At 66.3% G+C, this 115,342-nt stretch carries 86 protein-coding genes and 1 pseudogene; 42 read left to right on the top strand and 45 right to left on the bottom strand.

Features of this window, described 5'->3' with window-relative positions; translation table 11 throughout:
• Positions 1 to 158 precede the first annotated feature (158 nt).
• Entirely contained in the window at positions 159 to 1,718 is a 1,560-nt protein-coding gene (locus tag HWN72_RS24380) for a sulfotransferase (RefSeq protein ID WP_036525003.1), read from the top strand.
• Between the two features lie 69 nt (positions 1,719 to 1,787).
• Here HWN72_RS24380 and HWN72_RS24375 read toward each other — a convergent pair whose 3' ends face one another.
• Positions 1,788 to 2,876: a TauD/TfdA family dioxygenase gene (locus tag HWN72_RS24375; protein ID WP_008832414.1), complete on the bottom strand. Its 1,089-nt coding sequence runs from the start codon at positions 2,874 to 2,876 to the stop codon at positions 1,788 to 1,790.
• Between the two features lie 244 nt (positions 2,877 to 3,120).
• Here HWN72_RS24375 and HWN72_RS24370 point away from each other — a divergent pair, with 244 nt between their 5' ends.
• The 3 genes from HWN72_RS24370 to HWN72_RS24360 are packed head-to-tail and all read left to right on the top strand — an operon-like array spanning position 3,121 to position 5,887.
• Positions 3,121 to 3,762: an isochorismatase family protein gene (locus HWN72_RS24370; RefSeq protein WP_008832413.1), complete on the top strand. Its 642-nt coding sequence runs from the start codon at positions 3,121 to 3,123 to the stop codon at positions 3,760 to 3,762.
• The gene (locus HWN72_RS24365; protein ID WP_008832412.1) at positions 3,759 to 4,670 is read left to right on the top strand and encodes a hydroxymethylglutaryl-CoA lyase; all 912 of its coding nucleotides are present in this window, start codon (positions 3,759 to 3,761) and stop codon (positions 4,668 to 4,670) included. The genes HWN72_RS24370 and HWN72_RS24365 overlap by 4 nt, the downstream gene beginning before the upstream one ends.
• A 5-nt stretch (positions 4,671 to 4,675) precedes the next feature.
• A complete protein-coding gene (locus tag HWN72_RS24360) occupies positions 4,676 to 5,887 on the top strand; it encodes a CaiB/BaiF CoA-transferase family protein (protein WP_008832411.1) in 1,212 nt (403 codons plus the stop codon).
• 136 nt (positions 5,888 to 6,023) lie between these two features.
• On the opposite strand, the gene HWN72_RS24355 is transcribed toward HWN72_RS24360, so the two are convergent.
• The 7 genes from HWN72_RS24355 to HWN72_RS24325 form a co-directional block, all read right to left on the bottom strand.
• Complete coding sequence (locus HWN72_RS24355) at positions 6,024 to 6,665, bottom strand: GntR family transcriptional regulator (protein ID WP_008832410.1); 642 nt, start codon at positions 6,663 to 6,665, stop codon at positions 6,024 to 6,026.
• Between the two features lie 163 nt (positions 6,666 to 6,828).
• On the bottom strand, positions 6,829 to 8,226 hold the full coding sequence (locus tag HWN72_RS24350; RefSeq protein WP_211151597.1) for an efflux transporter outer membrane subunit: 1,398 nt from the start codon (positions 8,224 to 8,226) through the stop codon (positions 6,829 to 6,831).
• 165 nt (positions 8,227 to 8,391) lie between these two features.
• Entirely contained in the window at positions 8,392 to 11,574 is a 3,183-nt protein-coding gene (locus tag HWN72_RS24345; protein ID WP_008832408.1) for an efflux RND transporter permease subunit, read from the bottom strand.
• Positions 11,575 to 11,832: 258 nt separating this feature from the next.
• Complete coding sequence (locus tag HWN72_RS24340; RefSeq protein ID WP_008832407.1) at positions 11,833 to 13,101, bottom strand: efflux RND transporter periplasmic adaptor subunit; 1,269 nt, start codon at positions 13,099 to 13,101, stop codon at positions 11,833 to 11,835.
• On the bottom strand, positions 13,098 to 13,490 hold the full coding sequence (locus tag HWN72_RS24335) for a hypothetical protein (RefSeq protein ID WP_008832406.1): 393 nt from the start codon (positions 13,488 to 13,490) through the stop codon (positions 13,098 to 13,100). Before HWN72_RS24335 ends, HWN72_RS24340 begins: the two co-directional genes overlap by 4 nt.
• A 536-nt stretch (positions 13,491 to 14,026) precedes the next feature.
• Positions 14,027 to 14,650: a TetR/AcrR family transcriptional regulator gene (locus tag HWN72_RS24330; RefSeq protein ID WP_036525008.1), complete on the bottom strand. Its 624-nt coding sequence runs from the start codon at positions 14,648 to 14,650 to the stop codon at positions 14,027 to 14,029.
• A 283-nt stretch (positions 14,651 to 14,933) separates the two neighbouring features.
• Entirely contained in the window at positions 14,934 to 16,448 is a 1,515-nt protein-coding gene (locus tag HWN72_RS24325; protein WP_008832404.1) for an acetyl-CoA hydrolase/transferase family protein, read from the bottom strand.
• A gap of 112 nt (positions 16,449 to 16,560) precedes the next feature.
• Between HWN72_RS24325 and HWN72_RS24320 the strand changes: the two genes are divergently transcribed.
• From HWN72_RS24320 to HWN72_RS24300, 5 genes are all read left to right on the top strand, one after another.
• Positions 16,561 to 17,430: a LysR family transcriptional regulator gene (locus HWN72_RS24320; protein ID WP_036525011.1), complete on the top strand. Its 870-nt coding sequence runs from the start codon at positions 16,561 to 16,563 to the stop codon at positions 17,428 to 17,430.
• A 344-nt stretch (positions 17,431 to 17,774) separates the two neighbouring features.
• On the top strand, positions 17,775 to 22,577 hold the full coding sequence (locus HWN72_RS24315) for an Ig-like domain-containing protein (protein WP_211151596.1): 4,803 nt from the start codon (positions 17,775 to 17,777) through the stop codon (positions 22,575 to 22,577).
• 56 nt (positions 22,578 to 22,633) lie between these two features.
• On the top strand, positions 22,634 to 23,848 hold the full coding sequence (locus HWN72_RS24310; protein WP_155986209.1) for a TolC family protein: 1,215 nt from the start codon (positions 22,634 to 22,636) through the stop codon (positions 23,846 to 23,848).
• Positions 23,849 to 23,898: 50 nt separating this feature from the next.
• Complete coding sequence (locus tag HWN72_RS24305; protein WP_211151595.1) at positions 23,899 to 26,007, top strand: type I secretion system permease/ATPase; 2,109 nt, start codon at positions 23,899 to 23,901, stop codon at positions 26,005 to 26,007.
• Positions 25,997 to 27,187: an HlyD family efflux transporter periplasmic adaptor subunit gene (locus tag HWN72_RS24300; protein WP_008832399.1), complete on the top strand. Its 1,191-nt coding sequence runs from the start codon at positions 25,997 to 25,999 to the stop codon at positions 27,185 to 27,187. Before HWN72_RS24305 ends, HWN72_RS24300 begins: the two co-directional genes overlap by 11 nt.
• 3 nt (positions 27,188 to 27,190) lie before the next feature.
• Here the strand turns inward: HWN72_RS24300 and HWN72_RS24295 are convergent, their stop codons facing one another.
• A complete protein-coding gene (locus HWN72_RS24295; RefSeq protein WP_008832398.1) occupies positions 27,191 to 28,723 on the bottom strand; it encodes an MDR family MFS transporter in 1,533 nt (510 codons plus the stop codon).
• Between the two features lie 199 nt (positions 28,724 to 28,922).
• A complete protein-coding gene (locus HWN72_RS24290) occupies positions 28,923 to 29,816 on the bottom strand; it encodes a pirin family protein (RefSeq protein ID WP_036525302.1) in 894 nt (297 codons plus the stop codon).
• A 147-nt stretch (positions 29,817 to 29,963) separates the two neighbouring features.
• Here HWN72_RS24290 and HWN72_RS24285 point away from each other — a divergent pair, with 147 nt between their 5' ends.
• Positions 29,964 to 30,890 (top strand): Rossmann-like and DUF2520 domain-containing protein, encoded by a 927-nt coding sequence (locus tag HWN72_RS24285; RefSeq protein ID WP_008832396.1) that lies wholly within the window; start codon positions 29,964 to 29,966, stop codon positions 30,888 to 30,890.
• Here the strand turns inward: HWN72_RS24285 and HWN72_RS24280 are convergent.
• On the bottom strand, positions 30,847 to 32,478 hold the full coding sequence (locus HWN72_RS24280) for a Na+/H+ antiporter (RefSeq protein ID WP_008832395.1): 1,632 nt from the start codon (positions 32,476 to 32,478) through the stop codon (positions 30,847 to 30,849). The two genes, HWN72_RS24285 and HWN72_RS24280, sit on opposite strands and share 44 nt — an antisense overlap.
• Before the next feature lie 166 nt (positions 32,479 to 32,644).
• Positions 32,645 to 34,972 (bottom strand): TonB-dependent siderophore receptor, encoded by a 2,328-nt coding sequence (locus HWN72_RS24275; RefSeq protein WP_008832394.1) that lies wholly within the window; start codon positions 34,970 to 34,972, stop codon positions 32,645 to 32,647.
• Positions 34,973 to 35,259: 287 nt separating this feature from the next.
• Between HWN72_RS24275 and HWN72_RS24270 the strand changes: the two genes are divergently transcribed.
• Together HWN72_RS24270 and HWN72_RS24265 are read left to right on the top strand one after the other, a co-directional pair.
• A complete protein-coding gene (locus HWN72_RS24270; protein WP_008832393.1) occupies positions 35,260 to 37,095 on the top strand; it encodes a sodium:proton antiporter in 1,836 nt (611 codons plus the stop codon).
• On the top strand, positions 37,092 to 37,703 hold the full coding sequence (locus HWN72_RS24265) for an OmpA family protein (RefSeq protein WP_008832392.1): 612 nt from the start codon (positions 37,092 to 37,094) through the stop codon (positions 37,701 to 37,703). Before HWN72_RS24270 ends, HWN72_RS24265 begins: the two co-directional genes overlap by 4 nt.
• 6 nt (positions 37,704 to 37,709) lie before the next feature.
• Here the strand turns inward: HWN72_RS24265 and HWN72_RS24260 are convergent, their stop codons facing one another.
• The 5 genes from HWN72_RS24260 to HWN72_RS24240 form a co-directional block, all read right to left on the bottom strand.
• Positions 37,710 to 38,180: a hypothetical protein gene (locus tag HWN72_RS24260; RefSeq protein WP_008832391.1), complete on the bottom strand. Its 471-nt coding sequence runs from the start codon at positions 38,178 to 38,180 to the stop codon at positions 37,710 to 37,712.
• Between the two features lie 13 nt (positions 38,181 to 38,193).
• The gene (locus tag HWN72_RS24255) at positions 38,194 to 39,183 is read right to left on the bottom strand and encodes a sterol desaturase family protein (protein WP_211151594.1); all 990 of its coding nucleotides are present in this window, start codon (positions 39,181 to 39,183) and stop codon (positions 38,194 to 38,196) included.
• A 190-nt stretch (positions 39,184 to 39,373) separates the two neighbouring features.
• A complete protein-coding gene (locus HWN72_RS24250; protein WP_008832389.1) occupies positions 39,374 to 40,720 on the bottom strand; it encodes an AtzE family amidohydrolase in 1,347 nt (448 codons plus the stop codon).
• 2 nt (positions 40,721 to 40,722) lie between these two features.
• Positions 40,723 to 40,929, bottom strand: coding sequence for a hypothetical protein (locus HWN72_RS24245; protein WP_008832388.1), 207 nt, complete (start codon positions 40,927 to 40,929; stop codon positions 40,723 to 40,725).
• A gap of 69 nt (positions 40,930 to 40,998) precedes the next feature.
• The gene (locus HWN72_RS24240) at positions 40,999 to 41,838 is read right to left on the bottom strand and encodes a class III extradiol ring-cleavage dioxygenase (protein ID WP_008832387.1); all 840 of its coding nucleotides are present in this window, start codon (positions 41,836 to 41,838) and stop codon (positions 40,999 to 41,001) included.
• A gap of 200 nt (positions 41,839 to 42,038) precedes the next feature.
• Between HWN72_RS24240 and HWN72_RS24235 the strand changes: the two genes are divergently transcribed.
• Positions 42,039 to 43,298 (top strand): MFS transporter, encoded by a 1,260-nt coding sequence (locus HWN72_RS24235; RefSeq protein ID WP_008832386.1) that lies wholly within the window; start codon positions 42,039 to 42,041, stop codon positions 43,296 to 43,298.
• Positions 43,299 to 43,301: 3 nt separating this feature from the next.
• On the opposite strand, the gene HWN72_RS24230 is transcribed toward HWN72_RS24235, so the two are convergent.
• The gene (locus HWN72_RS24230; protein WP_008832385.1) at positions 43,302 to 44,177 is read right to left on the bottom strand and encodes a hypothetical protein; all 876 of its coding nucleotides are present in this window, start codon (positions 44,175 to 44,177) and stop codon (positions 43,302 to 43,304) included.
• A 256-nt stretch (positions 44,178 to 44,433) separates the two neighbouring features.
• On the bottom strand, positions 44,434 to 45,525 hold the full coding sequence (locus HWN72_RS24225) for an acetamidase/formamidase family protein (protein WP_008832384.1): 1,092 nt from the start codon (positions 45,523 to 45,525) through the stop codon (positions 44,434 to 44,436).
• Positions 45,526 to 45,880: 355 nt separating this feature from the next.
• Between HWN72_RS24225 and HWN72_RS24220 the strand changes: the two genes are divergently transcribed.
• The 3 genes from HWN72_RS24220 to HWN72_RS24210 all read left to right on the top strand — a co-directional run bounded on the left by HWN72_RS24220 (position 45,881) and on the right by HWN72_RS24210 (position 50,016).
• Positions 45,881 to 46,366: a VOC family protein gene (locus HWN72_RS24220; RefSeq protein WP_008832383.1), complete on the top strand. Its 486-nt coding sequence runs from the start codon at positions 45,881 to 45,883 to the stop codon at positions 46,364 to 46,366.
• A gap of 109 nt (positions 46,367 to 46,475) precedes the next feature.
• Positions 46,476 to 47,669, top strand: coding sequence for an aromatic ring-hydroxylating dioxygenase subunit alpha (locus HWN72_RS24215; protein ID WP_008832382.1), 1,194 nt, complete (start codon positions 46,476 to 46,478; stop codon positions 47,667 to 47,669).
• Positions 47,670 to 47,709: 40 nt separating this feature from the next.
• Positions 47,710 to 50,016 carry an acetamidase/formamidase family protein gene (locus tag HWN72_RS24210; protein WP_008832381.1) on the top strand — a complete coding sequence of 769 codons (2,307 nt, stop codon included), beginning with the start codon at positions 47,710 to 47,712 and terminating at the stop codon, positions 50,014 to 50,016.
• A 57-nt stretch (positions 50,017 to 50,073) separates the two neighbouring features.
• On the opposite strand, the gene HWN72_RS24205 is transcribed toward HWN72_RS24210, so the two are convergent.
• Positions 50,074 to 50,592, bottom strand: coding sequence for an energy transducer TonB (locus tag HWN72_RS24205; RefSeq protein ID WP_081798960.1), 519 nt, complete (start codon positions 50,590 to 50,592; stop codon positions 50,074 to 50,076).
• 282 nt (positions 50,593 to 50,874) lie between these two features.
• Positions 50,875 to 51,699, bottom strand: a complete 825-nt coding sequence (locus HWN72_RS24200; protein WP_008832379.1) for an oxidoreductase — start codon at positions 51,697 to 51,699, stop codon at positions 50,875 to 50,877.
• A gap of 168 nt (positions 51,700 to 51,867) precedes the next feature.
• On the opposite strand from HWN72_RS24200, the gene HWN72_RS24195 reads away from it, so the two are divergent.
• The 3 genes from HWN72_RS24195 (at position 51,868) to HWN72_RS24185 (ending at position 55,004) form a co-directional block, all read left to right on the top strand.
• The gene (locus tag HWN72_RS24195) at positions 51,868 to 52,995 is read left to right on the top strand and encodes an LLM class flavin-dependent oxidoreductase (RefSeq protein WP_008832378.1); all 1,128 of its coding nucleotides are present in this window, start codon (positions 51,868 to 51,870) and stop codon (positions 52,993 to 52,995) included.
• Complete coding sequence (locus HWN72_RS24190; protein WP_008832377.1) at positions 52,988 to 53,623, top strand: cysteine hydrolase family protein; 636 nt, start codon at positions 52,988 to 52,990, stop codon at positions 53,621 to 53,623. Before HWN72_RS24195 ends, HWN72_RS24190 begins: the two co-directional genes overlap by 8 nt.
• Positions 53,624 to 53,783: 160 nt before the next feature.
• Complete coding sequence (locus tag HWN72_RS24185) at positions 53,784 to 55,004, top strand: CynX/NimT family MFS transporter (RefSeq protein WP_008832376.1); 1,221 nt, start codon at positions 53,784 to 53,786, stop codon at positions 55,002 to 55,004.
• A gap of 129 nt (positions 55,005 to 55,133) precedes the next feature.
• On the opposite strand, the gene HWN72_RS24180 is transcribed toward HWN72_RS24185, so the two are convergent.
• Together HWN72_RS24180 and HWN72_RS24175 are read right to left on the bottom strand one after the other, a co-directional pair.
• On the bottom strand, positions 55,134 to 56,030 hold the full coding sequence (locus tag HWN72_RS24180) for a ribokinase (RefSeq protein ID WP_008832375.1): 897 nt from the start codon (positions 56,028 to 56,030) through the stop codon (positions 55,134 to 55,136).
• A gap of 34 nt (positions 56,031 to 56,064) precedes the next feature.
• The gene (locus HWN72_RS24175; protein ID WP_289357108.1) at positions 56,065 to 58,473 is read right to left on the bottom strand and encodes a TonB-dependent receptor; all 2,409 of its coding nucleotides are present in this window, start codon (positions 58,471 to 58,473) and stop codon (positions 56,065 to 56,067) included.
• 418 nt (positions 58,474 to 58,891) lie between these two features.
• Here HWN72_RS24175 and treF point away from each other — a divergent pair, with 418 nt between their 5' ends.
• On the top strand, positions 58,892 to 60,496 hold the full coding sequence (treF, locus tag HWN72_RS24170) for an alpha,alpha-trehalase TreF (RefSeq protein ID WP_008832373.1): 1,605 nt from the start codon (positions 58,892 to 58,894) through the stop codon (positions 60,494 to 60,496).
• A gap of 246 nt (positions 60,497 to 60,742) precedes the next feature.
• Here treF and HWN72_RS24165 read toward each other — a convergent pair whose 3' ends face one another.
• Positions 60,743 to 61,795, bottom strand: a complete 1,053-nt coding sequence (locus HWN72_RS24165; protein ID WP_211151593.1) for a sugar phosphate isomerase/epimerase — start codon at positions 61,793 to 61,795, stop codon at positions 60,743 to 60,745.
• Between the two features lie 368 nt (positions 61,796 to 62,163).
• On the opposite strand from HWN72_RS24165, the gene HWN72_RS24160 reads away from it, so the two are divergent.
• From HWN72_RS24160 to HWN72_RS24145, 4 genes are all read left to right on the top strand, one after another.
• Positions 62,164 to 63,114, top strand: a complete 951-nt coding sequence (locus HWN72_RS24160; protein ID WP_008832371.1) for a sugar phosphate isomerase/epimerase — start codon at positions 62,164 to 62,166, stop codon at positions 63,112 to 63,114.
• Positions 63,111 to 64,412, top strand: a complete 1,302-nt coding sequence (locus HWN72_RS24155; protein ID WP_008832370.1) for an MFS transporter — start codon at positions 63,111 to 63,113, stop codon at positions 64,410 to 64,412. The genes HWN72_RS24160 and HWN72_RS24155 overlap by 4 nt, the downstream gene beginning before the upstream one ends.
• An 11-nt stretch (positions 64,413 to 64,423) precedes the next feature.
• Positions 64,424 to 66,049, top strand: coding sequence for a GMC family oxidoreductase (locus tag HWN72_RS24150; RefSeq protein ID WP_008832369.1), 1,626 nt, complete (start codon positions 64,424 to 64,426; stop codon positions 66,047 to 66,049).
• 65 nt (positions 66,050 to 66,114) lie between these two features.
• Positions 66,115 to 67,143 carry a LacI family DNA-binding transcriptional regulator gene (locus HWN72_RS24145; protein WP_008832368.1) on the top strand — a complete coding sequence of 343 codons (1,029 nt, stop codon included), beginning with the start codon at positions 66,115 to 66,117 and terminating at the stop codon, positions 67,141 to 67,143.
• Positions 67,144 to 67,768: 625 nt separating this feature from the next.
• Here HWN72_RS24145 and HWN72_RS24140 read toward each other — a convergent pair.
• Positions 67,769 to 69,007, bottom strand: a complete 1,239-nt coding sequence (locus HWN72_RS24140) for an amidase (RefSeq protein ID WP_197524484.1) — start codon at positions 69,005 to 69,007, stop codon at positions 67,769 to 67,771.
• A gap of 99 nt (positions 69,008 to 69,106) precedes the next feature.
• Between HWN72_RS24140 and HWN72_RS24135 the strand changes: the two genes are divergently transcribed.
• Positions 69,107 to 70,333 carry an MFS transporter gene (locus tag HWN72_RS24135; protein WP_069709370.1) on the top strand — a complete coding sequence of 409 codons (1,227 nt, stop codon included), beginning with the start codon at positions 69,107 to 69,109 and terminating at the stop codon, positions 70,331 to 70,333.
• A 226-nt stretch (positions 70,334 to 70,559) separates the two neighbouring features.
• On the opposite strand, the gene rutA is transcribed toward HWN72_RS24135, so the two are convergent.
• The 3 genes from rutA to HWN72_RS24120 form a co-directional block, all read right to left on the bottom strand.
• Entirely contained in the window at positions 70,560 to 71,642 is a 1,083-nt protein-coding gene (gene rutA, locus HWN72_RS24130) for a pyrimidine utilization protein A (RefSeq protein ID WP_008831654.1), read from the bottom strand.
• 25 nt (positions 71,643 to 71,667) lie between these two features.
• Complete coding sequence (locus HWN72_RS24125) at positions 71,668 to 73,035, bottom strand: amidase (protein ID WP_008831653.1); 1,368 nt, start codon at positions 73,033 to 73,035, stop codon at positions 71,668 to 71,670.
• A gap of 139 nt (positions 73,036 to 73,174) precedes the next feature.
• Positions 73,175 to 75,307, bottom strand: a complete 2,133-nt coding sequence (locus HWN72_RS24120; protein ID WP_008831652.1) for a TonB-dependent receptor — start codon at positions 75,305 to 75,307, stop codon at positions 73,175 to 73,177.
• Between the two features lie 546 nt (positions 75,308 to 75,853).
• Between HWN72_RS24120 and HWN72_RS24115 the strand changes: the two genes are divergently transcribed.
• On the top strand, positions 75,854 to 76,921 hold the full coding sequence (locus tag HWN72_RS24115) for an oxidoreductase (RefSeq protein WP_008831651.1): 1,068 nt from the start codon (positions 75,854 to 75,856) through the stop codon (positions 76,919 to 76,921).
• A gap of 3 nt (positions 76,922 to 76,924) precedes the next feature.
• On the opposite strand, the gene HWN72_RS24110 is transcribed toward HWN72_RS24115, so the two are convergent.
• From HWN72_RS24110 to HWN72_RS24085, 6 genes are all read right to left on the bottom strand, one after another.
• Positions 76,925 to 80,233, bottom strand: coding sequence for a glycosyltransferase (locus tag HWN72_RS24110; RefSeq protein WP_008831650.1), 3,309 nt, complete (start codon positions 80,231 to 80,233; stop codon positions 76,925 to 76,927).
• Between the two features lie 259 nt (positions 80,234 to 80,492).
• Positions 80,493 to 80,657 (bottom strand): hypothetical protein, encoded by a 165-nt coding sequence (locus HWN72_RS24105; protein WP_155986210.1) that lies wholly within the window; start codon positions 80,655 to 80,657, stop codon positions 80,493 to 80,495.
• The gene (locus HWN72_RS24100) at positions 80,654 to 81,385 is read right to left on the bottom strand and encodes an AcvB/VirJ family lysyl-phosphatidylglycerol hydrolase (protein WP_008831649.1); all 732 of its coding nucleotides are present in this window, start codon (positions 81,383 to 81,385) and stop codon (positions 80,654 to 80,656) included. The genes HWN72_RS24105 and HWN72_RS24100 overlap by 4 nt, the downstream gene beginning before the upstream one ends.
• The gene (mprF, locus tag HWN72_RS24095) at positions 81,382 to 83,997 is read right to left on the bottom strand and encodes a bifunctional lysylphosphatidylglycerol flippase/synthetase MprF (protein WP_081798978.1); all 2,616 of its coding nucleotides are present in this window, start codon (positions 83,995 to 83,997) and stop codon (positions 81,382 to 81,384) included. Before mprF ends, HWN72_RS24100 begins: the two co-directional genes overlap by 4 nt.
• Entirely contained in the window at positions 83,994 to 84,449 is a 456-nt protein-coding gene (locus HWN72_RS24090) for a DUF2147 domain-containing protein (RefSeq protein WP_008833322.1), read from the bottom strand. The genes mprF and HWN72_RS24090 overlap by 4 nt, the downstream gene beginning before the upstream one ends.
• A 140-nt stretch (positions 84,450 to 84,589) precedes the next feature.
• Positions 84,590 to 84,916 (bottom strand): hypothetical protein, encoded by a 327-nt coding sequence (locus HWN72_RS24085; RefSeq protein ID WP_008833323.1) that lies wholly within the window; start codon positions 84,914 to 84,916, stop codon positions 84,590 to 84,592.
• Positions 84,917 to 85,072: 156 nt separating this feature from the next.
• Between HWN72_RS24085 and HWN72_RS24080 the strand changes: the two genes are divergently transcribed.
• The 3 genes from HWN72_RS24080 (at position 85,073) to nhaA (ending at position 88,572) form a co-directional block, all read left to right on the top strand.
• Complete coding sequence (locus HWN72_RS24080; RefSeq protein WP_036525027.1) at positions 85,073 to 85,759, top strand: response regulator transcription factor; 687 nt, start codon at positions 85,073 to 85,075, stop codon at positions 85,757 to 85,759.
• Positions 85,756 to 87,117 (top strand): HAMP domain-containing sensor histidine kinase, encoded by a 1,362-nt coding sequence (locus HWN72_RS24075; RefSeq protein WP_036525030.1) that lies wholly within the window; start codon positions 85,756 to 85,758, stop codon positions 87,115 to 87,117. The genes HWN72_RS24080 and HWN72_RS24075 overlap by 4 nt, the downstream gene beginning before the upstream one ends.
• 273 nt (positions 87,118 to 87,390) lie before the next feature.
• The gene (gene nhaA, locus HWN72_RS24070; protein WP_211151591.1) at positions 87,391 to 88,572 is read left to right on the top strand and encodes a Na+/H+ antiporter NhaA; all 1,182 of its coding nucleotides are present in this window, start codon (positions 87,391 to 87,393) and stop codon (positions 88,570 to 88,572) included.
• A gap of 3 nt (positions 88,573 to 88,575) precedes the next feature.
• Here nhaA and HWN72_RS24065 read toward each other — a convergent pair whose 3' ends face one another.
• Positions 88,576 to 90,363 (bottom strand): sensor domain-containing diguanylate cyclase, encoded by a 1,788-nt coding sequence (locus HWN72_RS24065; RefSeq protein ID WP_036525315.1) that lies wholly within the window; start codon positions 90,361 to 90,363, stop codon positions 88,576 to 88,578.
• A 191-nt stretch (positions 90,364 to 90,554) separates the two neighbouring features.
• Here HWN72_RS24065 and HWN72_RS24060 point away from each other — a divergent pair, with 191 nt between their 5' ends.
• From HWN72_RS24060 to speD, 10 genes and pseudogenes are all read left to right on the top strand, one after another.
• Positions 90,555 to 91,520, top strand: coding sequence for an alpha/beta fold hydrolase (locus tag HWN72_RS24060; RefSeq protein ID WP_036525033.1), 966 nt, complete (start codon positions 90,555 to 90,557; stop codon positions 91,518 to 91,520).
• A gap of 91 nt (positions 91,521 to 91,611) precedes the next feature.
• Positions 91,612 to 92,250: pseudogene (locus HWN72_RS32070) on the top strand (SPFH domain-containing protein); the annotation flags it as partial.
• Between the two features lie 277 nt (positions 92,251 to 92,527).
• Positions 92,528 to 92,599 carry a hypothetical protein gene (locus tag HWN72_RS32065; RefSeq protein ID WP_375154542.1) on the top strand — a complete coding sequence of 24 codons (72 nt, stop codon included), beginning with the start codon at positions 92,528 to 92,530 and terminating at the stop codon, positions 92,597 to 92,599.
• A 19-nt stretch (positions 92,600 to 92,618) separates the two neighbouring features.
• On the top strand, positions 92,619 to 93,284 hold the full coding sequence (locus HWN72_RS24050) for a DUF4178 domain-containing protein (RefSeq protein WP_036525039.1): 666 nt from the start codon (positions 92,619 to 92,621) through the stop codon (positions 93,282 to 93,284).
• On the top strand, positions 93,281 to 94,528 hold the full coding sequence (locus tag HWN72_RS24045; protein WP_211151590.1) for a DUF4178 domain-containing protein: 1,248 nt from the start codon (positions 93,281 to 93,283) through the stop codon (positions 94,526 to 94,528). Before HWN72_RS24050 ends, HWN72_RS24045 begins: the two co-directional genes overlap by 4 nt.
• The gene (locus HWN72_RS24040; protein ID WP_197524483.1) at positions 94,525 to 94,671 is read left to right on the top strand and encodes a hypothetical protein; all 147 of its coding nucleotides are present in this window, start codon (positions 94,525 to 94,527) and stop codon (positions 94,669 to 94,671) included. The genes HWN72_RS24045 and HWN72_RS24040 overlap by 4 nt, the downstream gene beginning before the upstream one ends.
• An 18-nt stretch (positions 94,672 to 94,689) precedes the next feature.
• Complete coding sequence (locus HWN72_RS24035; RefSeq protein ID WP_036525045.1) at positions 94,690 to 94,899, top strand: DUF350 domain-containing protein; 210 nt, start codon at positions 94,690 to 94,692, stop codon at positions 94,897 to 94,899.
• A 5-nt stretch (positions 94,900 to 94,904) separates the two neighbouring features.
• Positions 94,905 to 96,455: a polyamine aminopropyltransferase gene (locus tag HWN72_RS24030; protein ID WP_069709369.1), complete on the top strand. Its 1,551-nt coding sequence runs from the start codon at positions 94,905 to 94,907 to the stop codon at positions 96,453 to 96,455.
• The gene (locus HWN72_RS24025; protein WP_036525048.1) at positions 96,445 to 98,061 is read left to right on the top strand and encodes an FAD-dependent oxidoreductase; all 1,617 of its coding nucleotides are present in this window, start codon (positions 96,445 to 96,447) and stop codon (positions 98,059 to 98,061) included. Before HWN72_RS24030 ends, HWN72_RS24025 begins: the two co-directional genes overlap by 11 nt.
• 2 nt (positions 98,062 to 98,063) lie before the next feature.
• Positions 98,064 to 98,462, top strand: a complete 399-nt coding sequence (speD, locus tag HWN72_RS24020; RefSeq protein WP_036525050.1) for an adenosylmethionine decarboxylase — start codon at positions 98,064 to 98,066, stop codon at positions 98,460 to 98,462.
• Here speD and HWN72_RS24015 read toward each other — a convergent pair.
• Positions 98,425 to 99,741, bottom strand: coding sequence for an NAD(P)/FAD-dependent oxidoreductase (locus HWN72_RS24015; RefSeq protein WP_008833336.1), 1,317 nt, complete (start codon positions 99,739 to 99,741; stop codon positions 98,425 to 98,427). The two genes, speD and HWN72_RS24015, sit on opposite strands and share 38 nt — an antisense overlap.
• A 174-nt stretch (positions 99,742 to 99,915) precedes the next feature.
• On the opposite strand from HWN72_RS24015, the gene HWN72_RS24010 reads away from it, so the two are divergent.
• The 3 genes from HWN72_RS24010 (at position 99,916) to HWN72_RS24000 (ending at position 104,526) form a co-directional block, all read left to right on the top strand.
• The gene (locus HWN72_RS24010) at positions 99,916 to 102,345 is read left to right on the top strand and encodes a glucose/quinate/shikimate family membrane-bound PQQ-dependent dehydrogenase (protein WP_211151589.1); all 2,430 of its coding nucleotides are present in this window, start codon (positions 99,916 to 99,918) and stop codon (positions 102,343 to 102,345) included.
• Positions 102,346 to 102,450: 105 nt separating this feature from the next.
• Entirely contained in the window at positions 102,451 to 103,848 is a 1,398-nt protein-coding gene (locus HWN72_RS24005; RefSeq protein WP_036525053.1) for a carbohydrate porin, read from the top strand.
• Between the two features lie 60 nt (positions 103,849 to 103,908).
• Positions 103,909 to 104,526, top strand: a complete 618-nt coding sequence (locus tag HWN72_RS24000) for a TetR/AcrR family transcriptional regulator (RefSeq protein ID WP_036525054.1) — start codon at positions 103,909 to 103,911, stop codon at positions 104,524 to 104,526.
• A 61-nt stretch (positions 104,527 to 104,587) separates the two neighbouring features.
• Here the strand turns inward: HWN72_RS24000 and HWN72_RS23995 are convergent, their stop codons facing one another.
• From HWN72_RS23995 to HWN72_RS23955, 9 genes are all read right to left on the bottom strand, one after another.
• The gene (locus HWN72_RS23995) at positions 104,588 to 105,607 is read right to left on the bottom strand and encodes a class 1 fructose-bisphosphatase (RefSeq protein WP_036525317.1); all 1,020 of its coding nucleotides are present in this window, start codon (positions 105,605 to 105,607) and stop codon (positions 104,588 to 104,590) included.
• A 328-nt stretch (positions 105,608 to 105,935) separates the two neighbouring features.
• Positions 105,936 to 106,274 (bottom strand): UrcA family protein, encoded by a 339-nt coding sequence (locus tag HWN72_RS23990; protein WP_008831935.1) that lies wholly within the window; start codon positions 106,272 to 106,274, stop codon positions 105,936 to 105,938.
• 99 nt (positions 106,275 to 106,373) lie between these two features.
• Positions 106,374 to 106,775, bottom strand: coding sequence for a hypothetical protein (locus HWN72_RS23985; protein WP_008831936.1), 402 nt, complete (start codon positions 106,773 to 106,775; stop codon positions 106,374 to 106,376).
• A complete protein-coding gene (locus HWN72_RS23980) occupies positions 106,775 to 106,927 on the bottom strand; it encodes a hypothetical protein (RefSeq protein WP_172705143.1) in 153 nt (50 codons plus the stop codon). Before HWN72_RS23980 ends, HWN72_RS23985 begins: the two co-directional genes overlap by 1 nt.
• Positions 106,928 to 107,021: 94 nt before the next feature.
• The gene (locus tag HWN72_RS23975) at positions 107,022 to 107,960 is read right to left on the bottom strand and encodes a LysR family transcriptional regulator (protein WP_008831937.1); all 939 of its coding nucleotides are present in this window, start codon (positions 107,958 to 107,960) and stop codon (positions 107,022 to 107,024) included.
• 254 nt (positions 107,961 to 108,214) lie between these two features.
• Positions 108,215 to 109,147: a YncE family protein gene (locus tag HWN72_RS23970; protein WP_211151588.1), complete on the bottom strand. Its 933-nt coding sequence runs from the start codon at positions 109,145 to 109,147 to the stop codon at positions 108,215 to 108,217.
• Between the two features lie 151 nt (positions 109,148 to 109,298).
• The gene (atzF, locus tag HWN72_RS23965) at positions 109,299 to 111,059 is read right to left on the bottom strand and encodes an allophanate hydrolase (protein WP_211151587.1); all 1,761 of its coding nucleotides are present in this window, start codon (positions 111,057 to 111,059) and stop codon (positions 109,299 to 109,301) included.
• A complete protein-coding gene (gene uca / locus HWN72_RS23960; protein WP_211151586.1) occupies positions 111,056 to 114,652 on the bottom strand; it encodes an urea carboxylase in 3,597 nt (1,198 codons plus the stop codon). Before uca ends, atzF begins: the two co-directional genes overlap by 4 nt.
• Positions 114,649 to 115,284 carry an urea amidolyase associated protein UAAP2 gene (locus HWN72_RS23955; RefSeq protein WP_211151585.1) on the bottom strand — a complete coding sequence of 212 codons (636 nt, stop codon included), beginning with the start codon at positions 115,282 to 115,284 and terminating at the stop codon, positions 114,649 to 114,651. Before HWN72_RS23955 ends, uca begins: the two co-directional genes overlap by 4 nt.
• Between the last annotated feature and the right edge of the window lie 58 nt (positions 115,285 to 115,342).

Genomic DNA, 115,342 nt, shown 5'->3' with positions numbered 1-115,342 from the left:
GCTGGCCGTGAACCGCCTTGCGACGACGAGAGCAGCGAGGAAGTGATCGGGGCGATTGTCAGGGCGCGACCCGGCAGGTAGGCTCGTCGCCTCGAACAGCAGTAGAGGTCGCGCCGGATTGTTTCCTTCCAAGCCCATCGTTCCGACCGTTGCTCCACATGACGCTTGAAGCACAGGCGAGAGCAGCGTTGCGACAGGGGGACCTGAAGGGCGCGGCGTCGGCGGCGGGTGCGCTGGCGCAGGCGAGGCCGGACCAACCGGCGGGTTTTTTCCTGCTTGGCGTGGCGGCGGCAGAAGCGGGGCAGATCGCGCGTGCGGTGCCCCTGCTCGAAGCGGCGGTCGCGCGCGGGCCGGAGCCGGAGCATCTTGCCCAACTGGCCAAGCTGCTCATCCTGCTGCGGCGCGACGGGGAGGCGGCAGACGCGGCGCGGGAGGCGATGGCGCTGTCGCCGATGGATGCGCGCACTTTCGACACCATCGGGTGCGTACTGGCGCGCCTCGGCGATCACGAAGCCTCGCTCGCGCCGTTCGCTGCCGCAGTGGCAGCCGAGCCGGACGACCTCGAATATCGCTACAACCTTGCGGCCGCCAGCGGCTTTACCGGCCGTCTCAATGAGGCAAGCGCTCACTACGAGACGATCCTTGCCGCTGACCCGGTCAATGCGCGGGCGCATTACGCCCTTGCCATCCTGTCACGGCAGACCGCGCAGGCCAATCACGTCCCCCGGCTGAACGCGGCGCTGGCGGCGGTACGTGAGCCGGACGCTGCGCTGCGCATTCGCTATGCGCTGGCCAAGGAGCACGAAGATATCGGTAACTCCGCCGATGCGTTCCGCCACCTGTCGGCCGCCAACGACGCGCACAAGCGCAGCATCGGCTACGATTTCGCGCAGGATGCCGAGATATTCGACGCAATCGAAACCGTGTTCGAAAAGGGCTCGCCGGTAAGAAGTGAAGGGCGGCGCGGCGCCGCTCCCATATTCGTGGTCGGCATGCCGCGCACCGGAACCACGCTCGTCGATCGCATCCTGTCCTCTCATCGCGACGTCGAGGCGGCCGGTGAATTGCAGGCGATGCCGCTGGCGGTGAAGCTGCTGGCAGGTACTCCATCGCGCCGCGTCATCGACGGCGAAACCGTTGCGGCGAGCGTCGCTGTCGATGCTGGGGAACTGGCCGCCGCCTACCTTGAGCGTGCGGCCCATCACGTGGCGGCGCAGAAGCCGCGCTTCACCGACAAACTGCCTGCCAATTTCCTGTACATCGGGCACATTGCGCGCGCCTTGCCCGATGCCCGGATCGTCTGTCTGCGTCGTAATCCGATGGACACGATCTGGAGCAATTACAAAAATCTGTTCGGAAGCCAGTCGCCTTACTACGCCTATTCCTACGATCTGATGGATACCGCACGCTACTATGCGCGCTTCGACCGGTTGATGAAGTTATGGCAAAGCCTCTGGCCGGACCGCGTGTTGCAATTGTCCTATGAGGCGCTCGTCGCCGATCAGGAGGGCGAGACGCGGCGAATGCTTGCTCATTGCGGACTGGAGTGGGACGAGGCCTGCCTCGCCTTCCACGAGAACCGCGCCGCCGTTGCCACGCCGAGCGCGGCGCAGGTTCGGCGGCCGATCAACGCAGATGCCGTCGAGCGCTGGCGTGCGCATGAAGCGGCACTCGCGCCAGCGCGGGCATGGCTGCAGACGCAGGGTATCGACGCCTGAGCCCATCGCTCCTCACCGCGAGCGCGGCGAGATAAGCCATGCCAGTCGCAGTGACAGCCGGCATAGGGGTCAGGAAAGCAACCTCGGCACCGACATGGTGCGGATGGAGAAGCGGGCGTCGGGATGCTCCACCCCGTCGCGGTGCGCGGCACGGTGCTGGACGACGCCGTTCTTGCCGAAACCCTGGACCACCGGCCGATCGGTCTTGCTCGACAGCCAGAGGCGTAGAAGGTGGCGCTTGCGCTGCGGTTCGGGCCAGTCGAAGAACTCGGTGCGCGAGTGGAGCGCGGCATAGTTCGACAGCCACTGGATGTCGCCGGGACGAAAATCCATCGCGATCGCCATGCCGGGCTCGTACGTGATTTCGTCGAAAAGGCGCAGGACTTCCAACTGATCCTCGGTCAGCTTCGGCACGCCGGGGTACTCCTGCGCCGTCACGATATAGAGCGAACCGGCATACATCGAGAAAACCCCGTCCTCCACACTCACCACCGGCGAGGTGTAGGTATCGGCGGGCGCTTCCGCGTCCTGGCGCCTCCAGTCCCAGTGGAACGGCTCGAGCAGCAGGTGAGCAAGGTCCGGTCGGCGGCGCAGGATCTCGTTGTAGATCTCCGCGCCTGAGACCAGGCACGACAGCCCGCCTTCGCGCGCGCCGCGCAAACACATCAGCGCGACGATGTCGGAACTGTCGGAATGATAGACCAGCTTGTCGCGCACCTTGGAGGACTTCGCAGTGGGATCGTCCATCGTCTTGTCGCTGGTGGCGTAGACGTGGTCGAGCAGGTCGCCCATCTCGTTCTGGCGGATCGGATCGCCCATGTGCAGGCCTAGCACGTAGTAGATCGCACTCGACAGCGCATCGGAATAGAGGTCCGAACGCAGCCCGCGCACCAGCACGAAGCCGCGCCCGAAATCGACGTCCTCTCGCCACGCCTTCACCGCATCGGCGCAAGCGACCAGCGGATAGTCTTCCGCCTGGACGAAACGCAGGTCAGGGTCGTCCTCGAGGAAGCGGTTTCCCAGCGTTTCCAGTTCGGCGAGCTGGTCCGCGTCGAGTTCGTAGACCCAGTCCTGGCCCTCCATCAGACGATCCCCGCGCCATGCGGCGGCGGTCAGGACGGGGCCGAGGGCGGAGGATGGAATTTCGGCGACGGTCATAACGGCATGTCTCCTGTGGCGCGTGGCGGCACTCTAGGCATGCTGACATCGCATTGTCTTGATGCTGGACGCACGCGAACGTGCACGAAAGTTCACCATGCATAGCCGCTGGAATTGATTTCTGTGCACTGACTTGGCTTGAAAAGCCGCACATGTGGCGGTTTTACGTTGACCGCATGATTTTTTGTATACTAAAATACTGTCGTAACTGTGTCGATTCGACGGTTCATCGGGAGCTTGCGCAATGGCGGCGAATGCTGCGCTGGAAGACAATTACGCCGTGGCGTTTGGCGGAAAGGCCGGCTTCGGGCGCTTCCCGGCGCTGGTTCTGATCGATTTCGTCGAAGCCTACTTCGCGCCAGACAGTCCGCTTTACGCTGGAGTCGAGGACGCATTGACATCGGCGCTGCGCGTGCGTGAAGCCGCGCGGGCAGCGGGCGTGCCTGTGATCCTGACCAACGTGACGTACCACCCCGGCGGTATCGACGGTGGCCGCTTCTTCGAGAAGGTCCCGGCGCTCGAGGCTTTCATCGCCGGCAACCCGATGGGCGCATGGCCCAAGGGGCTGGAACCGCAAGCGGACGAGATCGTGCTGACCAAGCAGTACCCCAGCGCCTTCTTCGGAACTTCGCTTGCCGCGACGCTGACCGCGCGGGGCATCGACCAGGTGATCCTCGGCGGCCTGTCCACCAGCGGCTGCGTGCGCGCGACTTGCGTGGATGCCATGTCGCACGGCTTCCGCACCGCTGTCGTCGCCGACGCCTGCGGCGATCGCCATCCCGAGCCGCACAAGGCCAACCTCTTCGACATGAACGCGAAATATGCAGACGTCGTCTCGGAAGAGGCGATCATCACCTATCTGTCCGAACTGGAGACCATTCGATGACCGCGATCGAGATCGTCGAAGTTGCCCCGCGCGACGGCTTGCAGAACGAGAAAGTCCTCGTCTCGCTGGAAGACAAGGCCGAACTGATCCGCCGCCTGATCGACTGCGGCGCCCGCCGGATCGAGGTCGGCAGCTTCGTGAACCCCAAGAAGGTGCCGCAGATGGCGGGCACTGACGAACTCCTCGCCATGCTGCCGCGCCGGGGCGACCTGACGTACGTGGGCCTCGTCATGAACATGCGCGGGCTGGAGCGCGGTCTCGCCGCCGGTATCGACGAAGCGGGCGCGGTCTGCGTCTCGACCGACGGTTTCGCGATGCGCAACCAGGGCCAGACCAGCGACGAATCCATCGGTGTCGCGTCCGAAATCGTGCTCGCCGCCAAGGCAGCGGGCAAGAGCGGTCAGGTGACCATCGGCGCCGCGTTCGGCTGCCCCTTCGAAGGCGAAGTGCCCGCCGAACGCGTCGTCGCCATGGCCCGCAAGCTCGCCGAAGTGGCCCCGCGCGAGATTGCGCTGGCCGACACCATCGGCGTCGCCGTGCCCGCCCAGGTATCGCGCCTTGTAACCCAGGTGCGCGAGGCGATCGGCGGCATTCCCGTCCGCGTCCACCTCCACAACACGCGCAACACCGGCATCGCCAATGCCTGGGCCGCGATCGAGGCGGGGGCGACCACGCTCGACGCCGCGCTCGGCGGGATCGGCGGCTGCCCCTTCGCGCCGAACGCCACCGGCAACATCGCCACCGAGGACCTGCTCTACATGCTGGATCGCTCGGACGTGGCGACCGGCTACGACCTTGCCGCCGCGATCGGCCACGCCAAGTGGCTGGAAACTGTCATGAACAAGCCCCTTCCCGCAATGGTGAGCCGTGCCGGCTCGTTCCCGCAGACCATCGAACAGAAAGCCTGACCGCCATGGACACCCCTAACACCGGCGCCTTGACCGACATCCGCGTGGTCGAACTCGGCCAGCTCATCGCCGGGCCGTTCTGCGGCCAGTTGCTGGGCGACATGGGCGCCGAAGTCATCAAGGTCGAACCGCCGCAGATCGACGGGAAAGGCGGCGGCGACCCCATGCGCAACTGGGGCCACGGCGACGCCAAGCTGTGGTGGGAAGTGGTCGCGCGCAACAAGAAGTCGGTCAGCGCCAACTTGCGCGTGCCCCAAGGTCAGGAGATCGTGCGCAAGCTCGTCGCCCATGCCGACATCCTGATCGAGAACTTCAAGCCCGGCACCATGGAAAAGTGGGGCCTCGGCCCGGACGTGCTGCATGAGATCAACCCGCGCCTGATCATCGTGCGCGTTTCGGGCTACGGCCAGACCGGGCCTTATTCCTCGCGCGCGGGCTTCGGCGGCATCGGCGAGGCCATGGGCGGATGGCGCTACATCGTCGGCGATCCCGACCGCGCGCCGAGCCGCATGGGCGTCTCCATCGGTGACAGCCTTGCCGCGACTTACGGCTGCATGGGCGCGCTGGCCGCGCTCCACGCCCGCGAGCGCACCGGCAAGGGCCAGGTGGTGGACAGCGCACTCTACGAGGCGGTGCTGCAGGTCATGGAAAGCCTGGTGCCCGAGTACATGGTTTCCGACCATGTCCGCAAGCGTACCGGCTCGATCCTTGAAGGTATCGCGCCGTCGAACGTCTATCCCACCAGCGACGGCGAGTACCTGATCGGCGCCAATCAGGACGCGATCTTCAAGCGGCTCTGCCAGGCCATGGGCCGCCCCGAAATCGGCACCGATGAGCGCTATGCGACCCACGTGGCACGCGGCGAGCGCCAGACCGAGCTGGACGATCTCATCGCCGAGTGGACGCGCACGCTGACGGTGGACGAACTGGAGGAGAAGATGATCGAATTCTCGATCCCCGCCGGCAAGATCTACCGGGCGCCGGAGATGCTATCCGACCCGCACTTCGCCGCGCGCGAGGCGCTGATCGACGTCGAGCATCCGCAGTGGGGTTCGTTCAAGATGCAGAACGCCTTCCCCAAGCTGTCGGCGACGCCGTCTTCCGTGCGCCGCCGCGCTCCGCTGGAAATCGGGCAGGACAATGCCGAAATCTACGGCGACCTGCTGGGCATGAGCGAGGACGAAATCGCGGCGCTGAAGGCCGGCGCGGCGATCTGATCACTATCCTCCCCGTTCCGCAGGAATGGGGAGGGAGACCGCCCGCGCAGCGGGTGGTGGAGGGGGATAACCCCTCCGGCAGCCCTGCAGGCTGCCACCTCCCCATCGCTGCGCGACAGGGAGGATAAGGGGGCAATCACCCCTCCGCAGGCTCCAGCCTGGCGTGAAGCGCGCGGCGGATATGCGCCGTCATCAGCGCTTCGGCCCAATCGGGATCGCGCTGGCCGAGTGCGGTGGTGATCTCGACGTGCTCGCGGTAGCTGCGCAGGAGTTGCTCGCGGCTGTAGGCACGCACCGTCTGCTGGACGACCGGCTGCAGCACCAGCTTGCCGAGCAGCGCGGCGAGGCGGTCGGAGGCCGCCGTCTCCAGGATCAGCGCGTGAAAGCGGGCATTGGCGGCAAGGTAGGCAGGCAGGTCGAAATCGAGCGCCTCGATCACCGTACGCATGGCCTCGTTCGCGGCGTTCAGACCAGCGATGACGCTTGTGTTTGCCCGGCTGGCGGCACGGCGGACGGCGTAGGCTTCAAGCATGCCGCGAAGGACGAAGACCTCCTCGAGATCGTCGTTGTTCCATTCGGCCACGAAGGAGCGCTGGCTGTCGGTGCGGCGCACGAAAAGCTCGGCCTCAAGTTGTCGGATCGCGGCGCGGACGGGGGTGCGCGAGACGCCGCAGAGCGCCGCCAGCTCCTCTTCCTTGAGCTGCGTGCCGGGGGGGAGTTCGCCCGAGAGAATGCGGCTGCGCAACTCTTCATAAGCCTGATCGCTGGCTTTCGACACCTCGAACCTTCCTGCATTCGGCGGCACCCAGAGGGGGGCTAACGGCACCCAAAGGGGGGCATGGCGCAACCGGGCAGTCCGGAAAGGACCGCTTCAAAGCGCCATGCCCCCCTTGCAATGATACGCCAGCCGGGCCGTGCGTGAAAGCTCTTTGTATACTAAACTACCAGCGCCCTCCCAGCGCGCGGAACAGATCGACTTGCGCGAAGGCCACCTCGCGTTTTGCGGCTGCGGAATCCGCTTCGGCGCTGGCAAGGGTGCGCTGGGCGTCGAGGACATTGAGGGCATCGATCTGACCCCGGCTCTGGCGGGCGAGGCTGACGTTGGCTGCGCGGTTCGCCGCATCGCGCGAGGCGGCGAGGCGTTGCTGCCGGAGCAGGGCGTTGCGGTAGGCGGACAATGCGGTTTCCGTTTCGCCCAGCGCCGTCAGCACGGTGCCGTCGAAGGTGGCGAGATCGGCCTTGGCGTCGGCCTTGCTTTCGTTGATGCGGGCGCGGATCGCTTCCTGGTTGGGGAAGGCCCACGAAATCAGTGGGCCCAGCAGCCAGCGCAGCGGGCCGCCGCCGAACACGTCGGTCGCGCCGACCGTCGTGGTGCCGATCGAGCCGCCCAGCGTGATGCGCGGGTAGAGGTCCGCCGTCGCCACGCCGATGCGCGCGGTGTCGGCGGCAAGGCGGCGCTCGGCGGCCTTCACGTCGGGGCGGCGGGCGAGGAGCGTGGCGCCGTCACCGACCGGGATGGGGGTGGCGACATTGGGGGTGGTGTCGCGGGCGATGACGCTGTCGGGCAGGTCCTGCGGGGTGCGGCCGGTCAGCACGGCGATGCGGAACAGGGCGGCGTCGCGGCGGGCCTGCAAGGTCGGGATGGCGGCCGCCTGTGCCTCGCGCAGTTGGGTGACGCGGATGACGTCGAGCTTCTGGTTGAGGCCGCGTTCGAAGCGGGCGTTGGTGATGCGTTCCGAGCGGGCGAGCAGGTCCACGGTGCGCTGGGCGACGTCGATCTGTTCGTTGGCGCTGGTGGCATCGACATAGGCGCGCACGGTATCGGCGACCACGGTGACGCGCACCGCGTCGGCGTCCTCCTGCGCGGCGGCGAGGTCCGCGCGCGAGGCTTCGATACCGCGCTTGACGCGGCCGAACAAGTCCACCTCGTAGTTCACCGAGAGCCCGCCATCGACGCGGCGGCCTTCGCGGTCGTAGCCGGGGAGCACCTGGCTTTCCGACACGCGGCCGTACGTGCCGGTGGCGCTGAGGTCGGTGGAGGGCAGGCGGTCGGCGCGCGATCCGCGCAAGGTGGCGCGGGCCTTCTCGATGCGGGCGACGGCGACGCGGATGTCGGTGTTGGCGGCGAGCGCGTCGGTGACGAGGGCATTGAGCGCCGGGTCGTTGTAGAGCTTCCACCAGGTGTCGTCGGGCGCGGCAGTGGTGACGTCCGCGCTCTGCACGCCGACGAATGGGGCCTCGGCCGAAGCGGGCGGGGTGGGGGCCACATGGTCCGGCCCGACGGCGCAGGCGGAAAGGGCGGTGGCGGCGAGGAGGGCCGCTAAAGTCTGCTTCATCATCGGATATGTCCTGTGTCGATGAAATCGTGAGGTGGGCGCCGGGGCTTCGACAAGCTCAGCCTGAGCGGGTTGGGGGGATTCCGCGAAGCCTTAGGCGAGGGGATTGGGATAAGCCCAACCCCGCTCACCCTGAGCTTGTCGAAGGGCCTCAGCGCCGCCCTTGCGTTACTCAGCCGGAACCGCGTGGAGGTCCGCATGGTGCGGGCGGGGACGGCGGCGCAACTTTTCCGCCAGACCCCGGCACACCACGTAGAACGTGGGCGTGAATAGCAGGCCGAAGCCGGTAACGCCGGTCATGCCGAAGAACACCGCCGTGCCCAGCGCCTGCCGCAGTTCGGCACCGGCGCCCTGCGCGATCACCAGCGGGACTGCGCCCAGGATGAACGCGAAGCTGGTCATCAGGATCGGACGCAGGCGGGTCTGCGCGGCGTAGACGGCCGCCTCGACGATGCCCATGCCCTGTTCCTCTTCGGCCTGCTTGGCGAATTCGACCACGAGGATCGCGTTCTTGGCCGCCAGCGCGATCAGCACGACGAGGCCGATCTGGGTGAGGATGTTGTTGTCCATGCCCCGCAGGTTCACGCCCGCCATGGCCGCGAAGAGGCACATCGGTACGATCAGCACGATCGCCAGCGGCAGAGTCAGGCTTTCATACTGCGCGGCCAGCACGAGGAAGACGAAGACCACGGCCATGCCGAAGACGATCGCCGCCGTGTTGCCCGCCGTCACCTGCTGGTAGGCGATGCCGGTCCACTCGAAGCTGTAGCCCGAAGGGAGCGTCTCGTTCGCGACCTTCTCCATGGTGGAGAGGGCTTGTCCGGTCGAGAAGCCCGGCGCCACGCTGCCGTCGACTTCCACGGCGGGGTGCAGGTTGTAGCGCACCACGCGGTAGGGGCCGGTCTTGTCCTGGAAGGTGGCGACCGAACCGATCGGCACCATCGCGCCGGAGTTCGAGCGGGTCTTCAGGTTGGCAAGGTCGGCGATCGAGCCGCGGCTGCCCTGATCCGCCTGCGCGGTGACGCGGAAGGTGCGGCCGAGCAGGTTGAAGTCGTTCACGTAAGCCGAGCCGAGGTAGACCTGCAGCGTCTCGAACACGCGCTCGGGCGGGATGCCGAGCATGTCGGCCTTGCGGCGGTCGATGTCGGTGAAGACGCGCGGGGTGTCCTGGTTGAACAGGGTGTAGACCTGGCTCAAGTCCTTCTGCTGGTTGGCCTTGCCGATCACGCCGCCCGCCGCCTTGGCGAGTTCGGTGTAGCCGCGACCTTCGTTGTCCTCCACGATCATGCGGTAGCCGCCCGGGGGGACGATGCCGTTGATGGTCGGCGGCGGAATGACGAGGACCATGGCCTTGTCGTAGCCCTTGAGCGCTTCCTGCGCCTGCGCCATGATTTCCGCGCCGGTCACGCCTAGTTCCTTGCGCTCCTCGAAGCTCTTGAACGGGAAGTAGATCGCGGCCGAATCCGGCGATGCGGTGCGCGAGGGGCCGTGGAAGCCGGCGAACATCACCGCGCCGCGAATGCCCTTGATCGGCAGGAGACGCTTGGCGATGTCCTTGGTCACTTCATCCGTCCGCTCCAGCGAGGAGCCCGAGGGCAGGAACGCGGCGGCAAGGAAGTAGCCCTGGTCCTGCTGCGGGATGAAGCCGGTCGGCGTCGCCCAGAACAGGCCCACGGTTCCGGCGATGAGGGCGGCATAGGTCGCCATCATGCGCGTGGGGGCCTTGACCAGACGCAGGGTGAGGCGCGCGTAGCTGGCGCTCATGCGGTCGAAGCCGTGGTTGAACTTGTCCGCACCCGACTGGAGCGCGCGGCGCCAGCGCGGGGCTGCGGGTCCGACCCGCTCCTTGTGCTTGAGCAGCAGCGCGGCCATCGCGGGCGAGAGCGTCAGCGAGAGCACCAGCGAGATGACCGTGGCGGTCGAGATCGTCACTGCGAACTGCTTGTAGAACTGGCCCGAGATGCCGGTGATGAACAGCGTCGGCACGAACACCGCGCAGAGCACCAGTACGATCGCGACCAGCGCGCCGGACACTTCGTCCATCGAGCGGCGGGCGGCTTCGAGCGGGGTCAGCCCCTCCTCGATGTAGCGCTCCACGTTCTCGACCACGACGATCGCGTCGTCGACGACGATGCCGATGGCGAGCACGAGGCCGAACAGCGAGAGGTTGTTGAGCGAATAGCCCACCGCCATCAGCATGATCGCGGTGCCGACCAGCGAGACCGGGATCGCGAGGATCGGAATGATCGCCGCGCGCCAGTTCTGCAGGAACACGAGGATGACGAGGACGACGAGGATCACCGCCTCGAACAGCGTGTGGTACACCGCGTCGATCGACTGGCCGATGAACTCGGTGGGGTTGTAGATCACCGAGTATTCAAGCCCCTTGGGGAACTTGGCCTGCATGGCGTCCATCTCGGAACGCACCAGCTTGGCGGTTTCGAGCGCGTTGGAGCCGGGGCGCTGCATCACCGCCATGACGACGGTAGGGTTGCCCGAAAGGTATGTGTTGGTGGTGTAGTCCTGCGCGCCCAGTTCCACGCGGGCGACGTCGCGCACGCGGACCTGATGGCCGTCCGCATCGGTGCGCACAATGATGTCGGCGAACTGCTGCGGCTCGGTCAGGCGGCCCTGTGCCTCGACGCCGATCTGGTAGGCGTTGCCCTTGTCGAACGGGGGCGCACCGATGGCACCCGCCGAAATCTGCACGTTCTGCGCGCGCAGGGCGGCGACGATCTCGCCTGCCGTCAGGTTGAGCTGCGCGGCGCGGCCCGGATCGATCCAGATGCGCATGCCGTAATCGCGAGCGCCGAAAGTCTGGACGTCGCCCACGCCGTCGAGACGGGCGAGGCGGTCCTTCACTTGCGTCAGCGCATAATTGGAGATGTAGTCGCGGTCGTACGTGCCGTCGGGCGACTGCAGGTTGACCACCATCAGGAAGTCCGGGCTGGCCTTCTTGGTGACCACGCCCATCGAGCGCACCGCGTCGGGAAGACGCGGCTCGGCGATGGCGACGCGGTTCTGCACCAGCACCTGCGCGGCGTCGAGGTCGGTGCCGATCTTGAAGGTGACGGTGATCGTCACCTTGCCGTCGCCGGTCGACTGCGAGTCCATGTAGAGCATGTTGTCGACGCCGTTGATCTCCTGCTCGATCGGAGCGGCGACGGTGTCGGCGACGGTCTCGGCCGACGCGCCGGGATACTGCGCGTTGACCGTGACGGTGGGGGGGACGATGTCCGGGTACTGGCTCACCGGCAGGCCGATGAACGCGATGGCGCCGACGATGGTGATGATCACCGCGACGACGCCCGCGAAGATCGGACGGTCGATGAAGAAGCGGGAAAGTCGCATTGGGAGTGCCCCTGATGGGCGCGCGTCAGTCCGGGCTGCGGGCGGTGTGCCTGCAACTTGGGAAGCCGGGCGCGCCGGTTGGCGCGAAAGTCGGGTAAGCGGAGCCCCGGCGCCCTTTGCTGGGGACGCATGGGTTCCGCGCAAAAACTCCCGTCATCCCCGCGAAGGCGGGGACCCATCTGATGCCCGTTCGACAGGCACCGGCAGGAGATGGGTTCCCGCCTTCGCGGGAATGACGGGTCTGTTACTGTGCAGTCATCAGTTGAACGTCGCCTGCGCCGCCGCCGGCTCGGCCGGCGCCGGAGCGCTTTCGACCTTGCCGCGCTCGATCCGGCCCACCTTGGTAGTCACCTTGGTGCCCGGGATCGCCGCCTGGTAGTTGGAAACGATCACCGAATCGCCCGCATCCAGCCCGGAGCGGATCACGCGCAGGTCGTCCACCAGCGGCCCGACCTCGACCGGCTTGGCGGCGACGGTGCCGTCCTTGCCAACGACCATCACCACCTTGCGGGTCTGGTCCGAACGCACGGCGGCGTCGGGAACCAGCGTCGCCTTGACGGTTCCGCCATTGGCGAGGCGCATGTTGCCGAACATGCCCGGCGTCAGGAAGCCGTCCTTGTTGTCGAGGCTGGCGCGGATGCGGATGGTGCCGGAGCTGGGGTTCAACCCGTTGTCGGTGAAGTCCAGCTTGCCCTTCCAGCGATAGGCGGCTTCGTCCTGAAGACGCACCTCCACGTCGGAAGTGGCGCCCTTGGCCTTGTCGCGCTGCGCCTTGAGGAACAGCGATTCAGAGGCGTCGAAGGTGAAGTAGATCGGGCTGACGGCGTTGATCGTGGTCAGCAGCGTGGCGTTCGCCCCGGCATCGCCCGAGACGAGGTTGCCCGCGTCCACCCGGCGATCCGACACGCGGCCCGAGATCGGCGCGCGCACGGTGGCGAATTCCACATCGAGGCTGCGCGAACGCACCCGCGCCTGAGCCGCCGCAAGAGCAGCCTCGGCGGCACGGACGCGCGAGCGCAGGTTGTCGACTTCGCTGGCGGCCATCGCCTCGTCCCCGGTCAGACCGGCGACGCGGGCATAGTCCGAACGGGCGAGCGCGAGGGTGGCGCTGGCCGAAGCCGCATCCGCCCGCGCTTCGGCGAGCGAGGCGGCGTAAGGGCGCGGATCGACCACGAACAGCGCCTGTCCGGCCTGCACGTAGTCACCGTCCCTGAACAGCACCTGGGTAATGGCGCCCGAGACGCGCGGACGCACTTCGACCGTCTTGCTGGGGGCGAAGCGGCCGACATAGTCGTCCCACTCGGTGACGTCCTTCACCAGCGGATGGGCCACCTGCACCAGTGCGGGCGGGGGTAGGGCAGCGGCGGGTTCGGTGCCGCCGATGAACTTCCAGCCAAGCCCGGCGACCGCGACGAGCGCCAGCGCGCCGATGGCGATCTGGGCACGTCGTGATCCGGTGCGCTGCTCGGTGGTCTGTTCGCCGGAAGCGTATTCGGAGGGGATTTCGAGTTTGGTCGCGACTGTCACGCGGCGATGCTCCGGAAGGGGGCGCGGGTGCGCCCGATGGTGTCGATGACGGCGCCGATCTTGGCCTCGGACCAGCCTGCTGCGCGGGCTTCCTTCAGCGCCGAGACCGGCAGGGTGTAACCATGGTGCCAGGCGCGCACGGCCAGACGGCGCAGCGCTTCGAGGCGTTCGTTCGCCAGCGTGGGCGAAGGCGGCGTGGGGCCAAGGACGAAGCGCAGGAACCAGCCGCGCTTGCGCGCCGGTTTCAGCGACTGCATCCCGTCGGTCCGCGCAAGAGCGAGGATGCGCCGCTCGGTAAGGGTCAGCGTCTCGCTGGCGGTGTTGGCCGAAGGGGCCAGCGAGATGGGCAGCGCCTGCAGCGCTGCATCGGAGAAGTCGATGAAGGCCATATCCGTGCTCCTGCGTAAGTAGGGCGAGTTCAGGTGTGCCCCGGCACGCACCCCGGGACAGGGGGGAAGGGTGCGCGCCGGAGCGGCTTCCGGCTTGGGGCAGCCGGAAGGGTGCGGGTAAGGCTCTCCCGTCGCCGGACACGCGAATGTCCAGTCGTCGGCACGAGCCGGATGTGTGTCATCGAGCCGCTTCCCGGGAGGGAGTGCAGCTGTCAGGCGGCCGGTCGGGACCGGTCGGTGATGGGAATACCCGAGGCCGGGGGGAGGCGATTCGGGCGGTTCGTTTCTATACCAAGCGGTATATATTCAGGTCCGGGTCACGTCAAGCAGGTTTCTGTACCGACCGGTAAATTAGGACTCTGAAGAGGGTTTCAAGAGGCTGAACGCCCGTTGAACGAATTTTTTCCGCAAGTGCGAAGGCCCACCGCGCTGCGACTACGCCCTGCGGGCCAAGTCTCGCGACCCTCCCGCATGCGGGAGGGTGAAATGGTGCGCTATACTTCTCCCCTCCCGCTTGCGGGAGGGGTTGGGTTGGTTCAGCGCCCCGGCCACATCGCCAGGAACGTATCCGCAGTACCCTGCAGCTCTTCCGGCCCGGCGCCGCCCTGTGCCTTGACCGAAAGGCCCTGCAGCACCGTGGTTAGGCAGCCCGCGAGCTTGGCGGGGCAGACGCTGTCGGGCAGGTCGCCCTCATCGCGAGCCTGTTCGAAGCGCTTGATGACGGCGGCTTCCGAAGAGGCGCGGCGCTTGATCACGTCGGCGCGGATCGAGTCCGCCTCAGGCGTGCAGGCCACGGTGCTGATCACGCCGAGGCAGCCGTGAGGGTCCTTCTCGCCGCAATGAGTCGCCAGTGCGCCGGTCAGCAGCCGCTCGGCCACGCCGCGCGCGGTCGGCGCTTCGAGCGCCTTCCCCATGTAGGCCAGCTTGTCGCGCTCGTAGAGGTCGAGCGTCTTCTTGAAGAGCGCTTCCTTGTTGCCGAAGCAGGCATAGAGGCTGGGCTTGGTGATGCCCATGGCCTCGGTCAGCTCCGCCATCGAGGCGCCTTCGTAGCCGCGCGTCCAGAACACCCGAAGCGCGGCTGCAAGAGCCTCGTCGGGGTCGAATTCGCGGGGACGGCCCCGGGCGGCTGGGGGCACCGCAGTTGGTGCTGAGCATTTCATACCGGGCGGTATATAGGTTGGGGGTCGGGCAGAGTCCAGTGTGACGGGACTGTCATTTTGGGTAGCCTTCAAGGTCATGGTTGAAGGCGCGGTAACCGATAAAAGCTGTCGTCACCCTGAATTCCATGCGCCGGGATGCCGGGGCAAGTTCGTGTGCTGCATAACCTCAGTCATTCCCGCGAAGGCGGGAACTCATCTCCTGACGCTTCATGTCGCACCGTCATCAGTTGGGTCCCCGCCTTCGCGGGGATGACTGAAATGGTTTGGCTTCAATACGTTCCACTCACCCCGGAAGCATTGTGCCCGTATCGATGAACCGCTGGTGCCACGACAGCGCCTCGCTCGGCAGCGACGGCGCGTGTCGGCCATAGCTGCCGTGGTAGGCGCGGTCGTAATAGTCGCGCAGCGCGTCGCGGTACATCGGGTGCGCGCAGTTCTCGATCACCAGCGCGGCGCGCTTGCGCGGGGTCAGGCCGCGCATGTCGGCAAGGCCCTGCTCGGTGACCAGCACCGCCACGTCCTGCATGATGTGATCGACATGCGCCGCCTGCGGCACGATCGCGGAAATCGCGCCGCCCTTCGCCGTGGAGGGCGTCATGAAGATCGAGACATAGGCATTGCGCGCGAAGTCGCCCGAGCCGCCGATGCCGTTCTGGATACGGCTGCCCATCACGCACGTCGAATTGACGTTGCCGTAGATGTCCGCCTCGATCAGCCCGTTCATTGCGATGCAGCCGAGGCGCCGGATCAGTTCGGGGTGGTTGGAGATTTCTTGCGGGCGCAGGATCATCCGGCTGGCATAGCGCGCCATCTCGGCATTGATCCGCTCGGCCGCCTCGGGGCTGAGCGAGAACGCCGTGGCGGAGGCCACACGTAGTTTGCCCGCGTCGATGAGGTCCAGCATGCCGTCCTGGATCACCTCGGTGTAGGCCGTCAGATCGTCGAACGGGCCATTGACGAGGCCGGTCAGCACGGCGTTGGCGATGTTGCCGACACCCGACTGCAGCGGTAGCAGCGATGCGGGCAGGCGGCCCTTCGCCACCTCATGGCTGAGGAACTCGATGATGTGGTCGGCGATCTTCAGGGCGCTGGCATCGGGCGCGGTGAACGGCAGGTTGCGGTCGGGCGCGTCGGTCTCGACGATGGCGACGATCTTGGCGGGATCGCACTGCAGCGTGGCCTGGCCGATCCGGTCGTCGGGGCGGACCAGCGGGATCGGCACGCGGGCAGGGGGCAGCGCGGTGCCGTAATAGATGTCGTGCATCCCCTCCAGCGCCGGGTTCTGCCACGCGTTGACCTCGAGGATCACCTTGTCGGCACGGTCGAGCCAGGTCTTGTTGTTCCCCACCGAGGACGAGGGAACCAACGAGCCGTCCGGCCGGATCGCGGTCACTTCCACCACCGCGACGTCGAGGGGGCCAAGGAACCCCTGCCACGCCATCGGCGCCACTTGCGACAGATGCATGTCGAGGTAGTCCATCTCGCCCTTGTTGATCCGTTCGCGCGCGATCGGGTCGGAGTTGTAGGGCAGGCGCAGTTCGATGCCATCGGCCTTGGCCAGCGCGCCGTCGAGTTCCGGGCCGGTCGAGGCGCCGGTCCAGACCTTCACCCGCATCGGGCGACCGGCGGCGTGCTCGTCCTCGATCCGCGCGGCCAGCGCCATCGGCACCGCCTTGGGATAGCCGGAGCCGGTGAAGCCGCTCATGCCCACGGTCTGGCCGTGATGGATAAGCGCGGCGGCGTCGGCTGCGGACATGACCTTGGAACGCAGGTCGGCGCGGGCGATACGATCTGTCATGGGATGCCTCTCAATCTCGGTGACCTTCTGGGGGCCGCCGCTCCCATTCGATCCGTGCGTGTGTGAAGACAATATATCAAATATGCACACCACTTGTGCTATATACGTTCAGATGAGTGACCTGATCCGATCCTTGCGGCTATTCGTGCGCCTGAACGAAGAGGGCAGTTTCTCGGCGCTGGGCCGCCGCCAGAACCTCAGCCATACCACGATTGCGCGGGCGATCAGTGATCTGGAACAACATTTCGGCGTGCGCCTGTTTCAGCGCACCACGCGCAGCCAGGCGCTGACGGCGGATGGGGAGCGACTGCTGGAGCACGCGGTGGCGATTCTCGATCAGGTAGGGCTGGCCGAAGCGGACCTCGTGGGAGCGGTGGCGGCGCGCGGACTGGTGCGCGTGGGCGTAACGACGGCGCTCGGCTTCCATTACGCGCAGCGGCTCGGAAGCATCGCGGCGCAGCATCCCGATTTGATGATCGAACTGCTCGTCGCCGACTGGCGCGATGCGGCAGACCACGGTGGTCTGGACCTGTGGCTTTGGGTAGGAGACGGGAGAAACGCCGCCGGAAGCACGCTGCTAGGGCAGCTTCCGCGCGTGCTGGTCGCCGCGCCGGACTATGTCAAGCGTCATGGTGTGCCTGTGACGGCCGGTGAACTGAAGCAGCATCAGTGCCTGACATATGGCTACGCGGCGCGGCCGGCGCCATGGTCGATCGACGGCCGCGAACTCGAGGTGTCGGGTTTTCTGCGCGCCAATTCCAGCGAGGCAGTACTGCGCGCGACGCGAGGGGGACTTGGCATCGGGCTGTTGCCGCGCATCCAGGTCCAGGAAGACATCGAGCGTGGCCTCCTGAAGCAGATCATGCCTGATGCGGATATTCCGTCCATCCCGGTGATGCTCGCCAACGGCTTTCGCGGCATGCGCATGCCGATGCGTGCGCGTGTAGTGATGGACTTCCTTGAGACGGATTTTCCAATCTGACGCATGCCTCAAGAAGAAAGCATTCTGGTCCTTCAATGCGCTTTAAGTTGATAATGTATCTTATGTAAAATAACGAATGACTGATCGGAGGCTGGTCATCAGCCGACCCTCAAGCCGGACCTGCAGTAGATGGGATCGAGTTGGTCGAGCACGGCAAGCTCCTTGCAGGAATTGCATCCGTTATAGACCTCGAGAGCGCACCAAACTTTTCCCTAAGCCTCTAAAGCATTTGGTTCCCGGATATTTCCCTCGAAATCGGAGGGGAACGCAATTGGCGAATCCCGGCGCGTGATTATTCCCTAGCCTGTACGGAGCGCCAGCATGCTCTGCGCGGGAGGTGCACAATGCCCGTTGAGGCCAAGATCTCGTCCGACCTGTCCGGCGTGCGCATCGCCCCTGTCCAAGCCGTGGAAGGTTCGGTTTCGGTCGCCCCTGGCAGCAGCATCGCCCTGAACGTGGCACCCGAAGCGGTGACCGGCTTCAGCCGCGAAGGCACGGACCTCCTGGTGCACCTGCGAACCGGCGAAACCGTGAGAATCGCGAACTTCTACGTCGATCCATCCCGGTTCTCGCAACTGATGCTGGTCGAGGAAGATCACCTCGTGGCCGCGGACGTAGCGCAACTATCCGGCAGCAGCCTTGCCACGCCTGCCTACGTCCCGATGGATGTCATTGCCGGATTTGCCGCTCCGCCTGCGACCGAAGCCGCCGGCATGGTCGCCGGAGCGGCGTCCGGCGCCGGTCTGGGCGCGGGCGTGATCGTTCCGCTTGCGGTGCTCGGTGGCGGCGGACTCATCGCGGTCGCGGCAGGCGGCGGTGGGGGCAATCGCGGCGGCAACGATACGCCGACGACACCTCCCGACACGACCGCGCCGGCCGCACCGAGCAATCTCGTCGTTTCGGCAGCCGGAGACCGCCTCACGGGGCGCGCGGAGGCCGGAGCTACGGTGCTGGTCGATACCGATGGCGACGGAACGGCGAACTACACGTCGATCGTCGGTGCCGACGGCGCTTTCACGGTTGTCCTGGCACCGGCACTCGTCAATGCGGAGCCGATCAGCGTCACTGTCCGCGATGCCGCCGGAAATGTCGGTCCGGCGGCGGGCACGAACGCGCCTGATCTCACTCCGCCCGAGAACGCCACGCAACTCGGTGTCGCGGCGGACGGCACCGGAATCACAGGCACCGGCGAACCCGGAGCGACCGTCACCATCGACATCGATGGTGACGGCGAGCCCGACTACACGGCGACGATCGCCGCCGATGGAACATTTTCGGTCCTCTTCGCTGCTCCCGTCGACAATGGGCGGCCGATCACGGTCAGGGTCACCGACGCGGCGGGCAACATGAGTGACGCGGCGACCGTCCGGGCGCCCGACCTGACTCCTCCACCGGCCACTGCCCCCACCATCGCCCCCAGCAACGGTACCGCGTTGACCGGCACCGCCGGAAGCGGCATCGCGGTTATGCTCACGGATGCCGCAGGGCATACGGTCGGTCAGGCTACGATCGCGGCAGACGGAACATGGTCATTCACTCCGCAACCGCCGCTGACCAATGGGACTGTGATCCGCGTCGCAGCGGTGAACCTGGAGGGGCAGGCTGGCCCGGCGGCCAGCATAACCATCGACTCCCTCGCTCCCGACGCTCCGACCCTTTCACCAAGCAACGGCACCGAGATCGGCGGTAAGGCCGAAGCCGGAACCACCATCTTGGTCACCGATGGCAGCGGTACGCCGCTTGGGCAGGCAATCACCGGCATTGACGGGGCTTGGTCGATGACGCCCGCCAATCCGGTTCCCGATGGCACGATACTGATCGCGATTGCGCGCGATGCCGCAGGCAACAGCAGCCCTCCAACCAGCACCGCCGTCGATGCGATGGCGCCCCCGGCCCCGACATTGGCGCCGCCCAATGCGACGACGGTGTCCGGCACTGCGGAGCCCGGGGCAACTCTGATCCTGTCCGACGGCAACGGCGATCCGATCGGAGAGACGAGCGCCGATAGCGACGGGAACTGGACTTTCACGCCGTCGCCGCCGCTGCCCGACGGCACCAGCGTCAATGCCGTGGCTCGCGATGCTGCCGGCAACGAAAGTGCTTCCGATAGTATCGTCATCGATGCCGTTTCTCCCGCAGCACCCGAAATCGCACCGACCAACGGCACGGTGATATCCGGCACCTCCGAGCCCGGAGCCCTCATCCTGCTCACCGCCGGCAATGGCGATCCCATCGGCCAGACGCTCGCCGAGGCAGACGGGAACTGGAGCTTCGTTCCCGGCCCCCCCTTGGCGGACGGCACGGGAGTCAGCGCCACCGCCCAGGATGCCGCGGGAAATGCCAGCCCCGCATCTACCACGACGGTCGACGCGATCGCTCCAGACGCGCCGAGCATAGATTCCACCGACGGCAATGCGCTCACCGGCACGGCTGAGCCTAATACGGTTGTCACCCTGACCGATGGCGACGGCAATCCGATCGGAGACACGAGTGCCGATGGCGGCGGAAACTGGAGCTTTACGCCCGGCGCTCGGCTATCGGACGGCACTGTCGTGACCGCCACGGCACGAGATGCGGCAGGCAACGTCAGTCCCGCATCGACTACGACGGTGGACTCCACTGCCCCAGCCGACCCCACGATCGATCCCACCAACGGCTCGCTCGTCACCGGCACGGCGGAACCGAATTCGACCGTGGTGCTGATGGACGGGACGGGCAATACATTTGCCGCCTTCTCGCCGCAGGCGAGTCCGGGCGGCTTCACGGTATTCGCAGCCTCGTCTGCGGTTCCCGATTATGGCTTGCCGCTTGGACAGGTTACGACGGATCCGCAGGGCAACTGGACGTTCACCCCCCTGCTCCCCTTGCCCGATGGCACGGTGGTCATCGCGGTATCGGTCGACGCCGCAGGCAATGTAAGCGGACCGGTCAGCACCACCGTGGACGGCGTGCCACCGGCGATTCCGACCATCGACCCGACGACCGGTGCGCTGCTGGAGGGCAATGCCGAACCGGGGGTGACGCTCCTGCTCAGCGATTCGCTGGGCAATCCGATCGGAGAAACGACCGCGGACGACAATGGCGACTGGACTTTCGTACCCACCCTCGCCTTGCCGCACGATACCGTCGTGGAGGTCGTCGCCGTCGATGCGGCCGGTAACACCAGCCTTCCGGCCAGCACGGTGGTCGATGCCGTTGCGCCCGTCGCACCGATCATCGCCGCGAGCAGCGGCGACGTCCTTACCGGGACGGCCGAACCCGGTACGACCATCATCCTGACGGACGGGCTGGGTATCCCGCTGGGCGAGGCCATCGTCGATCAAAACGGCGGCTGGATCTTCACGCCATCCACGCCCCTTCCCGATTCCACGGTGGTCGAGGCATTCGCCATCGATGCCGCAGGCAATATCAGCCCGGTATCCACCGTCACGATCGATGCGACCGCTCCTGACAGCCCTGTCCTGACGCTGGTTTCGGGCGGTGAACTTCTGCTCATATCAGCGGAACCAGGCGTTACCGTTCGGGTCGTGATCGATGGGGAAACGGCCAATCCAATACAAGTCACGGTCGATGGCAACGGTAACTTCAGCCTCCCGTTGCTCACCCCGTTGATCGCCAACGAGACCGTGAGCGCCATTGCCATCGACGCCGCGGGAAACCAGAGTTTGCCCACGGTCCTGATCGCCCCCGACATCGCGCCCTTGACGATAGCCGTGGTCGAGGCGGACGACGGCTACATCAACGCGAACGAGGCGGCAGACGGCATCCAGGTCGAAGTCACGCTCAGACCGACGATGCAGGCCGGGCAGCAGATCACGGCCGCGCTGAACGGCCAGGGCGGATATCAGGCGCAAGCCACCCATGTCCTGTCGGTGGGCGACATACTGGCCGGGGTCGTCGTCCTCACGATCGCGCCCGCAGGTGGTTTTCCCGAGGGAGCATCATCCGTATCGGCCAGCATCGGCGGAGGAGATGGGGCATCGCCCGTCAACTTCGTGATAGACACGAGCCCCCCCGCAACGCCCGTCCTGTCGCTGTTGGCCAGCGCTCTGACCATATCCGGCGAGCCCGGCTCGCAGTTGACGGTCACGGCGACCGTGGGCGGATTGACAACCAATACCGTGGTCACAGCCGACAACAGCGGCCTGGCTTCGCTCAACCTGTTGACGGACCTTGGCATTCGGCTCGACTGGGCGCAGTTGCTCGACGCTCGGATCTCCGTCACCAGCGAAGATCCGGCCGGCAACACGAGCAGCGTGGCGACGATCGATGTCGCGCCCAACATCGAAGCGCCGCCGACTATCGGAGGCTTCGGTCTGGCCGTCAGCCTCAACCCGCTCAACCCCCAATTCGGCATAAGCGGTACGACCGAGCCCAACTCCACGGTGGTGATCCGGGTCGTCACTCCGGTGCTCAACGTTGAATTGCTGCCCCTTACCGCCGATGGCAGCGGCCATTTCACGCTCAATCTCCTGAGCCCGGCCATCCTGACCCAGTTGGGCCTGAACGTTACGGACATCCTCAATCTTGGCTCCCAGATATCGTTGGGAATGGTGGCCACCGATCCGCAAGGGCATGAGAGCGCGATCTACGGCTTGTCCCTCAGTCCCAATGGCCTGTCCCTGAACCTGGGACAAATCGATGTGAACGGCTCGCTGGCGGACGACATCATATCGGGCACAACCGGGGCGGAGCACATCAACGGCAACAGCGGGAACGATCTCGTCCTGAACGTCGGCGCAGGCGATCACGTGCTGACCGGTCCGGGGCACGACACCGTCGAAGTGCTGGCCACCAACTTCTCCACCATCGACGGCGGTGCCGGGTTCGATACGATCCTGCTCGGGAACGGCATCGATCTCGATTACGGAGCGCCGGGGGTCGGCACGCTGTCGAACATCGAGCGCATCGATCTCGGCACGGGCGACAGCGGTAGCGTGTTGACCCTGACGGCGTCGGAAGTCAGCGCAATCACCGATGCGGGACACACCCTGCAGATAACCGGTGAGTCCAACGACGTGCTGAACATCACCGGTGCCGTCGACACCGGATCGACGCAGACGCTCGATGGCCTCGTATACGACGTCTATACATTCGGGGTGAGCACCATTCTGGTCGAGGACAACACAGTCCAGGTCGTCGTGTGAGGGCAGCGGGGGGAGGCTGCGCAGATGCTCTGTTCGTTCTTGGCATGATCGCTTTCATGACCGTTTGCCCAGCTCTGCGGCGGGCGGAGGCCATGACGGTGGAGGAAGCCGTAGCTGCCGCGATAGCGCGTCATCCGGCGCTCTCCGCGGCAGCGTCGGAGGTGAAGGCCGCGCATACCGAGGTGAAAGTGGCGCGATCCGGATACCTCCCGTCGATCTCCGCATCGGGTGGCCCACAGGAAGTGTCGACGGAGAAATGGGCTTATGAAGTGACCGCTGCGCAGATGGTCCACGACTGGGGGCAGACGCGCAGCAGGACCGACGGCGCGCGGGCGGCCGAACGGCAGGCCCGCGCAGAATGGTCGATGACACGCGACGAAGCGGTCCGAGACGTGATCGAAACCTACCTCGATGTCGTGCTGGCGCGCCTGCAGCGCGAAGTCGATCTCGCGCAGATTTCGACGCTCGAGGATCTGTCGCGCATGACCGGCATGCGGGCGGATGGCGGATATGCCGATCGCAGCGAGCCGGACCGGGCGCAACTCGAACTGGCCCGCGCGCATCAAAGGCTGGCCAGCGATGACGGACAAGCCGCCAATGCCGGTGCGCAGTTCGAAACGCTTGTCGGAACGCCCCCCGGACATCTGGAGCAGCCCGTACCGGCCTCGATGGTCCGGCGTATCGAAACGCAGAATATCGATACGCTGATCGACGAGGCTCCCGCCTTCCGCAAGGCGCTCGAGGAAACGCACTACGCCCGGGCCCAGTTCGACGATGCCCGCTCGTCGATACTGCCGCGCGTAAATCTCGAGGCGACTGCGCTCAGTCGTGAGATCGGCGGCAGGATGGCAAGCGATGCGGTCGTCGCACTGCGCCTGCGCATGACGCCGCTACAGGGCCTTTCGTTATTTGACCGGGCCGATGCAGCAAGGCAGCGCGTGAACGCCGCACAATTGAAAGAGGCCGCGGTTCGGCGCGATATCGCGCGCGAGCTGCGCAACCTGATGACGACGGCAACCGCGCTCGAGCAGCAGGCACAGGCACTGCGCGCCCAGGTTTCGGATGCCGGCAACCTGAGCGGCCTCTATCGCGAGCAGTTCGAGGTCGGTCGCCGCGACATCGTCGATCTCGTGACGATCCAGCGCGAGCATTTCGATGCCCGGCGATCGCTCAACGAAGTCATGCTGCAAATGGCCAGGACTCAATATCGGATAGCGGCACAGCTGGGCCGGCTGTCCGATCTGGTCGCTTTGCCGCCGGAACTGCCGTGACGGATGCCGGGCCAGACAAATGCGGATCATCGCCGCGCAGGCAGGATAGCTTGCGGGCAGGCCTGGTCCTCCTCGCGGCCGTGCTGGGGCGGCATACCAGCGTGGCCGAACTGGGCGACGGGATGCCGCTCGTCGATGGCACTATACCTCTGGACATGGTGCCAAGGGCCATGCGGCGGCTCGACATAGCCGCGCAGGTCCGGCGCTGCGATCTCGATCTGCCGAGTTATCTGCTACCGGTCCTGTTGTTACTCAAGGACGGGAACAGCGTGGTTCTTGCCGGGCGGGAAGGTGACGTGGCGCTCCTGCTGTTGCCCGATGCGGATGGCGGCATGCAGCGAATACCTGTGGCCGAGCTGGCGGTATTGCACACAGGCATCGCGGTCTTCGCCAAGCCGCGCTTCAAGTCGGAGCCCCGGGCCGCCGCATTTGCGTCCACCGATGGTCGGCATTGGTTCTTTGGTGCACTGAGACGGTATCGCCGTGCTTATCTGGAAGTGGCTCTCGGCGCGATGATGGCCAACCTGCTCGCCATCGCGACGGCCATTTTCGCGATGCAGGTCTACGACCGGGTCGTGCCCAATTCGGCGTTCGATACCCTCTGGATACTTGCGAGCGGGGTCGTCATCGCCATCGTGCTCGAAACTATGCTGCGTTATATGCGCGGGCATCTTCTCGATGCGATGGGCAAGAGCCTGGACCTGAACCTGTCGACACAGCTGTTCGCGCGCGTGCTGCAGACGAGACTTGCCGCCCGCCCCGCCTCGCTTGGAGCCTTCACCAGCCAGATCCGCGAGTTCGAAGGCGTCCGCGAATTCTTCACCTCGTCCAGTGCAGCCATCGCCAGCGACCTGCCATTCACGCTCATATTTCTCACGATCATCGCGCTGATCGGCGGCCCGGTCGTCGTCGTGCCGATTGCTACCGTCCTGCTGATGGTGCTGCCCAGCCTCCTCATGCAGGGCCGGCTTGCAGACCTTTCGCGCAGGAACCTGCGGGAAGGTGCGATCAAGAACAGCATCCTCATCGAGGCGGTGGAGAACCTGGAGGCGATCAAGGCCGGGCGCGGCGAAGGGCGTGCCTTGCGCTTGTGGGAATCGCTGACCGCCCAACTCTCGGAAACTGCGCGGCACAGCCATTCGTTGTCGAGCGCGCTGACTTATGGCGCAGGAATGGTGCAGCAACTTTGCTACGTCGGCGTCGTCGCCTTCGGCGTGTACCGCATCGGCGAAGGGGCGATGACCGTCGGCGCGCTCGTCGCATGCTCGTTGCTTGCGGCAAGGGCCGTTGCGCCGATGTCGCAGGCTGCGGGAATACTGGCACGATGGCAACATACCCGGGTCGCGCTCGAAGGGCTGGACCAGCTCATGGCCGCTGCGGTCGAGCGCCCCGGGAACCGTGTATTCGTCCGCGCAGAGCGATTGCGGGGACGGTTCGTCCTGACGGACGCCGCGGTTCGATACGACGACGAACCGCCGGTGGTGAAAATCGCCGCACTCACCATCGCCGCCGGAGAGAAAGTGGCGATACTGGGCGGGAATGGCGCCGGAAAATCGACGCTGCTGCGCCTTCTGTCGGGCCTTGGCGACGCGACGTCGGGCACCGTCATGCTCGACGGGATGAACCTTGCCCAGATCGACCCTTCGGATCGGCGGGCGGCAATCGGCTTCCTGCCGCAGGACATCGCCCTGATGCAGGGCTCGCTGCGAGAGAACCTCAATCTCGAGGGCCGCGCCATATCGGATGCGGAGATCTTCACGGTTCTCGACGATGTGGGGCTGGGGCGCTTCGTACGGGCCAATCCCATGGGGCTGGACCTGCCCCTGCTCGGCAACCGCAGTCTGTCCGGCGGACAACGACAGGCGGTGGGTCTTGCCCGGGTGATCCTGCAGGACCCGCAGATCGTGCTGCTCGACGAAGCGACGGCGTTCTTCGATCAGGCAGCCGAGGACCACCTGGTTACGCGCCTGCGACCCTGGCTGGGCGATCGCACGCTGGTCCTGACGACACACAAGCGTTCGATGCTGGCGCTGGTCGATCGCGTTATCGTCATGCGCGATGGCGGTGTGGTGATGGATGGCCCGATCGGCAGCGTCGTCTCCGGCAATCAGGTGGCCGCGCCCGAGCGCATGGCGGCGGGAGCGGCGCATGGCGGTTGAAACCTTCCCGGCACAAGGGTTCCACCGCGAACCGGACGATCCATTCCAGACCGGCCCGCATCCCCTGTTTCGCCCCTTGTTGTGGGCAGTAATGGCCAGCATCGTGATCGCCATCGTGTGGGCATCCCTTGCCCGTATCGACGAAGTCACGCGCGGTGAAGGAAGAGTCGTCCCGGTCAGTCGCATGCAGAAGATCCAGAGCCTGGAGGGCGGCATTCTGGCAGACCTTCTGGTCGGCGAAGGCGATATCGTGGCCCGGGGGCAGTCGCTGGTCCGGCTCGATCCCACGCATTTCAGGACCTCCTACGAAGAATCAGCGAGCCAGGCGGTCGTTCTCAAAGCCGCGATAGCCAGGCTTCAGGCGGAAGTGCTCGGCAAGGGTTCGATCAGCTTTCCTCCACAGGTCCAGGCCGATGACGCGCTCGTCCGTTCCGAGCGCGAACTGTTCGCTTCCCGGCGCAGCAAACTGGAGGAAGGGCGGCGCACCCTGCAGCAGCAGATTTACATCGCGCGAGGGCAATTGGCCATCGTGCAGCCTCTGACCGCCCGCAAGGTCGTCAGCGAGATGGAGGCGCTCAAACTGCGGCAGGACATCGCGACTTATACCGGCAAGCTGGTCGAACTCGAAAACACCTATGCGCAGGAGGCCTATACCGAACTGGCCAACAAGCAGGCCGAGTTGAGCGCCGTCACCCCGATCGTCCAGCAGCGCGGCGATCAGCTGCGGCGCACCGAAATCCGTTCACCGGTACGGGGGCGGATCAATACCGTCCTGATCAATACGCGCGGCGGTGTGGTTCAACCCGGCGAGCCGATCATGGAAGTCACGCCGATCGAAGATCGCCTGTTGATCGAAGCACGGGTTCGCCCGCGCGACGTGGCGTTCCTGGTCCCCGGCATGCCGGCGAAAGTGAAGATCACGGCATACGACTATACCGTCTACGGCGACCTTAACGGGCGGGTCGAGCGCATCAGTGCCGATACCATCGAGGAGGAGACGGTGCGCGGCAAGGACGCCTACTATCAGGTCTTCGTCCGCACCGACGGCGCGCATCTCATGCGGGACGGCAAGGCGCTGCCGATCATTCCCGGCATGGTCGCCGAGGTGGATATCCTGAATGGAAAGCGCAGTGTTCTCAACTATCTGCTACGCCCCCTTCTCAAGGCACGTTTACATTGAGCATCAGGCCGCCGAACGTCGTTCCTCCGAGGTCTCTTCACACTCGACATGGCCGCTGATTTCCGACCCTGCATCCCTTGAAAAGCGCAGGTTCCAGATGGTGGCGGTGAGTGAGATCGCAGTGACGACCCAAAACGCTACCGAAAAATCGCGCAACGTCGGTGCTGAATTGCCATTGGCGATCATGGCAAGGTGCAACGCCATGGCCGCCACGCAAATGCCCAGAGACAACATCAATTGCTGGAACGTGGAATAGAACGCCGTCGCGCGGCTCATGTGCTGCTTATCGACACCATCATAAGCGATTGTATTATAAGCCGTGAACTGGAAGGACATGAAGAAGCCGCACAGCACCAGAACCGCGAACATCGCCCAGGTCGGCCAGGCGGGGCCGAACAGGCCGCAGATGGCATAGCCGCCGGTTGCGATCACCCCATTCCAGATCAGGGCACGGCGGAAGCCGAAACGGCGAAGAACGCGCTGCGCGAAGCTCTTCATCGCCAGCGAGCCGATCGCGGTGGCGACGGTGATCGTCCCGCTCTTCGCTGCGGTGAATCCAAGGCCCACCTGCATCATCAGTGGGAGCAGGAATGGCTGGGCACCTTGGGTAATGCGCGTGATCGATCCCGCAATGACCGAAAGGCGAAACGTCGGGTCACGTAGCAGTTCAAGGTCGAGGATGGCACCCTCGCGGTTGCGGGCATGGCGGACATAGAAGATGCCTGCGATCAGGCCGATAGCCACCAGCACTCCTGCCATGACGCTTTCGCCGGGACGGCTGACCATCTCGAAGCCGAAGAGCAGGCACCCTAGCGAAAGGCCACTGAGGATGAAGCCGGGCGTGTCGAAGCGGCCAGGCTCATCCTCGCGAATGTTGGCGATATAGCGACCGACCAGCCAGAAGCCCAGCGCCCCCATCGGCAGGTTGATGTAGAATATCCACCGCCAGTCCAGATAAGTCACGATGAACCCGCCCAGTGGCGGCCCCAGTATCGGGCCGATCAACGCGGGAACCAGCAACCATGACATTGCATTGACCATGTCGCGCTTGGCGACGGAGCGCAGCAGGACCAGTCGCCCGACCGGTATCATCATCGCCCCTCCCACGCCCTGCAGGAAGCGCGAGGCGACCATCATTTCCAGGGAGCGCGACTGCCCGCAGGCAAGGCTTCCCAGCACGAACAGCAGGATTGCGGTACGGAAAACCGTGCGCGATCCGAAGCGATCGGCCAGCGAACCGGAGGCGGGAATGAAGATCGCAAGCGCCAGCAGGTAGGACGTCAGCGCAACGCTCATCTCTTGTGGACGCACGGAGAAGTCCCGCGCCATGGTGGGAAGCGCCGTGGCCAGCACCGTCGCATCGACGAATTCCATGAACAGGGCTGATGCAATGATAAGCGCGACAAAACGGTAGTTTGCGCCGGACTCCGCAGGTCCTTCATCACGCGTCTTGGCCAGTGCTCCGGCCGCAGGAACGATCCCGTCCCGCACTTCGGCATTGACCGAGGCGATACCGCGCCGCCGCGGCCTCAACATGGGACCAGAGGGCAGCGGGCAAGAAGATACATGTTCAGCTTTCCGGGTTACGGACGAATGGGCCTCTCCAGTCCAAGGGCCGTCCATCGTGTCGCGGGCGTACCGGAACCCTTCATATAAGTGCGATGCGCCGTATTGAAACCCCTTCCCTTCGGAAAATGGCCCTTCGCGCCGCGCTTTCAGCCGATTTCCATCCGCGTCACGACATTGCCGGAGGCTTCAGAAACGGGTCGTCCGGCAGGGGGATGAATTCCTTATCGTCCGCGTCTGGCAGTTTCATGCGGCCGGCTTTCCAGTCCTCCGCAGCCTGACGAAGCCTATCCTTGGAAGATGAGACGAAGTTCCAGTAGAGGAAGCGCTCGCCGACCGGCTCGCCACCCAGCACCATCACGGTGGATCGTTCCACGGCGATTACACTGGATACGTCGGCGCCAAGAACCAGCATATTGCCCGCTTCGTAGCGGCTGCCATCGACTTCGACCGCCCCGGTAGCGACATAGACCGCCCGCTCCGCGTGGCCCGGCGGCACTTCGGCTCTCGCGCCTGCATCGAGGTCCAGATGTGCGTAGAACAACGGAGAATGCGTGCGCGCCCCGGCAGTAAGGCCGTAGGCGCTGCCTGCAATCAACTGGCCGCGCACGCCCGCTTCGCTCCATTGCGGAAGATCGTCTCCGGCGTGGTGAGAGAACGAGGGCGCCACTTCCTCGTCGCCTTCCGGCAAGGCGACCCAGGCCTGGATGCCGTGGAGATGATCGCCGACGGCGCGGGCCTTTTCGAACCGTTCGCTATGCGTAATGCCGCTGCCCGCCGTCATCCAGTTCACTTCCTGCGGGCGGATCGTCTGATGCGAGCCGACACTATCACGGTGCACGATCTCGCCGGAGAACAGATACGTCACGGTAGACAGGCCGATATGCGGGTGCGGCCGCACATCGAGGCTGCGATCGGCGCCTGCCGCGACGTCGAGCGGTCCCATGTGATCGAAGAACACGAACGGCCCGACCATGCGCCGTTTGGCGAAAGGCAGAACCCGGCCCACGTCCAGACCGCCGCCAAGGCTGCGCCGCCGTTGCTCGATCACCATTTCGATCATGTCGTCTCGCCCGTTGTTTTCCTTGCCCGGCCAGATATGCGGCATCGCCGAGGGCCGTGCAACTTGCGAGCCGACACGCTGGGTATTCCGCATTTTCCGAGTCATCAGGTGATCCCACCTGATTAGAAAATGCTTTAGGCAGTCGTCATGACTGTCACGCCCATAGCCGAACGGATCGGCATCGTCGGAACCGGACGCGTCGCGCAGGCCTTCGCGCTGGGACTGCGTGACCACTCGCGGTCCCAATTGCTACTTTGGGGGCGCAACCCCACGCGCGCGGTGCAAGCTGCGCGGCACATCGAGCGATGCGTGATCGCGGATAGCTTGAGCACCCTCGCTGCGACCTGCGATCTCATCGTCATCGCCGTTGCCGACGATGCGATCGAGATGGTGGCGGCAGAGATGGCGAGAGAGAGTCTGCCCGGCGCGCCCTTCGTCTGCCATCTCAGCGGAGGAAGCGGAACTGCCCCCCTCTCCTGCCTGCAGGCTATCGGCGCAAGGACGGCTGCGGTCCATCCCGCCATGACTTTCACCGGCGAGCCGCAGATCGAGGTCGAGCGCATGGCCGCCGCCCACTTCGCAGTGACCGGGTCGAGCCCGGCCGCGACGGTCACCGGAATGACACTCGTGCGCGCACTTGGCGGCGTGGCCGTAGAGGTCACCGATGCCGACCGGCCTCTGTACCATGCGGCATTGTGTCATGGGGCCAACCATCTGGTCACCCTCATTGCTGGTGCAGGCGACGCCCTGAAGCTGGCCGGTATCGCCGCGCCGGGGGCTTTTCTTGCCCCTCTGGTTCGCGCGGCGCTCGAAAACAGCCTCGATCGTGGACTGGCGGCTCTATCCGGGCCTGTGCTGCGAGGGGACGCGGGCACCATCGAGCGCCATCTCGACGTCATCGCCAGGGACGACCCCGCGCTGATGTCACCTTACCGCGCCATGGCGCTGGCAACGCTCGACGCACTAGGCGACCGAGGCGCGCAGGAGCGCAAGGAGCTTGAACGACTCCTCGCGCCCGGCCGGATCGATTTCAGCCTAGAAAGCGGGCTTCCGACAGATCCAGTTCGCGAGTGAGCTTGCGGGCGGTTTCGCTGCTGATGTTTCGCGCGCGAAGCAAGTGCGCAAGTGCCGCCCTCTCCGCCTTGACCCCGACGAGGCGGAAGTCGCGGAGCAGTCTGTCTCCGGTGCGCGCCTCTGCGGATTGGCGCTCGCTCAGGCCTTCGATGCGTTCGCGGTAGAGGGTCATCACCTGCCCCCCGGCATCCGCGAACAGATCGGCCTCGCCGTGGCTTTCGGCGAGGGCGTGCTGGTGCCGCTCGATCGCCTGGATCGCGGCTTGCGCGACTGCGATCCTGGCGGAATCCTCCTCCGCCTGACGCGCCGGTTCGGGCGGCATGGCCAATCCCTTGAGCAGGAACGGCAAGGTCACGCTTGCCAGTACCAGCGAAACGACGATCACCCCTGCGGCAAGGAAGATCGCAAGGTCGCGAGTGGGAAACGGCGTTCCGTCGTTGAGGGTCAGCGGCAAGGTCAGCACACCGGCCAGCGTGATCGCCCCGCGCACGCCCGCCACCGAGGTCGCGGCGATCAGGCGCCAGTCCGGCGTCTGCACGCCGACGCCGCGCTTGGCCTTGCGCAGGATCGTCAGCTTCAGCGATGCCCACACCCACACGAAGCGCAAGGTCGCCAGACCCGCGACGATCGCCAGCGTGTAGATCGCGAGCCACCAGGCCTCGCTATGTCCGGTTACCGCGACGGTCTGGCGCGCTCCGGCGAGGATGCCCGGCATTTGCTCGCCCAGCAGCACGAAGATGATGCCGTTAAGGGTGAACTGGATCATGTCCCACACCGAGTTGCGGCGCATCCGGGTAACCGCGAGAGCCTGCCGCGAAATCTCGGCATACGTCATCGTCACGCCCGCGCTGACTGCCGCGAGAATACCGGAAGCGTGGAAATGCTCGGCCAGCAGGTAGGAGCCGAAGGGGATCAGCAGGCTGACCAGGATCTGGGAGCCGGTGTCTTCTCCCCAGCGCTTCGTCACCCACGCCTTCACGCGCGTCACCACCAGCGTCACCGCGACACCGATGACGAGGCCGCCGCCCGCGACCCACAGGAAGTTGAGCGCCGCGCTTCCGGCCGAGAACGTGCCGGTCAAAGCCGCCGCCACCGCGAAGCGCAGGCAGACCAGGCCCGAGGCATCGTTGAGCAGCGATTCGCCTTCGAGGATGTGCATCATTCGCTTGGGGATCGGCACGCGGGCGGCAATGGCCGACACCGCGATCGGGTCGGTCGGCGAAACCACGGCGGCAAGCGCGAAGGCCACCGCCAGCGGCATCGCCGGGATCATCCAGTGGATCAGGAAGCCCATGCCGATCACGGTCATGAGCACGAGGCCAAGGGCCAGTTCCACCACCGTGGAGGCATCCTTGAACAATTCGTCCTTGGGGATGCGCCAGCCGTCAAGGAACAGCAGGGGCGGCAGGAACAGGAACAGGAACAGTTCGGGATCGAGTTCGACCCGATGCGATGTGGACATTCCGATCACACCGCCCAGCACGATCTGGACCAGCGGCGTGGGTATCGAGAACGGCATCATCCTCGCAACGGCACCGCTGACGACGACCGCCAGCAGCAGAAAAAGTACGATCGAAACTGTCTCCAAAACCTCACTCCATATGACTACCCGTGCAGTCTAGGAGGCAGGGCGCCCGAGGGGCAACCCACTAATTGCAAAAAAGGCAATTAAATTCAGCTCTGAACGTATCTTCCGGACACACGAACGCCCGCCCCTTTGAAGGGTGCGGGCGCCTGTGACTTATCCGGATGGATCAATACTTCAGCGAGAGGGTCGCGAAGGCCGAGCGACCCGGTGCGATCGTCGCGAAGTGGGTCGAGTAGGTCTTGTCGTAATACTTCTTGTTGGCGAGGTTCTGCACGTTCACGCGTACCTCGATGTTGTCAGTGATGGTGGCGGAAGCCGTCGCGTCGAAGCGCCAGTAGCTGGGGATCGAGCGTGTGATGGTGCCGTAGGTCGAGGCACCGTAACCGCCGTACTGCTTGGAGTTGTAGATCGCGCCGCCGCCGATCTGGAAGCGCTCGGCGATGTCGAACGTCGACCATGCGGTGAAGCTGTGCTTCGGCGTGTTCGGGAACGGCTTGCCGTTGTTGATGCTGGGCGTGATGACGGTGCCGACTTGGGTGTACCCACCATCGACGATCTTGGAGTCCATGTAGGTGTAGCCACCGAAGACGCTCCAGAACGGAAGCGGCTTGCCGTTGAAGCCCACTTCGACGCCCTTGATGTTGCGCTTGCCCTGGAAGACCACATCGGCGCCGTTGGTGATGCGGGCGTTGTCGGTGTCGGTCTTGAACAGTGCCAGGTTGAGGCCGAAGGCGTCATCGAAGAACGACCACTTAGTGCCGATCTCGTAGGACTTGGTGACTTCCGCCTTGAGATCAAGGGTGGTCAGCGCGGTCAGCGCGTTGCCTTCCTGGCCTTCACCGATCAGGCTGCCGGCCGGCGTGGACGACTTGGCGATCGAGACGTAGACGCTGCCGTTGGACATCGGCTTGAGAACGACGCCCGCCTGATAGTTCAGGAAGTGCTCCTTGTTCGACAGCACGACCGGAGCAGTGGTCGTCGAAATGGTCGTCGCCGTCGTGTCGAACCAATCGTAACGCAGGCCCAGGTTCAGCAGCAGGAAGTCGGTTACCGTCACGGTGTCTGCGGCATAGAGCGCGTAAGTCGTCGCTTCGGTCTTGCCGCTGATGGCGCTCTTGACCACGGGCACGACGGTGCCGTTGGTCTGCACGTTCTGCCACGGATCGTAAGGGTTGGGGTTGGTCAGGCTGGTGCAGTTGTAAGCCGCAATGTTCAACGTGCCGCAGCGACCGTTGGCACCACTCGTTGCCGTGGCGGTCGTGACGTTGGTGTTTACGTTGAAGGTACCGCGCTTCGACTGTTCCCAGCTGGCCTCGAAGCCGGTCGCGAACGAGTGCTCGATACCGCCGGTCATGAACTTGCCCGACAGGTCGAGTTGGCCGACCATCGAGTCCACGTCGCTCCAACGCGTGTTCGCTCGGCGCCACACCAGGCCGTTCTGCACGTTGCCCTGGCTGTCGTCGGGCTGGGTGATGATGTATGCCTGTTTGACGTTGGCATACTTGCCGGTCGCGCGCAGGCGGATCGTGTCTGACAGATCATGCTCGGCGCGCATCAGCAGTTCGTCGGTATTGGTCTTGCGGAAGTCGCGGTTGGCCAACCCGTAGAAGGTGCTACGCTTGACGTCGGCGGGCTCGATCTTCAGCAGGCTTGCCGAAGTCACCTGGGCAGCAGTGCGCTCGAACGGAATGCCCGGATCGGGAATGTCGTCGCTCTGCATGTGATAGTAGTTGATGAAGGCGCGGGTCGAAGTGCCCAGGCCCAGCGCCACCGAGGGCGAGATACCCCAGCGGTTGTAGGTCACCACGTCTCGCTTGGCGACGTCGGCATCGTGCCACATGCCATTGATGCGGATCGCCGCCATGTCGCCAAGTTGGTAGTTCGCGTCGATGGTCGCGCGCTTGTAGTCGTCGGTGCCGTAGCTGAGGTCGGCGCGCGCATCGGTGCCGAGGTGCGGCATCTTGCTGACGAGATTGAGGCTGCCGCCGGCGCTGCCGCGACCGCCCATGGTGGAATCGCTGCCCTTCACGACTTCGATCTGCTCGATCGCGAAGATTTCGCGCGACTGGCCGCCGACGCTGCGCACGCCGTCGATATAAGTGCTGCCCTGGGCGTCGAAGCCGCGGATGAACGGGCGATCGCCCTGCGGGTTACCGCCTTCACCGGCGCCGAAGGTAATACCCGGCACGGTCCGCAGAGCCTCGACGAACGTGGTCGAACCGCTTTCGCGGATCACCTGCGACGGCACGACGATGACCGTCTTGGGGGTGTCGAGCAGCGGCGCGGTGTACTTGGGCGAATCCGCCTTGTTCACACGGTACGGCGTTTCCTCGATCGCGGTGTCGGACACGGTGACCCCGCCCAGGCTGCGCGCGGCGGTGTCGCCTTCGGCATCCTGTGCGAGCGCAGGCGCGGCAGCGAAGCCCACGCACGAAAGCGCGAGATAGGCAGGCGCGACGCGCGCCGATGATAGGCGAAGGCGAGACTTGGACACTTTTTTACCCCTCATGCTTGTGTCGGAAATTTCGCCGCCGCTAATGCGAATGATTTGCGACAAAGGCAAGGGATAAAATGCCGCAATGTTGCGACAATGTTTGAGCATTGATGCAGCAAGGCCTGAAAGCTTGATCGGAAATCCGCCAAAGACGGGATTTTCGATAAGACACCAGCTTCATCTCGGGATGCGGATCTGGCTGTGAGATGGCCACGCGCCCGGGCTGCACCGTGTAAAAGCCGCATCCGCCGGTTACCTTTCCGGCGTTCAGCGGTTACCCCCTGCCTATGGAGCAACAAGCCCTTGTCTTCGCGCTGATCGGCATTCTCGGGATCGGCGCGCAGTGGATCGCCTGGCGTACCGGCTGGCCCGCAATCGCCCTCATGCTCGCCGCCGGTGTCCTTGCCGGGCCGGTGACCGGGCTGATCGTGCCGGAACGAACTTTCGGCGAACTCCTCGAACCGATGGTTTCGGTGGCGGTGGCGCTCATCCTGTTCGAAGGCGGCCTCAGCCTCAATTTCCGCGAATTGCGCAAGACCGAGGGCGCGGTGACGCGGCTCATGGTGATCGGCATCCCGCTGGGCTGGGTGCTCGGCACCCTCGCCTGCTATTATGTGGCGGGGCTCGTCTGGCCGGTCGCGATCCTGTTCGCGGGCATCCTCGTGGTGACCGGGCCGACGGTGGTGATCCCGCTGCTGCGCCAGAGCAACGTCGCCCCGCGCCCGCGCGCGATCCTCAAGTGGGAAGCGATCGTCAATGACCCCTTCGGCGCGCTCTGCGCCGTCATCACTTACGAGTACCTGCGCCGCGTCGACGAAGGCGGCACCCTGCTCTCGGTCGTCGCCGCGCTGCTGGGCGCGGCGGTGGTTGCCGGGCTCATCGGCTATGCCACGGCGCGCGCGATCGCCTGGGCTTTCCCGCGCGGCCACGTCCCCGAATATCTCAAGGCCCCGGTGCTGCTGGTGGCGGTGATCGGCACGTTCGTGCTGTCCAACCTGATCCAGCAGGAGACCGGCCTGCTCGCCGTAACGGTGATGGGCGTCGCGGTGGCCAACATGCGCCTCGATTCCCTGCGCGACATTCACCCGTTCAAGGAGAACGTCACCGTCCTCCTCATTTCGGGCGTGTTCGTGCTCCTGTCGGCGTCGCTCAACTTCGAGGTGCTGCGCCTGTTCGAGTGGCGCTTCATCGCCTTCCTCCTCGCGCTGCTGTTCCTCGTCCGCCCGGCAACGGTGCTGGTCGCGCTGGCCTTCAGCAAGATCCCGTGGAACGAGCGGTTGCTGGTCGCGTGGATCGCGCCGCGCGGTGTCGTCGCGGTCGCAGTCTCGGGCCTGTTCGCGTTGCGTCTCGATCAACTGGGATATGGCGATGGCAGCATCCTCGTCACGCTGTCGTTCTCCGTGGTGGTGGCGACGATCGTGGCGCACGGGTTCAGCATCCGCTTCGTCGCGCGCTGGCTCGGCGTCATGGGTGCGCCGCAGAAGGGGCTGCTGATCGTCGGCAGCACACCGTGGAGCCTGTCGCTTGCCCGCCAGCTCAAGTCGCTCGACCTGCCGGTGATGATTTCCGACGCCAGCTGGCAGCGCCTCGCCGCACCGCGACAGGCGGGTATTGCCACCTATCACGGCGAGATCCTGGCCGAGACGACCGAGGAACGGCTGGACCTCACGCAGTTCCAGGTGCTCGTTGCGACGACCGAGAACGAGGCCTACAATGCCCTCGTTTGTAACGAATTCGCGCCGGAAATCGGCCGCGATGCTGTATACCAGCTGGGCGGCAGCGGCGATGACGAGGACCACCGCAGCCTTCCCGAAGCCCTGCGCGGGCGCGCGATGTTCGCCGCCGGACACGGCGTCGAGGAGATCATGGAGCGCGAGACGGCGGGCTGGACCTTCCGCAAGACGCGGATCAGCGAGCAGTTCGACTTCACCGACGCCCGCTCCTCGCTGCCGGACGAGGCGGATATGTTGTTCGTGCTCCGCAAGGACGGCCGCATCCGCTTCTTCACCCATGCGTCGAGGCCGACGCCGCAGGCGGGGGACATCGTGGTGTCCTACGGCCCCTCGCGCCATTCCGATCCCGAAAACCCGGCCCAACCCCACAAGAAGGAGGCGACCGCATGAGAGGCTTCAAATTGCAGAAGGGCGCCGCGCACTGGCTGTCCGCCGCCGCGATCGGGCTTGCCGTCAGCGCCTGCCAGCCCGGCAAGGCCCCGCAGGACGACCAGAGCGAAGCAGCGGCCGATGCCTCCGAAGCGATCGAGCCGGAGTTGGTAAAGAAATCGATCATTCGCGCGGAGATTGATCCCGCGCCAAGCGAAACCCCGGTGCTGCAGCCGGAAACGATCGTCGTCCCGTTCCCCGCCAAGGGTTCCGAGCCTGACGCGGCGGGCCTCGCGATGATCGACGATCTGATGACGCACCCTTCGTTCCGGGCTGGCGGCCCGATCACCATCTGGGGTCACAGCGATTCCAAGGGGTCCGATGAGCAGAACCTCGCCGCCTCGCGCCGCCGGGCCGAGGCCGTGCGCGGCTATCTGGTGAAGAAGGACGTGCCGCGCGACCGCATCACCGTGATCGCCCTCGGCGAAGCGCGGCCGATCGCGCCGAACCGCAACCTCGACGGCACCGACGATATGGAGGGCCGGGCGAAGAACCGGCGGGTGGAGATCAAGGTCGATCTGCCCACACCGCCGCAGGCCGAGGAAACCCCGGCCGCGAAGCCGGAGTAAAGCGGGTCAGACCGGTGCGATTTCGGTGACAGGGTCCACGTCAGCAAGGCTCTTGCGGAAGGCCGATCGGATCAGCCACGGCTCCAGAATCCGGCCGACGACGTAGAGCACCGTGAAGATACCGGCGAACACGAAAGCCGGATTGCGCGATTCCTTGAGCAGCCACGCGATGCCGAGGAACAGGAACGGCAGGAAGAAGCAGAACTGAAGGGTCGGGCTGTTCAGGTCGTAGCGCAGTTCGGCGCCTTGCCCGTCATCCTCCACCCACAGCGTGCCGTGGTTGAATATGGCCATCCGGTCCTGCGCGATCGGGTCCTTCTTGCTGAAGGCCAATGTGTCGCCATCGATGCGGAAGGTCGTGCCGACCGCGCGAAACAAGTGATCGAGGCGGGCGAAGACGTCCCGGGGCGCACGCCGCACATCGAGCGCTAAGGATCCCCGAACACGCCAGATCCGGTCTATGAAGGGAAGGTCCACGCGAAAGTCTCCCTTATTCGGCCGGGACGGCGGCGGGCTGGAAGCGAGCCTGAATGGTGGACTTCGTGGTCCTCCAGGCTTCGGTGAAGGGGTAGGTCATCTGCTCGCGGATCGACATGCGGCGGCCGCCTTCCATGCCGAGGAGTTCCGCTTCGCCATCGACGCAAGTGCCGAACATGCGGTCGATGAAAATGTAGGTGCCCGCGTAGTTGCTGCGGCTCGCCTCGAAGTCCTGCGAGTGGTGGACGCTGTGGTGCTCGGTGGTGTTGAACAGGAAGCGCCACAGCCGGGGGGTGTTGAAGCGCACGTTGATGTGCTGGTACGTGCCGACCGCCATGCCGATCGCTCCGGCCAGCAGCGCCGCGCGCGGCAGGAAATCGAAGAACCCGCCGATGCCGAGCCCGATCAGGAACAGCTCGACCGGATTGCCGACCGCGCCCTTGTTGATGTTGAGCTGCGTGATGTAGTGATGGACCGAATGGGTGAGCCATAGCGGATACCAGTTGTGCATGCCGCGATGCATCCAGTATTGCCCGAAATCGAAGATGAACGAGATCAGGAACGCCTGAAAAAGCAGGGGCATCTCCTTGAAATAGGCGAATTTCTCCCAGTCGAAAGCATGCTGGATGGCCCCGACCATGGCGTCGCTGCCGATGTGCTTGCCGGCATACTTGACCAGCGTATAGCTGATGCCGACGTAGAACAGGTCGGTGACCAGTTCCTTCCATGTAAGCCGCCAGCTATCGTGGCGCGGGTTCACCCATTCGAGGCAATAAAGCAGCGCCTTAAAACCGATCCCGATGCCGATCGCGGTCGAGGCCTTGGCGATGGAATCGGGTGCGCAGAGCCAGAAGGTCACCAACGCGATCAGCACTGCAGGCTGAAACCAAGTGAAGACGAACTGTTTCACCGGGCTGCCCTCTACGCGCGGGATGTTTTCCCAGCCCACCGTGACCGGCGACTGCGTGCCGATCAGCCTCTTGCCTACGCGAACTCCGTCCATATCACCCGCCCTCGTAATACCCGACCACCCACATCGGTAATACTAAACTTTGATATGGTAATACCAAACCTTTGCGGCTGTCCATTCCCTCTTTGTGCACTGCAAAAATAATGTCACGAAATCCGGATTTCTGCCGTCTTCCGCTATACAAGTGGGCTCCGGCCCCGCGCATCGCCCTTTGCGCTGGCCATCACTCGGGCGGGAGCGGCACCGCACAAAGGCCCTTGTCGATCAACTGCCGCGCCGCGCGAAAGAGCAGTGGCTCATGTCCGGCCGCGCTGATCAACTGGATGCCCAGCGGCATAGCGAAGTCGCCCGCTAGCGGCAGCACCAGCGCGGGCAGCCCCATCAGGCTGATCGGCTGCGTGTAGATGCCAAGGTGGCTGCGAGCCGGGATCGTCTTGCCCTCGAACGTCATCACCGGATCGGCAATGGTCGGTGCGAAGCCCGGCGCGGCGGGGGTGAAGAGGACGTCGGCCAGCTCGAACTGGCGGCGCAGGCGCGCCTGAATCCAGCTCCGGAAACGCTGCGCGGCAAGGTAATCGTCGCTCGGCAATAGCAGACCTGCCAGCATGCGATCGCGCACCGGGGGCTCGAATTGCATCGGGTCGGCCTCCAGCGCGGGGCGGTGCAGGCTGGCACCCTCGGCCGCGATAATGACCGAGGCGGCGGCGCGGGCAATCTCGGAATGGGGCAGTTCGAAGCTGATGCGGCCGAGGCGGCTCCAGAACGCATCGAGCGGTCCGCGCATCTCTTCGGAAATGTTGTCGTCGAACCAACTCATCAAGCGGCCGAAGGAAATCTCGCCGCGCAGGGGCTCCTGCCGCTCGGGTGCGCCTTCGCGCAGGATCGTGCGGACCAGCGCCACGTCATCGAGATCGCGGCCGAGCACGCCCACGACATCGAGGCTCTCCACGAAAGGATACATGCCTTCGCGCGGTAGGTCGCCGTAAGTGGGCTTGAGGCCGATTACCCCGGTCAGCCCCGCAGGCACGCGCAGCGATCCATTGGTGTCGAAAGCAAGGCTGAGCGGGACCACGCCAGTAGCCACCGCCACTGCCGAACCGCCCGCCGCGCCGCCCGCGACGCGCGAAGGATCGTGGGGGTTGCGCGTCGTGCCGTACTCGGCATTCATGGTGACGAAGCCGTAGCCGAATTCGTCCATGTTCTGCGTGCCGACAAGCACCGCGCCCGCTGCTTCGAGCAGCGCGATCGCCTTGGAGTCACGGCTGGCGAACGCCGCATTGCGCCGTGTGCGCGACCCTGCGGTGGTGATCTCTCCGGCCACGTCGAACAGGTCCGCCACGCCGAAGGGCACGCCTGCCAGTGGGCCGGGATCGAGCCCAGCCTCGACCAGCTTGTCGACCGCCGCCGCCCGCGCCAGCGCACGCCGGCGCAGCAGCCGCGTGAAACCGCTACGCTCGCCGCCGAGTTGCTCGGCCTTGTCGAAAGCCTTCGTCGCCAGTTGCACGGCCGAAATTTCGCCGCCGCGCACCCTGGCGGCCATGACGATAGCGGATGACGGCGCGAGGGACATGCTCAAGCCTCGAACCGCATGGCGCTGGCACTGCGCGGATCGAGCGCAAAGGCGCGCAAGGTGGCGACGTGGTCCTGCAGGACGATCAGGTTGGACAGGACGCCCGGCAAGCACTCGTCAGGAGCGGAAACGCCCGCCTCGGCCATGCGTGTGCGCAGGCTGCCCTCGCTCGGAGGTGCCGCTTTTCCGCTCGTTTCGGCCACCAGCATGATCTCCCTCGCTCGCCATCGATCGAAGGGCCACCCTTACAGTCTTGCGATCTAGCGGCAAGGGGGCCTTTACCCGAACCGATAGGCCGAGATGTCCGCCATCATGACGTTGTCACCGAACACCTTGCGTCCGGCCGAGACCCCACCCGCCCCGGCCGCTACCATCAGCGGCAGCAGATGCTCCTCGCGCGGGTGCGACTGGCGGCCCGCAGGCGCCTCGGCCCAGTGAGAAAGCAACGTTTCACGCTCTTTGGGCGTGGCTTCGACCGCTCCCGTCAGCCATTGGTCGAACACCGCCGAGGGGCGGGTCGCCGCAGGTGTCCGGAAGCCGCGCATGTTGTGGTAGCTCATGCCCGAGCCGACGATCAGCACGCCCTCCTCGCGCAGCGGCTCCAACGCCTTGCCTGCGGCGATATGCTCGGCGGGATCGAGGTCCGCCTTGAGCGAAAGCGGCACGACCGGGATCGTAGCGTCCGGATCGACCAGCAGGAAGGGTACGAATACACCGTGATCGAAGCCGCGGGCGGGATCGGTGCGGGCGGGCAGGCCCGCACCCTTCAGCAGTTCCACGACGCGCTCCGCCAGCGCGGGGGAGCCCGGCGCCGGGTATTTCAGCTCGTAAGTATGCGGCGGGAATCCGTAGTAATCGTAGATCATCCCCGGCTCTACCGCGGTAGATGCGGTGAATGCCGACTCCTCCCAATGGCCCGAGATCACGACGATACCCTTCGGCTTTTCCGGGAGTGTCGAGACGAGCGCGCGCAGCCACGCCTCGGTCTTGTCCCACGTGTCGGCGGGGCCGCCCATCACCGACCAGTCCATGAAGAAGCACGGACCGCCTCCATGCGGAATGAAAAAGGTGGGCATCTGCGTCGAGGAAACCGTCATGTCGGCCGTCTGAGCATTCATCTTGGCGAATCGTCCCTGGTTGATCTCGCGGGCAATTTTCGACCCCACGGGTCGCTGGGTGCAAAGTCGGGTCGAGCGCGCTCTCGTGCAAGGACCCATAGTTGACGGCGCGCGAAGGAATTGTTGCGGCGCACCTATAAACACTTGGGATCGGCGCGCGGCGGGCCTTTACTCCGGCAATCGGAACCGGAGACCTGCCCATGCCGAGCGCTTCTACCCGCCTTGCGATCGCTGCCACTACCGGCAACCTCGTGTGCCTCACTGCCGCGATCAGCGCGACCTTCGGGACGTTCCTGGTGCCGATCTCGCAGGACCTGGGCTGGTCGCGCGCGGCGGTGTCGGGCGTGCTGGGCCTAATCGCGATCATCGCGGCGGCAAGCTATCCGTTGATCGGGCGCACCATGGACCGTGTCGGAGCACGACCCATGATCATGGGAGGCAACGTGGCCCTCGCGCTGCTGGTGGCCAGCCTGTCGCAGACGAGCGGCAGCCTCTGGCTGTTCTACCTCCAGTACGGTCTCATCGGGCTGGCGGGCGCGACATGCGCCTCGCCGATGATCGCCAAGATCGTGTCGAACTGGTTCGACGCCCGGCGCGGGCTGATGCTGGGGGTGACTGCCGGGATCGGCAACGGCGTCGGCGCGACCTTGATGCCGGTAGTGGCAGGCATCCTGCTGCCGCTGATCGGGTGGCGCGCGACGTACGGCGCGATCGGCGCGATCGTTCTGCTGCTGGGCTTTCCGATCATGTGGTTCTGGCTGCACGACACGCCCGGCCACGTCTCCCGCAAGGACGATGAACCCGAGCGCGTGTTCGAGGGCATGACGTTGCGCGAGGCGGCATCGACCCGCCGCTTCTGGCTGCTGTTGCTCGCCGTTGCGAGCGGCGCGGGAGGCATGACGGCGGTGTTCACCCATGTCGTGCCGATGATGACCGATCGCGGCTTCGGCCTTGGCCAGGCGACCGGCGTTGTCGCGACTTTCGCGCTTGTCACGGCGGCGTGGCAGGTGGTGACCGGCGGAATGCTGGACAAGCTGCGCACGCCGCTGCTGATCGTGCCGATGTATGCCGCCGCCATGGCGGGTCTTGGGCTTCTGCAGTTCGGACAGGGCGGTCTTGCCGCCACCGCCGCAGGCGTCCTGCTCGGTATCGGCATGGGCGCGGAATATGCGGCGTTGCCCTACTTCTGCTCGCGCTACTTCGGCCTCAGGCATTTCGGATCGATCAACGCGGTGCTCTACGCCGCCGTCATCCTGGCACAGGGACTGACCCCGGCGGCGATGGATCTCAGCTACGGGGCCACTGGCTCCTATAACGAGGCTGCACTGGCGATCATCGTGGTGCTGGGAGCGGGAATGGCCCTGCTGTTCTTCCTCCCTGGCATCGGTGCCGACGGGCGCACCCGCGTACGTCCGGTCAAGCCCGTTGCCTCCGGAGATCTCGCAATGGCGGCAGGTTGATGCTCAGGGATGCCCGCTGAGCGTACGGACCCGATCGATCGACGACAGGCTCTCCCCCACCCATCGGTCGAAAGCGTCGATGAGTGTCTGGGACAGTTCCACATAGTCCCCCGGCCGCTCGGACAGCGTGACGAAACCACGCTCCGCCGCACCCTTGAGCACGTTGCGGACATGGGTGCGCGAGACACCGCCCTGCCCGCCGGCCCGCGAATAGAAGCCCGGCGCCGTGCGATTGTCCGGATTGCCGCGTACGGACTGCATCAGGATCATCAGCACCCGAAAGCCCACTGCCTCCTGCACGAAATAGTCCATCGGCGGGTTGGCGCTCATGATCTCGTTGGCGATCTCGAGCGTTCTTAGCCCGGCGATGCGGAAGGCCTTCTGGTAACTTGTCCGTCGTTCCAGCACCGGACGGTAATCGACCTCCGGACGCAGCAGCGCGAGCGGTGCGTGGAATACCCCCAGCCATTCGCAATCGGCCGCGACCCCGCGCTCGGTGGCGCGCAGCAGCCGGGCTCGGCGATCCCTGGGGTCAGGCACGACATTCAGCAGCAGGTCCCGGCGCAAGTTGGCAACGAGATCGGCGATCCGCCTGCCGGGTGCTATACCCATGTTGGGCAGCACTTCGTTCAGCACCTGCATCGATACACCGCCCGCCGGATCGTCGGGATCGCGCAGCGCGTCGAGCGAGGCGATCAGCATGAACGTAACCCCCTTCTCGTATTCGATAAGCGTGCGCAGCCGAGCGTCGTCAATGTAAAGGCCTGCCAGCCCGTCGATGAGCAGCACCTTGGCATCCTCGAAGCGCGGATGCGCGCGTACTTGCGCGATCGAGATATGCGTATCGCCGGCACTACCGGCCCTCCAGTTCGTGTCCATCAGCCCCTCGTCGCCGCAACAGCCCCCGACGAAGCCGCGGCGAGGCTTCGTTAACGATAAGCTAGTGGATTTTACGGATTTTCGTAGCCGTTCAAGCAGCGATGGCAAAAAAATGACCCGGTGGCCGATAAGGCCCCGGGTCAGGCTGAAAGGCGGATAAGTTCCGTCCTTCGGGTCGCCTCGGTCGGATACCCCGATGGAGCCGAAAGGCAACGGAACAATTTCGTAGTATTTCAGAGTCCTTGGCCACGTATCTTCAGGTCGGGTCGATGACGGTGCCCTTGCCCGGGAAGATGCGCCGCTCGATGCGTGCGTGGACGCCCAGCGTGCCGTCCACCACTTGCGTCACGCCGAAATCGGCCGCCACGCTCATCAGCGAATAGGCGTCCTCTTTGCTCAGCCCCTGCTGTTCGTGGAGCAGGTGGAGCATGTCCATCGAACAGTTCTTCATCGCCTGGTCGAGATCCTCGCCGAAGCCGTGGACGATCCAGTTCTCGGGCGTCTCCAGCAATGGAGATGGGAAGGAAAAGTCCTTGCGCAGGATGATCTGGAACAGGCAGTCGAGCGACGCCTCGATCGCGGTGCCACTGATCTCGCCGTCACCCTGGCTGACGTGGGGGTCGCCGATCGAGAACAGCCCGCCCTTGACCTGGCACTTGTAGAACATCGTCGAGCCCGCGCCGATGCGCCAGTTGTCGATGTTGCCGCCATGCAGCCCCGGCGGGATGGTCGAGACCGGCGCATCCACCGCCGGCGCCACGCCCGCCGTGCCCAGATGCGGACGGGCGGGGATGGTGATGCCGGGCAGCGCCGGGTGCCGGTCGCACACCGGGCAGTTGGTGATGGTGCCGGGGACGAGGTATTCGCCCGGGAAATCGTAGGCATAAAGGGCGTGGGCGGTGTTCGCGCTGGGGTCCAGCTCGTAGATCGTCACCCGCTCCTTCCTGCCGAACTCCTCATACAGATGCCCCCAGTTCGCCGCGAGGTTGGAGCCGTAGTTGTTGCGCGGCGTCATCTGCAGATAGCGCACCTCGATCATGTCGCCCGGCTCGGCGTCCTCGATGTAGATCGGGCCTGTCATGATGTGGACGCCGGGCGCGCGGCTGGCGGGATCGACCTCGCGGAAGATGCGCTCCACGCCTTCGTCGAACATCAGTTCGGGCGCATCGCCTGCATGGTGCGTGATCGCCTCGGCCTGCACCAGATCGCCACTTTTGATCCTGAGCGCCGGCTTGATCTCGGGCGAGAAGTAGCCCCAGTGGATCGTCTCCGGCGTGGCCTTGAGATGCCAGATCGCCGAGGGCCGCGTGTCCGCCTTCGCCGATGTCAGAGTGGTGACCGAAGCCATGCAGTGTCCTTTGTAGAGTGGAGGATCGACCGCTTCACTCTCTCCCGAGGGACGAAAAGGGTCTTGGCCGTCAGCGCACTGGTAGTTGGCAGCGCGGTGAACTGCGGGGGCTGCGAGAGGCCGCGCCTGCCCCTTCGACAAGCTCAGGGTGAGCGGGGTTGGGGGTAAGCCTCCCGACTCCGCTCCGGGAGAGTGAATTCGGAGGAAACCTCCAATTCCGCTCAGGCTGAGCCTGTCGAAGCCCCCGCGCCACACGCCCGCCCACCTCGCGTCAACAAACCGGACGCTTGCCGCCAAGAGCCGCGCGCGCATCTGGCGCAGACCGTGAGGCACACGAGAAGGAAGCCCAAACCCCATGCCCAACACGCTCATCTTCGTAGACCTGCCCGCCGACGATCCGGCCGCCGCCGGGCGCTTCTACGCCGAAGTCTTCGGCTGGCGCGACGATCATAAGCCCGAGGGCGTCTATCACCGCATGGTGCCGGGCGGCATGTTCCCCAATCCCGACGGCACCGACAGCCAGATCGGCAACCTGCATGTCGGCATCTTCGACCCCGCCAACGCCCGCCCGCACCCGGACGCCGAAGGCATCGCCCCGCGCGAAATCGCCAAGGAGGGCCGGAAACCGCGCATCTGGGTGCTCATCAGCGACGACGACACCCCCGAACGCATCCTTTCCGCCGCCGAGGAGCGCGGTGCCACGGTGCTGTGGCGCAACCACTTCTGGGGTACTTTCAACGGCCTCAACCACTGCTTCCGCGATCCCTGGGGCAACGAGATCCTGCTCTGGGGCAAGGCCGGAGATCCTCCCAGGATTCCAGACGATTACACCCACGAGTAAGCCTTTCTCGCAAATGCAATATTGCCTTCGCAGGTGCCGCATGCACAAATGCACCTGACGGCACTCAACGGCACCTAGCGTACCCATAACAGCACTCAGGATGGTCACCATGCCCGCGCCAACCATGACGGACGACTTCATCGAATCCCTCTCCGCCTCGGCCGTGAACCTCGAGGACGCGGTCACGCTGCCGCCCTCGTGCTACACCTCTCAAGACTTCTACGAATTCGAGAAGGACGCGCTCTATTACGCCGAGTGGCAGTGCGTCGGGCGCGAGGACTGGATCCCGAAGCCGGGCGATTACTTCACCACCCGCACCATCAACGAGCCGATCATCGTCTCGCGCACCCTCGAAGGGCAGGTGCGGGCGATGTCGGCGGTGTGCCAGCACCGCGCGATGCTGGTGGCCGAGGGCAGCGGCAACGCACGCGGGTTCCTGTGTCCCTACCACCACTGGAGCTACTCGCTCGACGGCACGCTGGTGGCGGCCCCGGCGATGAACAAGACCTGCAATTTCGACCGCAAGGCGAACAGCCTGCCGCGCTTCGCGGTCGAGATCTGGAACGGCTTCGTCTTCATCAACTTCGACGAGAACGCCGCGCCCCTCGCCCCCCGCCTGATCGGGGTGGCCGAGGCGATCGCGGGCTACGACCTCGCCTCTGCCGAGGGTCCGAAGCCCGATGAGGGCGCCAGGCTCCCGTGGAACTGGAAGGTGATGTTCGAGAACAACAACGACGGTTACCACGCCAGCCGTCTCCACGCCGGGCCGCTGCATGACTTCGTGCCGTCCGGCAAGGCCGAGTTCCCGCATTCCGAACCCGAGGACGCCGGGTTCCTGCGCTTCAACGGCACGCTCCACCCCGACGCCAGCTTCAACGCCACGCAGCGCGCGGTGCTGCCGATCTTCCCGGGCCTTTCGGATGAAATGCGCAACCGGATGACCTTCGCCAACGTGCCGCCCTCGCTCAGCCTCATCATGATGAGCGACATGGTGATCTACCTGATCCTGCGGCCCGACGGCCCGGAATCGCTGGAAATGGACACCGGCCTGCTGTTCGCCCCCGGCGCGATGAAGGACCCTACGTTCGACCACAAGCTCGACATGAACATGCGCGCCACCGCACACATCATCGCGCAGGATTTCCACGTCGACGAACTGGTGCAGAAGGGCCTGCGCTCGCGCTTCGCCCCGCGCGGCCGCTATTCGTGGCAGGAAGGTGCGCAGGGCCAGTTCAACAAGTGGCTGGTCCACCGTTACCGCGCTGCACACAAGCGTCTGGCGGGATTGGAAACAGTGAGTTAGGCTGCCCCCTACAGGGTTACACAACAAGGATAATTCCGGCATGACCGGCGTGCGCTTGACCACCAATGCTTATCCCCACGACCAGCGATTGCAGGCGTGGCGTTTCGCATTGCAGCGCGTGTCGCTGGAACTGGAATCCGAGAACGAGGACATCTACGGAGACCTCGTCAGCTTCACCAGCGGGCAGAAGATCCAGTTCGTCCGCTGCACCGGCACCGCGCAGGCGATGACCCTCGACTTCCGGCAGGAGGCGCGCTGTTTCTGGCTCGTCCTCCTGCTCGAAGGGCGCATTGCCGCCAGCAGCGGAGACCGCGAAGTGGAAATCGGCGAGGGCGACATGGTCTACGGCGGCGGCGACACCCGCTGCCGCATCGCCATGGAAGGCGATTTCCGCCTGCTCATCGTCAAGGTGCCGCACAGCCTGCCCGCGCTCAAATCCCGCTCGCAGCTGCCGACCGAGATCAGCGACCTCATCGCCGACACCGCCGTGGGTCGCATGATGTCGAGCCTGCTGCGCACCGTGGCCGACACCATCCTCGACATATCAGACGACCAGATCCGCCCGGTCGAACTGGCCCTGCCCGAGATGATCGCCGCCACCCTGCTCGACCGCGCGCCCGCCAAGCAATTGGGCGGCGCGGCGGGCGGGCGCGCGGCGATCCTGGAGCGGGTGTTCCAGTCGATCGAGATGCGGCTGTCCGACCCCAACCTCAACACCCACCAGATCGCCGCCGAGCACAACATCTCGCCGCGCTACCTGCAGAAGCTGTTCGAGAGCCACGGCGAAAGCTTCGGCCATTACGTGAAGCTGCGCAGGCTGGAGCGCTGCCGCCTCGATCTCGGCAGCCCGCTCCATGCGCAGCGCTCGATCTCGGAAATCCTGTTCCAGTGGGGCTTCAACGACAGCGCCTCGTTCTCCCGCGCCTTCCGCGAGCAGTACGGGATGAGCCCGCGCGAGTATCGCAAGTCCCCCGAGATCGCGACGAGCGCGGCCGAAACTCCGCGCCGCGGACGGCCCGAAAAAGCGCGCGACGTGCGCATGGACAACCGCGAGCCGCCCAGCGTCCTCAGCGGACTACCCAGCCTCGACGATGCCGCAAGATCGCGCCGCCACCACTTTCTGCCCGCGCGGCCCGACACTATCCACTGGGGCTATTTCAGCCGCTCGCTGCAACCCGCGCTCGAAGTCCGCTCGGGCGACTACGTCACGATCGAAACGCTGACCCACCACGCCAACGACGATGCCGAGCGCATGATCGAGGGCGATGCGGGCGCCGAGGCGGTGTTCCACTGGACCACCGACGGCAAGGCGGTGGAACGGCGCGGCGCCGGGCCGTTCGACGCCTCGGCCCTGGGTCGCGGCCCCGGCGAGGGTTTCGGCGTCCACATCTGCACCGGGCCGATCGCGGTCGAGGGCGCCCGCCCCGGCGACGTGATCGAGGTCCGCATCCTCGACATGGAGAACCGCCCCAGCCAGAACCCGCTGTTCGCCGGGCGCGCCTTCGGCTCCAACGTCGCGGCCTACTGGGGCTATCACTACAATGACCTCCTGACCGAGCCCAAGCAGCGCGAGGTCGTGACGATCTACGAGATCGACAACGAGCCCGGCGGCGCCACCGCGCAGGCGGTCTACTCCTATCGCTGGACCCCGCAGACCGACCCTTCGGGCGTGGTCCACGAGCGCTACGACTATCCCGGCGTGCCGGTCGATCCCGAGACCATCACCCGCAACTTCGACGTGCTGCGCGACGTGACGATCCCGGTGCGCCCGCACTTCGGCGTGATCGCGCTGGCGCCCGCACATTCGGAACTGATCGATTCGGTGCCGCCCGCCAACTTCGGCGGCAATATCGACAACTGGCGGCTGGGGGCGGGATCGAGCTGCTTCCTGCCGGTGGGGGTGCCAGGCGGGCTGCTGTCGATGGGCGATCCCCATGCCAGCCAGGGCGACAGCGAACTGTGCGGCACCGCCATCGAATGCTCGATGACGGCGGTGATCCAGGTGATACTCCACCCCGCCAAGACCAGCCGCAAGTACATCCGCGACATCGATTATCCGCTGATCGAAACCAAGGACGAATGGGTGATCCTGGGCTTCTCGCACCCGGAATACCTCAAGGAACTGGGCGCGAACGCACAAAGCGAGGTCTACAAGCAATCGTCGATCGATGCCGCGATGCGCGATGCGTTCCGCAAAGCGCGGCGGTTCCTGATGACCTTGCGCGATCTGACCGAGGACGAGGCGATCTCGCTGCTCTCGGTGGGGGTGGATTTCGGGATCAGCCAGGTCGCCAACGGCAACTGGGGCGTGCATGCGGTGATCCGCAAAAGCCTGTTCGCCGCCTGAAGCAGCGACCGTGCGCCCGCATGGGCAGGCGCACGGTCGAGGCGGGGGCGCGCGGCGTCAGCCTTTCGGGGGGACGAGTTCGAGCATCGCCGTGGTCGCCCCGCTGCGGCCGACCCATGCATTGCTGCGGGCAGCATCCTCGCGCAGCCGGGTCATGTTCCTTTGCGCATAACCCTCCGAATTGGCGAAGAGAACGCGCACGATATACTGTTGGTCATGCCCCACCCCGCGCGGCAGCGGGTGAAGCGTGGCGATGCGCTCCACCGCGCGCACCGTTGCGCGGTCGAGGTCGCCGTGACCCGAAGTCTTGTAGAGTTGGACTTGTGAAGGCACGCCGTCTTCGCTGCAATTGAACTTGACGGCGACGATGCCTTCGCTGGCCGGCATCGTGCCCATCGGAGCCGGATACCTGACCTTACGCTCGAATTGTCGGAACACGTTCTCCGACCAGTTCTGGACGCTCGGCGGCGCAATGACGGAAAGCGTATCGGTCGCGGTTTCTGCCCGGCCGCCACTCGGCGCTACGCACAAAGTAAGACCCACGACAGCGGCTGCAACAAACTTCTGCCTGTTCATTGGAGTACCCTCCCAATGCGTCTCACATCGACCTCAGACAAGCAATATATGACGCGCAAGACGCAATTTTACATATTTTCATGAAAAACGACTCGTTTATTGCGCGAACCCTGGGTCAATATTAAATCAAAATACGCACGCTGAGAGTCGACCAGATCACATAACGCGAATTAGTGTAGATTACTTTGCCTCGACATTGCTGCATATGCCGAGCGCCAGCATCAAAATCGCCATGGTTTCATGTGCATGCCAAGGGTTTGTCAGAAACGCCCTCATCCGAGATTATTTTGCAGCCACTGCCGTCGTCAGATGCATCCAGGTGTCGAATTGCCCTTGGAGCATCGCGAACTCCCCTTTGGCGTAGCCCAAGGCATCCTCTCCCAGCAGCAACACCAGCGGCGGCTCCGGCGCGGCGATGGCCGTCACAATCGCTTGCGCAATCATCATCGGATCGCTCGGTTCCTCGCCATGATGGCCGGTCAGTACCTGCCGCGCGACGTGCGCAGTCCCGGCATAGTCGGCGATCGAGGGCTCGGCCCCCAGCAGCCGCGAGGCGGCGAACTCGGTGCGCATGCCCCCTGGAGCTACGTTGGTCACCTTGATGCCGAGCGGCCCCACCTCCTGCGCCAGCGTGCGCCCGATGCAGTCGAGCGCGAACTTGCTGGCGCCGTAGATACCGGTGCCGTTCCAGCAGGCCATGCCGCTGATAGACCCGACATTGACGATATGGCCGGACTTTCGCGCCCGCAGGTACGGCAGCGCCGCCTGAATCACTGCCAGCGCCCCCCAGACGTTGACGTCGAACAGCGCCTTCGCGTCATCGATCGGCGTTTCCTCGATGGCCCCGGTATAGCCGAGGCCTGCGTTGTTCACGACCACGTCGAGGCCGCCGGTGCGCTCCTCGGCCGCATCGAACACCGCCTTCACCGCGCCGAGGTCCGTCACGTCGAGGACCATGCCGATGGCCCTCTCCCCCATCGCCTCGAAGGCGGCGACGGCATCGGCGTTGCGCACCGTGCCGACGACGGTATGCCCGGCGTCCAGCGCGGCTTGCGCAATGGCGCGGCCGAGCCCGGTGCTGACGCCGGTGATGAACCAGTTGCTCATGTCGAACTCCCTCACGAATACCCGGCGCACCTAGCGCGAGCAGGCCGACGCATCTATGCCCCTCGCGCCCGATGCCTTGAGCGGCGACAACAGCATGGGCGCAGGGTGACAAGAACCGCGCCGCGCCCCATTCTAGCCTTTGCCGAGAAATCCAGTCAGGGGAGCCCGATGATCCAAAGCCAACCGCGTCCCGAGAGCTTCGGCCTCCCGTCCGACACCGGAGGACGCGACCTCGGCATCTTCATGCCGATGGCGAACGGTGGCTGGATCCTGTCGAAGAACGCGCCCACGCTCGACGGGTCCTACGACTATAACCTCAAGGCCGCGCGGCTGGCCGAGGACATCGGCCTCGATTTCATCATGGCGATGGCTAAGTACCGCGGCTACGGCGGCGAGACGCAGCACTGGAACACGTCGCTGGACTCGCCGATGCTGATGGCGGGGCTGGCGCAGGCGACGAGCCGGGTGAAAGTCTGGGCGACCGTCCACACGATCCTGCAGAACCCCGCCGTCACCGCCAAGATGATCGCCACGCTCGATCAGATCAGCCATGGCCGCGCCGGGCTTAACGTGGTGACCGGCTCCTACAAGGGAGAATTCTCTCAGATGGGCGCCTGGCCCGAGGGCGTCGATCATGACGAACGCTACGTGCTGGCGACCGAGTGGATACGCGGCATCAAGGCGTTGTGGACGCAGGACTCCGTGACGATGGCGGGCAAGCACTTCACCCTCGACGACTGCATGTCGAACCCCAAACCCTCCAGGGCACCGTTCCTCGTCTGCGCGGGCACCTCGAAAGTCGGCATAGAGTTCACCGCCAACGAGATGGACGCGCTGTTCCTGTCCGGCGGCAACGTCGAGGAACTGGCGAAGGCCAGCGCCGACGCCAAGGCGGAGGCGGCCGGGCACGGCGCGAAGATCCGTACGTACTCCATGATGACCGTGGTGTTCGGCGACACCGACGAGGCCGCCGAGGAAACCGCCGCTCGTTTCCGTGCCGGCTTCGACGAGGAAGCTCTCCACGGTATGATGCGTGCCTACGGCTTCCTCGATAGCGAGATCGGCAAGGAGAACGCCTTCACCCAGAAGGCCCGCTCCACTTTCATGACCCCGCATGTGCTGGGCACCCCGGAGACGGTGACGGCGCGCCTGTCGGAGATTTTCGAGAAGACTTCGCTCGACGGGCTGATGCTGATCTTCCCGGATTATCACGCCGCGCTGCCCATATTCGGCGAAAAAGTGCTGCCGACCTTGCGCGAGCGCTTCCCGAGCCGGATGGAACCCGCGCATGGCTGACTTGCCGCACATCGACCCCGCCGGGATGATCGCTCCCGCCCGCACTGCCCTGATCGTGGTGGACGTGCAGGTCGACTTCGCCGCGCCCGAGGGCCTGATCGGTCGCTTCGGCATCGACCTCGCCCCGGCCGAGGCCGCGATCGACCGGATCGAGATGCTCATCGCCGCCGCCCGCGCGGCCGGAGTTACGTTAGCGTTCATGCGCGTGATGACGCGCCCCGAAACCGATTCCGAGGCTCTGAAGACGCTGATGGCCCGGCGCGGCACGCCCGGCGAGGAAGGCATCTGCCGGATCGGCAGCGGCGGCGAGGACTACTATCGCCTGTTCCCCCAGCCGGGCGACATCGAGATATCCAAGCTGGTCTATTCCAGCTTCCACGGCACCGATCTGGAACAGCAACTTCGCGCGCGCGGGATCGACACGTTGGTGATGACGGGCCTCACCACCGAGTGCTGCGTCGATTCCACCACGCGCGACGCCTTTCACCGTGACTTTCATACGTTCGTGGTGTCCGACGCCTGCGCAGCCTACGAACCGGACCTTCACGCCCACGCGCTCAAGGCGCTGGCCGCGAATACCTCGCTGCTGGTGACCACCGACGCGGTCATGGCTGCGTGGAGCGCGTGAACACCCTCTCGACGATGCGGGCCATGGATGCCATCTTGCTCCGCGTGGAGAGAAGTGTCGGCACCGCGCTTGTGTCGATACGCATGATTGTACTCAGCCGGTGGCCGGTGCCGAGAAACACCGCCGCCTCCACCCGCCCCGCCACAGGGATCATACCAGGATGAACACCCGTCTGCTCGTCATGATCGTGCTTCAGGCTTTGTGCCTGATGTACTTCCTGCTCTCGGCGGGGACGTTCAACTCGCTGGGCATGGTGCTGCCCTCGATGGTCGAGGCGTTCGGCATGACCTGGGCGCAGGCGGGCTTCGGCTTCACCCTGCTGGGCACGGCTTGCGGGATCGTCAGCCTCGCCCCCGCGCTGACGATCCGCAAGCTCGGCATCGGGCGCACGCTGGCGGCGGGGACGGTGATCCTGTTCGTGGCCTTCTGGCTGCTCTACACCTCGACCGGCGTGATGGGCTACTATCTGGGCACCACACTGCTCGGCATCGGCTACTGCTTCTGCGGGACCGTGCCTGCCGTGCATATCCTGTCGAGCAGTTTCCGGCGCCGCTCGACGGTGCTGGGGCTCTACTTCACGATCGGCAACCTCGGCGCCGTCGCCGGGCCGCTGCTGTGGTACGGATCGCAGAGCGCCGGGTTCGACTGGCGCTTCTACTGGCTGCTCTTCGCCGTGGCTTCGGTCGTCGTGGGGGGCTTTTGCACCCTCACCGCCGGACGCCTCCACATCGCCGCGCCCGAGGAGCACGTCGCGTCCCCGGGTGCACCGGCCGAGTGGACCGTGCGCCGCGCGCTCGGGACCGTGCAGTTCTGGGTCGTCGTGCTCGCCTATACCGCGTGCCTTGCGATCAACACGACCACGCACGGTTTCGCCTACCAGCACCTGATGGAGCACGGCATCGCGCAGGATCGCGCCTCGCAGCTCATAAGTCTTGCGGCTCTGGTCTGCGCGATCGGATCGGCACTGGCGGGCATCGCGGGTGAGAAGACCAGCGCGCGGACGCTGACGATGTTCTCGCTGGGGTGCCTGGGAGTCTCCGCGGCTACGCTGGCGATGATCGACGGACCGATCTCGCTGATGCTGTGGATGGTGACGTTCGGCGGTGGGCTGGGCTTCAGCTACGTCAGCACCGTCATGCTGCTGCAGTCCTATTTCGGACAACGCGCTTCGCTGGAACTCTATTCGATCATGATGGCGGTATCTACCTCGGCCGCGATCGGCCCGGCGCTGGGCGGCGCGGTGAAGGACCAAACCGGCAGCTTCTCCGGCATCTTCCTCGGCCTTGCGGTGCTGAGTGCGGTACTGTTCTGCGCTGTCGCGATCCTGCGCAAGCCGGGCGAGCGCGGGGTGCAGGCTGTGCAGGTCGTGGCGGCGGAGTAAAGACCCATTTGTCTCGGGGAGGTGGCGCCGCCGAAGGCGGTGGCGGAGGGGGAATTGCGCGAGGTTCTCCCCCCTCCACCACCCGCTGCGCGGGCGGTTCCCCTCCCCGAGCAAGCTCGGGGAGGAATTTTAGGGGATTTCCGACCTCAAGGGCATCGACGGCGCGGCACCCCTGCGCCCTACCGAGAGCGACGCCGCAGCGTTAGCCAGTCGCAGCGCCGCTTCCAGACCCACGCCCTGATCGATGCAGGCGGCGAGCACGCCGCAGAAGCAATCCCCGGCGCCGCTGGTATCGACCACCCGCTCGGCCGGAACCGCAGGCACGAACGTCGCACTCTCCACCCCGATCGCCGCTGATCCCAGCGCGCCGAGCGTCACCACAACAGTCTGATCCGGCCGCGCCAAGAGGCGGCGTGCCACGAGCAGATCGTCGAGCGTCTCCGGCTCGCGGTCCAGCGCGAGATAGTCGGCGAACTCGGTCTGGTTGAAGATCATCATGTCCGCCATGCCGAACAGCCGCGCGCCCGCCGGGATGGCCGGAGCGGCGTTGACGATCCTGCGGACATGCGCGGCCGCATCGCTGGCGAACAGCGCGGCAATGGCATCGATATCGGTTTCCAGCTGGACGAGCAGCACCCGCGTCACCGCGTCGATCGCACCGAGCGCCACCTCGGCGCGTGCCAGGAGGTTGGCCCCGGCCTCGACCGCGATCATGTTGTCGCCGCCGGGTTCGATCAGGATCGTGGCGCGACCGCTGCCCTGCCCTGCCAGCACCTCGACATGCGCGGTATCGACGCCATCACCGCCAAGCGCCTCCAGCAGCAGGCGCCCCGCCGCATCGTCGCCGACAGCCCCCGCCATACGGGTGACCGATCCGAACCGCGCCGAGGCCACCGCCTGGTTGAGTCCCTTGCCGCCGATCGCCTGCGCGCTGTCCTCTACCAGCAGGGTCTGCCCCCAGGCGGCCTTCGCCGGCAGGCGCAGCGCTATGTCGAGATTGAGGGAACCGAAGACGGTGACGCTCATGCTGACTCCCGGATCGGCTCCCTCGCCCAATCTATCAGAACTTGTACCCGACCGAGAAGAGTGCTTGGCGCGGCGGGATGTAGGTGTCCGAGATCTGCCCGCTGCCGTAAGGATCGGTGAAGCGCGAGTTGATGCCGTTCGTGTCGAACAGGTTGGTCACCGTGGCCGAGACGCTGAAGCCGGTATCGGCGAAGGCGTAGCTGGCGAACAGGTTCACCTGCGAGTAGTCGGGTGTATCGTCCTGCCCCGGCGTGTTGAATACGCGCGACTGGAACTTGCCGCGATAGATGTACTGCGCGCGGGCGGTGAATTCGCCGGGGCCGATATCGCCGGTCCACGAGAGCGCCGCCGATCCCTGTACCGAGGGCATCTTGGGGATCTTGTTGCCGTTGATGTTCGCGCGCGCTGCCTCGCGGACATAGACCGCATTGCCGAAATTGGCGAAGAAGCCGCCGACGCCGCCATAGCCCGCCGCGACCTGTGCCGCGTCGGCAGCCGTGGCGTTGAGGGCCAGATAGTCCTCGGTGAACTTGCCGTGCAGCAGCGACAGCGAGCCCTCGAACCTCAGGTGCTGCGTGGCGTGCCAGTCCATCTCCAGTTCGGCGCCGTAGACTTCCGCCTTCGGGGCATTGCTGATGCCCTCACCGAACAGCACCGCGTCCTCCTCGAGGAACTGCAGGTCCTTGTAGAAGTAGTAGAACGCCGAGGCATTGATCTGCAGCGTATCGCCGAAGAAGCGGTTCTTGGAACCGATCTCGATCGAGTCCAAAGTCTCGGGCTTGTAGGTCGGCTTCACGCCGGTCTCCATGCCGAAGATGGTGTAGGAGCTGTTCCCGCTCGCCGCCGCGCTGTTGATGCCGCCCGGCTTGAAGCCGCGCGTGTAGCTGGCGTAGACCATGTTGCTGGGGGTCAACTGGTAGTCCAGCGCGAACTTGCCGGTCAGGCGTCCGGTGCTGGTGCCGAGGGTCGGCGCAGGCTGGAGATAGGCCCCTGAAGTCTGCCCGCTGGTACCGCCGGACATGCTGTCGCTGACGCCGCTGTACTTGTCGTGGTTGTAGCGGATGCCCGCCGTCACCGTCAGCGCGTTCGTCAGTTCGAGACTGCCTTGCGCATACCCGGCATAGGCCTCGCGGGTGATGGCCGAGAGTTCGGCATAAGTGATCGCTTTGACCAGCGGATCGCTGAACAGCGTGCCCGTGGCCAGCGGCGGGTTAAGCCCGTCGCCCTTGTTGTCGCGATATTCGTTGATGTAGTTCTTGTTCTTCGAGCGCAGGTAGACCCCGCCGACGATCCAGCGGAATGGCCCCTCGTTGTCCGAGGCGATGTTGTATTCCTGCGTCCAAGAGGCGGTGTTCTGCTGCCAGGTGGCGATGTGGTCGTAGTTGTAGAAGCCACCGCTGGCCTGCAGGAACAGTGCCGGGTTCAGCCCGTCGCCGTCCCATGACAGGTCGCTGTGCAGCTTCTGGTAGCCGGTGATCGAGCTGAACGTTGCGCCGCCCAGGTCGAACTTGACCACGCCGTAATAGAGCTGGGTGCGGATATAGGTCTTGCCCGGGAAATCCTGCGTCAGTTCGCGCGGGTCGGGATTGGGATCGAGCACGTTTTTCTGCGCGGTCGCGTTCTGGTCGCCCTTGTACTGGATGGTTGAGAGCAGCACCGAGACGCGGTCGGTCGGGGTCCACTTGACGGCCAGCTTGCCGCCCCATTCATCGGCATCGTCGAGTTCATAGCCGGGCTGCCCGGCGACATCCGTGGCCTTGGCATAGCCGTCATGGCGCAGGCGCTGCCCGGCGGCACGGATCGCCAGCGTATCGGTGATCGGCACGTTGATGGCCGCATCGGCCTTGAGCATGTTGTAGTTGCCGTAGCCAAAGTTCGCCGAGCCGGACAGCGCCGAGGCGTCGGGCTGCTTCGACACCACGTTGATGGTGCCGCCGGTCGATCCCTGCCCGTACATCGTGCCCTGCGGACCGCGCAGCACTTCGACTTGCGCGACGTCGATGAAGGCAGCGTTCGCGGCGATCGAATTGAAGATGTAGACGCCGTCGACGTGGAACGAGACACCCGGCTGGGTCGAGGGGTTCTCCGGCGTCTCCGAACCGATGCCGCGGATCGAGATCATCCGCTCGCCGCCGCCGCTCTTGGCGACGACGAGGCCCGGCACGCTGCCGTTGAGGCCGGTGACTTCGGTGATGTTCGCCTTGTTCAGCGTATCGTCGGTGACCGCCGTGACCGAAAGCGACGCCTTCTGGAGAGTGACGTTGGTGCGCTCCGCCGAGACGACGATCTCGCCGATCGGACCGCCGCCGCCCTCAGCCGCCGCCGCTGCGGTATCGGCGGCCGCGTCCGCCGCTTCGGCCCGTGCCGAAGCCGGACAAGTCGCTGCCAGCAATGCGAGGACGGAGACGCCGGTGGCGCCCATGAATCGAGCAGTCGTGGTCACAATAACCCCCATCTGTGAAGGCGCACCGCATGGGTACGCGCGTTGGCACCGCCTTTCCGCTGCCGAAGATCCCCATTCCCGAAGGGCTGCCGACCGGTATTCCGGTTCGCCCTGCACTCGTCGCTTGCGCTTTTCCCTGAACCTTTTGTCTGACCCTGCCCCCCCCCGTGAATTGTGGGGTGAGTGGGCCGCCCGTCGAAACTTCGGCGAATCACACGCCGACGCAAGCGACAACTGGCCGCGTGCGCTCGCGATCAAACGGCGGGGCATCATGCGCAAAGAACCGGCCCTCAAGGCGCCTGGGTGACGATGGCCGCAATGCGGATTGCCTCAATTCTCATGAAACCCTGTGCAGTCTGACCCGTTGCCTCTGCCAAGAGCACGGCCAGAGGGGAAGTCAATTGCCGGAATACGTTTCGTGAGCAGCAGGGTACGCCGCCTTTGCGCGGGCTTCGGCACATCATTCCTGGCCTTCGCCCTGACGGCCAATGCCCAGCCCTCCCCCGCCGATCAGTTCGGGGACCTTTTCGCCGCGGTGCAGGAAGGCCACGTCTTCGAGGACGGCAAGACGTTCGCCGACGCCGTGCCCAGGCGCGCACCCGACGCGATCATGGCGGAGTACGCGGCGAAGCCGCCGACCTCTCCGACCGACCTGCGCTATTTCGTGCTCGACAACTTCACCGTCCCCGGTGTCAACGACAAGCCGCTGCCCCCCTTGCGCGAACACATAAGGACATTGTGGCCGCAGCTTTCGCGCGACGCGGTCACGCCGCCGCCCGCAAGTTCGGCGATCGCGCTTCCGTCGCCTTACGTCGTGCCGGGCGGGCGGTTCCGTGAGATCTACTACTGGGATTCCTACTTCACGATGCTGGGCCTCGTCGCCGATGGCCGCGACGATCTGGTCGAGGGGATGATCGACGACTTCGCCAGCCTGATCGAGCGCTTCGGTCACATCCCTAACGGCACCCGCACTTACTACCTCAGCCGTTCGCAGCCGCCGTTCTTCGCTCTCATGCTGGACCTCTCGAAACAGACCGACGGCACCGTCCGCGCCCGGCGTCTCGCGGCCTTGCGCAAGGAGCATGCCTACTGGATGGCCGGCGAAAGCTGTGCCCGTGCGGCGAAAGCGTGCGAGCGGGTGGTGCGCATGCCCGACGGCAGCGTGCTCAACCGCTACTGGGATGACCGCGATACGCCGCGCGACGAATCCTTCGCAGAGGACCGCGCCACTGCCAAGGCCTCCGCACGGCCTGCCGCCGAAGTCTACCGTGACCTGCGGGCGGGCGCGGAAAGCGGGTGGGACTTCAGTTCGCGCTGGCTCTCCGACCCGCAGGACCTGGCGACCATTCGCACCACGCGGGTGGTGCCGGTCGATCTCAACGCTCTGATGTGGGCGATGGAGAAGCGTATCGAGAAAGGCTGCAAACAGGCAGGCGATCAGCCCTGCACGCGCGAATTCTTCCAGCGGGCCGCAGCGCGCAAAGGCGCCATCGACAGATACATGTGGCAGAGCCGCCAGCGGCGGTTCGCCGACTGGCTTCTCGACGAGAGCACGCCAGGCAGCGTCCAGTCGTCCGCCACGCTGTTTCCGCTCTTCGTCGGCATGGCGTCCCCCGCGCAGACCACGGCCATCGCCGCAACCACGCGGCGCGCACTTCTGGGCGAAGGCGGCATCCGAACGACGATCCTGCGCACCGGCCAACAGTGGGATGCTCCCAATGGCTGGGCGCCGCTGCAATGGGTCGCCCTGGAGGGGCTGCACCGCGGTGGGCAGGACGCTCTGGCGAAGGACGTCGCCGCGCGCTGGCTCGGCACTGTGAACTGCACATACCTGGAAACGGGCAAGATGCTGGAGAAATACGACGTGGAGGAACGCCGCGCGGGCGGCGGCGGCGAGTATCCGCTGCAGGACGGCTTCGGCTGGACAAATGGTGTCACGGCGGCAATTCTCGAACGCTATCCGGCACTTGTACCCGGCACTACGCTGCGAACTTGCGCCCCGACTTCCGGCAGTGAACAGTAACGCCGGTAGCTGCGCCGTTTCGGGACTCGCTGTTCTTTCGTACAGCTTGCAGATGTTATCGTTTACATCTATATGTGATTCATGCGTGGCCCCGAGGGGCCTTTTTGTAGCCAGGCGGTGATCTCCTCCCTCCGCCACCTGTGCCGGACAAGCGCAGAGCCTTCTCGGGTCGCAACCGCAGACGGTAAAAGAGAAACCCCGGGAGCTTCCGCACTCCCGGGGTTTCCGATTCTCAGGCCCTCAGTATCAGGACATGCCCATCCGGCGGAAATCCGGCAGTGCTCCGTCGCCGCCCGCGAAGTCGTCGAAGGCATGTTCGGTCACCCGGATGATATGCTTTTCGATGAACGGCGCACCTTCCGCCGCGCCGACCTGCGGATGCTTGAGCGCGCATTCCCATTCGAGCACGGCCCAGCCCGCGAAGTCGTACTGCGCCATCTTCGCGAAGATCGCTCCGAAATCGACCTGCCCGTCGCCGAGCGAGCGGAACCGGCCCGGGCGTTCCACCCAGCCTTGATAGCCGCCGTAGACCCCCGCCTTGGGCGAGGGACGGAACTCTGCGTCCTTCACATGGAAGCACTTCACGCGCTCGTGATAAACGTCGAGGAAGCCGACGTAGTCCATTTGCTGCAGGACCATGTGGCTGGGGTCGTAGAGGATATTGGCGCGCGGGTGATTGCCGGTTGCCTCGAGGAAACGCTCGAAAGTCACGCCGTCGTGCAGGTCCTCGCCAGGGTGCAGTTCGAAGCCGATGTCGACGCCGCATTCGTCAAAGCGGTCGAGGATCGGCTGCCAGCGGCGGGCGAGTTCGGCGAAAGCCTCGTCCACCAGCGCGGCCGGGCGCTGCGGCCATGCATAGAAGTAGGGCCACGCCAAAGCGCCCGAGAAGCTCGCCTGCGTCGTCAGGCCAAGGCGCTCGCTGGCCATTGCCGCCAGATGCATCTGGTTCACCGCCCATTCCTGCCGCGCGCCGGGATTGCCGCGCACCGCTTCGGGAGCGAAGGCGTCGAACGCCGCGTCATAGGCCGGATGGACCGCGACCAGCTGGCCCTGGATATGCGTGGACAGTTCGGTCAGCGCCAGACCATGCTGGCCAAGGATGCCCAGCACCTCGTCGCAATAGTCCTGGCTGTCCGCCGCCTTTTCAAGGTCGAACAGCCGCGCGTCGTTGCTGGGCACCTGCACGCCCTTGTAGCCGAGCGAGGCCGCCCACGCCGCGATCGAATCGAGCGAATTGAACGGCTCGTCGTTACCGGCGAACTGAGCGAGGAAGATGCCCGGCCCCTTGATGGTCTTCATGTCCTGCGAACCTCTTTATTTCCTGTCAGACCGTTTTCCGCGCCCGAAACGCACGATCCAACCGCATCGCACTGTCGCGATAGAAGGTGGCGAGCGATTCGAGGAGCCTTTCCGGGCAGTCCGCCCGCAAAGCGCTTGCGAATACGACCATAAACGACGTTTCTTTCCCGTTTGCGACGCTGGTTACGGTCGTTTAATGAAAACGATACCACCGGCTAATTACCGGGAATTCCGCCATTCGCGCAAGCCCGGCACAGCCATCGCTTGACAACATGCGAGGATTGGGCCTTTTTAAGAAAAGAAAAGGTTTACATTGGTGGCGCGCGGCGATGGCCGGTGCGCCGTCGCAGGCTGAGGTATCCATCTAAATGCTGTCGTTCGGCGTCGATCTCATCACGTTCTTCCATCCCGGTTTCTGGGGGATGGCGAATGAGCAGGAGGTCGTCACTTTCGGCCGTGAACAGCCCCGCGCCTTCTGGGACCGCATGCTCGACACGCTGGCGCAAAGCGGCGTCACCGGCATCGAACTCACCTTCTCCCCCTTCGGCCCGGAAGGCCTGATCGCCGCCTATGGTTCGATCGAAGCGGCCAGGGACGAGCTTGACCGGCGCAATCTCGCCATCGCCAGCGGCTTTTTCGCCGACGTCGCCATCGAGGGCGGCATGGGCGATGCGCAGACCGAGGCCCGTTGGCTCGACAGCGCCGAGGAATCGGCGAAGGCGCTTGCCGCCTGGGGATCCGACATCATGGTCATGGGCCTGCCCATGCGCACCAGTTGGGACGCCGAGCCGCCTGTCTTCGTCGACATGGAATTCGCCCGCAAGGCGGCGGACTTCTGCAACCGTCTCGGCGCGCTGACGCTGCGGCACGGGGTGCGCCTCGCGCTCCATACCGAGGCCCACTCCACCTTCTGTCAGCCGCGCGACATCGACCTGCTGCTGATGCTGACCGATCCGGTCTACGTCGGCTTCTGCCCTGACAGCGCACACATCCTGCTTTCGGGCGGCGATCCGGTCACCGTCGTCGCGCGCCACATCGAGCGTGTCGTCACCGCGCACTGGAAGGACGCCAAGAGCGCGATGCCGATCAACATCCCGATCGATCATGGCATCCATCACGCCCACCGCGAATATTTCTGCGCCATCGGCGAAGGCACCGTGGATTTCGACGGCTGGGCCAAGCTCATGCTATCGAAGGCCGACCAGAAGTGGGCCATCCTGGAGATCGACGCCGTGCCGGATCCTCTGACCGAAACCCGCAAGTCGCTGGCTTTCGCCGGCGAAGTGCTGGACCGTCTTTCCAACGAGACCGCTGCATGAACGGCGCACTGACCTGGCGCGAGAAGCTCAGCTACGCGCTGGGCAACTTCGGCATCAACCTGCCGTTCGGCATGACCAATGCCTACCTGCTCTACTTCTACACCGACGTCTACGGCGTCAGCGCGGGCACGGTCGCCTCGCTGTTCCTGATCGCGCGCTGCGTGGATGCCGTGTTCGACCCGATGATGGGCCTGCTGATCGACCGCACTGAAACCCGCTGGGGCAAACATCGACCGTTCCTCCTATGGCTCGCCGTACCCTTCGCGGTCTGCGGCGCCATCGTGTTCTGGGCACCGCCGCTGGAGGGCTGGCAGAAGATCGCCTTCATCTTCGCGACCTATACGCTGATGGGTATTCTCTATTCCGCCGTCAGCCTGCCGCTGAATTCCATGCTGCCGACGCTGACCCGCGATCCCAGGCAGCGCAACACTGTCAACGCCCTGCGCGAGTTCATCGGTTCCTCGGCCACGGTCGGCATCGGCTACGCCGCGCTGCCGCTGGTCAAGACTTTCAGTAATGGGGACGAGGCGCACGGTTTTCTAGTCCTCGCCGCGATCACCGGCGCGATCACGCTGGTCTGCATGCTCAACGCCTTCGCCAACACGCGCGAGCGGGTCGAGGTGGACCATTCCGTCGCCAAACTCACCACCGCGCAGTCGCTGCAAGCGACGAAGGGCAACTGGCCCTGGATCGCGACGATGCTGGTCAACTTCTTCTTCTGGATCGGCTTTACCGGCCACATCCAGTCCTTCGTCTACTTCGCGCAGAGCGTGCTGGGCGAGGCGGAGTTCACCTCCACCCTCATGCTGACGATGCTCGCCGTTCTGGTCGGCACCGGCTTTGCGGGCGTCTGCGCCAACGCTATCGGCAAGCGCATGACCGGCGCGATCGGCGCCGCGGTCGCCACCGTCTTCACCGCGATCATGCCGCTCTCCAACGACCACACCTGGCTGATCGCGACCAACTGCGTCGCCTATATCGGGCAGGGTCTGATCGGCGGTCTGCTGTTCTCGCTGATGGCCGACGCGGTGGACTACGGCGCGTGGAAATCGGGCTACCGCGCGCAGGGCTTCTTGTTCGCCGCCTCCAGCTTCGGCGTGAAACTGGGCATGAGTGTGGGCGGTGCGGCAGGCGCGTGGTTCCTCAGCCTTGCCGCCTACGACGCCAAGGCGCCCGTCACGCCCGAGGTCGTCACCGCCGTCATGGCCGGGCACGTCTGGCTGCCTGCCGCCAGCTATGTGGCGATGGGCCTCTCGCTCATCCTGTTCCGCTTCCTTCCTGCCTACAAGAACGCTTGAGAGCCCCGAGCATGCGCACTGAGTTCGATTACATCATCGTCGGCGCGGGCAGCGCCGGTTGCGTCCTCGCCGAGCGCCTGAGCGCCGATGGCAAAAGCCAGGTGCTCCTCCTCGAAGCGGGCGGCCGCAACGAGGAACTGATGGTCCGCATGCCGCGCGGCATGATCAAGATCTGGACCAAGCCCAAGTGGTACTGGCCCTTCCCCGCCGAGCAGCAGGGGACACGCCCCGCCGGCGAAACCTGGTTCTACGGCAAGGGCCTCGGCGGTTCGAGCGCGGTCAACGGCACGTGGTACTTTCGCGGCCAGCCCCGCGACTACGACGCATGGGAAGCGCAGGGCAATCCCGGCTGGAACTGGGCCGAGATCGAGCGCTGCTACGAGGAACTCGAAGACTACCACGGCAAAAGCTACGGTCGCCGTGGCAAGCGTGGCCCGCTCGAAGTCACCGAAGTGCCGGAGGGCGACCCGGTCCTGACCGGCGCGATCCTGCAGGCGGCGCGCGAGGCGGGCATTCCCGTCCTAGACGACGTCAACGCGCCGGGCACCGAAGTCGCCGGTCGCACGCAGCAGACCGTGGACCCGCGCGGTAATCGCGTCACCGCCTATACCGCCTTCCTCAAGGCCGCGGCCAAGCGCCCGAACCTAACCATCCTGACCGGCGCGCTGGTGCGCCGCGTTACGTTCGCGGGCAAGCAGGCCACCGGCGTCCTCGCCGAAATCGAGGGTAAGGATGTTGCCTTCACCGCAGGCCGCACCATCCTCACCGCAGGCGTGCTACAGAGCCCCAAGCTGCTCCAGCTTTCCGGCATCGGCCCCGCCGACGTTCTCGCCCGCCACGGCATCGATGTGGTGCATGAGAACCCGCACGTCGGCCGCAACATGAACGAGCACATGATGGTCGCCCTGTCATGGCGGCTGAACAAGGCGCGCGGCCTCAACCACGAATTCCGCGGCTGGCGCGCCTACTGGCATGGCCTGCGCTACATCCTCACCGGCAAGGGCCTCATGGCCTCGCTGCTGCCGGAAGTCTCGGTCATGGCCTCGCTGGAGGCGGACAAGGACTGGCCCGACCTGCAACTCGGCATCTCGCCCTATTCCATGGCGTCGTCCGAGGACGACAAGCCCGAGGCCGGGCGCGGACAGACCGAGGCGGTCCCCGGGATCACCGCCACCGCCTTCTGCCTGCGCCCCAATAGCCACGGCTACGTCGAACTGGCGAGCACCGACCCCGCCGCCCCGCCGCGCCTCGTGCCGAACTGGTTCGCCGCGCCCGAGGACCGCGCCACGATCCTGCGCGCGATCCACAAGGTGCGCGAGATCATGGCCCAGCCCGCCCTCGCCCCCTACATCGGCGCCGAGACCGTGCCCGGCCCCTCCGTCCAGACCGACGAGGAGATCCAGCAGGCCGCGAACTGGATGGTTTCGACCGGCCTCCACGGCACCGGCACTTGCCGCATGGGCTCGGCCGAGGCCGGTCCCAATGCAGGCGTCGTCGATGCGGGCCTTCGGGTCCATGGCGTCTCCGGCCTTTACGTGGCCGACTGCTCGGCGATGCCGACCGGCATCTCGGGCAACACCAACGGCCCGGCGATGGCCTTTGCGTGGCGCGCGGCGGAGGTGATTGCGGCGGCGTGACGAAAGTTGCGCATCGCGCAACTTCGCTTGCTCCGCCCCTCGCGGCTATGTAACGTTTACATCCAATGGCGAACATCAAGGACATCGCCCGCGTCGCGGGAGTATCGGTAGCGACAGTGTCGCGCGCGCTCAGCACCCCCTCGCTGGTGCGCCCGGCCACGATCGAGCGGATCGAGGCGGCCATCGCCGACCTCAACTACGAGCCGAACCACCTGGCCGCGGGCCTGCGCCGCCAGCGCAGCGACAACGTGATCGTCGCGGTGCCCAGCATCTACAACCCGTTCACCTCAGCCTTCGTCGAGGGGATCGAGAACGTCGCGCGCGCCAACAAGATGCGCGTGCTGCTCGGCATCACCGAGGGTGACGTCGATGCGCTCAACAAGTTCACCTCGATGATCGCGGGCAAGCAGGCCGACGGGCTCATCCTGCTGGAAAAGAACCTCCCCGACATCGTCCTCAATCCCCCGGCCAAGAGCAAGCTGCCGCCGATGGTCGCGGCTTGCGAGTATCCGCCCGACCTAAACCTGCCGCGCGTGCGCACCGACAACCATGAGGCCAGCGCCCTGATCGTCGGCCATCTGGCGGAACTGGGGCACCAGCGCATTGCCGCGATCACCGGGCCGCTCGACCAGTTCATGTCGATGGACCGTCTTTCCGGCTACAAGCTGGGCCTTTTGCGCGCGCGGATCGAGTTCGACGAAGCGCTGGTGGCGCGCGGCGATTTCTCGCTCCAGTCGGGCTACGATGCGATGGTGCGCCTGCTCGACAGCGGCGCGGAGTTCACCGCCGTCGCCTGCGCCAACGACGAGATGGCCATGGGCGCGATGAGCGCGCTGCATCAGCGCGGCATTTCCGTGCCGGACGAGATGTCGGTGGCGGGTTTCGACGACTTGCGTTTCGGCGCCTTCGCCATCCCGCCGCTGACCACGGTGCACATCCCCACGGTGGAGATCGGCGAGGCGGCGATGCGGCTGATGCTGGATTCGCTCCTGCAGCAGGACCACGAGGGACCGGCGCGCGAAGTGGTGCTTCCGCATCGCCTGATCGTGCGTCAGTCGACGGCCGCGCCAAGAAAAAAACGCAAGAAAGCCTGAATCCTCCCCCCTCCCCGTGCCAGGGAGGATGCGCGCGCGTCGTCCCTCCAACCCCGTCATCCCAGCGAAGGCTGGGACCGCTGGCCTGTTACGGCCAACTATCGTCAGCACGCCTAGCCGAGGGTTGGGTTTTACGCGGCCAGCGGTCCCAGCTTTCGCTGGGATGACGGGGGTGTGCGTGCAGTCAGCGCACACAAAAACACCCGCTGGCGAGTGCGGGCCATTACGCCGGGGAAATCAACGCATCCGAAGGTAACATCGGGTCGGCGTCGGGAGCGTCCAAGCAGGGACGCGGGGTTTTGTTTTCCGTGAAGCTCTGGCGAGCGGCCGGGTAACTCACGGTGCAGCCCGGCTCGACCTGTATTCCATCGGAAAGTCCCATGTGGCCGTCGTTAGGGTTCGCATCGTTATCGGCCGAAGGCTATCCGGGATGGCCGTCCCAAGTCCTGCCGTGTGTCGCAGGAACGTATGGACAGCTTTTCCGGTAGCGCAGAGACAGTCCGGGTCTTCGTTTGGGCGCGTGGTTTGCGTGATCACGGCTTGAAACCGCATCCCGGCCCACGACGCCGACCCGATACACCTTTCCAGCGTGATCATCGCCGGATCGGATGCCGAGCCATACAACCTATTTGGCGATAAATGTCAATCGCGCTTCCACTTCGCGCGCGACGCCGATCAATCGCCGGTCGTCATAGCGCGGCGCCACCAGCGAGACGCCGATGGGCATCCCGCCCTCACCTTTGGCCAGCGGCAGATTGACAACCGGCGCGTGCAGCAAGGTCCAGGGCTGGTTGAACCGGGGTTCCCCCGGCGAACGGCCGAGCGGAGCGATGCCCGGCGCGCTCGGCGCCAGCACGGCGTCGAGTCCGGCGATCGCCCGCTCGAACCCCACCCGTGCCGCCGCCGCACGGTCATGCGCCTCGCGCAGCCGAGCGTCGGGATATGTCGCCAGGGCATCGACCCGAAGATGGAAATCGGGATGCAGCAAGTCGGGCCGTGCGCGTGCAAGGCTCAGGAAAGCGGCCGCGCCCTCGCGGAACAGGATCGCGCGGTGATCGTCGTTGAGGTGCTCGAACTCGGGCAGCGTGGCGATCTCGACGACGTCGATCCCGGCCCCCGTCATGGCGGCGGCGATGCCGTCGAAAGCGGCTTGGCCATCGGGCGTCATTTCATCCCACCAGGGGGTGCGGAACACGCCGATGCGCAAGGTCCGGCCTTCGACGTGCGCACCGGGCGCGAAGCCGTAGATTTCGCAGACCCGGTCGATCAGGTCGAGGTCCCGCGCGTACCAGCCCACGGTATCGAGGCTATTGGCATAGGTCTTCACGCCTTCCCGGCTGATAAGGCCCCAACTTGGCTTAAAGCCATGGATGCCGCAGAAGCTGGCGGGGCGGATCGTCGAGCCGCCGGTCTGCGTCGCCAGCGCCAGCGGCACATGCCCGTCCGCCACCGCCGCCGCCGACCCGGCCGAGGAACCGCCCGGCGTGCGCGCAAAATCATGCGGATTGGCGCTGGCGGCATTGCGCCCGGCGGCGGCGAACTCGGTGGTGTCGGTCTTGCCCAGGATCACCGCGCCCGCCGCCCGCAAGGTGGCGACGCAAGGCGCGTCCTCGGCAGGCACGAAGCCGGAGAACAACGGCGAATTGTGCGTGAGCGGCATCCCCGCCACCGCGATCACGTCCTTCACACCCACGCAGATCCCGTGGAGCGGCCCCGGTTCGCCCGCATCCAGTGCCCTCGCCGCAGCCAGCGCCCCGGTATCGTCCACGTGCAGCCACGCCCGGACCTGCGCATCGCGCGCGCCGATACGCTGCAATGCAGCATGGACATTGGCCACGGCAGGGGCGTAGGGGGTCTGGACCATGGAAATTCGGCTCCCGAGCAGGCGGCGCCATAGCGCCATATCCCACGATTGTGACTTCCCGCTTGGCGCGTGTAAAGCATTACATTATGCAGTGCAGCAATGACATCCACAGCCTCAACGCATAGTGCGCCCGACCCGAGCAAAACTGGGGCGCCCTCGATCGCCTCGGTGCTGGCGACGACGACGACGATCCAGATCCTGTCGACCATGACGGCGCTGGCGCTGACCGGAATCGCCCCGCTCGTCGCCGGTGAGTTCGGGCTGGCACCGCATTACGTCGGTTACCAGATCAGCGTGATCTACGCGGCGGGCACGTTCGCCTCTGCCATGGCGGGAACACTGATCCAGCATCGCGGGCCGGTGCAGGTGGAGCAGCTTGCCCTCGCCTGCTTCGGCACCGCGCTGCTCTTGCTGACGAGCGCGAGCCCGTGGCTGGCCCTGCTGGCCTCGATGGTGATCGGCGTGGGCTATGGGGTGCAGAACCCGGCCTCGGCGCAGATACTGGGCGCGGTGACGCCGCCGCACCGGCGCTCGCTGATCTTCTCGATCAAGCAGGCTGGCGTGCCGATCGGCGGCGTGGTGGCGGCGCTGCTGATCCCGGCGCTCGCAGGATGGCTGGGCTGGCGCACGACTTTCGTGCTCGGCGCTGTGCCCTGCTTCGCGATGATCGGGGTTCTGGCGCTCAAGGGCGGGCCGGAGCGACCAGCGGCGCCTGTCACGATCTCGGTCTGGCGCGGCTTCGTCTATGAGCAGCGCCTCGTCTGGGGCAAGGCACCGCTGCGGGTGCTGGCGATGCTGGGGATGCTCTATTCCTCGATCCAGCTCTCGCTGTCGGCCTTCGCGGTGATCATGCTGGTCGAGCATCACTGGTCGATGTTCGCGGCGGGCCTTGTCGCCGGGGGCGTGCAGGCCTGCGGAGCGCTGGGCCGCGTGTCGTGGGGCGGGCTGGGCGACCGCTTCGGCGGGTTCACGGTGCTGGCGGTGATCGGCGTGGTCTCGATGGCCTGCATGATCGCGCTGTGGCGGATCGACGCATTGCCTGCGGTGGTCGCGATCGGCGTGCTGTGCCTGTTCGGCTTCTGCATGAGCGGTTGGAACGGCGTCGTCATGGCCGAATGCACGCATCACTGCGCGCCCGAGGATGCGGGCCGGGTGATCGGTGGGTCGCTGGTCTACACCTTCCTCGGCGTGATGATCGGCCCGGCGGCGATGGCGACGATCTACGGCTTTACCGGCGATTACGGGACGAGCTTCCTGCTGGTGAGCTGGGTTGCGGGCCTTGGCGCGCTGCTGGCGGGGCGGGCGGCGATGGCTTCCCGCGCCTGACGAAGCGCCTTGCTGCGGGGGCTTCGACAAGCTCAGCCTGAGCGGGCTTGAGAGGTTTACGCCCCCGCCTGCCCAACCCTTACGCTACATCCGCTCACCCTGAGCTTGTCGAAGGGTCGCAGCAGAACCTTACCGCGCAAAAAAGCCGGTCACGCGGGGGCGTGACCGGCCGAGGGTATTGGACGACCCGATGGAGAGAGAGACCGGGCCCTCAGGGTAGCGTAGATCAGGCCGCGACGAGGCGATCCTGACGGCAGGCCATCAGCGGCTGCACCTTCTCGCCGAAGTTCACGAGGCCCTGCTCGAAGTCGTCGAAGGTCAGCATGATGCCCTTGGTGCCGGGCACCGAGGCCGCTTCGTCGAGCAGCTTTGCCACGGTTTCATAAGAACCGACGAACGTGCCGATACCGAGGTTCACCGCGCCTTCCGGCAGGTTGATGTGACGCGCGGTCGAGCCTTCGCCGGCGGTCTTGTCGGCAGCGCCCTGATCGCTCATCCACGCCAGCGCATCGACGTCGGCGCCTTCGCGGTAGGACTGCCACTTGGCCATGGCCTTCTCGTCGGTCTCGTCGGCGATCACCATGCACAGGATGTAGGCGCCCACGTCGCGGCCGGTCTTGGCGGCCGCTTCGACCAGCGCCTCGACGGTCGGCGCATGCTTGGTCGGCTTGTTGAGGCCGCCCGCCGTGACGAAGTTGTAGTCGCCGTAGTTGGAGACGAACTCCATCCCGCGCGCCGACTGGCCCGCGCCGACGATCTCGATCTTGCCGGTGCTGGGCTTGGGCTGCATGTGGCAGTCTTCCATCTGGAAGTGCTCGCCCTTGAAGTCCGACTTGCCCTCGGCCCACAGGTCCTTCATCACCTGCACGTATTCGCTGGCGTAGTCGTAGCGGTGGCCGAAGTAGGCGTCGCCCGGCCACATGCCCATCTGCTCGTATTCACCCTTGGCCCAGCCGGTGACGACGTTGACGCCGAAGCGGCCCGGCGCGACGCTGTCGATCGTCACGGCCATGCGCGCGACCATCGCGGGCGGCAGGGTCAGAATAGCCGTCGAGGCGAACAGCTTGATCTTGCTGGTGACGGCGGCGAGCGCGCTCATCAGCGTGAAACTTTCCAGGTTGTAGTCCCAGAACTCGGTCTTGCCGCCGAAGCCACGCAGCTTGATCATCGACAGCGCGAAATCGAAGCCATAGCCTTCGGCCGTCTGGACCAGCTTCTTGTTCATTTCGAAGCTGGGTTTGTACTGCGGAGCGTTCTCGGAAATCAGCCAACCGTTGTTGCCGATGGGGATGAACAGACCAATATCCATTGCAGTGCTCCTGGGAGAGGGAAGTTTAAGGGAGAGGAGGCGGAGACGGTACGCGCGCGAGCCAGGAAGTCGCCTGTTCATAGGCAAACCCTCCACGCAGCAAGCATTGTTCGGAATTCGGAGCGCCGACGAGTTGCAGCGCCAGCGGCAGCCCGCGCGCGTCGAAGCCCATCGGCGTGACGAGCGCCGGGAAGCCCAGCATCGAGATCGTGCGGGTAAGCGCGGATAGCTCCGCGACCATCGCCTGCATCGCATCGCCGCCGGTTGCGCCGACCTGTTCGGCCATGGGCACCGGGAAGCGCGCGGCGGGGGTGAGCAGCAGGTCGACCTTGGCGAACGGGCCGCTCAGCATGTCGGACTGCGCGGATTTACGGCGGCCGAGCGCGGCGAGATAGGTATCGGGAGAGACCGCGGCGCCCGCCAGCAGGCGGTTGCGCACCTGGTCACCGAAATCTTCCGCCCGCTCCGCCAGGTGGCGTGCGTGGAAGGCGGCGGCTTCGGGAGCCCATATCTCGGCGGCGATCGCGGGATAGCCGGAGTGGTCGGGAATGGCGACATCGACGACTTTCGCGCCGAGGTCCGCGAAGACCTGCCGCGCGGCCGCGAAGGCAGCGGCGACTTCAGGGTGAAGGTCATCGGTGAAGTAGCTGGTCGGCACGCCGATCGTCAGACCCGAGCAGTCGGCGATGAGGCCAGCCTCGTATTCGCCGTCCACCAGAACGTCCATCAGGCGGGCCAGAGACCGGCTGGAAGTGGAGAGCGGCCCCGCCGTATCGAGCGTCTTCGACAGCGGCATCATCGCCGTGTCGGGCAGAAGGCCGTTGGTCGGCTTGAGCCCAGCCACGCCGCAGAACGCGGCCGGAAGCCGGACAGAACCGCCGGTATCCGATCCCAGCGCGCCGGTGACGATGCGCGCACCGACCGCCGCGCCCGAGCCTGACGACGAGCCGCCCGAGATCGCCTCGGCGTTCCACGGGTTGCGGCAGCGGCCGAGGTGCGCGTTGTGTCCTGTCGGCCCCATCGCGAACTCGGCCATGTGGAGGCGGCCAATGGTGATCGCGCCCGCCGCAGCCAACCGGGCCATCAGCGGTGATGTCTCGGCGGGGACGTGGCCGCGCCAGATCTTCGAGCCCGCCTCGGTGGGAATACCGGCACGGAAGAACATGTCCTTGTGCGCGAGCGGCACGCCGTGGAGCGGCCCGCGCAGCGATCCGCGCCTGCGCTGTTCATCGCAGGCCCGTGCCTGGTCGAGCGCGGCCTCGGCCTCGATCGCGACGAAGGCATTGAGCCCTCGCCAGTCCTCGGCGCGCTCCAGTGCGTCGGTGACCGCATCGACGGCGCTCAGGGCTCCGCTGGCGATCGCTTCGGCAAGTTCGACGAGATCGTGTGGCATGGCTGTCCTGTCCGCGAGGATCGCGTGTTTCGAGGCGGATGGGAAAAAGGGGCCTCCCACCCTTCGCGCTTGCGCTCGCGGAGGGTGGGAGGGAGCGCGGGACAGTCCGGAGGAGAGAAGGACCATCCCGCAGTTCCGATCAGAACGAGTAGGTCAGGCGCGCGCCGTACGTACGCGGCGGAGCGAACTGGACGAGGTAGGCGCTGGCATAGCCGGCGTTGCTGTTCGCCGTCAGGATCGTATTGTTCTCGATGTTGCGCACGTATGCGGTGATCGAGAACGGGCCGTCGTCGGGCGTGTAGGTGACCTGCGCGTCGCTCTTCCAGTAGGCGCCCTGCTGTTCGGCCGCCGTATTGTAGAACGTGAAGTAGCTCTTCGACTGGTAACGGGTCTGGACACGCGGGGTCAGGGTGCCGCCCAGCAGGTGGAAGTCATGCTGGATGCCGCCCGAAAGCGTCCATTCCGGAGCCTGCGTCAGGCGGTTGCCGGACAAGTCGCTGGCCGCCGGGCAGGAGGCCGCGGTGACGGTGCAGAATTCCGCATACTTCGCATCGAGCCACGCCACGTTGGCGTCGATGCGTGTGTCCGGGGTGACCTGCCACAGCGTTTCGAGTTCCGCACCCCAAACGCGCGCCTTGCCCGCGTTGAGGGTGTAGACGAGCGCCGTCGCCGGATCTTCCTGCTGGGTCTGCAGGTCCTTGTAGTCGTAGTAGAAGCCGCTCAGGTTGACCTGCAGCGTGTTGTTCAGGAAGCGGTTCTTGGTGCCGATCTCATAGGCGATGATCTGCTCGGGACCGAACGAGGAGTTGGTGGTGTAACCGCCCGCCTTGTAGCCCTTGTCGACCTTGGCATAGAACAGGTTGTCGGGCGTGACCTGATAGTTCGCGCCGAAGTGCCAGGTGACCTGATCGCCCGAATAGTGGTTGTCGAGGGTCGAATAGGCACCGGCGATGTCGTTGTAGCCGACCTGGTACTTGTTGTCCTTGGTGTAGCGGACGCCCGCTTCCAGCTTCAGCTTGTCGGTCAGGTCGTAACCGACCTGCGCGAAGACGGCCTTGGACTTGCTGCCCACGTCGTAGTCGAAGGTATAGAAGTTGAACGGATCGACCGCGAGCCCGTGGACCTGGAAGTAGGTCAGCAGCGCGTCGGTCTCCTTGAAGAAGTAGCCGCCGACCTGCCAGGTGAAGCCGGTCTTGTTGTTCGAGCTGAGACGCAGTTCGTAGTTCTGGTCCTTGACGTCTTCGTTCTGCTGGAAGCCGTAGTTGTAGAGCGTGCCGCCGTCCTGATCGTTGTCGCGGTTCAGCGTCGACTTCTGGAAGCCGCCGAAGAAGCTCAGGGTCGCGAAGTCCATGTCGTAGGAGATCGCGGTGCGCACGGCCTTGGTGCGGATGCGGGTATAGCCCTGGTTGTTCAGCTCGAACTTCTTCGACGAGCCGATCTCCAGCGAGCCGTCGGAATTGACGTCGGTATAGGGCACCGCCTTGATGGTCGAGCCGACGCCGTCCACGCGGGTCATCTCGCCGGTGACGAGGATCGAGAGGCGGCTGGTCGGGGTCCACAGCGCATGGACGCGGCCGCCCGTCACGTTGCCGTCGTCGCCGTCCTTGAGGCCCGGGTTGTCGCGGTAGCCTTCGTGGGTCTTGCGGGTGCCCGCGAAGCGGAAGCTCAGGGTGTCGCTGACCGGCACGGTCGCGCCGACGTCGAAGTTGAGGGTGCCGTAGTTGCCGATCTCGGCAGCGGCATCGAGCTTCCAGTCGTCGGTCGGCTTGACCGTCGCGATGTTGACCGCACCTGCCGTGGCGTTGCGGCCGTACAGCGTGCCCTGCGGGCCGCGCAGGACTTCGATGCGCTCCACGTCGAACATCGCCGCGTTGAGCGCGAAGGCGCGCTGCAGGTAGAAGTTGTCGACCGAGACGGCGACCGCCGGATCACCCGTTTCCGAGTAGTCGCGGCTGGACACGCCGCGAATGGTGATCATGGTATTGGCGTTGTTCTGGGCGATGTTGACGGTCGGCGCGATGTTGGAAAGCGCGTTGACGTCGGTGACGCCCGCCTTGGAGAGTTCCTCGCCGCTCGCGACGGTCATCGCGATCGGGGTGCTCTGCGCGCTGGTCTCACGCTTGGTCGCGGTGACGACGATCTCGCCGAGGCCCTCCGACGCGCCATCGGCCGCGGAAGCGGAGTCCGTACCCGCATTCTGGGCAAAAGCAGGCTGCGCGAAGGCTGCGGCTATGGAAAGCGCGCTGGCAGTGAACGTTAGACGCTTGAGCAAGACTGGAACTCCCTGTGACCCGTTCTGAATGATTGACGTTTTCATTAAAATGACCGATTCGCGGATGATTGCAAGCGGGTCGTTTTGGGAACGATGCAGCAATACATTCAATTCATTGTTTTATAATAATTTTTTGAAAATCTTCCGAAGGGTAACGTTTTCATTTTTGACGTAGCAAATCTACCGCTCATGAAGGTATCTACCAGAAAAACCTTGGAAATCTGCGCCACGCCCAATCACCGAACCGCGAAAACCCGATAGCGCCAGCTGTGGCGTCATACCCCGAATCACACCCTCATGGCCAAAGGTACGAGAGATCAAACGCGATGGCACTAACACGCATAAAACCAGCATGTTTAGGCCGCATCCGGCCTCTGGTCGGACAAATCGGAGCGCCATCCCGGGCGGGTTCAGAGACCCATCCGGTCGTTCATTTTTCACTCGCGTAATGTAAACGTTATCATTAGGTCTTTTGCCTTGGCGCGGTTGATTGCCTGCCCGGACTGCGTAGATCCGCCAGGAAGCACAACGCGAAGGATCACGCCCATGGATACCCCTGCCCGCCCCATCCGCGTCGGCCTGCTGGGCTATGGCTTTGCCGGAAAGACCTTCCACGCCCCGCTGATCGCCGCGTGCGATGGTCTCGTGCTTCACGCCGTCGCCTCGCGGGATGCGGGCAAGGTCCATGCCGACTTTCCCGGAGTGACAGTCCATGCCGCGCCCGAGGCGCTGATCGCCGACGACACGGTCGATCTCGTCGTCGTCGCGACGCCCAACGACACGCACGCGCCGCTCGCCCGCACGGCGCTGGAAGCGGGGCGCCACGTCGTCGTCGACAAGCCCTTCGCGCTCGATCTGCAGGAGGCGCGCGGCCTGGTGGCATTGGCCGAAACGACCGGCCGTCACCTTCAGGTCTTCCACAACCGCCGCTGGGACAGCGATTTCCTGACGGTGCGGCGTGCCATCGAGGATGGAGCAATCGGCCGCGTCACTCACTTCGAATCCCGCATCGACCGCTTCCGACCGCAAGTGCGCGACCGTTGGCGTGAGAATGCCGCGCCAGGTGCGGGTGTGTGGTTCGACCTCGGCCCGCACATGGTCGATCAGGCGCTCGCGCTGTTCGGGTTGCCCGACAGCGTCACCGCCAGCGTCGCCATCCAGCGCGACGGCGCACAAGTCGACGATTGGGCGCATGCCGTACTCGAATATGGGCAACTGCGGGTCGTCGTCCATGCCGGGATGCTCGTCGCGGGCGGATCGGCGCGCTTCACCGTTCACGGCACGGGCGGCAGCGCGGTCAAGCTCAAGGCCGACGGCCAGGAAGTGCAGCTCCTCGCCGGACTGCGGCCCGGCGCGCCGGGCTGGGGCGAAGATGCCGACGCCCTCGTCGTTTACGACGGTTCCGGCGAGCCCCGCTCCATCCCCGCCACGCCCGGCGACCAGCGTGGATTCTACACCGCCGTCGCCGCCGCGCTGGCGGGCGACGCCCCGCCGCCGGTGCGCCCGATCGAAGCGCTAGCGGTGATGGCCGTGCTGGAAGCCGGTGCCGCCTCCGCACGGGGGGGGCGCTCGATGCCGCTGCCGCTCACGCCGGAGGAACGCGCCGCCTGGTAAGCATCATCCTGCGGCAAGCTGGGCCGAGACGGAACCGGTACGCTCCAGCTTGCCCCAGCCCACGACCCACCCGGCCACAGCCGAGGCGATCGCGCGGATCACGACCCAGTACATGATCTGGCGATATACCAGTCGCTGCGCCACCAGCAGGTGCGCCGGGTAGCGCGCCCGTCCGCCGTCGAGGCGATAAGCGATCCATCCGCACAGCACATCGATCGCGGTGAAGGCGATCCAGTAGGCGCCCATCATGCCGACGTCCCCGCTGGTCTGCGCCCAGCCATGGGCCGAGACCCGCAGCGCGGTGCCGATGATCGAGACCACCAGCGCGAGGTCGATCAGCGGCGAGATCGCGGCGAAGGCGATCTGGAACAGCCACGCCTGCGGCAGTCCGACGAGGCCGAGCCCGGCAGGCTTGCGAGTGCGGATCACCGCGCGGTGCTTCCACAGGCACTGCAGGGTGCCGAAAGCCCAGCGGAAGCGCTGCTTGGCCAGCGCGGTGAAGCTCTCGGGCGCCTCGGTCCAGGCGACGGCGCGCGGGTCGTACGTGACGCGCCAGCCCGCCCGCTGGATGGCGATGGTGAGGTCCTGGTCCTCGGCGAGCGTGTCCTCCGGATAGCCGCCGACCGAGTCCAGCGCCGCGCGCCGCCATGCGCCGACCGCGCCCGGCACCACCGTCATCGCGTCGAACCCGGCCAGTGCACGGCGTTCGAGGTTCTGCGCGGTGATGTACTCGACCGCCTGCCAGCGGGTGACGAGGTTCACCCGGTTGCCGACCCGCGCATCGCCCGCGACGGCGCCGAGCTGTGGGTCCGCGAACCAGCGGGCGAGGCGGCGGATGGTTTCGGGCTCGAACTGGGTGTCGGCGTCGAGGGCGATGACGATCTCGCCGGTCGCCTGCAGCAGTGCGCGGTTGAGGGCGCTGGCCTTGCCGCCGTTCTGCAGCGTCAAAAGCGTCACGCGCGGGTCGTCGCCGAAGACCGACCGCACGATCTCGCTCGTGCCGTCCTTCGATCCGTCGTCGGCGACGATGACCTGCAGCGCGGGGTAGTCGGAGGCGAGCACCCGGGCGACGGATGCGGCGATGACCCGCTCCTCGTTGTAAGCGGGGATGATCACCGAGACGGCAGGCTCGAAATGCGGCGGTTCGGCGCGCTTGCGGCGGCTTTGATACCAGGCGAGCGCCGCCATGATCACCGCGCGCGCGATGCCGAGCGATATCGCGAGGTAGAACACCCAGGCCAGCACCGCCGCGACCGCCATCAGCGCCACGAACGCGGCAACGTCCACGCGCACGGCGGCAAGATCGGTGGTCGAAATGGCGGGCATCGCCCGCGCCTGCGGGATGCCGACGAGCTGCGAGGCGGTGACGAAGGTATAACCCTCGCCCTTCAGCGCGGCGATGATGCGCGGAAGCGCGGCGACGGTCTGGGCACGGTCGCCGCCGCCGTCGTGCAGCAGGACGACATTGGTGGCATTCTCCGGCGTCGCGGAATGGACCTGCTGAAGCACCTGGTCGACGATTGCGTCCGCGCCCGGGCGCTGCCAGTCGTTGGGATCGACGTGGAGGCCCACGACCGTATAGCCCGCCTCCTGCGCGGCCAGCGCGGGACCGAGTTCGTCAGGCGTCGTCGGCTCGGCGTCGCCGAAATAGGGCGCACGGAACAGCGTCATGCTGCGGCCGGTATAGGCTTCGACCAGCCGCTGGGTCGCATTCAATTCCAGCCGGGTCTGGCGCGGCCCGGCATTGGCGAGATTGGGATGGGTGTACGTGTGATTGCCCAGTTCGTCGCCGTCGGCAACGATGCGCTTGAGCAGGCCGGGGCTGCCCAGCGCGTTCTCGCCGATCACGAAGAACGTCGCGGGCACGTGCGCCGCCTCCAGTTCACGCAGGATGCGGGGCGTCCACGCAGGGTCAGGGCCGTCGTCGAAGGTCAGTGCGATGCGCTTGGGGTCCGTGCCGCCCGAGCGCTGGACGACGTAGGGCGTCGGCAGCGCGGCGTAGGTCTCCTCGCGGATCATACCGTTGCCGTCGGCGCGCACGGCGCGCTGGCCGTCGCGCGGGGTGGCGGTGATGCGCAGGATCTCGCCCGATCCCTCGATGTCGGCGCTGCTGAGCGCGCGAGGGGTCGAAAGGTCGGGCGTGCCGCCCTTGCGGAAGGCGCCGAGGTCGTTCCAGAAGCCGGAATCCTCGGTGCCGAGCCGCCACAGCGCCATGTCACCGATGCCGAGGCGCTTCAGCGCCGACAACTCGTTCCAGCTGGTAGCCGCGTCGAGCATCCAGATCGTGTGGTGGGTCTGTTCGTCGTCGTAAGCGAAGCCTGCGTTGCCGCTGGCGGGATCGAAGGAAATCTTCGCAGCGCTGTCGTGCGCGGCGAGCCATGCATCCTCGATGGCGAGCGCGTCGGTCTGGTCGCCGTGCCAGTCGTAGGCGTAGCTGCCCAGCGCGACGACGAGGTGCTCGGAACCGATGCGCTTCAGAGCGCCCTGCACTTCGTGGACGAACCAGTCCTGTGCGGCGATCGGGCCGGGCGTGCCGCCCTCCCAGTGCTGGTCGTAGGCCATGAAGATGACCTTGTCGGTAGCCTTGGCGAGCGCCTCGAGCGGCCAGCCGCCCTCGTCGTCGGCGGGGGTGGTGACGGCAAGCGAGGTGCCCTTGGGCAACGCTGCGTGCAGGCTGCGCAGAAAGGCGAGGTAATCGGGCATGGCGCGCGTGGGCAATGCCTCGAGATCCATCACCAGCCCGGCGTAGTTCCCCTGCGTGACGGCCCCGGCGAGGCGCTTGGCAAGCGCGAGGCGCTGCGCGGGATCATGCAGCAGCGCGGCGGTTCCTGCACCGTCCCAGCCGTCGGAGGCGACGTTCTGGACCATCGGCAGCACCTTGAAGTGGTGCGATTGGCCCGCGACCAGCCGGTCGAAGCGGGCATCCGGCTCGACCGTCACCTGATGCTGCGGCCCCGCGACGTTGATCAGCGCGGGCACCACCCAGTCGAGGTCGTTGCCGTGATGGACCAGCGAAAGGAAGCTGGCGTCGTTGCCCGGCAGGTAGAAACCGATGCTGAGCGGCTTCTGCCCCGGCCCCTTGCGACCGCGCGGCAGCCAGGACTTCAGCGCATGCTTCAGCGGCGATCCGTGCAGGGTCGAGGGCTTGAGGCGCGGCGTCGGCAGTTCCAGTTCCTGCTGGGCGGGCACCGCGACGAGCGTGGTCGCGAAAGCCGCCGCGCCCAGCAGCACGATGACCAGCAACGCGGCGAGGACACCGCGCGCCCAGCGGCTGCGGCGGCCGGTGGGGTCGTAGAAGATGGGCTTGCTCATGACGTCGGGTGTCCGGGGGTAAGGAATGTGAGCCGGCGATAGGCCCGGCGCAGTGTTCGGGACCTGATCGGCGCCTTAAATTTTCGTCATGTTCGGCGCGCTCAGAGTCTGTTTGAAAAATGCCGAAAGCGGCATTTTCGAATGCGGCACCGGCCCGCTCCCCCACCCGACCACCCACAGGATACTGCCGATGGGCGGTCGGGTGGGGGAGCGGGCCGGTGCCGCGAAATTCGCGTTCCGCGAATTTCCAAACTGTCTCTCAGCCCATCATCCCGGAGCGGAACCAGCGGCGCATGGCCGGAAGCCGCCTGAGGTCGCAGCCGCAGACCTTGCAGCGGCAGTTCTGCACCCCCGAGGAATCGACCGTGAACTTGCGCGAGGCGACGTGACGCTCGGCATGGCAATCGCTCAAGGTCCCGCTCATGGCTGCAACCCCGCTTCGGGCGCGACTTCGTGCAGCGCGCGAAGAGTCGTGGCGATCAGGCGCGGCGCATCGTGGCCGAGGTAATGGTCGCCGCTCAGGCCGATGACCCGCGCCCGGCCTGCGAGGGAGGGGCACAGGCTGCCCTTCTCTTCCAGCCCGTAGACGCAGACCACCGGCGCCCAGTCGACCCCGCGCATCGCCAGCAACGGGTGCGCGTCCGGCTTGCCGAGGTAGGCAAGGCCCACCGGATCGGCGCGGAAGTAGACGTCGTGCGCAGGCACCGTGAGGTCGATGGCAAGGACCCGGGCACGCAGATCCGGCGGCAGGTCCGGCGCCGTGGTCGCAAGGATGTCGGCGCCGTAGGACTGGCCCATCAGCACGACCCGGCTCGCTCCCGTACGCGTCAGGGCGAGGCGCACCGCGCCGGCGACGACTGCGTCCGCCTCGGCCCGGGTGCGGTGCGTGGCGAAGACAACCGGGGACGCGACCCCGACCACCGGGACGCCCTTGGCGGCAACGGCGGCGGCGACTTTCTCGCCCATGCCGAAGTGGAAGCCCATGTCTCCGGACAGGAAGACCGCCGCCACGCGCGGATGCGGCTCGGCGGCCGGGAACATCACGATGGACTCGGTGCCGAGCAGGCCAAGCACCGGCGCGGCCAGCGCAGTGAGACCCACCGCAGCCAGTGCGAACAGCCCAATGGCAAAGCGAGTGCGAACGCGGCTCATGCGATCAGCATCCTTGCCTCGGAGGTGATGGCGGGCACTGGCGCGATCGGGCGGACAAATTCACCCCCTCCCCCGCCGCCGATCAGGCGCGATACGTCGTGCAGCCCCTGGATCAGCCCGATGCCGTGCGGCCCGGCGACGTAGCGCGGTTCCCAGCGGGGGGCGAACTTCTCCTTGTAGCCGCGCAGGCCGCGAAAGCCGTAGAAGCGCTCGCCATGGCGGAACACCAGCGCCGCCGCCTTGGCCCATGCGGGCGCGAGCGGGCCACCCTCGATCCCCGACAGCGGCACCATGCCCAGCGTGAAGCGCTTGTATCCGCGCGCCTTTGACCAGAGCAGCAGGTTGGTGAACAGGAAATCCATCGTCCCGCGCGGCGCGTCCTCGCGCTGGCGCATGAGGTCGACCGAGGCTTCGGTGTGGTCCTGCGTGCACCACAGGTTGGCGAAGGCGACGATGCGGTCCTCCACCATGACCAGCGCCATGTCGAAGTTGCTCAGGTATGCGCGGTCGAAGGCGCCGAGGCTGAAGCCCTTCTCGCGCTGGCCCTTGGCCGTCATCCACTCGTCGGAGATCGCCTCCAGTTCATCGAGGATCACCGGCACCGCCGCCGCCGGCACCACCCGCAGCCGGGCGCCGGCGCGAGCGGCGGTGCGCTCCGACTTGCGTACCGAACGCAGCTGGGGAGTTTCCAGCTCGAACGTGGTGAGATCGACCACCGCCTCCTCCCCATACTTCACGATCTGCAGGCCCATGCCGATGGCAAGGTCGAGCGTGGCGGGCGAAATCTCGTAGAGCACCAGCCGTCCCTGCCTGCGGTGCGACATGTCGCGCAGGGTCCAGAGGAGTTCGCCCCACGATCCCTCGTTGCCGACCGGATCACCCATGACGACCCAGCTGGAACCCTTGATCTGGTACATGACGAAGGCGTCGCCCGCCTGCGAGACGAGGAACCGCTTGTCTCCGGTCAGCGCCAGCATCGCCTCGGTGCGCGGACTGGTGGCGAGGATCGCGCGGATCGCCGGGGCATCCTCCATCACCTGCGCGTCGCCGCGCGCGCTGCCGGGCGCGCAAAGCCTCCAGACCGCGAACCCCGCCAGCAACACCGACGAGGCCAGCGCCGCGCGCAAGTAACGCGGGGCATCGGCACGCAGGGCGAACTTCCACCACAGGTCGTCGTTGTAGGGTACATGGCGATAGGCGAAGAGGCCCGCCCAAAGCGCCAGTCCCGCCGCCATCACCACCGCCGCTATCCAGCCCGCGGTGAGTGGCGTCTCGGTCAGCGCGGTGCGGCGGTAGAAGGCCCGGCGCGTCATTTGCAGCAGCGCGGCCAGCGCAAGGCAGGCCAGCGCCTCCTCATAGTCGATGCCCTTGGCCAGCGAGAATACCGCGCCCGCCATCAGCAGCAGCCGCGCGGCAAGGCAAGCGCCGTCGAGCCGGCGGTAGAGTCCCGGCGCCAGCAGCAGCAGCGCGGTGCCGACGAGGCTGGCGGCGATATGGCTCGCCTCGATGACGGGCAGCGGCATGACGTCGGCCAGCAGTCCCATGCGTGCGTGGACGGCAGGCAGCGAGCCCGACAGCAACAGCATGCCGCCGCCAAGGAACGTCGCGCTTGCCAGCAGCAGCGGCGAAAGGCCGGTGGCGACGCTCTGCACCCCGCCGACAAGGCGCGCCACGCGGCGGCTGCGGGCACCCTCGCGCCAGGCCAGCAGCAACGCCGCCAGTGCCAGCGGGAGGAGATAATAGACGAGCCGATAGACGATCAGCCCCGCGAAAAGGTGCGCCCGGTCCCCCGGCGCCACGGCGAGGACCACCGCCTCGAACACGCCGAGGCCGCCCGGCACATGCGTCACCAGCGCCACGACGATGCCCAATGCATAGGCCAGGACGAACACCGGAAGCTGCGCCGGGTCGGCGCCCGGCAGCAGTACGAAAAGCGCCGCGCCCGCGCAGGCGATGTCGGCGACACTGACGCCGACTTGCGCCGCGATCTCACGCGCGGAAGGCAGCGGCAGGCGGATTCCCGGCAGCCTCAACTGCTTCGCCCGCGCAGCCGCGAAGCCCAGCGCGCCCAGCAGAGCCAGCATCGCCGCGCCGAGCGCATGCGCCGCCTGCGGCGTCAGCGTCACCGCGCCGAAGTCAAGGCCGCCGTCACGGACCAGCATCGCCGCACCCGCGACGGCCAGCACGCCCGCCCAGAAGTTGCCGGCCGCCAGCATCACCACTTTGGCGACCTCCGGCCCGTCGAGCCCGGCACCAACGTAGATGCGATAGCGCGCCGACCCGCCGGTCAGCAGCGAAAGCCCGAGGTTGTGGCTGAGCGTATAGCTGGTGAACGACGCCAGCGCGGCAGTGCGCCACGGCAGCGGGTGCCCGATCGTCCTGAGCGCTAGGAAATCGTAGAACGTCAGCGCGAAATAGCTGGCGGCGGTCAGCATGAGACTCAGCGCGATCTGGCCGGCGTCCAGCGCATGGACGGCCGCGCGCACCTGCGAGTAGCGGATTTCGTGCGTCAGCGTATTCAGCGCGACGAAGCCGAGGGCGATCACCGCCAGCACCGCGCCCGCCTCCACCAGCTTTCGATAGCGCGAGAGGAAAGCAAGCGGCGCGGTCATGCCGGCACCTGCGCGATGCGGGTCCATACCTGCGAGCGGCAGAAAAAGCCGCCAAGGATGCACCCGCTGATCTTCAGCCGGTCGGCCGAGAGAGGTTCGATCCGGGAATCGAAGCGGCGCCCCATGTCGGGAACGAAGACGGTGCCACGCCATATGCGGCCCTCGGGGCGGTAGTCCTGCAGCAGCTCGGTGCCGATCAGCGACGCGATCCCGCTGTCCTGCGCGTCGGCCTTCGCCTGGCCGCTGGCCCAGACCACGCGTCCGCACAGGCCTGGCCCGCAGGAACCGGTACGCACGGCGACGCTACCGGATGGGTTGAGCCAGACGCCCTCGACGGGCGTAGCCGCGCGCGCACCGAGCGGCACGGCGAGGAGCGAGAGAAAAAGGGCGGTTCTCAGCAACATGGTGCCGTTTGTGCGCTCGGCCGGATTGCCGGAGGCTCGCCACAACATGAACAATCGGCAATCTGGACGCTGCGCCACCCTCCCATCCCGCTCAGCCTGAGCTTGTCGAAGGCCCCGAGACGTGGCGCTGCGCCTGCCGACGCGTCGGCAAGCTCAGCATGAGCGAAGTGGGTTAAATCAGGAAAAGTCTACCCCCCGAGCGAATACGTGATCACGAAACACGCCACCGTCAGCAGCGACATCGCCAGGATGAACGCCGCATCCGCCACCCGCTCCAGTCCGTGCAGCCGTGTCGAGGACTGCACCCTTAACGCGAAGTAAGAGGCCAGCGTCGCCAGCAGGAACAGCAGCGCATCGACCGAGAGCAGATCGTCGGCGATCGTCTCATGTCCTCGCACCGACACCGCCACGCGCAGCAGCCCGATGCCGGTCATGCAGACCCCCACCATGCCCGAGGCGATCGGGCAGATCAGGCGGCAGGTCCGCTCATCGAGGATGGCAGTGTCGGTATCCATGTGGTCTCAACTCTTGTCGTGGCGCGCCCAAGGTGCATACGATGCGCGGAGCCTCCCCCGGCTGGAGGGAACATGAGCGAAAGTTAATCCGCTCCCCATCGCGCCGGAGGGCCACACGGCTCACAATGGAAGGACCGCAAGTGTGAGGAAGGCGCGTTGAGCCAGAAGATCCTGCTCGTCGAGGACGATGCCGACACCGCCGACTTCATCGCCAAGGGCCTCGACGAGGCGGGCTTCACGGTAGACCGCGCCGCCAACGGGCGCGACGGCCTGTTTCTGGGCACGGACGGCGGATATGCATGCATCGTGCTCGACCGGATGCTGCCGGGGCTGGACGGGATGGCGGTGCTGGCAGCCCTGCGCGGCGCCGGGCTGGAGACGCCGGTGATCATCCTCTCCGCGCTCGGATCGCCGGAAGACCGGATCAAAGGACTGACCAACGGCTGCGACGACTATCTGGTCAAGCCCTTCGCCTTCGCCGAACTGCTCGCCCGCATCCGGCTGCTGATCCGCCGCGGCGCACCTGCCGCCGTGACGGAAACGGTGCTGCGCTGCGACGATCTGGAAATGGACCTCCTTGCCCGCCGCGTGCGCCGGGGCGAGCGAGTCATCGAACTGCAGCCGCGCGAATTCCGACTGCTCGAATTCCTGCTGCGCCATGCCGATCAGGTGGTGACCCGCACGATGCTGCTCGAAGGCGTGTGGGATTACCACTTCGACCCCGGCACCAATGTCGTCGACGTTCACCTCAGCCGGTTGCGCAAGAAGATCGACGAGGGCGAGGCGCGCCGCCTGCTCCATACCGTGCGCGGCGCGGGCTATCGCATCGGCGCCGAACCGTGAAAATCTGGCACTCGACCACGTTCCGCTTCGCCGCGCTCGTCTTCCTGTTCCAGATCGTCGCGGCTGCGGTACTGCTGCTCGGCCCGGCGCTGCTGCTGCGATCCCAGAGCCATGCCGACGCCGTGGCCGTCGCCGTGACCCTGCGCGACGACCTGCTCGACGCCTATAACGAGGGCGGAGAGCCGGCGATCTCCCGCGCCATCGACGCCAAGGTTTCGCGCCGGATCGAACGGGCGAGTGTGCTCTTCCTCGCCAACCCGGACGGCACTCGCTTGACCGGCAATCTCGATAGCTTACCGCCCGACCTCACACCCGGCGCGCCTTATGCGCTAGAGAAGCTGCCGCGCTCCGGCCATACCGCGCCGGAGGCAATGCTGATCCAGTCGGTCCGCCTGCGGGACGGTTCGATCCTGGTCACCGGAACGGTGGTGGAGACGGAACGGCAGGTGCTGGCCCTGCTCGAACGCACCTCGATGATCGCGCTGGCGCTCTCCGTGGTTTTCGCGGCCTTCGCCGCCTACGTCTCGACGCGACTGATCCTCAACCGTCTGCGGGCAAGCGTCGCCACCTTGCGCGACGTGCGCGAAGGTCGCCTCTCCCGCCGCGTCCCCGCAGACGACACCGGCGACGCCTTCGCCCTGCTGGGCAGCGAGGTAAATCAGGCGCTCGACCGCATGGCCGCGCTCAATGACGAGCTGAAGCTGGCCACCGACGCCCTCGCCCACGACCTGAAATCGCCCCTGACGCGGATGCGCGCCGCGCTCGACCGGGCGGCGCAGCACGTCGAGGATCCCCTCGCCCAGCCCTTCGTCGATCAGGCCCTCACCGAAAGCGAACGCCTGATGGCGATCGTCGAGACCGCCCTGTCGATCACCCGCGCCGAAGCGGGCATGGGCCGCGAGAGCCTGGCCGACGCCGACTTGTCCGAACTGCTGGAGACGGTGGCGGAAATCTATGCGCCCATGGTCGAGGATCAGGGCCGCGCGATCGTGGTCGTCGCCCCGGCCGCGCTGCACATGCGGGTCCATCGCCAGTTGCTCGATCAGGCGCTGGGCAATCTCGTCGACAATACACTCAAGTACGGGGCTGGCACCATCACCCTGTCGCTGGTGCCAGAGGCGGACGGCGCGGCGGTCGTCGTGGCCGACGAAGGCCCCGGCATTGCGCCCGAGCGCCGCGAACAGGCGCTGCGCCGGTTCACCCGGCTGGACGAAGCGCGCGGCGGCTGGGGCGCGGGCCTCGGCCTCTCGCTGGTGCAGGCGGTGGCGCACCTCCACGGCGGAACGGTGGACTTGCGCGACGCCGCGCCGGGGCTGGCGGTGCGGATCAGGCTGGTAGAGCCGCCCCCGCGCGCCTGAAGGACCATTATCCGCCATTCCATTGCCGTCATACGCGCAAGAGCGGGGACCCATCTCCCGACATCGCAGGGTGCACCGGCATCAGATGGGTTCCCGCCTTCGCGGGAATGACGGGATCGGGTGCGGGGCCGTAGCATTCCTATGCCCGGTTCCGGTTGCGGCACCGCGCCAAGGCTGCAATAGCTACCGGCGGGTGCTCGCCGATCCCGGCAAGCAGGTTTCGCAGTGCCGGTCGGGCCGCCGGTGCACTTGCCCCCAAGCCCGGAGCCCCGCATGGTCCTCTCCCGCCTCAAGACCCCCAGCGCCCTTCGCCAGTTTCTCGACGGCCAGTCATCCGCCGGACTGTTCCTGATGGCGATGGCCGCGATCGCCCTGCTCCTCGCCAATTCGCCGCTGGCGCACGGGTACGAGCACGTGCTCCACCTTAGCCTCGGGCCGCTGTCGCTGGCGCACTGGATCAATGACGGGCTGATGGCGATCTTCTTCCTGCTGGTCGGACTGGAGATCAAGCGCGAGATGCTGGACGGCCAGCTCTCGTCGTGGTCGCGCCGGGTGCTGCCCGGCATCGCCGCGCTGGGCGGCATGGCGGTGCCCGCGCTGCTGTTCTACGCCTTCAACACCGGCGACACGGCGAAGGGCTGGGCTATTCCCGCCGCCACCGACATCGCCTTCGCGCTGGGCGTGATCTCGTTGCTGGGCAAGCGGGTGCCCGCCTCGCTGCGGGTGTTCCTGGCCGCTCTGGCGATCATCGACGACCTTGGCGCGGTGATCATCATCGCGCTGTTCTACACCGCATCGATCTCGCTGCCCGACCTTGCCGAGGCAGCGCTCGTGCTGGGCGTGCTGATCGCGATGAACCGGATGGGTGTGCGGAGCCTCTCGCTCTACATGGCGCTGGGCGCGGTGCTCTGGGTGCTGACCTATCGCTCGGGCATCCATGCCACGCTGGCAGGCGTCGCGCTGGCCCTGACGATCCCGATGGACGTGACGCCGAGCCATCCGGACGGCGATGCGGCCAGCCCGCTGCACCGGCTCGAACATGCGCTGCATGTGCCGGTGGGCTTCCTGATCGTGCCGCTCTTCGCGCTCGCCAATGCGGGCGTGCCGGTGCTTAGCCTTCCGGCCGAGGCACTCACCGCACCGGTCACGCTGGGCGTCGCGGCAGGCCTGCTAATCGGCAAGCCGGTGGGCGTGTTCGGCTTCTCGATGATCGCCGTGCGCCTCGGCCTGGCCGACGCTCCGGCCCATGCGGGCCGCCTGCAGATGCTGGGCGTGGCCCTGCTGTGCGGCATCGGCTTCACCATGAGCCTGTTCATCGCCCTGCTCGCCTTTCCGGACGCAGCCGCGCTACAATCGGAGGCGAAGCTCGGCATCCTCGCCGGATCGCTGTTTTCCGGCCTGCTGGGCTATGGTGTTTTGCGGATTGCACACCGGGAAGCGCCCGTCCCGCGCTGATCCTCAGGCTGCGGCCGACTGGTTGCGCCCGCTCCGCTTCGCCCGGTAGAGCGCCGCGTCGGCGGCCGCCACGATCCGCTCCGGGTCGCTGTCCACGGACAGCGGTGCGATGCCGACGCTAACGGTCGCGGCAATGACGCTTCCCGACGCCGTTTCCACGCCGACCGTGCCGAGGCGGGTGCGGATGCGCTCGCACACCAGTTGCGCGTGCTCCACCGACAGGCCGGCTAGCAATACGGCGAATTCCTCCCCGCCGAGCCGCGCGACGAGATCCCCTTCGCGCACCGCCGCCCGGACGATGGCCACGAAGCGCACCAGCACCGCGTCACCGGCGGCATGGCCGTATTCGTCGTTGATCCGCTTGAAGTGGTCGAGGTCGAAAACCGCGAGACAACCCGGCTCGGCGCCGATCGGCGGCGACGAAACCAGCGCACCCAGCGCATCGTCGAACGCGCGGCGGTTGCAGGCGCCGGTCAGCGGATCGGTCATCGCCTTGTTCTTGAGATCCTCGACGATATGGCGGCGTTCGGTAACCTCGCGGATGATGCTGACGGTGCCTGATATGTTGCCGTCCGCATCGACCATCGCGCGCACGTGGCTCTCCACCCATATGATCGCGCCGCTCTTCTGGATGACGCGATATTCGATGATGGCGCTGTCCTCCGGCGCCGCCAGCACCACGCGGCGCGTGTCGAGAACCATCGGCAGGTCGTCCGGCACGATAAGGTTGAACAGCGGCCGCCCCCCGAGCTCGGCCGCCGGATAGCCGGTAACGCGCTCGACCGAGGGGGAGGCATAACGCACCGTGCCGTCGATGCCGGCGCGCAGCACCACGTCGCTCATGCGGTCGAGGACGAGCCGGTGCAGCGCTTCGGCCGCGTGAAGACGCTCGACGATGCGCCGCCGCGCGTAGAGTTCCGCCGCGAGCGGCAGCAGCAGCATCACGATCGAGGCGAAATAGATCTGCAGCACCTGCAGCTTGAGCGCCATTCCGCCGGTCAGCAGCGCCGTCGGCCCGATCCCCGCAAGCGAACAGCCGAGACCAACCGAGATCAGGATGACGATGGACGAAACCGCACCGAACCGGCCCAGCCTGAACGTCGCGGCGATCATCGGCAGGAACGGGACGACGACGAGCGGAATTTTGCTTTGGCCGAATGTCGCCAGCGACGCGAGCAGCACGAGCCCCAGCAGCCCGAATGTCCGCTTGCGTACGCGCGTCCCGGCGGTGCGCGTCCAGTGTGCGACGTCGCCGCGCAGGAACAACAGTAGCGGCGGCGCGAACACGATGAAACCAAGCGCATGTCCGGCGTACCAGTCCCGCCAGGCCGACCAGAAGCCGATGTTACGCACCGCCGTGGTCATGACCGCCGCGAACAGCGCCGTCACCGCAGGCACCATGACGCCGCAGACGACCAGGAACGCTGTGACTTCCGCCACCGACTGGAAACGGCCGAACCGGGGAAACACCCTGCGCATCAGCCATGCCGCACCGACCGCCTCGATAATGCAGAGCAGCGGCAGGCCAACCCCGGTCAGGCCCTTGAATCCGAACAGCTGCGAGGAGCAGATCGCCAGCGGAGTACAGGCCAGGACCACCGGTGCCCAGCGTCGGCGCGGCGTGACATGGAGCCGGGCGAACAGCACCGCCCCCGCCAGCCACACTACCGCGATGCCGCCGTCGAAACGGGTCAGCACGAGCGCCAGCGACGCACAGGCGAAATACGCGAGCGCGGTGCCGAGCACCTCCCCCGGATACCACCTGCTGCGACGATACGACTCGTGAATCATCATCCTCGCCTAGTGAAACATGGTTTACCTAGGGTAAATACATATGGACATCTTCCAATAATCGCCGCTTGCAGGTGCATCCCTGCCACTCATCCGTCGCCGAGGAGCGGTCAAACTCCGCATGACATGTGGGCTCCGGGCGCAGGAACTGCACTCTGCAGTGACCAGTACGGATTTATCGAAAGGGCTGCATGGACGAGTTTCTGGAACGTCGCCGGGCGATGCAGGTATTGGGGCAAGTATTGGGCGCAGGCGTGGTCGCCACCTCGCTGGCTACCCGCCCGGCGGCAGCGGCGGACAAGGCGCCCGCGCCTCTCGCTCCCGCCCCCGCCCCCGCTACCGGCGAGGTGAAGATGCGCCGCGCCTATGCCGATGGACCCTATGGCCAGATTCACTACCTCGACGCGGTAAAAGGACGGCCGCTGGTCCTGCTGCATCAGGCCGTAATGACCGCCAACCAGTTCGATCGTGTCTTCGCCCCGCTGGTGGCCCACGGCTTCCGTCCGATCGCCATCGACCTGCCCGGTTTCGGCCTGTCCGACAAACCGCCGTTCGAACCTGCCGTCAGCGACTATGCCGCGGTGGTGCCGGCCGTGCTCGACGCGCTCGGCATCCGGCGGGCGGCGGTCGTCGGCCATCATACCGGGGCGCTGGTGACCAACGAAGTCGCGGTCCGGTTCCCCGACCGTGTCATCGCCAACGTCATCTGCGGCCCCCTCTTCATTCCCGAGGAGCAGCGGGCCGCCCTGATCGCCGACATCGGCGGCCGCGAACGCGCGTTCCGCGCACTGCCGCATGCCGCCCACATGAACCAGCTGGCCGAGGCGCGCGAGCGCTATGCGATGGGCACGATCAGCCCCGAGCGCATCAGCGACTATGTCGTGCAGGCCATGCTCGCCTTCCAGCGCGGTGCCTACTGGTACGGCCACAATGCGGGCCTGACCTACCGACAGGAGGGACCGTTGATGAAGATCCGCCAGCCCACGCTGCTTCTGACCAACACCGGCGACATGCTCTACCAGTCGGCCCTGAAAGCCAAGGAAATGCGCCCGGATTTCAAGCTGGTGGAACTGCAGGGCGGCGGCATCGACATCGTCGATCAGCAGCCCGGGCAGTGGTCCGCCGCGATCGCCGATTTCCTGCGTCCGATCCTCTGACCCAGCAGGCTGATATCCCTGTTTCCATTTCCCTTTTCATCCCGACGAACTGCGGATACGCTGCGGGCATCTGGCGGAAGTGGGCGATCCAATGTTCGGTTTTCTGAAGAAGCAGTTCGTCGATGTCATCGACTGGCTGGAGCGGCCCGGCGACCTTGCCTGGCGCGTTCCGTTCGAGGATCGCGAAATCCAGAACGGCGCCCAGTTGACCGTGCGCGAAGGCCAAATGGCGCTGTTCGTCAACGAAGGCAATCTGGCGGATACCTTCGAATCCGGCCTGCACCGGCTCGATACCGCGAACCTGCCGGTGCTCACCAGCCTGATGCACTGGGACAAGGGCTTTCGCTCGCCGTTCAAGTCGGACGTCGTGTTCCTGTCGTTCAAGGAGCAACAGGGCCTGAAGTGGGGCACCGGCCAGCCGGTGACGGTACGCGACGCCGAATTCGGCCCGCTGCGCCTGCGCGCCTTCGGCTCCTATTCGTTCCGCATCGCCGCGGTCGAGCCGTTCGTGGACCGGATCCTTGGCACGCTCGACGGCGTCAGCACTGCGTCTCTCGAGCCGCAACTGCGCGCCGCGATCCAGACTGCGATCGCCACCGCGCTCGGCGGCGGCGGGGTGCCGTTCCTCGATCTCGCGGCCAACCAGCAGGCGCTCTCCGAACGCATCCGCGTGGAAGTCGACAAGGCCTTCGCGCAGTGGGGCCTGACCTGCCTCTCCTTCTACGTCGAGAGCATCTCGCTTCCGGAGGAAGTGCAGGCCCATCTCGACAAGGGCTCCTCGATGCGCGTGCTGGGCGACCTCGGCAACTACACCCGCTTCCAGGCGGCGGAGGCCATCGAGGCCGCAGCCGGGCAGGAAGGCGGATCGGTGGCCGGGATCGGCGCGGGCGTGGCCGCAGCGACGGCGCTCGGCGGCGCCATGGCGCAGGGCCTCGGCACGCAGGCTACGGCCGCCGCCGCTCCCGCCGTAGGACCCCATCGCCACCATCGAAAAACTGCACAAGCTGGTGACCCTGGGCGCGCTCAGCCAGGAGGAGTTCGACGCCAAGAAGGCCGAGCTTCTCTCGCGCATCCGCTGACACGCCTTCGGGGGGAGACGTGAGCAACTGTCCTTCATGCGGCGCGGCCCTGCCTGTGCGCAGCGGCGTCCTGCCCTATACCACCTGCGCCTACTGCCGCTCGCTGCTCCTGCGTGACGGGCTGGAGGTGCAGGACGTCGGAAAGATTGCTGTCCTGCCGCCCGACGTCTCGCCGATTCAGCTGGGCACCGGCCTGCAGGTCGAGGGACTTGCGCTCACCGTCGTCGGGCGGGTCCGCTGGGGCTGGGCCGACGGCTCGTGGAACGAGTGGCTGCTCGATGGCGGCGACGGCACCGAGCGCTGGCTGGGCGAGGCGATGGGGGCGTTCATGCTGACCGCCGCGCGCGCCGACCTCCTCGAACAGCCGATGATCGCGGACTTCGCGGCAGGCGGGCAAATCGCGGTCGGCGCCCGTCTCGCGGTGGAAGGCGTCACCTTGCTGACCATCGACTGCAAGGAGGCCGAATGCCTCGGTAGCGAGGGGGACCTGCCGTTCCCGACGCTTCCGGGTCGCACGATGACCAGCATCGACTTTCGCGGCCCCAACCGTGAGGCGGTAAGCCTGCAGCGCGATGCGCGGGGGGCGTCGGTCTGGCTGGGCTATTACAGCGACCTCGCCTCGCTCGCGCCCTCGAACCTGCGTGCGATCGACGGGTGGATCATCCCGCGCGAGCTGATGCGATGACCGCCGTGCGCACGGTCGCCTGTCCGAACTGCGGCGGCACGCTGGAAGTGCGCGCGGCGGGGCTCAGCGTCAACCTCGCCTGCAGCTATTGCGGCTCGCTGCTCGACATCGCCCGCCCCGAAGTCGCGCTCATCGAGGCGCATGACAAGGCCGCCCGAGGCTTCCACCTGTCGCCCGGCAGGCGCGGCACCCTGTTCGACGTCGAATGGGAGGCCGTCGGCGCGCTGCGACGGCGGGATTCGGGTTATACCTGGGAAGAGTACCTTCTTTTCAACCCTTACGCGGGCTATCGCTGGCTGGTCCTGAGCGATCGCGAATGGCAGTTCGGCACTATGCTGCTCGACCTGCCCGAAGGCGATGACGACACCGTGACCTGGCGCGGCGAACGCTACACGCGCGACGGCGAGGCATCGACCAGCGAGACCACTGCCGTGCTCGGCGAGTTCTACTGGCGCGTGCGTGCAGGCGACACTGTGGAAGCGGCCCTCTACGAACGCGGCGACACCGTGCTGTCGCGCGAAGGCGGTGGCGGGGAGGTCAACTGGACCCAGCTTGTCCCGCTGGAAGACGGCACCGTCGCCGAGGCATTCGGCCTCGTTCCTCTGAAAGCAAAGCGCGCCGTCCGTAGTCCCGTACCGTCGCCCGGCATCTTCGACGACCTGCCGACGATGTTTGGCCTCGCCAGCGCAGCTCTCGTCGCGCTGCTGCTGGCGATGGTGCTGATCTCCGGCCCGGTGGAGCGCGCCTCCGGCAGCGTCGATGCCCCCTTCGCCGCCACGCGCGAGGGCGTGAAGATTGGCACCCTCACCGTCCGCCGCCCATGGCAGTTCGTGACCGTCACCGCGCGCGGCAGCGATTTCGACAACCGCTGGGTCGATCTCGACTACAGCCTCGTCGACCGTGCCACCGGCCAGTCGATCGACGGCTATGGCATCGTCGAGCATTATTCCGGCTACGACAGCGACGGGTCGTGGACCGAGGGTAGCCGCAAGGGTTCGACCCTGCTGGGCAAGGTCCCGCGCGGCACGTACGACCTCTATGTCGATGCCGCCGCCCACGGCTGGCCCAGCGACCCGCCGCCGAATACCTCGGGATGGTCCTCGCTGCCCGAGACGGTCTCCGTCTCGATCGAGGCGGAGACCGGCGCCCTTCCCTGGGGCAACTGGTGGACGGCGGCGTTGCTGCTTTTCGCGTTCCCCTGCGTCGCGGTGTGGCGCCGCTATCGCGAGGAGAACGCCGGATGACGCCGCGCCTGATCCTGTTCCTGCTGTGGATCGCGATGGTCATGGCCGGGTGCCTCAGCGCATCGTATTATGCCTGGTCGCCTTTCTCCGACGAGGAGCGGCCCATGCACGCGGGCGGCTCCTACGGCCCGACGCACAAGTAACCTTCAAGGAGACGGCCCATGCTGACACTCTCGGTCTTCCTCGCCACCCTGCTCTATGCCGCACTCGGCATCGTGATATTCGTGTTCAGCTTCGTGCTGGTCGACAAGCTGACCCCCGGCGAACTGTGGCGCGAGATCATCGAGCGCCGCAACATGGCCGTCGCTCTGCTGGCGGGCGCGGTGGCGCTGGGCATCTCCAACATCATCGCCGCCGCCATCCATGGCTGACCATCGTGGCTGAAGCCGCCCCTCTCGTCCCGACCGACGCCTCGGAGCGCGCGCCCGCCTCGCTGGCGGTGATCCTGCTCGTCTCGGTGCTGGTGGTCGCAACGTGCGGGCTGATCTACGAACTGCTCGCGGGCACCCTCGCCAGCTACCTGCTGGGCGACAGCGTCACGCAGTTCTCGACGGTGATCGGCACCTATCTGTTCGCCATGGGCGTGGGCAGTTGGCTGTCCCGCCACGTCAGGCGCGACGAGATGGGCGTCTTCGTCCGTGTCGAGATCCTGATCGCCGCGCTCGGCGGATGGTCGGCGGCAGGGTTGTTCCTGCTCTTCCCGCTGGTAGGGGATTTCCGCATCGCGCTCTACGCGCTGGTGCTGGCGATCGGCGTGTTGGTGGGGCTGGAGATTCCCCTCCTGATCCGCATCCTGCGCCACCGCTTCGCCTTTCGCGAACTGGTCTCCAACGTCCTGACCTACGACTACGTCGGCGCGCTCATCGCATCGCTGCTGTTCCCGCTGGTGCTGGTGCCCTGGCTGGGAATGATGCGCACGGGGTTCGTCTTCGGTCTCGCCAATGTCGCCGTGGCCCTCGCCCTGCTGGTCGCGCTGCGCGGGCAGCGCCGGATCGCGGTGGACGTCATCGCCGCGCTGGCCGTGGCCGCCAGCCTCGTTGCCGGACTTCTCGCCGCCGACCGGATGCAGCGCTGGTCCGAGGTCGCCTTCTACAGCGAGCCGGTGATCTATGCCCGCTCGACACCTTACCAGCGCATGGTGCTGACCCGGCGGGGAGAGGACCTGCGGCTGTACCTCAACGGCAACCTGCAGTTCTCCACCCGCGACGAGTACCGCTACCACGAGGCGCTGGTCTGGCCGGTGCTCGGCCGCGTCGCCCGCCCGAGCGCCGTTCTGATCCTCGGCGGCGGCGACGGTCTTGCCGCCCGCGAAGTGCTGCGCGACCCGCGCGTGCGGCATGTCACTCTCGTCGATCTCGACCCGGAGATGACGCGCCTGTTCCGCGACACGCCGCAACTGGCTGCGCTGAACGCCGGGTCGCTGTCCTCGCCCCGGATGCACGTCCACAATGCCGACGCGTTCCGCTGGGTTCGCGAGGCGCGCGGCACGTATGACGCAGTAATCGTGGACTTTCCCGATCCGACCGAATTCTCGCTGGGCAAGCTCTATACGGAGAGCTTCTACCGCGAAGTCGCCCGGCTGCTCGCGCCGGACGGCGTGATGACGGTGCAGAGCACCTCGCCGCTGATCGCGCCCGAATCCTACTGGACGGTCGCCACCACACTGGAAGCCGCAGGGCTGCGTGCGCGAGGCTACCACGCCTATGTTCCCAGCTTCGGCGAATGGGGCTTCACCCTTGCCGCGCATCGCCCCCTTGCCGAAGCCGTGCGCCTGCCGCCGCGCCTGCGCTTCCTGACCCCATCGAGCGAACGCGCGATGTTCGATTTCCCGCCCGACATGGCGCGCCGCCCGACCCCGGTGAACCGGCTCGACAACCAGGCGCTGGTGCGCAGCTTCGCGCGCGAATGGGGCCATTATGAAGGTTGATGCCAGTCGGCGCGCGGTTCTTGCAGGCGGCTCGGCGGCCGTTGGTGCCTCGCTGCTCAGCGGCTGCGCCCGGCCCGTGATGGCCGGAACCCTGGGCGGCGCCGACTGGCAGCGCGGCCACCGCCTTCGCGACGGCGCGTTTCCCGCGCCGGAAGGCCCGGTCGAGGACATCGACGTCGTCATCGCAGGCGGCGGCGTCGCCGGTCTGGCGGCGGGCTGGCGGCTGGCGGAAGCGGGTTTCGGCGACTTCGCCGTTTTCGAACTGGAGGAGCACACCGGCGGCAATGCCCGGTCGGGCCGCAATGCGGTCAGCGCCTATCCGCTTGGCGCCCATTACCTGCCGGTCCCGAATCGCGAGGCGAAGGCGCTGCGCCACATGCTGCGCGGCTTCGGCATGATCGTGGGCGATACGGCCGACGGCCCGGTCTACGATCCCTATCAGCTTTGCGCCGACCTTGAGGAACGCCTGCTCTGGCGAGGCGAGTGGCAGGAGGGCCTCTTCCCGCAAACCGGCCTCCCTCCCGCGCAGCAGGCACAACGCCGCGCGTTCGAACGGCGCATGGCGGACTTTCGCGGCGCTGTGGGCGCGGACGGACGGCCTGCCTTTGCCGTACCCTCCCCCCTGTCGAGCACCGACCCGCGCTTCACCGCGCTCGATCGGCATAACTTCGCCGAATGGCTCGACGCCGAAGGTTTCACCGCCCCGGCCCTGCGCGTATACTTGCGCTATTGCTGCCGCGACGACTACGGAGCCGAGCCGGAGCATGTCTCGGCCTGGGCGGGCATCCACTACTTCGCCGCACGGCGCGGCTGGGCCGCGAACGGCGACGGTGACCGCGAACTCACCTGGCCCGAAGGCAACGACCGGCTGGCGAGCCTGATGGCAGCGCGTATCCGGGCAAACCTGCGCCCGGCCTGCAGCGTGTTCCGCGTTGCCGCCACCACCGAGGGCGGCGCCGAACTGGACGTCTTCGACCACGCCGCAGGCCGCAGTCGGCGCCTGCGCGCGAAAGTCGCGATCCTCGCCATGCCGCATTTCGTCGCCGCGCGCGTGGCACCGACACTGTGCGCGAGCGGCGGTTTCTCCTACGCGCCTTGGGTCGTCGCCAACGTCACCCTTTCGCGGCCACCGGCGGGCAAGGGCGTATCCCTCGCATGGGACAATGTCTCGACCGCCAGCGACGCGCTCGGCTACGTGGTCGCCACGCATCAGACCGCCAGCGCCGCTGCGGGACCGACGGTGCTGACATGGTACATGCCCTTATCGCGCGAAACGCCCGAGGAGGCCCGCAAGATCATGATGACCCGCTCGCTGGAACGCTGGCAGGACATCGTGCGCGACGACCTGCTGGCCATGAACCCCGACCTCGACGGCGCGATCGAGAGCATCGACGTGTGGCGCTGGGGCCATGCCATGATCCGGCCCACACCGGGCTTCCTGTCCGACCCGGAGCGCCTTGCCGCCCGCGCCGCGCGGCCGCCGGTGCTGTTCGCGCATTCCGACCTCAGCGGCCTGTCGCTGTTCGAAGAAGCCCATCACCACGGCGTGACCGCCGCCGAAACGGCGCTGGCCCACCTTGGCCATGCCTTCCAGAGCATCGCCTGACCATGACTCACCGCGCCGGAACGAGCGTCCATCTCATCGCCGACCTAGTCGCAGCCGACGGCCTGGACGACGTCGAGCGGGTGGAACATGCCCTACGCGAAGCCGCTGCGGCAGCGCGGCTGACCGTCCTCGACGTGCGGCTGCATCACTTCGGCGCGGGCATGGGCGTCACCGGAGTGGCGCTGCTCGCCGAATCGCACATCTCGATCCACACCTGGCCCGAGGATGGCCTCGCCGCCGTCGACCTGTTCGTCTGCGGAGAGGAAGCCGATCCCGAGGCGGCCTTGCGTGTCATCTGCGCCCGTTTTCAGGCGAGCGTGCGCGAACGGCGGCTCATTCCCCGCCTGCGCCCGGCCGTCGCCGTCAATGGAGTTTCAGGCGAGGTCTCACCACGCGATTGACGTGGCCTACCGCGATCAGTGCGGTGCCTTTCAGCCAGCCATGGATCGCGATCAGATGCATGCGGTACAGCGACAGGTAGATCATGCGGGCAAGCCGCCCCTCCACCGCCATGCGCCCGCCGACGAGGTTGCCCATCAGCGTACCCACTGTCGAGAACCGGCTGAGCGACACCAGCGAACCACGGTCCCTGTAATCGAAATCCCTGAGCGGCTTGCCGTCCATCAGCCGCCTGAGGTTGTCGAACGCGGTCGCCGCCATCTGGTGCGCGGCCTGCGCGCGCGGCGGAATGGGGCGGTCGCGGCCGGGCAGCATGCAGAACGCGCAGTCCCCCAGCGCGAAAATTTTCGGATCGGTCACGCTCTGCAGGGTTGGGGAGACCACCACCTGCCCGGAGCGTGACAGTTCGAGGCCGTCGAGCCCGCCGGTGATCGGCTTGGCCTTGACGCCTGCGGCCCATACTTGGAGGTCGGCCTCGATCAGTTCGCCGTCGCCCGTGATCATGCCTGCGCTGGTGCTTTCGACGATGGGCGTCGCCGTGCGGACGCGCACGCCCAGGTTCTGCAGCTCGTCCCGTGCCGACTCGGCGAGTCGTTCAGGCAGCGCGGGCAGGATTCGCGGTCCCGCCTCGACCAGCGTGACCTTGAGGCGGCCACGGTCGAACACCTCCAGCCCGTAGTAGCCCAGCGCGTCGGCGGCATTGAAAAGTTCGGCGGCGAGTTCGACACCGGTGGCGCCGCCGCCTACGATCGAGACGCGCACCCGCGCGTCGCTCGCCTCGTCAACCAGCATCGCCCGCGAGACGCGCAGGCACTGGTCCAGCAGCCGGTCGCGGAAGCGGTCGGCATCGGCGCGGCGGTCCAGGAACATGCAGTTCTCCCGAACCCCCGGCGTGCCGAAATCGTTCGTCACCGAACCATAGGCGAGCACCAGGTAATCGTAGCGAAGTTGCTGAGCGCCAACGACTTCGTTGCCGCGATCGTCGAGGATCGGGGCCAGGTCGATGCGCTGCGCGGCTCGGTCGATCCCCGCCAGCGTGCCCTTGAAATAGCGGTAGCCCCACTTGTGGCAGTGGCCGCGATAGCCGACCTCGTCGAGGTTCGCATCGAGCGACCCGGCCGCCACTTCATGCAGCAGCGGCTTCCAGATATGCGTCCGGTTCTCGTCTACGAGGATGATGTCGTGGTGGGCGCGGCCATAGCGGGCACCCAGCCGGGTGGCGAGTTCGAGCCCGGCGGCGCCGCCGCCGACGATGACGATCTGGGTCTTCTGAGATTGCACGTGCGGTCCTTCATTCGGGGCATCTTGCCGCGCGAAATGTTATGTACTAACTGGTACACACGTTGAGCGGTTGTGTCACCGCCCGATTTTCCTGTCGCTCCAGGGTAACCTCAAGCCGATCGCGATTGCATTGGGCAAAGGGTCCCAGAGATGAAAAATTCGAGGAGAAGCCGCATGTCCGGCTCGATTGAAGGGGGCAACCTGCTTAGCCGCATATGGCTGGCGGTGCTCGGTATAGTGATCCTGGCCGCGGGCCTTTTCTTCGTCGTCGGCGGCGCGCGACTCGTGAGCCTGGGGGGTAGCTTCTACTTCCTGCTCGCAGGGCTGGCGCTCGTGGTGTCCGGCTTCCTCATCGCCCGCCGTCGCCCGACCGGCGCCGTGCTGTTCGGCGCGGTCTTCCTTGCCACGATCCTGTGGTCGCTGTGGGAAGTGGGCTTCGCGTTCTGGCCGCTGATCTCGCGCCTGCTGGCGCTGGGCGTCGGCATGACGGTGGTGGCGCTTTCCCTGCCGCTGATGCGCAAAGCGCAGGGCATGGTCCCCGCATGGCGCCCGGCACTGGGCACCGCCGCCATCGTCGGCATCGCCTCTGCAGCCGGTTTCGCCGCGATGTTTTCGCCGCACCCGACCGTGCCCTTCGCGGGCGTCGAAGCGGCGCTCACCCCGGTCGATGCCGCCGGCGAGCAGAAGAACTGGGCAGCTTACGGCAACACCGCCGGCGGCAGCCGCTTCGTCGCGCTGGACCAGATCACCCGCGACAACGTGAAGAACCTGCAGGTCGCCTGGACCTACCGCACCGGCGACGTCGCCGAGAGCGATGGCAATGGCGCCGAGGACCAGGACACCCCGCTGCAGGTGGGTGACACCGTCTACATCTGCACACCCCACAACAACGTCATCGCGCTCGATGCCGACACCGGCAAGCAGAAGTGGAAGGCCGAAGTCAACGCTTATGCCTCCGTCTGGATGCGCTGCCGCGGCCTCGCCTACTTCGATGCGAAGGCTCCGCTGCAGCAGCCCAGCCTGCCGGGCTCCACCCCGGTGACTGCGGCGACGCTGCCCGAGGGCGCGCCGTGCGAACGCCGCATCCTGATGAACACCATCGACGGCAAGCTGATGGCCTTCGACGCCGATACCGGCAAAGTCTGCACCGGCTTCGGCACCGATGGCCGCGTCGATCTGCTCGCGGGCCTCGGCAATGCGCCCGATCCGCAGTACCAGCTCACCGCCGCGCCGACGCTGGCGGGCACCACCATCGTCATCGGCGGCCGCGTGGCCGACAACGTCCAGATCGACATGCCCGGCGGGGTGATCCGCAGCTTCGACGTCATCACCGGCAAGCTGCGCTGGGCCTTCGACCCGGGCAACCCCGCCATCACCGGCATGCCCGCCAAGGGCCAGACCTACACGCGCTCGACCCCGAACGTGTGGTCGGCGATGTCGTATGATGCGGCATCCAACACCGTGTTCATGCCGGTAGGCAGCTCGTCGGTCGACCTGTTCGGCGTGCCGCGCACCCCGCTCGACCACAAGTACGGCGCCTCGGTGCTCGCCCTCGACGCGACCACCGGCAAGGAGAAGTGGCACTACCAGACGGTCCACAACGACTTGTGGGACTTCGACCTGCCGATGCAGCCCAGCCTGATCGACTTCCCGGTCAAGGGTCGCGGCAAGGTTCCCGCCGTCGTCATCGGCACCAAGGCGGGCCAACTCTACGTGCTCGACCGGCAGACAGGCAAGCCGCTCACCAAGGTCGTCGAGACCCCGGTGAAGGCCGCCAACATCCCCGGCGAGCCCTATTCGCCGACCCAGCCCAGGTCGGTCGAGATGCCGCAGATCGGCGCGCAGACGCTGACCGAGGCGGACATGTGGGGCGCCACTCCGTTCGACCAGCTGATGTGCCGCATCGCCTTCAAGGGCATGCGCTACGAAGGGCTCTACACCGCGCCGGGCACCGACAAGTCGCTGGCCTTCCCCGGCTCGCTGGGCGGCATGAACTGGGGCAGCCTGTCGATCGACCCCACCACCAATACCGTCTTCGCCAACGACATGCGCCTCGGCCTGTGGGTACAGATGTTCCCGCAGACCAAGGCCCAGCAGGGCAAGGCCGGCGCCGCGGGCGAGGCCGTCAACACCGGCATGGGCTCGGTTCCGCTCAAGGGCACGCCCTACTCGGTGACCAAGGACCGCTTCCTCTCGGCACTGGGCATTCCGTGCCAGGCTCCGCCGTTCGGCACCCTGACCGCCATCGACATGAACACCCGCAAGGTGAAGTGGCAGGTCCCGGTCGGCACCGTGGAAGACACCGGCCCGATGGGCATCCGCATGGGCCTGCCGATCCCGATCGGCATGCCGACGCTGGGCGGCACGCTCGCCACGCAGGGCGGCCTCGTCTTCATCGCCGGCACCCAGGACTTCTACCTGCGCGCCTTCGATTCGGGCAGCGGCAAGGAGCTGTGGAAGGGTCGCCTGCCCGTCGGCAGCCAAGGCGGACCGATGAGCTACAAGTCGCCGAAGACCGGCAAGCAGTACATCGTCATCACCGCCGGTGGTGCCCGACAATCCAAGCAGCGCGGCGACTACGTGGTCGCTTACAAGCTGCCCTGACCTGATGGGGGGCGGGCCGGTGGCCTGCCCCCCAATTCCAACGACCAGACAAAGCTGCCCCGCGCCGGAACTCGCCGCGCGCGGGAGCAGCAGCAGGAGGGGGCCATGGGCCGTCGCATCCATTCTCTCGCAGCGCTCGCCGCAGGCTGCGCATTCACTTTCCCGATGACCGCTCTGGCAGAAGACGCCGAGGCGGGCACCGCAACCAACGTCGTCGTGACCGGCGCCACCGCAACTGCAGGCACCGCGCAGGACCATCGGCCGACTTCCACGCAGGGCGCCTCCACCGCCAGACCTCTGCACGCGCCGCATCCGCGCGAGACGCTGACCGGCGACTGGGGCGGCGTGCGCACCGACCTGAAGGACGCGGGCGTCACCGTGCGCGCCGACTACGTCTCGGAAACCTTCTCCAACGTCGACGGCGGCCAGCGCCGGGGCACCGCCTATGTCCAGCAGATCCGCGCGGGCGTCGATCTCGACATGGACAAGATCGCCGGGATCGACGGCGGCGCCATTCACCTGACCATCAACGACCGGCGCGGCATCGGCATCTCGTCGGACTTCGTGGGCAACCGCCTGCCGATCCAGGAAGCAGCGGGCGGCTACTATGCACGCCTGAGCGAACTGACCTGGGAACAGAATTTCGATGGCGGCCGCCTGAACCTGCGCGCGGGCTTCTTTGCGATGGGCAATGACCTCGGCGGCCTGTCGATCGGCTGCAACCTCGTCAACGCGGCATTCTGCGCGCACCCGCTGTCCGAAAGCGGCAGCACCGGCTGGTATAACTATCCCAACGCCCGCTGGGGGCTGGCGGTGCGCTACAAGCTGCGCCCCGACCTGATCGTGCGCACCGGCGTCTACCAGACCAACCCCGACCTCGGGCTGGAGAAGAACGCCTTCAAACCGTTCGCAGGCAAGACTACCGGTGTCGTCCTGCCGCTGGAACTGGAGTACGATCCCGGCGCCACGCCCGGTAGTCACGTGATGCCCGGCCACTACAAGGTGGGCTTCTACTACGACACCGCCAATGCCGACCGGCAGGGCACCCCGGGCCGCGTGACCGGTCGCTTCGGCGGCTATGTGCTGGGCGACCAGATGATCCTGCGCGACAAGGGCGGCAACGGCAAGCGCGGCCTCTCGATCTTCGGCCACTTCACCGCCAACCCGGAGCAGTCGGCGCAGATCACCCGCTGGTACGCGGCCGGTTTCCTCAAGCTGGGCACCTTCAAAGGCCGCGACGCCGACACCCTCGCGCTGGGCGTGATCCACGCGCAGGTCAACGAGCGCCTGCGCGCGCTTCACGCCGAATTCCTCGGCCTCGCGGACGGCTACACCGCCCTGCCCGAAGGCGAGACGGCGATCGAGATGAGCTACGGCCTGCAGTTGACGCCTTGGCTCAATATCCGTCCCGACGTGCAGTACATCGTCGATCCGGGCGCCTTCTCCTACCGAACCACGCACGATGCGCTGGCACTCGGCGTGCAGGTCAAGATGCAGATCTGATTGTTAAAAAGGGGCTGAGGGCATTGCGCCCCCGGCCCTCGAAAGGCCATAGGGCGCGCCATGCAGGATGACGGCTTCACCGAACGCAACCGGCGAGAGATCATCGCGATCGCCACAGCCCATTTCGCGGACAAGGGCTTCGCAGGCGCCCGCGTGGACGAGATCGCCGCCGCGACCGCCACGTCGAAGCGGATGATCTACTATCACTTCGGCAGCAAGGAAGCGCTCTATCGCGCGGTCCTCACTGAAGCCTATCGCGGCATACGCTCGGCCGAACTCGCCGCCGGGCTGGACGACATGCCCGCGATCGATGCCCTGGCGCGGCTGACGGAACTGACGTTCGACTACCACTACGAGCACCCGGAACTCGTGCGACTGGTGATGGACGAGAACATGCGACACGCCCCGCATGTCGGCGAAGTGGTCGAGACGTACAACGAAACGGTACTGCCCGGCACCCGCGCCCTTATCGAACGCGGCGTCGCCGAGGGCACGTTCCGCCCGGGGCTGGACCCGGTCGACCTGCATATGACGATCAGCGCGCTGTCGTTCTACTTCGTGTCCAACCGCTATACGTTTGCGACCATCTTCAAGGTCGATACCACCAGCCCGGCGGCTGCGGCGAAGCGTCGCGAGCAGGTGGTCGCCAACGTCATCGCCTACTGCCGGGCCAGCTAACGCCTGCCTCGCCGGAAGAACGGGCGGAAGACAAAGCCTCCGCCCGTCGATCATACCGCGATCACGCGCTCGCCATCTGCCCGGCTTCCTCGAGCAGGGCAGCGACTTCCTCCGGGTCGCCGAGGACGACGCCGATGCGCTGGTGGAGGCCGGTCGGCTTGGCATCCATGATGCGCGCCTCGCCGTCGATGGCGGTGCCGCCGGCCTGCTCGATGAGGAAGCTCATCGGATTGGCTTCGTAAAGCAGGCGCAGGCGCGCCTTGCCGGGCTTGCGGTGGTCGGAAGGGTAGAGGAACACGCCGCCGCGCTTGAGAATGCGGTGGATGTCCGCCACCATCGAGCCCGTCCAGCGCATGTTGTACTCACCCGCCAGCGGGCCTTCCTCGCAGCCGACGCGGGCATCGACGTAGCGCCGGATGGCCGGTGACCACTGCGCGCGGCGGGCCATGTTGATGGCGACTTCCTTGTTGCCGGATGCGATCTTCAGCGGGCCGTCGGTCATGCGCCAGGCGCCCATTTCACGGTCGAGCGTGAATTCGTAGACACCCGCCCCCAGCGTCAGCACCAACAGCGTCTGCGGGCCGTAGATCGCGTAGCCCGAGGCCACCTGCTCGCTGCCCGGCTGGAGGAAGTCCTCCTCCGTCACCTCGCGCCCGGCCGAATTCTCCGGCGCGCGCAGGACCGAGAAGATGGTGCCGACCGACAGATCGACATCGACGTTGCTCGACCCATCGATCGGATCGAACAGCAGCAGGTATTCGCCCTTGGGATAGCGGTTCGGGATGCGGTGGATGGTCTCCATCTCCTCCGACGCCATGGCCGCGAGGTGGCCGCCCCATTCGTTCGCGTCGAGCAGTATCTCGTTGGCGATGACGTCGAGCTTCTTCTGCACTTCGCCCTGCACGTTCTCCGAGCCGAGCGTGCCCAGCACGTCGCCGAGGGCGCCCTTGGAGATCGCGAAAGTCACCGACTTGCAGGCCCGGGCGACCGTCTCGATGAGGAGGCGCAGTTCGGAAGGGCAGGCGCTGTCCTCGCGCCGCTGCTGTTCGATGAGGAAGCGGGTCAGTGTGATCGGTTGCATCTTGGCCTTTCGCATGGCGCTGCGCCGGGACGGCGTATCTGAAGGTGCATGAAGAGCGGCAGGGATGCGCCGTCACGCCTCCCCCGTTTCTCCGCGACGCGGCGACCATGCGCGAAACTTGCGCAAAACGCTACTTCAACCGCACCGGGTCACGATCCGACGGAGGCAATTCGCCGCAGCGACAACTTGTCCTGTCCGGTTTTCCGGTGTTCGCGGATGCGCAAAAGAAAAGCGCGGCGGATCACCGCCGCGCGAAGATGTCTTCATCGCAGGCCCGTTCCGGCGCGCCCCCGCGAATCGGAGCGCATCACCGGCCGGGCAACTTCGCTCAGCGGGCGCTGGCGAGTTGCACGCGCGAGGGGGTGGAGGCCGTTGCCATGCGCGCTTCGATGCGGGTGCGGATGTCCGCCTTCACCGCCGCGCGGCAGTCCTGAGCCTTGCGCTCGGCCATGAGATGGACGCGGGCCATACCCTCGCCGCAGACCGAGCGGGCAGCCTGGTCCATGCGGATCGCGAGGCGCTGCTGGCCATCGGTGGTGGCAAGGTCGAGACCCTTGAGGTCAAGCATGACCTGATCGCGGGCAAAGGGGTTTTCGTCGGTCGCTGCCGAAGCCGAACCGGCAACGGTAAGGGCACAGGCGGCGAGCGCCATCAGGCCAATCTTCATCATCATCTCCTGCACACATGTCGAGGACCACTCGGACGGCGGCCGCATACGTCATAGCGCTCTGCAGGGGAACTGACAATCTACCGATATCGGCCGGATTCAGCGGCCGCGTACCACCAGTGCGAGTTCGGTGACGTGGCCGAGCAGACCGATCGGCAACTCGGCCTGCTGCGTGCCGGGCGCGTCGGCATCGCTCACGCTGACGGCGATGGTCCGCGCGATAGGGGCGGACCAGACTCGCACCGTCTGCAAGGGCAACACTACCTTCCACGCCTTGCCACCCTCGACAGTCACAGGACGGCCGTTGATGTGCACCGGGGAAGAAGGATCGGAGCGGTGGCCGGAAACTTGCAGGCAGCTACTTTCACCGCACGGCACCAGCTTCGTGGCCGGGCCGGAGGCTGCCATGGCGTTGGAGGTGCCGATCGTAAAAGACGCCGCTGCCGCCATCATGATGGCCATGCGGCGACGGTTTTCTGCGGAGAACACCTCCCGCCGCATCACGAATGCCCCTTGGGACGCGATGCGGGGACGGAGCCTACTGCCTGCGCGCGTGCCGCGATGCCGTCCCGCAGCAACCTGAGAACCGCCGCGCCCATACTGGAAGGGCGGATTTCCTTGGCTCGGAACTGGAACTTCGTGGCTTTACGCATGCTCGGCAGTCACCTTTTCCCCAGGGAAACAAAGGTGACGCGCCGCCGATCGTCACGGCAGACACAAATTTGCAATGAAGGGCATAGATTTCATCTATGCGCGAGGAATCGCCCGAATGCGGCGGAAAACCTCGTCGATGAACAGTTGCGTGGCGGTATCCCGCTCCGGCTCCGCGCGGGCGAGGAGGAAGATTTCGTACGACGGCTCGAAGTCCGCGTGCAGCAGAGGCCAGAGCAGCCCCCGCTCGATCTCCGCGCGCACCGCCGGGACAGGCAGGAAGCCGATGCCCACGCCGCAGACGATCAGCCGCCGGGCCTCGTTGATGTCCTGCGCCAGGCCCGTCACGCGCGCACCCAGCCCGTAGCGGCGGCGCAAGTGGGTGACGATCTCGATCTCGTCCTCGCCGCCGAGGACGAACGCCTCGTCCTTCAACTCGCGCGGCTGGCTGATGCGATAGCCGAACATCGGGTGGCTGCGGCCGCAGTAAAGCTGCTGGCGCTCGACGAACAGAGGTTCGTAGACCAGCCCGCCGCGCACGCTGTTATCATAGCCGATGCCGACCTCCACCTCGCCGCGTTCCAGCGCATCGAGCACCTGCCGCCAGGAGGAAACGCGGATTTCGATGCGAATGCCGGGATGGCGGCGGTGGAAGCTGGCGATGGCCTCGTCGAACTCGGCCGAGACGATGGCCGAAACGATCTGGATGCGCACGATCCCCTCGACCCGGCGGATGGCCTGCGCGATCTGGTGCGGCACGAGGCGGGCGGATTCCAGCATGTCCTCGCACAGCGCCATCATCGCCTTGCCCGCCGCCGTCATCTCGACGCCGTTCGCCGAGCGGACCAGCAAGGTGGTGCCGACGTGGTCCTCGAGCCGCTTGAGCGCGGCCGATATGCTCGGCTGCTGCTTGTTGAGTTCCCTTGCCGCCGCGCCGATCCCCCCGGCGCGCACGATGTCGACGAATGTGCGCATGAGGTTCCAGTCCACCCGGCTGGCGAATTTACGGTCGGTCAGCGGGGTGTCGTCGCTCATGGCAACAGGGGTAGCCGGTCCGAAAGCCGGGTCATAGATGCAATTTATGAAGCGCCCCTGATTGGATGGCACCCAGACGGTACTTAACGGCACCTAAGGGCCCTCTACGCCTGATCACTCTCAATTGTATCGCTGTCATCGACCCATCTTATGACCGTCCAACCGGCGAGGTCTGGAGATGGATTCCCGCCTTCGCGGAAATGACGGCGAGTGTTCAGATCAAGCAAGATCGCGGGCTACCTGGCCCCCTTGCACTACTTCGCGCGCAGTACCGCGTTCGACCACCATGTCAGCGTGTGCTCGTCATGCGCCGAAGTCCAGACGCCCTTGGGGGTCCAGCGCAGCGCCCCGCTGCCCGCCGCCTTGCCCTTGCGCGCGGCGACCGTCATCGCCTTCGGGTCGATCACCGCGAAGACCTGGTCGTCGGTGGTGCGCAGCCAGACTTTGCCCGCGCCGGTATCGACGTCACCCCACTTGAGATTGTCACCGACCTTGATTCGGCCGGCCAGCGTGTTGGTCGCGGGGTCGATCCGCGCGAGGGTGCCGTCGCCCTGCTCCTGCACCCAGACGCCGCCCTCGCCCGCCGCGAGGAAGCCGGGCTCCTTGCCGAGCGGGATCTTCGCGGTGACGGTGTTGGTGGCGGTGTCGATGCGCTGGAGCGACTGTTTGGTGGCGCTCACCGCCCAGACCGCGCCGAAGCCGTAAGTCAGATACCACGTGCCCGGATCGACCGGGACCGAGGCGATCACCGCGTTGGTCGCCGGATCGATGCGGGCGACGAGGCCCCCACGGTCGTCGGCGCCGTTATCGCTGGCGACCCAGACCGAGCCGTCGCCCGCGACCACGTTGAGTTCGCCGCTGGAGGCGATGCCGGTGGGGATGGTGGCGACGATCTTCGCGGTCTTCACGTCGATGCGCTTGACCGCCTTTTCCTCGCAATCGGCGACCCACAGCGAGCCCGCCGTGATCGCCATCGCGCCGCAGGGGTGTGCCGTCGCGACTTCGGCGAGCTTGCCTTTTCGCGACCACTGCTCGACGCGGCCCTTGTTGGTCGCCCAGACGGTCTTGCCGTCCACCGCGAGGAAATCCGCGAAGCCCGGGACCTGAATGACCTCGGGTTCTTTTGCGTGCGCAAAGGCGGGAAATGCCGCCGTGGCAGCCAGAAGCATCAGACCGAACTTGCGCATGGATTTTGCCCCTTTGGTTGCTTGGAGCCCTCTCCCCTTCAGGGGAGAGGGTTGGGAGAGGGGAATGCTCCCGCGCTGGCCCCTCTCAACTGCGGCTAACGGGACAAGCCCGCAAGCCTTCGTATCTCTCCCCGCAAGCGGGGAGAGAGGCTTATACCTTGCTCGCGATGAAGGCGCGCCAACCACCCAGATGCGTGATGTCCTCCGCCCCGGTCAGCGCGCGCGGTTCGGAGACGAAGCCCTTGACCGTGGTGCCGTCCGCCAGCGTCACGTTGCCGATGGCGAGCGGCGCGGGCACGTCGACGGTGAAGCTGCCGAACTCGGCGACGCCCAGTTCATAGACCTCGACCTTGATCGCGGCGCCCGCTTCATCATGCACCAGCGCGGGTTTGGGCGGCACGCTGTCGGCGATGGCATAGAGCTTGTAGGTAGGCGCGGTCTCGAAGGCGCCGACGAATTCGGCGTCGCGGCTGGTCAGTTGCCAGTGCAGCGGCATGTCCTTCAGATGGGCGCCGACGACGGCGAGCTTCACGGTCTGCATCTTTCCCTCCAGATCGAGTGGCGGCGGCGCGGGCAAGTCCGCGACCGCAAGGTAGGCGTCGGCCGCGTCCAGCAAGGCGCGGTCGGTGTCGGCCGGGCCGATCAGGGTGATCCCGAAGCCGGTGGCATTGGCGCGGATACCGGCGGGAACGGCCAGCGCGGCCATGTCCAGCAGGTTCACGAAATTGGTGTAGAGCCCCAGGTTACTGTTGAGCGCGATGGGCGCGGCCAGCATCTCGGAGACACGGTAGGTGGTGCCGGTGGTTGGGAAGGCCATCATGTCGATGTCGGCCCACAGGAGGTCGGCGTGGCGCTTGAGGTCGGCCATGCGGTAGATCCCGTTGAACAGTTCGACCGCGCTCATCGCCTTGCCGGGCTCGACCACCGCACGCACGGTGGGATCGACCGCGAGCGGGTTGGCGGCGAGGATACCCTCCATCGCGGCGGTCCGCTCGGCCACCCAAGGGCCGCCGTAGAGCAGTTGCGCGGCCTCCAGCAGCGGGGCGAGGTCGATCTCGACGAGTTCGCCCAAGGTCGCCAGCTTGGCGAGCGCCTTGTCGTAAAGGTATTCGGACTCGCCATCGCCAAAGAACACCCGCTGTTCGCGGCGCGGCACACCGATGCGCCTCACGGCGAGAGGCTGGTCCGCGAGCGGCTTGGAGTAGGGATCGGCCACATCGAAGGCGGCGACCACGCCGTCCACCAGCCGGGCATCGGCGGTGTCGTCGGTGAAGACGGTGATGCAGTCGATCGTGCGGCAGGCGGGGACGAGGCCGCGCGTGGACCAGCGGCCCTTGGTGGGCTTCATGCCGATCAGGTGGTTGAACGCGGCAGGCACGCGGCCCGATCCGGCGGTGTCGGTGCCGAGTGAGAAGGCCACCAGCCCCGCCGCCACCGCGACCGAGGAGCCGGAACTGGACCCACCGCTGACGTAGTTCAGGTTCGAGGCATTACGCGGAATCCCGTAAGGGCTGCGCGATCCGTTGAGGCCGGTGGCGAACTGGTCGAGGTTGGTCTTGCCCACGCAGATCGCACCCGCCGCCAGCAGGCGTTCGATGACGCCCGCGTCGTCCTCGGGCTCGTAGGCAAAGGCGGGACAGGCCGCCGTCGTCTCGAACCCGGCGACGTCGATGTTGTCCTTCACCGCGAAGGGCACGCCTGCCAGCGGCAGGTCCTCGCCCGCCGCGACGCGGGCGTCCACGGCGGCGGCGGCGTCCAAGAGTTCGCTGCGGGTGGCGCGGCTGATCCATATCTGCGGCTGGACGGCATTGTAGGCCTCGACGCGGGCGAAAGTGTCCTCGGCCACGGCGACGGCGGTGGTCTCACCAGCCCTGACGGCGGCAGCGATTTTCGTAGCGCTCAAACGGGTCATGCGTGTTTCCTCAGGGCGAGCATCGGGGCGCCGGGCTGCAGCGACTGGCCTTCGCGCATGTAGAGCGCCGAAACCGTGCCGCTGCCCGGGCTTTCCACCGCGCATTCCATCTTCATCGCTTCAAGGACCGCAATCTTGTCTCCCGCCGCGACGGTATCGCCCGGCTGCACCAGCAGGCGGGTGACGCTGCCGCCATAAGGTGCCTCGACCAAGTCGGAGCCCTCGGGCAGTTCGATCGCCTCCTCGGCGGGCAGGTCCGCATCGGCGAGATCGGCGGCGTGGTCGAATTCGCCGAGGCGCTCCCACTCGGCGCGTTCCTCGTCGAAGGCGGCCTTGCGGCGCTGTTCGAACTCGGCGATCCCGGCGGCGTTCTCGGCCAGGTAAGCGCGGTAGTCGGCGAGGCGGAATTCGCTCGGCTCGATCCTGAGCGCGCGGCGACCGGCGGGGAATTCGCGGCGCCAGTCGGCCAGTTCCTCCGCGCTGACGGGATAGAAGCGGATCTGGTCGAAGAAGCGCAGCAGCCAGGGCTTGCCTTCGGTGAAGGCGTCCGTCTGGCGGTAGGTGTTCCACACCTGCACGGTGCGCCCGAACAGCTGATAGCCGCCCGGCCCCTCCATGCCGTAGATGCACATATAGGCGCCGCCGATGCCCACGACGTTGGGCGGCGTCCAGGTGCGCGCGGGGTTGTACTTGGTGGTGACGAGGCGGTGGCGCGGGTCCACCGGCGTCGCGACCGGCGCGCCGAGATAGACGTCGCCAAGCCCCATGACGAGGTAGTTCGCCTCGAAGATCAGGTTCTCGACCGCGGCCTGATCGGGCAGACCGTTGATGCGGCGGATGAACTCGATATTGTCCGGGCACCACGGCGCATCATCGCGCACGGTCGCCATGTACTTCTCGATCGTCTCGACGATCGCGGGGTCGCGCCAGCTGAGCGGCAGGTGGACCACGCGCGAGGGGATCGTGAAGTCCTCGAGGTCGCCAAGCCGCTCCTCGGCGGCGATCAGCATGGCGAGCGCCGCCTTCTGATCCATCGCCACACCGTCGAAATGCAGCTGGAGCGAGCGGATGCCGGGCACGATGTCGATGATGCCGGGCGCGGCGAGGCGTTCCAGCTCGGTCATCAGCGCATGGACGCGGATGCGCAGTTCGATGTCGAGCACGATCGGGCCGTATTCGACAAGGATGTTGCGGTCGCCCTGCTGACGGTAGACCGTGCGCGGACGGCCGGGGCCTTCCGGGATTTCCGCAAGGATCGGCGTCATCGTTTCCACGCTGCGCGCCGAGGTGGCCTCCCGCACCGCGCCGGTCACCACGAAAGCGCGCTGGGCGGCATCGGCGGCGGCTGCATCCTCGATGGTGACGGGGGCGAAACGCAGTTTGTCGCCGGGGGCGAGCTGGCCGATCTTCCAGCGGTCCGCCGCGATCACCACGAAGGGGCACACGAACCCGCCGAGCGACGGCCCGTCGAGGCCGAGGATGATCGGCATGTCGCCAGTGAAGTCCACCGCACCGATGGCATAGGGGTTGTCGTGGATGTTGGAGGGGTGAAGCCCTGCCTCGCCGCCGTCAGTGCGTGCCCAGCGCGGCTTGGGGCCGATCAGGCGCACGCCGGTGCGGTTGGAGTTGTAGTGGATCTTCCACTCGGCGTTGAGGACCATGTCCACGTCCTCGGGCGTGAAGAAGTCCGGCGCGCCGTGCGGGCCGTAAAGGACGCGCAAGGTCCATTCGTTGCCGATTGCGGGCAGCGTGACGGCGGGCAGCGCGGCGTCGGTGGGCTCCGAACCGAGGTGGATCGTGTCGCCCGCCAGCAGACGGCGCGCGGCGTGGCCGCCGAACTGGCCCAGCTCGAAGGTGGCGCGGCTGTCGAGGTACGGCGCGATGTCGAGCCCGCCCGCGAACAGGATATAGCCCCGGAAACCGCCCGAGGACGCGCGGCCCATCGCCAGCGTCTGGCCTGCGGCAATGTCGATGGGAACGCCGCGTTCCACCGCCACACCGTCCAGCGTGGCGCCGAAGTCCGCACCCATCAGGCACACGCGGGCATCGGAAACGAAGGCCAGCGTCGGGCCGGTGACGGTGGCCTCAAGCCCCGCCGTGCCCTCGGGATTGCCGAGCAGGCGGTTGCCGAGGCGGAACGACTGGTCGTCCATCGGACCCGAAGGCGGCACGCCCACCGCCCACAAGTGCTGGCGGCCGGGCCAGTCCTGCACCGTGGTCGCGGTGCCGCCGCTGACGACGCGGAAGGCGCGCGGGGTGAACACCACGCCGTCGAGCACCTTGGTCGAGACCTCGCCGCTGGTGAAAGCCGGGGTGCGCACCACGTCGCGCAGCCAGCGCACGTTCGTCTCGATGCCGTCCACGCGGGTGGCGTCGATCGCGCGCCGGGCGGCTTCCACCGCTTCCTCGCGGGTGGGCGCGTGGACGATGAGCTTGGCCAGCATCGGGTCGTACCACGCGCTGACGGTGCTGCCCGCCGAGCACCAGGTTTCGACGCGGATGTCGTCAGGGAATTCCAGCGCGGTCAGCGTGCCCGAAGTCGGGCGATAATCGAGCGACGGGTCCTCGGCGTAGAGACGCATCTGCACCGAATGGCCCGTCATCGTCGGCGCGGGCGCATCGAGGAAGGCGAAATCGCCCGCCGCGCCGCGTACCATCCATTCGACGAGGTCGATGCCCATCACCATCTCGGTGACGCCGTGCTCGACCTGCAGGCGGGTGTTCATCTCGAGAAAGAAGAACTCGGCGCGGTCGGCGTCGTAGAGGAACTCCACGGTGCCTGCCGACCGATACTTCGCGGCCTCGCCCAGACGCACGGCGGCGGCGTAGAGCGCGGTGCGCACGCTCTCGGGCAGCAGCGGCGCGGGCGCTTCCTCGACGACCTTCTGGTTGCGGCGCTGGAGCGAGCAGTCGCGCTCTCCCAGAGCCATGACGCGGCCCTCGCCGTCGCCGAACAGCTGCACCTCGATGTGGCGCGCGCGGCCGATGTAGCGTTCGAGGAAGACCCCGGCGTCGCCGAAGTTGCTCTGCCCCTGCCGCTTCACGGTGGCGAAACCGTCGCGCAGCTGCGCCTCGTCGGTGCAGACGCGCATGCCGATGCCGCCGCCGCCTGCGGTGGCCTTGAGCATGACCGGGTAGCCGATCGACGCGGCGGCGCTGACCGCCGCTTCCTCGTCGGTGAGCAGGTCGGTGCCCGGCGCCAGCGGCACGTCGTGCGCGGCGGCCAGCGCGCGGGCGCTGTGCTTGAGGCCGAAGGTGCGGATGTTGTCGGTGGTCGGGCCGACGAAGACGATGCCCTCCGCCGCGCAGGCCTCGGCGAACTCGACGTTTTCGGCCAGGAAGCCGTAGCCGGGGTGGATTGCCCCTGCCCCGGTCTTCTTCGCCGCGGCGATGATGGCGGGAATGTTGAGGTAGCTTTCCGAAGCCTTCGCCCCGCCGATGAACACGGCCTCGTCGGCTTCGGATACGTGGTTGGAGTTCTCGTCCGCCTCGGAATAGACCGCGACGGACTTCAGGCCCATGCCGCGCAGCGTGCGGATGATGCGGGTGGCGATCGCGCCCCGGTTCGCGATCAGGACGGTGTCGAAGCTCATGCGGTGACGATCATCCGGACTGGAGTGGGGTTGAAGCCGTTGCAGGGGTTGTTGACCTGCGGGCAGTTGGAGACGACGACGATCACGTCCATCTCCGCCCGCAGGTCCACGGTCAGGCCCGGCGCGGATATTCCGTCGACGATGCCCAGCGACCCGTCGGGTTCGACAGGAACGTTCATGAAGAAGTTGATGTTGGAGACGATGTCCCGCTTGCCGCGCCCTTCGAGGAGGTTGGCCTCCAGGAAGTTCTCGACGCAGGCGTGTTCAGACTTTGTGTGATGACCGTAGCGCAAGGTATTGGATTCGCACGAGCACGCGCCGCCGATGGTGTCGTGGTAGTCGACCGAGGTGGCGGCGATGGTCATCAGCGCATTGCCCTCATTCGAAAGCAGCTTCGTGCCTTCGCGCAGGAACAGGTTGCCCTGCGCCGCGACGGTGTCCTGCGCGGAGTAGCGCTCGGCATCATCGGCGGCGGAATAGAGCAGGAAGTCGACGGCCTGATTGCCTTCAAGATCGACGATACGCAGTGTCTGCCCGGCCTTGACGTGATGCAGCCAGGGCGCTCGGGCGGGGACGACGACGTCGTGGAGAACGGTGCCGGTGAGGCCGGACATGTGAGGATCGGTGCTCATGATCGCGTGTCCCTTGTTCAGCGGCGGAAGTAGTCTTCGACGTTCTCGAAGGCGCGCA

This window comes from Novosphingobium sp. HR1a (assembly GCF_015594425.1).
Classification (GTDB): Bacteria; Pseudomonadota; Alphaproteobacteria; order Sphingomonadales; family Sphingomonadaceae; genus Novosphingobium; species Novosphingobium resinovorum_A.
The sequence above is the reverse complement of the archived record's forward strand: the minus strand, read 5'-3'. Positions and strand labels throughout refer to the sequence as shown.

Excerpts from the sequence above, each read along its gene's own strand:
- HWN72_RS24380 (WP_036525003.1), top strand. The coding sequence starts at position 159 with ATGACGCTTGAAGCACAGGCGAGAGCAGCGTTGCGACAGGGGGACCTG.
- HWN72_RS24375 (WP_008832414.1), bottom strand. The coding sequence starts at position 2,876 with ATGACCGTCGCCGAAATTCCATCCTCCGCCCTCGGCCCCGTCCTGACC.
- HWN72_RS24370 (WP_008832413.1), top strand. The coding sequence starts at position 3,121 with ATGGCGGCGAATGCTGCGCTGGAAGACAATTACGCCGTGGCGTTTGGC.
- HWN72_RS24365 (WP_008832412.1), top strand. The coding sequence starts at position 3,759 with ATGACCGCGATCGAGATCGTCGAAGTTGCCCCGCGCGACGGCTTGCAG.
- HWN72_RS24360 (WP_008832411.1), top strand. The coding sequence starts at position 4,676 with ATGGACACCCCTAACACCGGCGCCTTGACCGACATCCGCGTGGTCGAA.
- HWN72_RS24350 (WP_211151597.1), bottom strand. The coding sequence starts at position 8,226 with ATGATGAAGCAGACTTTAGCGGCCCTCCTCGCCGCCACCGCCCTTTCC.
- HWN72_RS24345 (WP_008832408.1), bottom strand. The coding sequence starts at position 11,574 with ATGCGACTTTCCCGCTTCTTCATCGACCGTCCGATCTTCGCGGGCGTC.
- HWN72_RS24335 (WP_008832406.1), bottom strand. The coding sequence starts at position 13,490 with ATGGCCTTCATCGACTTCTCCGATGCAGCGCTGCAGGCGCTGCCCATC.
- HWN72_RS24330 (WP_036525008.1), bottom strand. The coding sequence starts at position 14,650 with ATGAAATGCTCAGCACCAACTGCGGTGCCCCCAGCCGCCCGGGGCCGT.
- HWN72_RS24325 (WP_008832404.1), bottom strand. The coding sequence starts at position 16,448 with ATGACAGATCGTATCGCCCGCGCCGACCTGCGTTCCAAGGTCATGTCC.
- HWN72_RS24320 (WP_036525011.1), top strand. The coding sequence starts at position 16,561 with ATGAGTGACCTGATCCGATCCTTGCGGCTATTCGTGCGCCTGAACGAA.
- HWN72_RS24315 (WP_211151596.1), top strand. The coding sequence starts at position 17,775 with ATGCCCGTTGAGGCCAAGATCTCGTCCGACCTGTCCGGCGTGCGCATC.
- HWN72_RS24310 (WP_155986209.1), top strand. The coding sequence starts at position 22,634 with ATGACCGTTTGCCCAGCTCTGCGGCGGGCGGAGGCCATGACGGTGGAG.
- HWN72_RS24300 (WP_008832399.1), top strand. The coding sequence starts at position 25,997 with ATGGCGGTTGAAACCTTCCCGGCACAAGGGTTCCACCGCGAACCGGAC.
- HWN72_RS24295 (WP_008832398.1), bottom strand. The coding sequence starts at position 28,723 with ATGTTGAGGCCGCGGCGGCGCGGTATCGCCTCGGTCAATGCCGAAGTG.
- HWN72_RS24290 (WP_036525302.1), bottom strand. The coding sequence starts at position 29,816 with ATGATCGAAATGGTGATCGAGCAACGGCGGCGCAGCCTTGGCGGCGGT.
- HWN72_RS24285 (WP_008832396.1), top strand. The coding sequence starts at position 29,964 with ATGACTGTCACGCCCATAGCCGAACGGATCGGCATCGTCGGAACCGGA.
- HWN72_RS24270 (WP_008832393.1), top strand. The coding sequence starts at position 35,260 with ATGGAGCAACAAGCCCTTGTCTTCGCGCTGATCGGCATTCTCGGGATC.
- HWN72_RS24265 (WP_008832392.1), top strand. The coding sequence starts at position 37,092 with ATGAGAGGCTTCAAATTGCAGAAGGGCGCCGCGCACTGGCTGTCCGCC.
- HWN72_RS24255 (WP_211151594.1), bottom strand. The coding sequence starts at position 39,183 with ATGGACGGAGTTCGCGTAGGCAAGAGGCTGATCGGCACGCAGTCGCCG.
- HWN72_RS24250 (WP_008832389.1), bottom strand. The coding sequence starts at position 40,720 with ATGTCCCTCGCGCCGTCATCCGCTATCGTCATGGCCGCCAGGGTGCGC.
- HWN72_RS24245 (WP_008832388.1), bottom strand. The coding sequence starts at position 40,929 with ATGCTGGTGGCCGAAACGAGCGGAAAAGCGGCACCTCCGAGCGAGGGC.
- HWN72_RS24240 (WP_008832387.1), bottom strand. The coding sequence starts at position 41,838 with ATGAATGCTCAGACGGCCGACATGACGGTTTCCTCGACGCAGATGCCC.
- HWN72_RS24235 (WP_008832386.1), top strand. The coding sequence starts at position 42,039 with ATGCCGAGCGCTTCTACCCGCCTTGCGATCGCTGCCACTACCGGCAAC.
- HWN72_RS24230 (WP_008832385.1), bottom strand. The coding sequence starts at position 44,177 with ATGGACACGAACTGGAGGGCCGGTAGTGCCGGCGATACGCATATCTCG.
- HWN72_RS24225 (WP_008832384.1), bottom strand. The coding sequence starts at position 45,525 with ATGGCTTCGGTCACCACTCTGACATCGGCGAAGGCGGACACGCGGCCC.
- HWN72_RS24220 (WP_008832383.1), top strand. The coding sequence starts at position 45,881 with ATGCCCAACACGCTCATCTTCGTAGACCTGCCCGCCGACGATCCGGCC.
- HWN72_RS24215 (WP_008832382.1), top strand. The coding sequence starts at position 46,476 with ATGCCCGCGCCAACCATGACGGACGACTTCATCGAATCCCTCTCCGCC.
- HWN72_RS24210 (WP_008832381.1), top strand. The coding sequence starts at position 47,710 with ATGACCGGCGTGCGCTTGACCACCAATGCTTATCCCCACGACCAGCGA.
- HWN72_RS24205 (WP_081798960.1), bottom strand. The coding sequence starts at position 50,592 with ATGAACAGGCAGAAGTTTGTTGCAGCCGCTGTCGTGGGTCTTACTTTG.
- HWN72_RS24200 (WP_008832379.1), bottom strand. The coding sequence starts at position 51,699 with ATGAGCAACTGGTTCATCACCGGCGTCAGCACCGGGCTCGGCCGCGCC.
- HWN72_RS24195 (WP_008832378.1), top strand. The coding sequence starts at position 51,868 with ATGATCCAAAGCCAACCGCGTCCCGAGAGCTTCGGCCTCCCGTCCGAC.
- HWN72_RS24190 (WP_008832377.1), top strand. The coding sequence starts at position 52,988 with ATGGCTGACTTGCCGCACATCGACCCCGCCGGGATGATCGCTCCCGCC.
- HWN72_RS24185 (WP_008832376.1), top strand. The coding sequence starts at position 53,784 with ATGAACACCCGTCTGCTCGTCATGATCGTGCTTCAGGCTTTGTGCCTG.
- HWN72_RS24180 (WP_008832375.1), bottom strand. The coding sequence starts at position 56,030 with ATGAGCGTCACCGTCTTCGGTTCCCTCAATCTCGACATAGCGCTGCGC.
- HWN72_RS24165 (WP_211151593.1), bottom strand. The coding sequence starts at position 61,795 with ATGAAGACCATCAAGGGGCCGGGCATCTTCCTCGCTCAGTTCGCCGGT.
- HWN72_RS24160 (WP_008832371.1), top strand. The coding sequence starts at position 62,164 with ATGCTGTCGTTCGGCGTCGATCTCATCACGTTCTTCCATCCCGGTTTC.
- HWN72_RS24155 (WP_008832370.1), top strand. The coding sequence starts at position 63,111 with ATGAACGGCGCACTGACCTGGCGCGAGAAGCTCAGCTACGCGCTGGGC.
- HWN72_RS24150 (WP_008832369.1), top strand. The coding sequence starts at position 64,424 with ATGCGCACTGAGTTCGATTACATCATCGTCGGCGCGGGCAGCGCCGGT.
- HWN72_RS24145 (WP_008832368.1), top strand. The coding sequence starts at position 66,115 with ATGGCGAACATCAAGGACATCGCCCGCGTCGCGGGAGTATCGGTAGCG.
- HWN72_RS24140 (WP_197524484.1), bottom strand. The coding sequence starts at position 69,007 with ATGGTCCAGACCCCCTACGCCCCTGCCGTGGCCAATGTCCATGCTGCA.
- HWN72_RS24135 (WP_069709370.1), top strand. The coding sequence starts at position 69,107 with ATGACATCCACAGCCTCAACGCATAGTGCGCCCGACCCGAGCAAAACT.
- rutA (WP_008831654.1), bottom strand. The coding sequence starts at position 71,642 with ATGGATATTGGTCTGTTCATCCCCATCGGCAACAACGGTTGGCTGATT.
- HWN72_RS24125 (WP_008831653.1), bottom strand. The coding sequence starts at position 73,035 with ATGCCACACGATCTCGTCGAACTTGCCGAAGCGATCGCCAGCGGAGCC.
- HWN72_RS24115 (WP_008831651.1), top strand. The coding sequence starts at position 75,854 with ATGGATACCCCTGCCCGCCCCATCCGCGTCGGCCTGCTGGGCTATGGC.
- HWN72_RS24110 (WP_008831650.1), bottom strand. The coding sequence starts at position 80,233 with ATGAGCAAGCCCATCTTCTACGACCCCACCGGCCGCCGCAGCCGCTGG.
- HWN72_RS24105 (WP_155986210.1), bottom strand. The coding sequence starts at position 80,657 with ATGAGCGGGACCTTGAGCGATTGCCATGCCGAGCGTCACGTCGCCTCG.
- HWN72_RS24100 (WP_008831649.1), bottom strand. The coding sequence starts at position 81,385 with ATGAGCCGCGTTCGCACTCGCTTTGCCATTGGGCTGTTCGCACTGGCT.
- mprF (WP_081798978.1), bottom strand. The coding sequence starts at position 83,997 with ATGACCGCGCCGCTTGCTTTCCTCTCGCGCTATCGAAAGCTGGTGGAG.
- HWN72_RS24090 (WP_008833322.1), bottom strand. The coding sequence starts at position 84,449 with ATGTTGTGGCGAGCCTCCGGCAATCCGGCCGAGCGCACAAACGGCACC.
- HWN72_RS24085 (WP_008833323.1), bottom strand. The coding sequence starts at position 84,916 with ATGGATACCGACACTGCCATCCTCGATGAGCGGACCTGCCGCCTGATC.
- nhaA (WP_211151591.1), top strand. The coding sequence starts at position 87,391 with ATGGTCCTCTCCCGCCTCAAGACCCCCAGCGCCCTTCGCCAGTTTCTC.
- HWN72_RS24065 (WP_036525315.1), bottom strand. The coding sequence starts at position 90,363 with ATGATTCACGAGTCGTATCGTCGCAGCAGGTGGTATCCGGGGGAGGTG.
- HWN72_RS24060 (WP_036525033.1), top strand. The coding sequence starts at position 90,555 with ATGGACGAGTTTCTGGAACGTCGCCGGGCGATGCAGGTATTGGGGCAA.
- HWN72_RS24045 (WP_211151590.1), top strand. The coding sequence starts at position 93,281 with ATGACCGCCGTGCGCACGGTCGCCTGTCCGAACTGCGGCGGCACGCTG.
- HWN72_RS24040 (WP_197524483.1), top strand. The coding sequence starts at position 94,525 with ATGACGCCGCGCCTGATCCTGTTCCTGCTGTGGATCGCGATGGTCATG.
- HWN72_RS24035 (WP_036525045.1), top strand. The coding sequence starts at position 94,690 with ATGCTGACACTCTCGGTCTTCCTCGCCACCCTGCTCTATGCCGCACTC.
- HWN72_RS24025 (WP_036525048.1), top strand. The coding sequence starts at position 96,445 with ATGAAGGTTGATGCCAGTCGGCGCGCGGTTCTTGCAGGCGGCTCGGCG.
- speD (WP_036525050.1), top strand. The coding sequence starts at position 98,064 with ATGACTCACCGCGCCGGAACGAGCGTCCATCTCATCGCCGACCTAGTC.
- HWN72_RS24010 (WP_211151589.1), top strand. The coding sequence starts at position 99,916 with ATGTCCGGCTCGATTGAAGGGGGCAACCTGCTTAGCCGCATATGGCTG.
- HWN72_RS24005 (WP_036525053.1), top strand. The coding sequence starts at position 102,451 with ATGGGCCGTCGCATCCATTCTCTCGCAGCGCTCGCCGCAGGCTGCGCA.
- HWN72_RS24000 (WP_036525054.1), top strand. The coding sequence starts at position 103,909 with ATGCAGGATGACGGCTTCACCGAACGCAACCGGCGAGAGATCATCGCG.
- HWN72_RS23995 (WP_036525317.1), bottom strand. The coding sequence starts at position 105,607 with ATGCAACCGATCACACTGACCCGCTTCCTCATCGAACAGCAGCGGCGC.
- HWN72_RS23990 (WP_008831935.1), bottom strand. The coding sequence starts at position 106,274 with ATGAAGATTGGCCTGATGGCGCTCGCCGCCTGTGCCCTTACCGTTGCC.
- HWN72_RS23985 (WP_008831936.1), bottom strand. The coding sequence starts at position 106,775 with ATGCGGCGGGAGGTGTTCTCCGCAGAAAACCGTCGCCGCATGGCCATC.
- HWN72_RS23980 (WP_172705143.1), bottom strand. The coding sequence starts at position 106,927 with ATGCGTAAAGCCACGAAGTTCCAGTTCCGAGCCAAGGAAATCCGCCCT.
- HWN72_RS23975 (WP_008831937.1), bottom strand. The coding sequence starts at position 107,960 with ATGAGCGACGACACCCCGCTGACCGACCGTAAATTCGCCAGCCGGGTG.
- HWN72_RS23970 (WP_211151588.1), bottom strand. The coding sequence starts at position 109,147 with ATGCGCAAGTTCGGTCTGATGCTTCTGGCTGCCACGGCGGCATTTCCC.
- atzF (WP_211151587.1), bottom strand. The coding sequence starts at position 111,059 with ATGACCCGTTTGAGCGCTACGAAAATCGCTGCCGCCGTCAGGGCTGGT.
- uca (WP_211151586.1), bottom strand. The coding sequence starts at position 114,652 with ATGAGCTTCGACACCGTCCTGATCGCGAACCGGGGCGCGATCGCCACC.
- HWN72_RS23955 (WP_211151585.1), bottom strand. The coding sequence starts at position 115,284 with ATGAGCACCGATCCTCACATGTCCGGCCTCACCGGCACCGTTCTCCAC.